Raw genomic sequence first — 115,343 nt, forward strand, 5'->3', positions numbered from 1 at the left:
CTGGTGCGGCACAACTGATCGCCCGCCTGCTGGATTCATTAGGTAAGGCTGAAGGGATCTTAGGCAGTATTGCTGGTGACGATACCATTTTCACAACGCCTGCCAGAGGTTTTACGGTTAAACAACTGCATGAAGCCATTCTTGGGCTATTCGAACAAGAGCTTTAATTCCACATCTTTATGTCTGATGTATATAGATGCGGCCTTCTGCGCCGCACTGTATCCCTGTCACCGTTATCCGATTAATCATACCTTCATAGCCTTTAACCAGGGCATATAACTACTGATTTCGGTCTAAACCACAAAATAATTCTGCTTATCTCTCCCTTACAGTCAAACCTACCACTGACTAACGCACTTTTAGTCAAAAACGCTTATTCAATTGAAAACATTAAGTTTTTACTTGAACGTGCTGTTTTTTAATCACTTTTTATTCCTTTTAGTTCTTAAAAAGTAGTCACTAGCGATAAAGTGACCTTAAATATTATTAGCTTGCTATTAATATTCTCAGTTACTAGATGTATACTCATTTTCGTGACGTAAATCACACTTCATGCGAAGTGATAAAGAATAAATAGAGGCAATAACATGAATATTAAAACTACCATCGCAACTGCCAGCATTCTCTCTGCACTGTCATTTGGTGTTTTTGCAGCGGATTCTATCAATGAGAGTCAGGCTGAAAAATTACAACCAATGGGCACCATTACCGTCAGTGGCCTTAACGGCGCACCATCCGATATTCGTCAGGCGCTGTCTGATAAAGCTGATGCTATGGGCGCTAAAGCTTACAAAGTGATCGAAGTGCGAGAAGAAAATAACTGGCATGCCACTGCCAAGATTTACCAGTAATTCGCAATAGATAGATCAAAAATGGCGTGAAGCCCAAATCGAAAAAATTAAATAAACAGTAAAAACAATAAACTAAAAGTACCAGAATCATTAAAAGTACTTTTGGATTGTTGAATCTGATTAAGGAAAAATCATGAAAATCAAAACTACTCTGGCAGCCCTGAGTTTACTTTCTGTTGTTGCTTTCGGCGCATCTGCTGCGGAATCAATCAATGCCGCCCAAGCAAGCAAAATGACTGATTTAGGCGCAGTCAGTGTGAGCGCGATTACCGGTGCTCCTTCTGATATTGAGCAGGCCATCGCGAAAAAAGCTGATAGTGAAGGCGCTACGGCATACAAAATCATTGGTATGCATCAAGACAATGGTTGGCACGCCACAGCTAAGATTTACAAATAAGATTAAGCGCCAGCAGTGAAAGTAAATGCCCCGCTCAGAGGGGCATACTTTCGTACCTTGATAATTTATTCAATAGACTGAAAATAAAGATAAATACTAATTTTTAGCTTATTGAATAGAGTATTGATTGCAACAAAGTATTGGCTGAAGTCAGCTCACATCCGAATAATCCCTCGTCTATCCGACGAACCCTTTACCCCCGCTATCGCGGGGGCTTTTTTTATCCGACTTAATCCTGCGATAGAGCTTATTGCTCCGCTTTTTTATCCAAAGCGCTCAGCAATTTGTTATGAATCCCACCAAAACCACCGTTACTCATCACTAGAATGTGATCGCCCAGTTGTGCTGTTTTCACGATCATATCGACTAACGCATCAATATCAGCACTCCAATGTGCAGGCTGAATACAAGCTTCGGCCACTTCCACTACCTGCCAAGGGATATGCTGCGGCTGGAACAGGAACACTTCATCCGCACGGCCTAATGAAGGTGCTAACTCATTTTTACATAGCCCTAATTTCATGGTGTTAGAGCGTGGCTCTAAAACAGCCAAAATACGCGCAGTTCCACCCACTTTACTGCGCAGTGCCGCCAGAGTGGCAAGAATAGCGGTTGGATGGTGAGCAAAATCATCATAAACCGTGACACCATGAGCTTCACCCCGCAATTCCAGCCGGCGACGAGCATTAATAAAATCACCCAGTGCCTTGCAAGCATCGGCGGGTAAAACCCCGACATGACGGGCGGCAGCGATCGCCATCAAACCGTTATGCATATTGTGTTCACCCACCAGTGACCAACTGACCTCGCCCACTAATTTATTATCAAGGAACACTTCATAAACACTGGCATCGGTCGATACTTTGCGCGCCGACCAACTGCCAGTTTCGCCGACCAACTCTTGCTCACTCCAGCAGCCCATCGCCATCACTTGCTTCAGGTGATTATCATTATCCGGCACGATGATTTTCCCTTTCCCTGGCACTAAACGTACCAGATGATGGAATTGCTTCTGGATAGCTTTCAGATCGTCAAAAATATCCGCATGATCGAACTCAAGGTTATTCATAACCAGCGTTCTTGGGCTGTAGTGAACAAACTTAGAGCGCTTATCAAAGAAGGCGCAATCATATTCATCAGCTTCAATGACAAAGAATGGGCTATTACCTAAACGTGCTGATACATCAAAATTACCCGGCACTCCGCCAATGACGAATCCCGGTTCATAACCACAGGCTTCCAGAATCCAGGTCACCATACCCGCAGTGGTGGTTTTTCCGTGTGTACCCGCCACCGCTAATACCCAACGCTCTGGCAATACATGGTCATGTAACCATTGTGGGCCGGAAACATAAGGGATGCCTTGCTCTAATACTGCTTCAACACAAGGGTTACCACGGCTCATGGCATTACCAATGATCACTAAATCCGGGGTGGGACTCAGTTGAGCTGGATCATATCCCTGAATTAAATCGATCCCTTGATTCTCCAGCAACGTGCTCATTGGTGGATACACGTTAGCATCCGCTCCTGTCACTTCATGACCTAATGAGCGGGCCAGCATTGCCAGGCCGCCCATAAAAGTGCCGCAGATACCTAATATGTGAATGCGCATAAATTTTCCGTATTAATAAGCTTCGAGTTTGTAACCATTCTACCGCTCAGAATCAAAGAGAAGAAATGGAATTGCCTATGAATCATTCTCACCTTTGGGCTACACTGCTGCCATCAGGTGTGTTGTTTGTTAATAAATCGATATTTAACCGTAGATCCAGGGATTGAGTCATGAAAACGTTAGGCGAATTCATCGTTGAGAAACAGCTAGACTTCTCTCACGCCACCGGCGAATTAACTGCATTACTTTCAGCAATCAAACTCGGCGCGAAGATTATTCATCGCGATATCAACAAAGCAGGTCTGGTTGATATTTTAGGTGCCAGCGGTGTTTCCAATATTCAGGGCGAAGACCAGATGAAACTGGACTTGTTTGCCAATGAAAAATTAAAAGCGGCCCTAAAAGCGCGTGGCGAAGTTGCCGGTATCGCCTCCGAAGAAGAAGATGATATTGTTATCTTTGATGGTGGCCGGGCAGAAAATGCCAAATATGTCGTTCTGATGGATCCGCTGGATGGTTCTTCAAATATCGATGTGAATGTATCCGTCGGTACTATTTTCTCCATCTATCGCCGCATTACCCCATTTGGTACTCCGATTACCGAAGCTGACTTCCTGCAACCTGGCACTAAACAAGTTGCCGCAGGTTATGTCGTCTACGGTTCTTCAACTATGCTGGTCTATACCACAGGTTACGGTGTCCATACTTTCACTTATGATCCGTCGCTGGGCGTTTTCTGTTTATCCGGCGAAAAAGTGCGTTATCCCGCAACCGGTTGCATGTATTCCATCAACGAAGGGAACTACATTAAATTCCCATTGGGTGTGAAGAAATACATCAAGTACTGCCAGGAGCAAGACGAAGCCACCAAGCGCCCGTATACCTCACGCTACATTGGTTCACTGGTTGCCGACTTCCATCGTAACTTGTTGAAAGGCGGTATTTATATTTACCCAAGCACCGCTAGCCACCCACAAGGGAAACTGCGTTTACTGTACGAATGCAACCCTATGGCCTTCTTGGCAGAACAAGCCGGTGGTAAGGCGACGGATGGGGTGAACCGCATTTTGGATATCGTGCCAGAGAAACTGCATCAGCGCGCACCTTTCTTTGTCGGTACCAAATCCATGGTGGAAGATGCGGAAGGTTTTATTGCCAAATTCCCGGATGAAGAAGCCAAGTAATTTGGGTAAATACAGTTAAAAAAGAGAGCAGCGGCCCCTAAGCCGCTGCTTTTTTATGCTCCAACCGCCAACTCATGATTGTGCAATTTAAACACTGCCATGCTGGCTGACAATGCATTGGCTTGCTCTTCTAATGATCGCGTCGCTGCGGCGGCCTGTTCAACCAATGCGGCGTTCTGCTGGGCAACCTGATCCATTTGCGCAATAGCTACATTCACTTGCTCAATACCGCTACTTTGTTCATAACTTGCGGCTGAGATCTCACGCATCAATGCCGTTACTCGGCTAACTTCATCAGCGATCTCATGCATGGTTTTCCCTGCCGATTCGGCCATGTCTGCGCCCTCCTTCACCCGACTTTGCGACTCAACAATCAGATCTTTGATCTCTTTCGCCGACTGCGCACTGCGTTGTGCCAGATTACGTACCTCACCCGCAACCACAGCAAAACCACGCCCCTGTTCACCGGCTCTGGCGGCCTCAACCGCAGCGTTAAGTGCCAGAATATTAGTCTGAAACGCAATGCCATCAATTACGGCAATAATATCGGAGATACGGCGCGAACTTGTGGTAATTGCCTGCATCTTATCAACCACATGACTCACGGCCTCACTGCCCTTATTGGCAATATCCGATACACTCATCGCCAAGCGATTAGCCTGATCCGAGTTTTCAGCATTCATTTTTACGGTTGAGGTCAACTGCTCCATACTGGCCGCAGTCTGTTCCAAAGAAGACGCCGACTCCTCTGTACGTTCAGCCAAATGACTGTTACCGACAGCTAATTCCCGCGAGCCAATACCAATCTGCCCACCCACATCCCGTACATTACTCACTGACGCCACCAGCGATTGCTGCATCGTCTGTAACGCCTTTGCCAATCGGGCCAATTCAGTGTTGCCCTCACTATTGATACTGTGAGTTAAATCACCAGCAGCTATATATTCCAACTGATGAATTGATTGCACCAACGGCTGCAAAATAATGTATTTGAGCGCAAACCATGCCAGTACCGCAGAGATCAACGTGATCACCCCTGCAGCTATAATGATCGTCAGTTTAATTTTGGCGGCATTGTTTGCGTTGGCGATTTGCAATTGACCAGCATCCAGTGCATAGCTGCGAAAGGCAGTGACATCATTGTTAAAGGCTTTACTAATGTCGGTAATACTCTTTTCCAATACAGCGTAATACTCGTCAGCATACCCCGCCTTGATCGCGGTCAGCATGGGTATTACGCCCTTATCAATATAATTTTTATAACTTTTCTGGATATTTATCGCCAATCCCTGCCCGTCTCCCCGGTCAGATACCGCACTGACAAAACGTGCCATCTCTTTTTGCGATAATGCTAGTGAACCTTCAGCCTGTTTTGCCGTTTGTAATGATTCCTCAATCAGGCCAATTTCTAACTGATGGATCGCCAGAGCTGCTTCAGTTCTGGCGCTTAACGTGGCATTAAAGCTATTAGATAGAGACCCCAGCTCCTCCCCCTGGATTTGATTTATTATTTGCAACGAGCGCGAACTTTCCTGAATTGAATTAATCCCGATAACACTGACAACTAATAAAATCAACGACATAAAGCTTAGCTGGGCAATAAGCCCATTCTTAATGGTAATCTTTTTTAACATCGGTTTTTTTCCGGTTATGTGCAAATGGTTAAGATTACAAAGCGTTAGCATTACAGCGGACGGTCTTATTGTTTGATTAAGTTATCGGCTATACATATGTCAGCTTGAACTCTCACCGGAAAAACAGCTCAAAATAGATACATTTAGCGAATGACGGGATTTTATCTCACTGAAATGGCCCTCACTCAGGCAATCTCACCGCTATCTGACAGTGAAAAGGGCGGGAATTCACAAAAGAGTTGGCTATAATAGCCAGCACTCCATTTCTGGTTTGATAAAAGGAAACCGACATGAGCTTGAACCAAGTACCCGCAGGTAAAGACCTGCCAGAAGATATCTATGTAGTGATCGAAATCCCTGCGAATGCGGATCCGATCAAATATGAAATCGATAAAGAGACTGGCTCGCTGTTTGTAGACCGCTTCATGTCTACTGCCATGTTCTATCCATGTAACTACGGTTATATCAACAACACCCTGTCATTAGATGGCGACCCGGTTGATGTACTAGTGCCAACACCGTATCCGTTGCAACCAGGTTCCGTGATTCGTTGCCGTCCGGTTGGCGTGTTAAAAATGACTGACGAAGCGGGCGAAGATGCCAAGCTGGTTGCGGTTCCACACAGCAAACTGACCAAAGAATACGACCACGTTAAAGATGTAAATGATCTGCCAGAACTGCTGAAAGCGCAGATCAAACATTTCTTTGAACATTACAAAGACTTGGAAACAGGCAAGTGGGTGAAAGTGGATGGTTGGGAAGATGCCGCCGCAGCTAAAGCCGAGATCCTGGCCTCTTTCGAACGTGCGAAGAAGTAATTTCCCGTTTCGCATGCCAAAAAGCGCCTCTTGAGGATGCTTTAAGCGCGAAAAGTAAAAACACCGCCCTGTGAGCGGTGTTTTTTTTGCTAATAACAGCTTAATTTTATGGCTTGTCGCTCTCTTCATGGCGTTTTAGCCAGTCGCCACTGTAGATACGTGGCACACCTTCGAGCGGTAAGCGATAAAGGTATATCCACGCGCTACCATAAGGCGTCTGAATCAGCTCGCGCCGGTAATCCTTAGTATTACTTTTAAGTTCATCTAACTCATTCATAATAGATGAGTTAATCCGATAAACCTCACAATGCACAGTACCGTCTCCGGGGATAACCGCCGGATAATGACCTAAGTTGTACATATCAAAGCCTTCAAGGTCATGTTCACCCAACCACTGGGCGTCCGTCATCCAATGACTATTACCTTGCTTGCGCCGTAAACTACCGTAGACAATAATTCGCATGGTTAGAACTCAAACTGATAAAGCACATCTAATGCCTGATCAATACCAGACACCGCTTCCAGATACAACCTTGGCATCAATCGATAACGTAATGTTAACGTCGCCAGCGAGTCAAATATACCCACACCGTATTTTACTTGCAGGTCTTTAGTGACATAACCACTTACCACGACTTGTGAACTATCACCGACTCCCTGCGTATCTAGTGCCAGATTACTGACACCAAATGCCTCGCCGATTTTACCCACAAGTTTACCGCTCTGCGCAACCCCCATGCCAATAAGCATTGAGGTCATCATGCCACTGTCAGCCCCCGAATTACTCAACCCCTGACCACGCAACAGGTATGATAACGCCTCCTGCTGTGACATAGCCGGATCCGAGAACACTTCTAGCCGTGGAGCATCAGCCATCCCGGTAACCCGCACACCAGCAGTAACACCGTCTGCCGTAGCATCTGGATTTCGTATCGCTTCAATATTGAGTAGCGGTTGATCCGGCGGGCCGGAGAACAGCAATATCCCTTTATTGACAATTAAATCCTGACCATAAGCACGGAAGCTACCCGACGGAATATTAATTTGCCCGTTCAAGCCCAACCCGCGCTGATCCTGGATCATTTTCAAATTACCTTGCAAACGGGCTTTCAAACCAAATGCATTCAGACGCACATCATTACCTACCCGAATCACCAGATTACTGTTGATTGGAATACTGGCCGTCCGTGGGGAGATAGGTTTCAGATCGTTATTGAGCATCACCTCATCTGATGAGACACCCACCGCATTTTCCGGCACTTCCTGCACCGTTATCCGCGCCCATGGAATATCAACCGAACCATTGAGGGTGAACAACTGCGGTGTCGCTTCAAAAACAATGTCCGGTGAAACATCAATCCGTACCATTGGTGGGATCGTAACCCGCAACTTATTGCCTTTTGCGGCGATTCGGGCACGCCAGGCATTGATATCACGCCAATCGGCATCACCGGAGAGATTGAGCTGCCCTTGAGAAGTCCGAATTAACCCCTCCAATGTTGAGGTCATACCGTCGAAGTTCATCACCAGACGCCCTTCGGTAATATCAAATGGCATCCAGCTACCATCAACATCGACATCGACATTATCCAGCGCCAAACGACCAAAGACTAGCGGGCTCTTCGCATTCCCCCCTAAACGCAGATTGGCGTTTAATGTGCCAGCGGCTTTTTCACCATCACTCAGTATCGGGTTAATCATTGCCAAAGAAATATTACTGATAGCAATGTTACCGGACAAATTGCGCCGCCCTTGTGGATCAGCAACCTGAACCTGCCCGGAGAACTGGCCGTTATTCACCAGTTTAATCAACCAATCAGCCCGCACTTGCCCATTGGTTAGGCCACCATTGAGATTCAGCGTTTCAAAAGCAATCGGTAACGGGTTACCTTGCACTACTTGCTGCACTTTAACCCCATTGCCACTGAGCGATACCCGTACATCTGGCAGGTTACCACCGGCCGTCCAACTGACATCGGCCCGGCCAGTGAACACGCCACTCATGGTGGTATCCGGCCCAAGGAATGGTTTTATCATCGCTAAATCAAAGCGATTGAGAACCACACTCGCCTGCCCACTCGGGCCAGCTTCAATGGCCCGAGGAACACAAAGTTCTGCATTTGGGTTAAGCCAACAGTGGGGTCCGATGGTGACCCGCTGTAAGCTATTTTGGTAATCCAATGCCATCGCACGGCTTAAACGCCATTCACCTACCGGCGTATCGAAACGCGTGTTATTAAGCGAACCGCGCCAACGTTCTTGTTGGCGATCGAAGCTCCCATCCAGCGCCAACTGACCGGAAACTGGTTCCCCTTGTATATTCAGGCGCACCTGATGCTGTTTTTCGCTACCTCGGGCATCTAGCGTCAATAAACTTACAACCAACTCCGCTTGCTTGAGTTGCTCAACCCTAACGGCCAACTGACCCTGAATCTGATCCGTGGAGCGAACGTCGCCATCAATCTTAATCCGGTTAATGGTCAGTTCCTGCCATTGCAGGCGGCTGGCGGTGAGGTCCACTAGCAGTTGTGGTGCTGTAAGGTTGCCGCGCAATTTCAGCGCCCCTTTCATCACGCCTCCCAATCCCGGTAACGCACCATCAAGTTGTGGCGCATCCACAGTGGCATCGAGCTGCCAGGTGTCACTAAGGTTGCCTCTCACATCTAACCTATTACGGCCCAATGCCAGATTAATGCCCGGAATATGCCACTGGCCTGCCGCATTCCCTGTCAGGGAGCCACGGGCCGTCACACGGTTTTGTTTCACATTCCCGTCCAGTGCCAGCTCCGGTACTTGTAATTGCCAACTACCACCGTGGATACTGCCACGGGTGACAATTCTACCATCCAGTTTTGCTGGCCACTCCGGCCACTGCTTCGCGGTGTTAATACCCGATAAGGTTAATACCGAGTTCCAACTGATTGCTTTACTCCAATCCACTACGCCAGTCAGGTCAGTGTTACCTTGCAATGCCGCCAGACGTAAACGGGTCAGATTGAATTGCTCAACACTCCCTTTACCGTCAAGAGTGAACACTGCTGGTGGCAGGTCAGTGCCTTTAAAATCAGAACGGATCGAGAGTGCGTAATCTGTCGCCTGCCCATTGAGGCGCATTCGAAGATTATTAATTTGATATTGAGGTTCGCCACTCAACGGCCAACGCAGTTGCTTGCTTTGTAGAGTTAACGCCAGTGGCAAACCAGCCTGTGCCAGCGCAGTTTCTGCATCCAGTTGCGCGCTCACCGGGCCTGACAGATTGAGTGCCACGTTGAGTTTTTCACGCAGCGCACCACCGACAGTTAATTTTACTTTTTCGCCTTTCAACGGCTCAATGTTCAGCGCACTATTGATGACCATACTCACTGGCCACTTATCGGCCAGCGTGGCGTCACCCTGTGCTGACAGCCCACCCTGTGGCGATTTAATCTCCAGCTTATCCAGTGTTATTTGGTTTTGTTGCGTGCTGGCTTGCAGCAAAAGACTACTGATAAGTACGTCGGTATCACCTGTAAGCCGGAGTTGTTGCCCTGAGATCTCTTTAATCTGTAAATCCAGCGGCAACCGGAAGTCCGGCAATTCTGGCAGTAACGGTTTAGCAAACAGCGCTTTTAACGTTTCACCTAGCGGAGCTTCCTGCTCTGATGGCGCGGCTGCCTGTTGCTCAACCGCTTCTTTTACCGCGATAGCCGTTTCAACCGCAGGTTTAGCCGCATCCGGCACCATCGCTGGCACCGTTTTTGGTAAAGCTATCAATAACCCACTGATTTTGGTCGGCATTAGTGCCAGTGCGCGCTGTTGCCAATGTGCTCCAGTGCGGAATTCATCCAGTGAAATCGCGGTGTCATCAATAGTTACTTTGACATTATTCAGCGACAGCATACGCAATGTAATGGGGTACGGAGTACTAAGTTCCCCCATCGGTTCACTACTGGCAGGAGCAGGGGCCGCAGGCGGCATGGCGTTGGTATCCACCACCACATCAATATCTTGTGCCGTCAGGGCATTAATGCACAACTCACTGCGTTTTAGACAAGAGAGCTGTAATGAAAGATGGAACTGCCCTGCTTTAACAGTGACACCCGGCATTTGATATTGAATGCCTTTTAAGGTGAGGTCACGCCACCCCCCACTGACACTGGCGATATCCAGCCCGGGAACCCAACGTGCGGCACTGTTTATCACAAAATGTAGACCACTGGTGGTGCCCAACAAACCCGCCAAAGCCCCGACCAGCAGCAGGATAATGAGCAGAAATGCGATACTGAGTCTCTTTATCCACCTCCCTCCCTTTACCAACATCATAGTTCAGGCCCCAAACCGATATAAAATTGCACGCCACGTGCTTCGTTGTCACCAATAGGTTTGGCGATGTCTAGCTTGATCGGACCGACCGGAGAAGCCCAACGGACCCCAACCCCGGCGCCAGTTTTGAAATCGCTCTTGCGAATATCGTTAACCGCTTCACCCGAGTCGACAAATACAGCCCCCCACCATCTTCCGGTAACGTTATATTGATACTCAAGCGTACCGGTTGCCAGTTTAGAGGCACCGGTTAATTTACCTTCGCTATCGCGTGGGGAAATATCACGGAATTTATAGCCACGAATACTGCGATCCCCACCGGCGAAGAAACGCAGTGACGGCGGTACCCGGTCGAAATCATTGGTTTCAATCCAGCCTAAGTTACCCCGAACGACAAAACGGTTCTTCTCACCCAAAGTACGAATCCACACGTTTTGCGCTTGGAATATGGCGAAATCGACATCTGACCCCCATGTGGTATCAGACACATCAATAGAATAATTCTGACTATCCCCCCACACCGGCATAGCACCGCCGCGCTGACGGGTACGGCTGATGTTCACCCCCGGATACAGCAACATGGTGGTATCAGTGACACTACCTTGAGTAAAGTGATCCAAACTCCAACGCAGGTTAACTGAGCGCTTCCAACCACTGGACAAATCCCAGAAACGGGCAACGTTCAGGGTGGTTGTGTCAGATTTTGTATCATTCAGATCGGTGCGTTTGAACCCACCCTGTAACAGGTAATACTGTTCCAGCGGGTTTTTTAACAGTGGGATTCGATAGCTGAAATCCAGCGTCTGTTCGGGCGCGGAAAGTGTAGTACTGGTGGTTAGACTATGCCCGTAGGAGTTCATCCACGGCTTACGCCAACTGGCCGTCAGACGTGGACCGACATCGGTCGCATAACCGCCCCCCAATTCAACCGTATTTTCGGTACGTGGAGTGACGACCGCATCCAGTGGCAGGACTTTGGTTTTTCTCGCGTCGCGAAAATCCGGTGAAACCACCACCGAGTTAAACCAGTTAGTCGCAGCCAGACGGCGGTTCAATTCGGCCAGTTCATCAGAAGTATAAAACTCACCTTCATGAAAGGGCACCAAATTTTGCAGAAAATCCTCACGGATTTGCGAGCCTTGGAAGGCTACTTTACCAAACCGGTAGCGCTCGCCACTGTCAAAATCAATATCCCAAAAAGCTTTGCGCAACTCAGCGGCAACACCCAACTGGCTTTTGATCATATTGGCGTCAAAATAACCACGGCGTAACGCTAAGCCCGTCAGTGAACTTTTGAAATTATCAAAATCACCATGATTGAGGACTGAGCCAATTTTAGGGGTATCGCGGCGTACCAATGATAGATAATCAGGATCAGTTTTCGCCCCACCTTGCAGCACAATATCAACACCAGCAATCAAAACCGGTTCACCAGGAATCACTTTGGCAATTAAAACGGAACGTGCAGGTGCCGGGCGCGGCTGCAAATCAAAGGTGATGGTGGGGTCGTAATAACCTAACGCGCGTAGCCCCTGACGAATGGCGTCATCCACCCTTGAGCGGAAACGGCCATCGGACGTCACTTCATCCGTACCAATTGTTGATAAACGCGCCCTGACGTTTCTCTCTAAATCCCCGCTAAGACCTTCGACCTGCAACCGCACATTGGCAGCGTAGGCAAGAGGTGTGGCGAGCAATACGCACAAAAAACACAAAATAGGGTATCGTGGCACGCGTACTCCTAATTAATTTTATACCTGCCATCTTCCAAATTGCAGGTGTATTGGCAACTCTCATTACTCGACCTGACCTCTGCAAGCAGCATTTAAATCTGCTCCCAGCAGATTTGTCATCCGAATCACTTACCCTATAAGCTCATCAGGGTTCTCTCCCTTGCCGCTTTACCGCATCTTGAAACCTATTGGGTATATTTTCCTGTAAAAACGATCTGACGGACTTTTTATCACTTACGCAATCATTCCGCACTTAAAGACCGATTTAAACCTGTTATCCCTAAAACTCCACCTTAAGCCGATACATTAACGCAGAATGGCTCTTATTGTGTGCAAACTCGCAATCAGATACAACTGTCTATACCTATTCACTGTAAACATCTTGTTATTAATTTACTGTAAACTTCAAATTCACTGTAAACATTGGAGCCTATTTTGGTGCAAAATTTTGACAAAACTGCCGTCATTGATGCGGCGAATGCCTTACCCGGGCGAATCACACCAATGCCAGTCGCAACTCTCCATGTGGTGAATGGGCATTCCATGACACATATCCCTGACGGAATGGAGATCGCTATCTTCGCCATGGGTTGCTTCTGGGGGGTTGAGCGCCTGTTCTGGCAACTGCCTGGCGTCTACAGTACTGCCGCAGGTTATTGCGGTGGCTACACACCAAACCCAACCTATCATGAAGTTTGTAGTGGCCGCACAGCCCATGCAGAAGTGGTTCGTGTTGTCTTTGATCCGGCCATCATCAGCTATAAGCAACTATTGCAGATTTTCTGGGAAAATCACGATCCCGCCCAAGGAATGCGTCAAGGCGGAGATGTCGGAACACAATATCGTTCAGCCATTTACGTTTTGACACCTGAGCAGCAAGTGCAAGCTAACGAGAGCAAAGCCTTGTTCCAGCAAGCCATGGAGCAAGCGGCTGATCGCCGGTTGATTACCAGTGAAGTGGCGGTTGCACTACCGTTTTACTATGCAGAGGATGACCACCAGCAATATTTGCACAAAAATCCACATGGATATTGTAACCTTGGCGGTATTGGCGTGTGTATGCCGCCTGATTTGTAAGGTTGCCCACGCTCTTATCGCTGCGATTATCCCCAAATTGCGTAGAGTTGCAGGTTGGCAGCAAGGGAATGACAAATCGCTTGGAATGCGGTTTGAACAGCATTTATGCTAGCCCACAGGGGGATTTCAAGCATGGCCGGAGTAATGAACCTAGCTAACTCCGCTGCAACTTAAAGTAAGACGGGTTATACTATTCGGGCTGTTCACTCGGCCCGATGGCGGCTTTCTGCCGTTATCTTAAATTTAAACAGTATTTTTTAATTCAAACAAATGTATGGCCTTCCTTACGATCGCCGGCGCGATTGTCGGTACGACACGGACAGATTATGTTAAACAGTATTTTACTGATTCTTTTTTTAATTGCGGTGAGTGCCTTCTTCTCATTATCAGAGATTTCACTGGCAGCTTCGCGCAAAATTAAACTAAAACTTCTGGCAGATGAAGGCGATATCAACGCCTTGCGGGTACTTAAATTACAAGAGACTCCGGGGATTTTCTTCACTGTGGTCCAGATTGGCTTGAATGCCGTCGCCATTCTGGGGGGTATCGTCGGTGATGCTGCGTTTTCCCCCTCCTTTAAATTGGTGTTTGAACGCTTCATGTCACCAGAGCTTGCCGACCAGGTGAGTTTCATTTGCTCGTTTGTTCTGGTCACCAGTTTATTTATTCTTTTTGCCGACTTAACCCCGAAACGCATCGGTATGATTTCACCTGAAGCGGTTGCCGTTCGGATCGTCAACCCGATGCGCTTCTGTCTGATGATTTGTCGCCCACTAGTTTGGTTCTTCAATGGGATGGCGAATCTAATCTTCCGACTATTCAAGCTGCCAATGGTACGCAATGATGACATCACATCAGATGATATCTATGCCGTCGTGGAAGCAGGTGCATTAGCCGGGGTGTTACGTAAACAAGAGCATGAATTGATCGAAAACGTCTTTGAACTGGAGTCACGTACTGTTCCTTCGTCGATGACGTCACGTGAAAGTGTGATTTATTTTGATCTGCGGGAAAGCGAAGACAGCATAAAAGAGAAGATTTCGACCCACCCACACTCTAAATTCTTGGTATGTGATGGTCATATCGATCAAGTTGTGGGTTATGTCGACTCTAAAGACTTGCTGAACCGGGTATTAGGTAACCAGAGTCTGGTACTGAGCAGTGGCGTGCAAATTCGCTCAGCCCTGATTGTGCCAGACACATTGACACTCTCCGAGGCGCTGGAGAGCTTTAAAACCGCCGGTGAAGACTTTGCCGTTATCCTCAACGAATACGCCCTGGTGGTTGGTATCATTACCCTGAATGACGTGATGACCACGCTGATGGGGGATTTGGTCGGTCAGGGGCAGGAAGAGCAAATTGTTGCTCGTGATGAAAGTTCATGGCTGATTGAGGGCGGTACCCCGATTGAAGATGTAATGCGAGTGCTGCATATCGATGAGTTCCCGCAGTCTGGCAATTATGAAACCATCGGCGGCTTTATGATGTATATGCTGCGCAAAATTCCCAAACGCACGGATTTCGTCAAATATGCCGGCTACAAGTTTGAAGTAGTCGATATCGATAGCTACAAAATCGATCAGCTACTGGTGACTAAACTCAGTGACCTACCAGCCCCAATACTGCCAAAAGCCCCACACGAAAGCAGTGATGCCTAATGAAAGTTTAAATCAGTCATTATTTAAAACATTAGCGGCCCCACAATAGGGGCCGCAATTAATTCTGTTCAGACTAATGTCATACCCAAAGCAATTATGTAAGAAGGGTATCAGCCTGCAAACGCATCACCTGACGATTAACCTCTGACATCACCTCAAAGTGGCGTTTATCCCTAACTTTCGGGATTAAAATCTTACCTTTGTCAAACTCAAAAGCCCCCATATCTTTGATATATAACCTCCCTCGGAAAAGCGTTTTGACATACATCGCCACTTTAGCCGGATTGTAACGTTGGAAGATCCTCATTTTTTTACTTTCCTCCCATGACATCAATACGCTCCCTCTGGTGCCTTAGCGACCAAGATCACAGGTAACGTAATATAATTGCAGAGTAATAGACCTTGAGTATGGGCTTTAGTTCCGCCAAAACCAGTCATTGCTGCTGGATTTACACAAAATTACAGGGTCATATAGATAAAATGAGACTTAATTACAGAATAACCATCTAGTCAGTGTCAGAAATAAATACTGTAGAGAAACAGGACAGACCTCTGATCTGCACCTATTATTGGAAAACTGATGCCCAATAGGTTTCAAGATGCTGGCAAGCGGCAAACACAATCTGCCAACACAGCTGCAATTTGAAAGACTACGGGTAGACCTGCATGCAGGACTTAGTACCCGACATTACCCATAAGATCCCACAAGGACATGCCATGATAAAAAATAGCCTGCTGATACTGTCACTACTACTCACACCACTAATGGCCTGCGCTCACTCCCTACAAATCAACCAGCGGGTACCGCCGGTGGGTGTCAGCGATAAAGGCGAATTAAATTATGATAAAGCTACTGATCAGTTTAGCTACAAAAACTGGAATAGCTCGCAACTGCCCGGCAAAGTGCGGGTGATCCAACATATTGCTGGCCGCACCTCGGCAAAAGAGCTGAATGCCCCGTTAGTGGAAGCCATTAAGCACGCTAATCTGCCACACGAACATTACCAAACGACGACAATCGTCAATACTGATGACGCCATCATCGGCACGGCAGTGTTTGTGCGTAACAGCATTGAAAGTAATAAACGCGACTTTCCCTGGTCACAATTTGTGGTCGATAGCGACGGGAATGTCAAAAAGGCCTGGGGTTTAGCGGAAAAGGGCTCGGCGATTGTGGTATTGGACCCACAAGGGAATGTGAGATTTGCCAAAGATGGCGCATTGACACCGGAGGAAGTACAGCAGGTGATCGATCAATTGCACCAACTGGTGAAACAGTAATCTCCCCTTAAGGTTTGAAGCTGCAGGGAATTCGCTGCGGGCACTCACCCGAATCATATGATTCGTTTGCGTGCCACCTCCCTGCAACGCCACACTCTTTGGCTATGTGGTTAGAATAAAGACACTCTAAAGCCGGGGTTCAGGAAAGATTCACGTGGGGTATAAGAGAGTGGTTTACCCTGCCAATCGTGAACCAGTGCTCCGGCAGCAATGGCTACTGCATGCCCGGCGGCAGTATCCCATACATTAGTAGGCCCAAAGCGCGGGTACAGTTGCGCCTTCCCTTCCGCCACCAGACAAAACTTGAGTGACGAACCGACTGATATAGTCTGGTGTTCACCTAATTGCGACAAATAATCTTCCAATTCAGCATCACTGTGAGAGCGACTGACTACCACTAACGGCGGTAGTGCAGCACGCACCTGAATCTGCATGCGCCTGCCACACTCCTCTTTCCACGCCTGGCCGTTTTCAGCGCTGTACATCACTTCAGTCACTGGGGTATATACCACGCCAAGCACCGGTACTCCTTGGTCAATCAACGCGATATTAACGGTAAACTCGCCATTCCGATGTAGAAACTCTTTAGTACCGTCCAGCGGATCAACCAGCCAGTAGCGCTGCCAGTGTTGACGTACCGCCCAAACCGGCGGATCTTCTTCAGATAACAGTGGGATATCGGGAGTCAGTGCCGCCAATCCGGCTTTGATAATCTGGTGAGCGGCAAGATCAGCCGCTGTCACTGGCGAATCATCTTTCTTATGGGCCACATCAAGGGGTTTATCCCCCTGATAGACCGCCATAATCGCCACGCCTGCCTCGCGGGCCAACTGGCAAATTTGCTCTAACATCATCCACCCCTTGGTATTATGAGTCATGCCGGATACTGATAATGGCTGTTTAAATCGATAGTGATTGTTTAGGCCAATAGTGATTGTTTAGACCAATAGTGGCTCGCGCTACTCGTTCGCCATATATACAGTTTAGAACGCAAACGTAAAAATTAATTATCTAAGCCCAATAGATTTCCAGATGAAGGCAACAAGTGCCACCAGCAGACCTGCAAGTTACAAGATAACGGGGATATGCCCTCAATCATCAGAGTTGCAGACTAATAAGATTCCTACCAAATAGCCATCAATGTCGGTAACTTCCAATAAAATCAGTGGGATTAACCTGCCACAACTGTGAACTTCTGCGCGTTATCCTAGGGCGTTTTCTGCCAAACTTCACACTTTGTTGTAGCAATTAATTAAAGTTACATATTCTTTTGCGATACATGTCGAATAGATTTTAATGGAGAAAGCCATGATCACGCGTCCGCTGACGTTATCTCTTCTTGCCAGCCTGATTGCTGTCGCGACTTCAATGTCTGTAGCAACTGCTGCTACCGTTGATTTGCGGGTATTGGAAACCACCGACCTGCACAGCAATATGATGGATTTTGATTACTATAAAGATAAACCTACTGAAAAGTTTGGTCTGGTGCGCACCGCAAGCCTGATTAGCGCAGCCCGCCAACAAGCGACTAACAGTGTACTGGTGGATAACGGTGACCTGATTCAAGGCAGTCCGCTTGGTGACTATATGGCAGCCAAAGGATTGAAAGCCGGAGAAATTCACCCAGTCTACAAAGCAATGAATACGCTGGATTATGCCGTGGGGAATATCGGTAACCATGAGTTTAACTACGGTCTGGACTATCTGAAGAAATCGCTGGCTGGCGCAAAATTCCCCTATGTGAATGCCAACGTGATTGATGTGAAAACCGGTAAGCCGCTGTTCCAGCCTTACCTGATTGTCGACACACCAGTGCAAGATCGTGAAGGTAAAACCCATAACTTGCGCATTGGTTATATTGGTTTTGTCCCGCCACAAGTGATGATATGGGATAAAGCGAACCTGAGCGGAAAAGTGACCGTTAACGACATCACCGAAACAGCCAAAAAATGGGTACCGGAAATGCGCAAGCAAGGTGCTGATTTGGTGGTGGCTATCCCGCACTCTGGGCTTTCCAGTGACCCTTATAAAACCATGGCGGAAAACTCAGTTTATTATCTCAGCCAGGTGCCGGGGATTGATGCCATCATGTTCGGTCACGCCCATGCCGTTTTCCCCAGTAAAGATTTTGCCGCCATCAAAGGTGCTGATATCGCTCAAGGCACCTTAAATGGTATTCCGGCTGTGATGCCGGGCCAGTGGGGTGATCACCTGGGGGTGGTTGATTTCGTCCTGAATAATGATAAAGGCCCATGGCAAGTTACTGGAGCCAAAGCTGAAGCGCGCCCGATCTACGATAAAACAGCACAAAAATCGCTGGCAATCGAAGATGCCAGTCTGGTGAAAGTGCTCGCAGCAGACCATCAGGGTACTCGTGACTTCGTCAGTCAACCGATCGGCAAAGCATCAGATAATATGTACAGCTATCTGGCACTCATCCAAGATGACCCGACAGTGCAGATTGTGAACAATGCTCAACGCGCCTATACCGAACACTTTATTCAAGGCGACCCCGATTTAGCCAATCTGCCGGTACTCTCTGCCGCCGCCCCCTTCAAAGCCGGCGGGCGTAAAAATGATCCCGCCAGTTTTGTTGAAGTGGAAAAAGGTGAACTGACCTTCCGTAATGCCGCCGATCTCTATCTGTATCCGAACACTCTGGTGGTAGTGAAAGCCAGTGGGGCGGAAGTTAAGCAATGGTTAGAGTGCTCTGCCGCACAATTTAATCAAATTGATGTGACCAACAGTAAGCCACAGTCGTTGATTAACTGGGATGGCTTCCGCACTTATAATTTTGATGTTATCGATGGCGTGAAATATGAAATCGATGTCAGCCAACCTGCGCGCTATGACGGTGAGTGCGCACTGATCAACGATAAAGCCGAACGGATTAAAAACCTGACATTTAATGGCAAACCTATCGATCCGAAAGCCACATTCCTGATTGCGACCAACAACTATCGGGCTTATAGCGGTAAATTTGCCGGTACGGGTGACAGCCATATTGCATTTGCTTCTCCTGATGAAAACCGGGCGGTACTGTCGGCTTATATCAGTGCTGAAACCAAGAAACACGGGCAAGTTACCCCACAGGCTGATAATAACTGGCGTCTGGCAACGATCGACAGTAAGCAGCCACTGGATATCCGCTTTGAAACGTCACCAAGTGCTAAAGCCGCTGAATTTATCAAGCAAAAAGCGCAGTACCCGATGAAAGCACAAGGTACTGATGAAATTGGCTTTGCCGTTTATCAAATCGACTTACAGAACAAATAATCTCGGATAACAGCGCTTCAACGCGCTGTTACTTTTCACAAGTACCTCTTTGTGGTTATATCGCAATCTATAACATGTATTTATTATGCATGTTATAGGCGTTTAACTATTCAATGAGGTGTCATTATGGATTACCGCAATCAGTCTCTCGGTGCCCTGGCTATCGCTATTCCACGAGCCACAAAATTATTCCGTCACCACCAGCTCGATTTCTGCTGTGGTGGTAAACAGACACTGCTACGCGCAGCCAATAAGCTGAACCTGGATATCGATGAGCTGGAAGCACAACTGAGTGCCTTGCAATCCGAGCCTCAGTCATCTGAAGATTGGCAACAGCAGTCGCTGGCTAATATCATCGATTTTATTATCAGCCGCTACCATAACCGCCATCGTGAGCAGTTACCGGAATTAATTCTGATGGCGGAAAAAGTTGAACGGGTACACGGCGAGAAACCAGCCTGTCCGCGTGGACTGGCGGTTGAACTTACTGCAATTTTAGAAGAGCTAACCCAGCATATGTACAAAGAGGAACAAATTCTGTTCCCAATGATAACCCGTGGTATGGGGTCTCAGGCTGGTGGGCCAATATTTGTGATGGAAGCGGAACACGATGCAGTTGGGCAGCAGCTAGAAGTGGTAAAACAGTTAACACAAAATGTCACCCCACCAGAAGGAGCCTGCAATACTTGGCGGGCACTCTACACCGGTATCAATGAATTCATAACTGATCTAATGGAACATATTCATCTGGAAAACAATTTGCTGTTCCCGCGCGCGCTAAAAGGCGAATAATCTCGCTATTGGTCATGGCCGGCATCAATAAATGCAAAAGGGCGACATCACGCCGCCCTTTCTGGTTTCACCGCATGCAGAAATTACAGAATTTCCAGCAGTTCCACTTCAAACATCAATGCGCTGAAAGGTGGAATAGTCGCACCCGCGCCACGCTCGCCATAAGCCAGGCCGTGCGGGATGTACAACTTCCACTTAGAACCTACTGGCATCATGGATAAGGCTTCAATCCAACCAGGAATAACACCACTGACCGGGAATTCTGCTGGCTGGCCACGTTCAACTGAGCTATCAAATACCGTACCGTCAACCAGACGGCCCGTATAGTGCACACGAACACGGTCCTGGCGGGATGGGATCGGGCCTTCGCCAGCCTGTAACACGGAGAACTGTAAGCCAGACTCAGTGGTGGTCACATCATCACGCTTGGCATTTTCTTCTAAGAAGGTTTTGCCTTCTTCTACCAACGCACTCTGGCGATCAACACGCACTTTATCAGCCTTTTCGTGCACTTCTTGTAGTGCGCGATGTATTACATCAACCGGGACGGTCGGTGCATTCCCTTCCATCGCGTCACGCAAACCTGCCAACAGTGCTTCTGGCAATAAACCTTCCAGCCCGGACTCTTGCAATTGCTGCCCGATTTGTAAACCAATTCCGTAGCTCGCTTGCGCTTCAACGCTATCAAAAGAAGGGGTCGTCATGGATTTTCCTTTAGTCACTCATCATATTGAAGCTGCCAGCATAACAGCAGCAGGGGAGCGCGGTAAAATCTTGCGTCGTGAATGATGACTTTTGTCGAAGAAAAAGAAACAATGACACCCCGCGCGTGGACCCCGTTGAATGGCTCAAGCCAGTGATTCGGGTAATTAAAAGCACCCAACAAACCGTAGTTTGGAAGGTAACGGGGATAAAGGTATATACTTAGAAGCCTATGGGGTTACCGCCCATATTTAATTTTATGTTGTTTTACGTTGTTGAAGAGAGGTTACCATGGGCAGAATCGCGCCCAGGAGAAGGAAGAATAATCGGGTTTATCAACCACTGCTGCACACCTGGCTGACGATTAGGCAGAAGATCATGCCGGATTCTAAAGCTGCCGATGAGCAAAACCTGATGTCTGAAATCAGTGCGCCTGAGCACACAGCCTCTGCGGAGAACGTTGTTACTACCGAAGATAGCGTTTCTGCAAACGTTAATGTGCCCCCTGAATCCGTGGCAACCGCCACAGCAGAAAAAGGGATCAAAGGTCTGCTGCTGAAAATCTGGCATTTGCCGGACAGTTTCGAATGGATGGAACCTTTGCCTCTGTTCCATCGCCGCTGGGTTATTGTCGCCACCGCTGTATTGCTGCTGGCACTGCTGTGGCCCGCATCGCGGGATAACACCAACCTTTCCTTCCCAGTGAGCGCGCCGTCCAGCAGCGCGCCACTACAAGCCCAATTACAGGGCAATCTTGATGCTCCGCCACCTCCAACGGTGGCGTCTCCCGAACCCGAACCACCGACTTTGACGCAGGGAAATTGGCAAAGTTATCAAATTCAATCAGGGAAAACACTGGCACAGTTATTCCGTGATAATAACCTGCCGGTCAATGAAGTTTTTGCGATGGCACAGGTTGAGGGTAGCGATAAGCCATTGAGTAATCTGAAAGCTGGGCAAGAAATCAAAATTATGTTGGACGCTCAAGGTGTAGTTGCCGCACTGGCCATTGAAACCACCAATAATACAGAAGTGCTGTTTACCCGGCAGAGCGATGGCAGTTATCGTCGCGACCGTTAATCGCCGTTATCCATAGCCACTTTTGTCCTGCCCGTTACCTTCTTTGATATTGTCACGTCGTCTCTTCCGAATTAGGTTGTTTTCTGGATGGTTAACGCCATCCACCATTGATAACCACATTCATATACCCAATAGATTTCAAGATGCAGCCAGGCGACAAGCGCATAGAACCCGATGAGCGTCCCCAAGAGTCATGACTATCGCCAACACACCAGCAGCCTGAAAGATAGCGGGGACAAATAAAGGGAGTGACTATGATATGAAATACAAATTACCTTTTTTAATGCTATTCACCTCGTTTGGTACCTTAGCTCAGTTGCATTGCCCGCCAGTGGATACAATTAAACAGATTGGTGGAGTTTACAGTGCACCTGCGGCAGGTAATGAAGAATGGGTTGGCATATTACAAGGTACCCTTCCACCAAACAGTTCAGTTAAAAATTTTAGTGAAGCGCTGATCATCATTGATAGTGATAAAAACAATATCGTTGGACAGGGTGAGTTTCAAAAGTGTACCTATAACTTGCAGGCGCAAGGTAGGCAGATAGATATGTTCTACGGTAATAAAACTTGGTCAGTATCGGTCAATGGGCAACCACTCTGGGTGTACCAACAAAATCCTTTTCTAGAAATTTACCAGTGTTCAGGTGTTGCCGCCGAAGAGTGCAAGTTTGAAATTTTAGCGGCGGGTTAAGCTTTTAGTGTTGAGCCAAACATGCAGATGGCTATTTTCATCAACCACCAGATAGCAAAACGCCAGCACGAGGCTGGCGTTTTAGCAGGTTAACAGCAGCGTAACTTACGCTTCTGCAACCACGATCACGTTCAGTTTAGCGAACACGTCGCTGTGTACCTGGAAGTGAACTTCATGATCACCTGTGGTACGCAGAACGCCATTCGGCAAACGAACTTCGCTCTTGGTAACTTCAACGCCAGCCGCAGTTACTGCGTCAGCGATATCACGAGTACCGATAGAGCCGAACAGTTTGCCTTCATCGCCAGATTTAGACGCGATGGTGACACTGCCCAGTTCGTTAATTTTGGTTGCGCGAGCTTCAGCAGCAGCCAGAACGCCAGCCAATTTGGCTTCCAATTCTGCACGGCGTGCTTCAAAGAACTCTACGTTTTTCTTCGTTGCCGGAACAGCTTTACCTTGTGGAACCAAGAAGTTACGAGCATAGCCCGCTTTAACGTTCACTTGGTCACCCAGGCTGCCCAGGTTTGCTACTTTATCAAGCAGAATAACTTGCATTACCTTATCCTCTCAAAGTCGTTAATGGACAGTGGCCGATTACTGATGACGATCAGTGTACGGCAACAAAGACAGGTAGCGTGCGCGCTTGATACAACGGGCGAGCTGACGCTGGTATTTTGCGCGAGTACCGGTAATACGGCTCGGGACAATTTTACCACTTTCAGTGATATAGTTTTTCAGCGTAGCGATATCTTTATAATCAATCTCTACAACGCCTTCCGCGGTAAAACGGCAGAACTTGCGACGACGGAAATAACGTGCCATTTGGCTAGTCTCCAGAATCTATAAATTCAATCTGCTCGGCATGCAGAACCAATTTGTTCAGCCCATTGCGACCTTGATGGCAGCTAATGAAGCCTTCAACGGTTAACTGACTGCCGACCGTTATACTGTGAGTTAATGCTTGTGACTTTTGTCCGCTGACAATAACCGGCATTCTGCACCATGTTTGTCGGCTAAATCCGGCTTCCTGCTGTGTTGATCGGTGCTCAAGCACAAATTGACAATGCGGAATACCAGAAGGACTTACTTTTCGAACCGGCGTCTTGCACACTGTGCCAGAAAGTACCAGACGATTAGTGGTCACCACGGCAATTACTCTTCAGAATCCCCAGCTTCAGAATCATCATTGGCTTCTGATGCGAAGTCGTGACGCTCACGGCGTTCGTCTTTCGCTTTAACCATTGGTGATGCTTCAGTTACCGCGTGTTTAACGCGCATAACCATGCTACGGATAACGGCGTCGTTGAAGCGGAAGTTTGTTTCCAGCTCATCGATCGCTTCCTGCGGGGCTTCAACGTTCAGCAGAACGTAGTGAGCTTTATGCAGTTTATTGATCGGGTAAGCCAGTTGACGGCGGCCCCAGTCTTCCAGACGGTGAATGGTACCAGCAGCATTAGTGATAGTTGCACTATAGCGCTCGATCATGCCCGGAACCTGTTCGCTTTGGTCAGGATGGACCATAAAAACGATTTCGTAATGACGCATCGATTATTGCTCCTTACGGATTATTCAGCCTCCTGATAGGGTCAACCGCGGCCCATGGAGGCAAGGAACGTGTTTGTGTGCGGCTGAAAAATGACGCGTAACTATACTTGCGGGCGGTTTGAAACTCAAGGACTGACGGGGATTTATTCTTGTTCTGGCCCTTACTTCGCTAAAAAGGCATTTTTTGTTCATTAAATAACCAATGGATGTAGATCCATTAGTCTATTAAATCTTTCAATAAAATCATTGGCTCAGTGAAAATATCATTCATTTTTTTTGACCAAGTGAATCAATTACTACGTATTTTTAAATTAACAAAAGCGACTAGAATTATTTACATCCACCGCATATTAAGCGGTAGCGTTAATGGAAAGTTATTCAAAGTATATAAACATACTCTAAATAATTCGAGTTGCAGGAAGGCGGCAACTGAGCAAATCCTCAGGAGCTTACACCAGTAAGTGACTGGGGTGAACGAAGGCAGCCAACGCGCCTGCTACTTGAAGTATGACGGGTATAAAATATTGGAGTCACCTATGAGACATACACTCATCATCGCAGCCACAGTCAGTTTGCTCTTATCCGCCAACACGTTTGCCGCCACAGAAATCAGCCGCCAGGAAGCGATGCAGCAGCAGCGTGTCAGTATCGGCGAGATCTCTCTTAACCATAATGTGGTGTCACCGGATGACGCCGTGGCACAAATTAGCAAAATGGCTGATGAGCGCGGCGCTACGGCATACCACATTACTCAGATGCATGAGCCGGGTAGCAACAGCTCAATTCGGGTCAATGCTGAGATTTACCGTTAGACGCAGCAGTATAGATACAACACCGGTGAATACGACGACCAACAACCAAAAAAGCCCTTTGATATGCCCTTGCCCCCAGACCTTTGGGGGCTTTTTTATAAGTGGCTGCTGAAGAATGTGACTCCAGCCTTTAATGCACTTGGGGTAATTTTGTGGCCAATACCGGCCTCGGTAATATAGGTTAGCTGATTAGCGCGCCCGCTTGCCCTTAACGCCTGTACCAATCGCGTACTTTCTGCTGCTGGCACCACTTCATCAGCCTCGCCATGCCAGACCAATAAGGGCCGCTCTGCAATCTTTTCTAACTGATGGTTCAGTTCATAATCCGCCAACGGCGCTAAACGGCGCTCAAATTCAGCAGCGTTGACCGGCTGCCCCGCTTTCAATGGCGGAAACAGTGAGCGGGCCAGTGAGGTAAAATCACCTGACCCCATAAAGTCTGCGGCCACTTTCACCCATGGATAGCGAGCAAACGCCCCCAATGTGGTCATACCGCCCATTGATGCACCCGCCACGCCAATGCGATCACCGTCAATCAATCCTGCTTGTTGATAATATTGTTTAATCGCAGGCAACTCATCAATGTTTGATTTCAGGATCTCCCAGAAATAGGATAAGCGCTGTGATTCATCACCGTTAAACCGCGCACCGTGCATATCCGCATCTGGCAAAATGGTGCGAAAACCGGCTTGTGCGAAGGCATAGGCGAAGTAGGAATAGACCTCTTTCGATGAGGTGTAGCCATGATAGAAAAAAATGGTCGGTAGCGGCTGCTGGCGTTTACCCGCAGGGGTAGCATGAATCACCTCAATACCATTAATATTTTCCAGCGATATCTCAATCATGGCAAAAATCCTTTATTGATGCAGCGGCGCGTAAACAGGAAAAACCAGCGTAATATACCCAAGGAACAAGGCAGTGTGCCAAAATGAGGATATAAAGTCTTAAATCAATTTCTTCCAAGATATTACGCTTCACCTTGGGGTTTTACGGTAACCGCGCCGTTGATAAAGAGGCAATAAATGAAGATAAAACGTGTGATGGGGGTTTTGCTGCTGGCGCTCGGGCTTTCGGGTTGTAGTGTTTTGCATACGACACCAGCCCCCCCTCCTGCAATCCAGCCTTATGCACAAGAAATTACCCGCGCCCAGAGCCTTAATTTGCAAAAAGTAGGCACCGTCTCAGCACAGGTATTTGGTAGCCCGATGGATATAGAAGCCGAAATTCAACGTAGGGCTAATGCCAGTGGCGCGCCCTACTATTTGATTATTATGTTGTCCGACAGCATTTATCCCGGCACCTGGTATGCCAACGCACTGCTGTATAAGTAACTCATTGCTGCTGACTGCTGATTCCCCTATTGAAAGCCGCTGCCGCGACTGAGCAGTCGCGCGCAAACCGCTTCCGGCAGCATATATTGATCACGGTGATCCAAGGTCATGCGGCACCAGGCATCGGCCAGTGGTGGTGAGGCAAAACGCAGTAGCTGAGAAGCACAACACAGATCGAACAGTTGCTGAGTTAATGCCCGCCCTTGTTCCTCTTTGGGGTTTTTCAGCCGCTGCTGTAATTGCCGCCACGCACGATCAAACAATCGATTCTGCCCGCGAACCGGATAGAACTCCTGCTGTAGCATCTCAAGGGCTGCCGGTAGTTTGCGAAATGTGCGCAACACATCAAGGCACATAATATTGCCGGAACCTTCCCAAATACTGTTTACCGGCATTTCACGATAGAGCCGTGGCAGTTCACTCTGCTCACAATAGCCAATCCCACCCAGCACCTCCATCGCCTCGGCAACAAACCCACTGCCTTGCCCACATACCCGATATTTAGCCGCAGGAGTGAGTAGACGGCTAAATATCTTCTCATGAGCCTCATCTGACTTTCCCCAGGCGCTAGCTAAGCGCATCAGCAGTGCTGTATGCCCCTCCAGACGCAATGCCATGCGGCTCAGCACTTGTCGCATCAAAGGTTGGTCTACCAGTGGCTTACCAAAGGCCTGCCGCTGCCACGCATGATACAGCGCGACGGAAAAGGCACGCCGCATCAGACCATGGCTACCCAGCGCACAATCAAAACGGGTATAGCCCCCCATTTTTAAAATTTGGCGCACACCGTCGCCCTCATCCCCCAATAACCAAGCAGTCGCATTATCAAACTCAACTTCACTGCTGGCATTGGAGCGGTTGCCAAGTTTATCTTTCAGCCGTTCTAATCGAATGGCGTTATAGCTGCCATCCGGCAATATTTTAGGCAGAAAGAAGCAGGATAGCCCGCCATCGGTCTGCGCCAACACTAGGTGTGCATCACTTTGTGGTACCGAGAAAAACCACTTGTGCCCCACCAGACGATAAGCCTCACCATTGCCCCGCCCCTCCAGCGGCTCAGCCCGGGTAGTATTACTGAGTACATCGGAACCACCCTGTTTTTCTGTCATGCCCATTCCTATCAACAAGCCCCGTTTCTGGCTACCAATGGACTGATGGGGATCAAAGCGATCAGAAAGTAGTGGCGATAGCCAGTTTTGAAATAGTGGTGGGAGTGTTTGCTGTAGTAGTGGGATAGCACCAAAGGTCATGGTTATTGGGCAGAGCGTGCCCGCTTCCACCTGCGCATGCAGGATAAAACGCGCCGCACGGGCGGCAAAAGAACCGATTCGAGCATCTTCCTGCCACGGTAGATTATGCAGGCGATGATTGACCAGCTCTTGCATTAACATATACCACGCGGGATGAAATCGCACTTGGTTCAACCGCTGCCCGGCAGCATCGTAGCGCAATAACTCAGGAGGATTGGTGTTTGCCAGCCGCCCAAGTTCAAGAGACTCCTGTGATCCCAATTGTAGCCCGATCAAAGAGAGAGTCTCTCCATCCCAACCAGCGTGTTCACGCATCACTGCTTCCCGCAACGCCATGTCAGACAAAAATAAATTACTGTTCGACAATGGCTCCGGCTGATTGAAAACCAAGTGAGTCTGCCACTCCATACCTTCCTCCATTTCGGTATTCTATCCTTCGTACCTGAAGCCGCAGGGGTGTTAGCTACGCTTACTCACCCGAATCACTCACCGTCGTGCGCTCATCGGGACTCGTTCACTTGCCGCCTACCTGCAACTTCAGTTACTTTGGATATAACTGTACCATCGGCATTCATAAATCAGGGTTAAGTATGGTGCAGGCGCGAATTTTTGCTGGCAGGCTCATCACAAACGGGGATGAAAGCCCTATATATCACTGATGATTTAATTAAAATTCCTATAAAAAAGCCAGCATCCGTAAATGCTGGCTTTCTGAACTCAATAGCAAGAGAGATATTACGCTTTCAATGCTCGCTGGCGCACAACTTCAAATAAGCAAACCCCAGTGGCAACCGAGACGTTTAGCGAAGAAACCGTACCCGCCATTGGAATACTGATCAGTTCATCGCAATGCTCACGGGTCAAACGGCGCATGCCTTCACCTTCAGCCCCCATCACCAGCGCCATCGGGCCAGTCATTTTGCTCTGATACAAGGTGTGGTCTGCTTCACCGGCAGTGCCAACAATCCAGACATTGTGTTCTTGCAGTAACCGCAGGGTACGCGCCAGATTAGTCACTTTAATCAATGGCACATTCTCAGCGGCACCACTGGCCACTTTCTTGGCAATAGCATTAAGCTGCGCCGAGCGATCGCGTGGCACAATAACCGCATGGACACCGGCGGCATCGGCGCTACGCAAACATGCCCCGAGATTATGCGGGTCAGTTACGCCATCCAGCACCAGCAAGAACGGCATATCCACACTTTCCAGCAGGGCAGGTAAGTCATTTTCCTGATACTGACGCCCTTCACGCACTCGCGCTACGATCCCCTGATGGACACCCCCTTCAACCTGAGAGTCCAGCCATTGGCGGCTAGCCACCTGAATCACTAAACCGGCAGCTTCCAGTTCCGCGACCAAAGGTTGCAGACGGCGATCGTCACGACCCTTCAGAATAAAAACTTCCAGGAAACGTTGCGGATCATTGTCTAGCAGGGCTTTGACGGCGTGAATACCGTAAATAATTTCGCTCATGATGCTCTTTTATAAATGATTAAGTATTAATAAGTAAACGAATGCGGGCGACCGGGGCCGCCCGACAATCAGCAGGCCATTACTGGTCGCTGCTGGTTTTCTTCTTCGCACGCTTGGCCTTGGTGGCGGCGGCAATTTTTTTGGTTTTAGCGGACGCTCGTTTTGCTTTCGCTTTGGCTTTTTTCTCAGCCAGTGCTTTATCGTCTAGTTTAGCGGCGGCATCTGCTGGGCGGAATGCACTATCCGGCTCGAAGTTCACTGGTTTTTTTGCCCGACGAGGCCGTTGCTGCCCACCACCGGCTGGCGCGCCATCACGGCGCGGAGCACCAGATGAACTACCACGCCCACCACGACCGGTTGAGGTATCACGCATCGTGCGCTGCCCATCAGCTTTCTTCGCCTTATCACGGGCTGTTTTACCCTCACCGCGCGGCTTACGGGTACTGGAGACCAGAGCAAAGTCAATTTTGCGCTCATCCATATGTACCGCCTCAACCCGAATTTCTACGGTATCACCCAAGCGGTAAACCTGACCTGAGGATTCGCCGATCAGACGTTGGCCGATGTTGTCGTAACGGTAATAATCATTATCCAGGCTGGAAACATGCACCAAACCATCAATAAACAGATCATCCAAACGCACGAAGAAACCAAAGCCGGTAACACTGGCAATGATCCCGGTGAAGACTTTACCAACCTGATCCTGCATAAAATCACACTTCAGCCAGTCCGCTACGTTACGGGTAGCTTCATCAGCGCGGCGTTCAGTCATTGAGCAGTGTTCGCCCAATTGCAGCATATCTTCGTATTCACTGTGCCAGCCACCGGTTGGTGTCCAGCGCTCTTTCTGATTGCCTTGCTCTTTGGCGAGCTGGTACTTGATAGCGCGGTGCATCGCCAAGTCAGGATAACGGCGGATTGGTGAGGTGAAATGGCCATAAGAGGCCAATGCCAGGCCAAAGTGACCCCGGTTTTCTGGATCGTAAATTGCCTGTTTCATTGAGCGCAGCAACATGGTTTGCAGCATTTCATGGTCCGGGCGATCGGCAACTTCATCCATCAGTACAGCGTAATCTTTCGGCTCGGGCTTCAAGCCGCCACCTAAGGTCAGGCCTAGCTCATTCAGCACGCTACGCAGTGCGGAGATATGGTCATCACTTGGGCGGTCATGTACACGGAACAATGCAGGTTCGTTGTGTTTTTCGACAAAACGAGCGGCTGCAATATTCGCCAAAATCATGCACTCTTCAATCAACTTATGCGCGTCATTGCGCACTGTCGATTCAATACGTTCAATGCGCCGTTCAGCGTTGAAGATAAACTTGGCTTCTTCGGTTTCGAACGCGATACCACCACGCTCAGCACGGGCCTGATCCAGCGCTTTATACATGGTATGCAGTTCTAACAGATGCGGCACTAGCGGCTTATATTGCTCACGCAGTGTCTCTTCACCATCAATAATCCGCCACACTTTGGTGTAGGTCAGACGTGCGTGGGAGCTCATCACTGCTTCGTAGAACTTATACGACGACAGCTTACCCTGTGAGGAGATGGTCATCTCACACACCATGCACAGGCGGTCTACCTGCGGATTCAGGGAGCAAAGGCCGTTTGAGAGCACTTCCGGCAGCATCGGAACCACTTGCGACGGGAAGTAAACCGAGTTACCACGGCTGCGAGCTTCATCATCCAGCGCGGTGCGTGGGCGCACATAATAGCTGACATCAGCAATCGCCACCCACAAGCGCCAGCCACCACCGCGTTTCTTCTCGCAGTAAACAGCATCATCGAAGTCGCGGGCATCTTCACCATCAATAGTGACCAATGGCAGGTTGCGTAAATCCACCCGCCCTTTCTTCGCCTCTTCCGGTACTTGTTCTTTCAGATCCACAACTTGTTTTTCAACTTGTGGCGGCCAGGTATGGGGGATCTCATGGGTACGCAGTGCGATATCCACCGCCATGCTGGTACCCATATTTTCGCCGAGCACTTCAACAATCTTACCTACCGCTTTAGTCCGGCGGGTCGGGCGCTGAGTCAACTCGACCACCACCATATAACCCATCCGCGCACCGTTGATTGCCTCTGGCGGGATCAGAATGTCAAAACTCAATCGACCATCATCTGGCACCACAAAACCGGTGCCGGCATCAGTAAAGTAACGACCAACAATCTGGCTGGTTTTCGGTACTAATACACGCACGATACGTGCTTCACGGCGGCCTTTGCGGTCTGCGCCAACTGCTTGGGCCAATACCACATCACCATGAATGGCGGTTTTCATCTGTTCTGCGGAGAGATACAGGTCGTCTTTACTGCCTTCAACGCGTAAAAAGCCGAAACCATCACGGTGACCAATAACAGTCCCACGCAGTAAGTCGAGACGCTCAGGCAAGGCGTAGCACTGACGACGGGTGAAGACCAATTGCCCATCGCGCTCCATAGCGCGCAGGCGGCGACGCAGTGCCTCTAAAGGCTCTTCGCCGGTTAAATTAAGTTCATTGGCCAGCTCTTCACGGCTGGCAGGTGTTTCGCGCTTCGCGAGATGAGCCAAAATGAATTCCCGACTAGGGATCGGTGACTCATATTTTTCTGCTTCTCGTTCCAAGAATGGATCTTGTGACATTGCGGTTCCTCCGTTGTCAGCAGCAGGTCTTATACCCTGCGTACTTGAAGCCGCAGGGGTGTTAGCTGCGCGCTCTCACCCGAATCACTTACCAGTGTAAGCTCATCGGGATTCGTTTACTGGCTGCCTACCTGCAACTCCAAGTTCTTTGGGTATATATATCTTTGATTAAGCAAAAATCTACTCAACAAGTAACAGTTTGTAGAGCGGGGAATTATCTTTAACCATGTCAGCCAAAGTATAGTTATCCAGCTCGTTAAGGAAACTCTGTACCGCCTGATTAAGCACTTGTTTCAGGCGACAAGCGGGTGTTATGTGGCAAAAATCACTACTGCAATTCACCAGAGACAGTGGCTCCAGTTGGCGCACAACATCACCAATTAGAATTTGGTTAGCCGGTTTACCCAACCGTATACCACCATTTTTGCCCCGCACAGCGGTCACCAGACCGACACGGCTCAACTGATTGATTATTTTAACCATATGATTGCGAGACACACCATATACCTCAGTTACCTGAGAAATGCTGGTCATTTGGCCTTCCGGTAGCGAGGCCATATAAGTAAGCGCCCGCAAACCATAATCAGTAAAACTTGTTAACTGCACGTATACCCCTGAGTATCAATTTACCCGGCTTAACCCCATCGGAAATAACACTTTTTGGATAGGTTATAAGTGCGATTCCAAGTGTGATTCAGAAAACTCATATCCTACATAACTCGAGTTACAGGAAGGCGGCAACTAAGCGAATCCCCAAGAGCTTACATCAGTAAGTGATTAGGGTGAATGAAGGCAGCCAAACACACATGCAACTTGAAGTATGACGGATATATTCTTTGAATGATAAACCAGCCATAAAGCTTGCGGCTAATCATTTAGGTGAAGGGTGGCGCTTTTGGTATAAAACGGCATATCCGAGGTCACTTCTGCATCTCATTATACCCAAAATAGCTGACTTTGCAGTTAACAATGTATTTAGGGTATATACCCTAAATAATTCGAGTTGCAGGAAGGCGGCAAGAGACAGACAAATCGGTCGGGAACCGATTTGAACAGCATTTATGCTAGCCCGTAGGGTGAACCTCAAGGATGAGGCTCATTAACCCCGATGAGCTTACATGAGTAAGTGATTCGGGTGATTGAACGTAGCCAACGCACATGCAGCTTGAAGTATGACGGGTATAAACAATAAACCGGACCTAAGCCCGGTTTATTAAAGTCTGAATTCTGACTATTTGGCGGTTAGCCACTTAATCATAAATCAAACGAATCATGCATCAAATGGGTCGCGCAAGATCATGGTTTCTTCACGATCAGGACCGGTAGAGATAATATCAACCGGAACACCGGTCAGCTCTTCTACTCGTTTGATGTAGTTCAGGGCTGCCTGTGGCAACTTGCTATGTTCTTTCACACCAAAGGTGGTTTCTGACCAGCCTGGCATGGTTTCGTAAATTGGCTCGATACCTTCCCAACCTTCAGCAGCCAGTGGGGTAGTATCAACTTCGCGACCATCTGGCATGCGGTAGCCAACACACAGCTTCACTTCTTTCAGACCATCTAACACGTCCAGTTTGGTCATACAGAAACCAGACAGGGAGTTGATCTGCACGGCACGACGCACTGCAACGATATCCAACCAACCGGTACGACGGCTACGGCCTGTTGTTGCGCCATATTCGTTACCTTGCTTACGCAGGAATTCGCCAGTTTCATCATTCAACTCGGTAGGGAATGGACCTGCACCTACACGGGTGGAATAAGCTTTAACGATACCTAAGACGTAATCAACATAACGTGGACCCAAGCCAGAGCCGGTGGCTACGCCACCAGCAGTGGTGTTAGATGAAGTTACATACGGATAAGTACCGTGATCGATGTCCAGTAAGGTGCCTTGTGCGCCTTCGAACATGATCAGATCACCGCGCTTGCGGGCGCTGTCCAGCAAGTCAGAAACATCAACCACCATGGCAGTCAAAATATCAGCAATAGCTAATACTTCATCCAGCACTGTTTGGTAGTCAACTGCATCAGCTTTGTAGTAATGCACTAACTGGAAGTTGTGGTAATCCACAATTTCTTTCAGTTTGATAGCGAAGGTTTCTTTGTTGAACAAATCACCGACGCGCAGACCACGGCGGGCAACTTTGTCTTCATAAGCAGGACCAATACCACGGCCGGTAGTACCGATCGCTTTTTCACCACGTGCTTTTTCACGCGCATTATCCAAAGCCACATGATAAGGCAGGATTAATGGGCATGCTTCGGAGAGTAACAGTCGCTCACGTACAGGCACACCGCGCGCTTCAAGCTCTGTCATCTCTTTCATTAAAGCGTCAGGTGCCAATACAACACCGTTGCCGATGATGCTGGTTACGTTTTCACGCAGAATACCTGAGGGAATTAAATGAAGAACGGTTTTCTCACCGTTGATAACCAAAGTATGGCCAGCGTTGTGACCACCTTGATAGCGCACAACATAATTAGCCCGTTCAGTCAGCAGGTCAACGACCTTGCCCTTACCTTCGTCACCCCATTGGGTGCCCAGTACGACGACGTTCTTACCCATCTCAAAAATCACCAGGTTGCTTAAAAAAGGATTCTAACATCTCATTCGGCTGCTTTCAGTACTTTTTAACACATAACTGAACAATTTTTGTGCTTACATTCAGCCACCCATGCGGCTACGCAACATGTAGTAGATAACCACACCAGCAACCACTAATCCGCCACCAAAACGGCGCAAAGTGGCATCCGGTAATTGGGTCATCGCCTGAATCATTTTGCGCCAAGCTTTGGGGTACAGCATCGGGCCAAGCCCTTCGAGCACCAAAACCAGACCCAATGCTAACAAGATGGTTGAATTCATTATTTGTCTCAAATGGAAAAGGCCCGCGTTAACGGGCCTTATTGTTACGGTCAAGACGAGCTGTAACGACAGCCGTTATGGACGTTTGCTGGAGTTATCCGGCGACCTCATATAACGGAAGAAATCGCTATCCGGGCTCAGAACCATCACATCATTGCCGCTGTTAAAGCTGTTTTCATACGCACGCAAGCTACGAATGAAGGCATAAAAGTCTGGGTCTTTACTGAATGCGTCAGCAAACAGACGAGCTGCTTCTGCATCACCGCCACCACGAGTAATACGCGCCTGACGTTCTGCTTCTGCCAGTGTACGTGTTACTTCATAGTCAGCTGTTGCACGCAACTTCTCTGCTTCTTCCTGACCTTGTGAACGATGACGACGGGCTACCGCTTCACGCTCAGCACGCATACGTTGGAAGATAGCATCAGACACTTCAGCCGGTAAGTTGATCTGCTTGATTCGCACGTCAACGACCTCAATCCCTAGCGCTGCCATACTGTTAGGGTTAACCGCAGGCTGTTTGCCACGGGTTTCCTGCTCAACACGGGCTGCCGCAGAGGCAATTGCATCATCAGCTTCGGTGGTCACAGCTTCATCACCCACACTACCGGTGTTCAGCGCATCACGGACATCTGAAGTCAAACGCCCACGTGAGTCAGTAACGATGTCACGCACGTTCAAACGACCAATTTCAGAACGCAAACGGTCACTAAACTTACGTTTCAGCAGCACTTCGGCCTGAGAAACATCACCACCACCGGTGGCCAGATAGTAACGACTGAAATCGCTGATACGCCATTTCAAATAGGAGTCAACAATCAGGTCTTTCTTCTCGTTGGTAACGAAACGGTCAGCCTGGTTGTCCATGGTTTGAATACGGGCATCCAGCCTTTTCACTGTTTCGATAAACGGTATTTTGAAGTGCAAGCCCGGTGCATACACCAGCGGCTTGTTATCACTATCACGTAATACCTTGCCAAAGCGTAGCACGATGCCGCGCTGGCCTTCCTGTACCACAAACAGAGAAGCGTAGAGTGCGATTAACACCACAACGACGATAAGTAAAAAAGACTTACGCATTGGTTATTCTCTCCCTACGCGAGTGGAAGTATCACGCTGAGCATTCGCCCGGCGCTGATCCATGATAGAGCCACTGGTTGAGCTGGTATTGGCGTTGCTTGCACCAGACTCTTGACTGCTATTAGCAGAAGAAGGCGGATTCAGACGAATCAGGCTTGTGTCTTTATTGCCATCCGCTGCCTTATCTGCACCTTGGCCGCGCAGCATTTGGTCCAGTGGTAACACCATCAGACTATTACCCTTATCACTCGCTAGTACTTTGCGGGTATGACCGAGAACCTTCTCCATCGTTTCGATGTATAGACGCTCACGGGTAATTTCTGGTGCCGCCTTATACTCAGGCAACAACTTAGCAAAACCTGCGACTTCACCCTGCGCTTCCAACACTTTACGTGCGGCATAAGCACGCGCATCTTCTAACAGACGCTGCGCCTGACCATTCGCCCGTGGTTGGACTTCGTTGGTATAAGCTTCCGCTTCACGAATATACTGTTGTTCGTTTTCACGGGCTGCAATCGCATCATCAAATGCCGCTTTAACTTCTTCTGGTGGACGCGCCGCCTGGAAGTTAACGTCCAGCAGCGTTATACCCATATTGTATGGACGAATAGTTTCTTCCAGTACACGTTGAGTATCGCTACGAACGATGGTACGGCCTTCGGTGAGGATTTTGTCCATGGTGTATTTACCAATAACACCACGTACTGCGCTGTCAGTTGCCTGACGCAAGCTGTCGTCCGGGTTAGTCACGCTAAACAGATAAGCGGCCGGATCAGTCACACGGTACTGCACGTTCATTTCGACGCGAACCACGTTCTCATCAGAAGTCAGCATCACGCCGGACGCTGCCAATTCACGTACCGATTCAACGTTAACTGGCGTTACTTCATCGATAAAGGTCGGTTTCCAGTTCAAACCAGGCTGCACAATGTGGCTTAATTTACCCAAGCGAGTAACGACACCGCGCTCGGCTTCTTTAATTGTATAGAAACCACTTGCCGCCCAGATAACTACCACAGCAACCACAGCAATGCCCACAATCCGGCCACTGAAACCAGGGCCTCTTGTCGTACCACTGTTATCATTGCCGCTGCCGCCACCTTTACCACCGAGGCTACTCAGTTTTTTGCTCAGTTTTCGAAAGATATCATCCAGATCAGGCGGCCCTTGGTCACGACCACCTTTATTATTGTTATTTCCGCCAGAGTTGCCGCCATTATTATTGCTGCTCCCCCACGGATCGCGGTCCTGTCCGTTATTACCGGGCTGATTCCACGCCATGTTTTAGCTCCATTCTTCTATGATTGGTTTTCTTCAGGCCAAGAGCACATGCCAAAGAAGCTGGCTCTTAATCTCACAAAAAAGGTCAAATAATCAACTAATTAGCCACACCGACTAATTAATAATATAACTGACCAAATCTTGCTCTTGTTTACAGAGACGACGCCAATCAACGATAGGCATTCTGACCACCATACCGACGTTTCCGTCCTCGTCTATCCACTCTTTTTCAATTGCCTGAAGCTGGTAAAAACGGCTACGTAGACGACCTGCCTGAGGTGGCAAACGTAATTCAAAGTGTGCGATCTCACCTGAAAGACGCTCCGTCAACGCTTGAAATAGCAACGAGATCCCTGCGCCGGTTTGGGCCGAAAGCCAAACTCTGACTGGCAGATTGTCTTCGTTGCGATCAATTCGCGGGACAAAATCATCCAACAAATCAATTTTATTCATTACTAATAATGTAGGTATTTCATCCGCTTCGATTTCTGCCAAAACAGAATCAACTGCGGCCATATTCTCGGTTACCCGAGGGTCTGCTGCATCAATAATGTGTAACAGTAATGAGGCTTGCCGTGTTTCTTGTAATGTCGCTTTAAAAGCAGCGACCAAATCATGCGGCAAATGCCGGATAAAACCTACCGTATCCGCCAACACTGTATCACCCACATCCGCCACATTAATACGGCGTAAAGTAGGATCCAGCGTGGCAAATAATTGGTCAGCCGCATAAACATCAGCTGCCGTAATTTTGTTAAACAGGCTGGATTTACCGGCGTTGGTATATCCCACCAAAGATACTGTCGGAATTTCAGCACGGGTACGCGCACGTCGCCCCTGCTCACGCTGCTTTGCCACCCGCTCCAAACGGCTCAAAATCAAGCTGATACGGTCACGTAACAAACGGCGGTCGGTCTCCAACTGGGTTTCACCTGGCCCTCTTAGGCCAATCCCCCCCTTTTGACGCTCAAGATGCGTCCAGCCACGTACCAAACGGGTCGCAATATGGCGTAATTGCGCTAATTCGACCTGTAATTTACCTTCATGGGTACGGGCCCGTTGGGCAAAAATATCTAAGATTAGCCCAGTACGATCAATGACCCGACACTCACACAAACGCTCAAGGTTTCGCTCTTGCGCTGCAGAAAGGGCATGATCAAACAAGACAACAGACGCGCCACTGGCTTTCACCGCGTCAGCAATTTCTTCGGCCTTTCCTTCACCGACAAAATACTTAGGGTGCGGTGCTTTGCGACTACCCGTCACAATTTGCAAAGCTTCTACGCCCGCAGAAGATACCAGCGCTTCAAATTCACGCAGATCTTCTGAGTTTTTGTCTTGCGAGAAATAGATATGAACCAGTACGGCCTGCTCACCGGCTTCATAGCGGTCAAACAAACGTGCAACCTCTCAAACGGATTAAAACCGCTAGTGCGGAGAACATAAACCCGAATCCGTTGTTTATGTTCCCCGTCATGGTCGACCAGCAATGCGCTTTATTCAGCGTCATCGCTATCCTGCTGCGGTTGTTGCGGCGCAGACGGATTACTACCATGATAATTATTGGTGCTTCCACTCGGCGTATTGCTGTGATGCGAAACCGGGCGAGAAGGCACTACAGTAGAGATGGCGTGTTTATAAACCATCTGGCTGACTGTGTTTTTTAACAGAATGACAAACTGATCAAAAGACTCAACTTGGCCCTGCAGTTTAATGCCATTCACTAAATAAATAGAAACCGGAACCCGTTCACGACGCAATGCGTTCAGGAACGGATCTTGCAAAGATTGCCCCTTAGCCATTCTATATTTTCCTTATTTGCTTGTTGTTTTTAACTAAGAACCTATCGGCTCGAAAATAAACTGCGTAAAAAAAATCCGCGCGTTGAGTACTAATCAATTGTACACAATCATTCAACCTATGCACTAACAACCTGTATTACAGAGTCTAAAGCCTCTCCCGGCTTATCACTGTCGAGCCACTGAACTGAACTCCAGCCCCGTAACCAAGTCATTTGGCGCTTTGCCAGTTGACGTGTCGCACAAACTCCACGGTAAACCATTTCGTCGTAATCAATCTCACCGGACAGATAAGACCACATCTGCCGGTATCCCACACAACGAATGGCAGGCAAATCCGTATGCAAATCACCGCGGTCAAAAAGCGCCCTAGCCTCTGTTTCAAACCCTGCATCCAGCATCTGATGAAAACGTAATTCAATCCGCTGGTGCAACAGTTCCCGGCTAACAGGCGCAATCGCAAATTGGTGAACCCGATAGGGTAAGGTTTCACCCGAAATTTTAGTCAGTTCCGTTAAAGTTTTACCTGAAATAAAAAAAACTTCCAGTGCTCTAGAGAGCCGTTGGGGATCATTAGGATGAATTCGCGCCGCAGCAACTGGGTCTATCTTGGCCAATTGCTGATGCAATGCCTCCCAACCCAGCTCAGCGGCCTGCTGTTCAATATGCTCGCGCACTTGTGGGTCTGCGGGTGGCAACGGAGATAATCCTTCCAACAGCGCTTTAAAATACAGCATGGTCCCCCCCACCAGCAGCGGAATTCGCCCGGCAGCGGTAATATCGGCCATCACTTTCAATGCATCTTTACGGAAATCAGCGGCTGAGTAGGATTCAGCCGGGTCACGGATATCAATCAGCCGGTGTGGTGCTAACGCCAGTTCTTCAGCACTGGGTTTCGCCGTGCCGATATCCATGCCACGATAGATCAAGGCAGAATCGACGCTGATTAACTCCACAGGTAACCGCTGGCGAAGCGCAATGGAGAGCGCTGTTTTACCACAAGCGGTAGGCCCCATAATAAAAATTGCCGGTGGCCGGTCTAGATTTTCAATATCATTCATGTGTTAGGGTTGCCAATGCAGCCTTTATATCAATAGGTTGTAATAATCCAGCAGGCGGTGATTGCACCAACTGCGGACAAAGACGTTCCACATCCGTCAATAACTGTATCGCTTGAGACATATTCCAAACCTCATGTTCGCTGCCAAGGTGGCGGGCAATCCATGTGGCCAGAACATCTGGCGATATCTCTTCATGCTGCGACAGATAGCCTAACAGTTCCGGTATCAGTTTTTGTAAATTTTGTTGGCGTAATGGTAAAGATACCGCACGTAAAGTGGCTCTTGTCTGCTCAACGGTCAATTCTATCCCCATAGTAACCAATAAGTTCTGATGGCGCAGACAGGCTGCGGCCTCATTCTTATCTAATGTCAGTTTTAATGGAATAAGTAATGGCTGAGGGCGTAAACCCTCGGCTGGCGGATTCAATTGAGCTTGTTTCAGCCAGCGCTCGGCAACAGTCAGTGCCAATAATGCCACACCTTGCTTATATTCAATCAAAGCATAGCAAGGTGGGAATACCGTTAATACTCGGCCAAAGCTGTAATAATCACCATGAAGTGGTTCATCTGCTGATGCAAAGCGCGGGGCTGGCACCGATGCAGGCTGTTCTACGGCTTGGCTCACAGCGGCGGGTTGCACCAATTGACGATACAATTCGCCTTCCTGCTTTTGGTAGGGTTGCCCAGCGCTATAGCCAGGTGCTGCCTGTTCACGGGCAGGAGACCGCGCTGCCGCTAGCGTGGGTTCTGAAGACGATACTTTATCTGAAACCCGTGTCCGTTCTGCCGCTGGCGCTTTTGCAGGCTCTGGTTGCGCATATTTATTCCCCCCCGCCGCCACACGGTTTTCCGGCTGCCAGCGGGGTGCTTCTATCTCTTCACCATCTTCATTGATATTTAGCACTGGCGAGGCAGTCTGCTGTAAAACAGTGGTAACAGCCTGATAAATAAAGTCATGTACCAACCGCGCCTGATGGAAACGCACCTCATGTTTCGCCGGATGCACATTTACATCCACCTGATGCGGATCAATATCCAGATACAAAACATAAGCGGGTTGTTGATCATCTTTGAGTAAATCTTGATAGGCCTGACGGATAGCGTGATTAATCAACCGATCACGCATCATGCGATTATTGACGTAACAATACTGCATTTCACTGAGTGTACGACTGGCGGCAGGATCAGCCACCCAACCACGAATAGTCAAATCACCATGTTGCCAGGAAATGGCCAGTGCATGCTGCAAAAAAGCCGGGCCACAGATGCTCGCCAGCCGACGCTCGTGCTGTGAAGGGTCAGGGGCTGCGCGGTACTGACGCATTAACTTACCGTTATGACTCAGGTTTATTGCCACATCAAAGCGCGCCAGCGCAATGCGCCGCACCACTTCATCAATATGACCGAACTCGGTTTTTTCAGTGCGCATAAATTTGCGGCGCGCTGGCGTGTTATAAAACAGATCCAGCACTTCAAGAGTACTCCCCACCGGATGCGCCGCTGGCTTGATAGTGACGGCCATATCACGCCCTTCCGCATAAGCCTGCCAGGCTTCATTTTGTTCGGCAGTGCGGGAAGTCAGAATCAGACGTGAGACTGAACTGATACTGGCCAGTGCTTCGCCACGAAAGCCCATGCTGAGGATAGCTTCCAGATCTTCTAGCGAACTTATCTTACTGGTGGCATGGCGCGCCAGCGCCAGTGATAAATCTTCTTTGCCGATGCCGCAGCCATTATCGCGGATACGAATCAGTTTGGCGCCACCCCGTTCAATATCGATATCAATCCGTGTAGCTCCTGCATCCAGACTGTTTTCTACCAACTCTTTAACCACCGACGCAGGCCGCTCTACCACTTCACCGGCGGCAATTTGGTTAGCAAGCTGTGGTGGCAGAATATGAATCGGCATAGCAGTTCCTTTCGCTTACGATTGTGGAATCGTGAGGGTTTGCCCTAGCTGGACATTACCTGACTTTATCTTGTTCGCCCGCTCAATCTCACTCATCGACACGCCATATCTGGCCGCAATGGCTGATAGCGTATCACCGCGTTTTACCAGATGTTTTACTGTTTTGTTTTTAGCAATTGTTTGGTTTTTTGGTGCCGCTGCCGTTACCGTGCTGCCCAATGCCGGCACTTTCAAACGCTGCCCCACCCACACCACATCATTTTTCAGCGTATTATTTTGCCGCAATAGCGCCATGCTGACACCGTATTGGCTCGCAATGCCGGATAAGGTTTCACCACGTTGTACTTTATGGATTTGGCTTTTCCCTGTCGCCACAGGCTTGACGGCAGAAACTCTGCCGCTTTGCGCATTGCTGACAATCGGTTCTGGCTGATTAACATTTGAACGCTGCACTGAAGAATCAACCGCCGCTGTTTCTATTAGCGGACGGTTTTCGACCTTTGGGTCGGCTTGTAGCGGATGCGCGAGGAAATAACTGCGCAAGCCTTTATAAATGGCCTGAGCAATCTTCTCCTGATACGCGCTACTGCCAAGCAGCCGCTCCTCCGTACTATTACTGATAAAGCCGGTTTCCACTAATAACGATGGAATATCCGGTGAACGTAACACCCCAAGACTGGCGTGTTCAGGCCGACGTTTATGAATGTCACCTACTGTTTGTAGCTCACGCAGCACCTTGGTCGCTACGTCATAGCCCACCCGCTGGGAGTGGCCGAATTGCAGATCCAATACTGCCTGACTCAAATAGGGGTCTGACGCGGTATTCGCCAACACGTCACCGGCACCACCGAGCAATTCAGATTGTTTCTCATGCTGTTCCAGCCAGTTGCCCATTTCACTGTTAGCACGGCGATTTGACAGAACCCAGACCGAAGCCCCAGTAGCACTGCGGTTAGGTGCCGCATCCGCATGAATAGAAACCAGCACGTTAGCCCCCTGCTTACGGGCCACGTCCGAACGGCCCATCACCGAAATGAAGTAATCGCCATTGCGGGTTAAAACCGGTTTAAACATCGGGTCGCTATTAAGCAATGCTTCAAGTCGGCGGGCGATGGCAATCGTGACATTCTTCTCTTTCAGGCCATTTTGCCCGATTGCACCTGGGTCTTGCCCACCGTGACCGGCATCGATTGCCACCACTACACGATCGCTATTAGCAACACGGCTGGCTTTAATCGGGCGGGCGGTATTGGTGGTGACGGTATCACTGCTGACAACCACGGTCGGCTTATTGTTAAACGGGTTTTTAGCCTCCGATGTGGTGTTTGAACTGGTCACGCGCGGTGTCGTATTCACGTTATTGACCGGCGGCGTCAAACGCCCAGCATTCGGGCTAGGGGTATTGGTTTGGCTGAGTGGCCTACTGTTTGGGCTTAACGTGTTGTTTGAGCTTAACGTATTGTTCGGGCTTAACGTGGTTTGTACCTGACGAGCAGGGGCGGCTGCGGTCATGGTAATGACCACCGTGTAGTTACTGCCCGACTGCTGTGTCACCGCGCGGGTTTTAACTTTTTGCGTCAATTCCAGCACCAGACGGGTGCTTTGCTCATCTTTCGGGGTACTGGAACGAATTCTTTTCAGCAGATTCTGCCCACTGAACTCCAAGGGTAAACCAGAGAGATTACCGCTTTGGCGGACATCCAACACCACTCGCTCAGGCGAACTCAACGAGAAAAAGGCATAAATCGGTTTACCATCAAAACTGAGCGTCACCCGGCTTTCCGTCGGGCCATTGTTCACCTTAATATCGGTGAGTTTCATAGCCAAGGCGGAAGGTAGGCTTAATAAACTCACCATAACCAACATGACTGCGGTAAACGATCGTTGGTAGCGATTTATTAGCATCAAGCTATGCATCATTATCAAATTATCCTTGCACAGCAGCTAAACGGCGCAATACATCCGCACCCGCATCAGAAAGGGCAACCAGACGGGCTTCACGCCCTTCAGCCTGATACGCCAAATGTAACTCTATATCGGCCCGAGGTAAGAACCCCTCACCTTGCTGTGGCCATTCCACCAGGCAAATTGCCCGCTCATCGAAATAATCACGAATACCCATAAACTCCAGCTCCTCAGGATCCGCCAGACGATATAGGTCAAAATGGTAAACCGGTCTTGGAGTTAACGCATAAGGTTCAACCAAGGTATAAGTAGGGCTTTTAACATGACCAATGTGGCCAAGGGCCTGAAGGAAGCCGCGGCTGAAAGTTGTTTTTCCGGCACCTAAGTCACCGAACAGATAAATAACGCTAGCACCATTGAAGGCATGGGCCAAACGAGCCCCTAATGCAACGGTCGCTGCCTCATCAGGCAGAGGTAAAACGAGTTCTTTCATTCTGTGATATCTATCTTGCTAACTCAGGATTAACGTACTTCGGAATAACTGGCAGTAAATCTGTTGCCAGTAAACCCCGGGTGCCTTGAACTTCAGCCAGTTTGTCTGCGGCAACGCCATGCACGACACAACCTGCACAGGCAGCATCATACAGCACCAGCTTTTGTGCTATCAAACTACCAATAATACCGGACAGAATATCCCCCATGCCGCCGGAGGCCATCCCTGCATTACCAACATCAGCAATCGCCATCTCGCCCTGCTCACTGGCAATCAGGGTACCAGCACCTTTCAATACCACCACACCACCATATTGTTTAACGATGTTTCGGGCCGAAAGTAAGCGGTCACTCTCAATATCAGCGACGCGGCAACCAAGCAGACGAGCAGCTTCCCCTGGATGTGGGGTCAATACCCGATTCTGACGCCTATGTGGATTTAATGCCAGCAAGTTGAGCGCATCTGCGTCCCATAATGCTGGTTTATCACTTTGTTGCAATAAATTCAGAGCATTCCGGCCCCAATCGGACTGCCCTAACCCTGGACCGACAACCAGGACATCAGCCCAGCCAATACCTTGTTCAAGAGTTTCCGGCGTTAACTCTTGTACCATCAACTCTGGCCTTGCCGCCAGAATCGGTGCCACATGCTCAATGTGAGTGAGCACTCGCACCAAGCCAGCCCCACTGCGCAGAGCGGCTTCACCGGCCATGCGAATCGCACCTCCCAGCCCTTTATCTCCGCCCACTAGCAACAATCGGCCATGTTCCCCTTTATGAGCACAAGGGCGGCGTGGCTGTAGCCATTGCGGTAGGTGATCTGCAGTCATTCGCTCAATTTGTAGCGGTTGAGTGAGCAGCCATGCTGTCAGCCCCAAGTCATTGCAGTGTAAATGCCCCACCCAATCACGGGCCTGACCGGTGAGCAAACCCGGTTTTAGCGCGACAAAAGTCAGGGTGTGGTCTGCGCGAATAACAGATCCGGGAGCAGCACCACTGTCGGCACTGAGTCCAGAAGGAATATCCAAGGCAATCTTTGCGGCCCGATGGCGATTCGCGGTGTCAATCAGCGTAGCATAAACGCCTTGCGGTGCCGCTCGCAGGCCAATACCCAACAATGCATCAATAATCAAATCAACATGTTGTGGCCACGGTGTCTCAGGCTGGTGAATTATGCCACCTGCCGCCAACCATTGGGATTGCGCCTGATGCGCTTGTGCGGGTAATGGCCGATTGCCGGGGCAGGCAATAAGCGTAACATTCAGCCCCGCGGCTAATGCCCGATTCGCAACGATATAACCATCGCCACCATTATTACCGTGGCCACACAATATCAACCAGTGACGCGCCGCTGGGTACTGTTTACGCGCCAGTTCAAAGGCCGCATCGCCCGCTTTGACCATCAGATCAAACAACGTTAGAGAAAAGTGTGCCGCGGCCACGGCCTCGTTCTGGCGTACCCAGTCCGCAGAAAAAACAGAGTGTGGTAAGCTGACACCGATTTGTTTCTTACTATGGTCCGTCATGGCACACCCCCTCGATCTGAATCAATTAGCCCAACATATCAAGCAATGGGGGCAATCGCTAGGTTTCCAGCAAGTCGGTATCTGCGATACGGATTTGTCTGCGGAAGAACCGCGGTTACAAACTTGGCTTGATAAACAATATCATGGCGAGATGGCCTGGATGGCTCGCCACGGTATGCTGCGCGCGCGGCCCCATGAATTATTACCCGGAACCTTACGGGTGATTAGCGTGCGGATGAATTATCTCCCTGCCAAGGCTGCATTTGCCAGCACATTGAACAATGCTAAGTTAGGTTATGTCAGTCGCTATGCGCTGGGCCGTGATTATCATAAATTGCTGCGCCAGCGGCTGAAAAGATTGGGCGATATGATTCAGAGTTACTGTCTGGAGCAGGCTCACGGTGACATCAATTTCCGCCCATTTGTCGATTCTGCCCCCATTATGGAGCGGTCATTAGCTGCAAAAGCAGGGATTGGCTGGGTTGGTAAGCACTCACTGATTTTAAATCGTGATGCGGGTTCCTGGTTCTTTCTTGGCGAATTACTAATTGATCTGCCGCTGCCGATTGATAAGCCGCAAGAGGAGCAATGTGGCCGTTGCGTTGCCTGTATCACCACCTGCCCGACCGGCGCTATCGTTGCACCCTATACCGTTGATGCTCGCCGCTGTATCTCCTACCTGACCATTGAACTTGAAGGGGCGATACCAGAAGAATTTCGTCCACTAATGGGAAATCGTATTTATGGCTGTGATGATTGTCAGCTTATCTGCCCCTGGAACCGCTTCTCACAATTAACTGATGAGGAAGATTTCAGCCCACGCGCCGTGCTACACACGCCACAGTTATTGGATTTATTTGCCTGGAATGAAGAGAAATTTTTGCGGGTTACGGAAGGTTCCGCCATCCGCCGCATTGGTCACCTACGCTGGCTACGTAATATCTCGGTCGCACTGGGCAATGCCCCCTATCTCGACAGTATCGTATTGGCACTGGAAGCGCGCCGCGGGATTGATCCAATGTTAGATGAACATATTGAGTGGTCAATCTCACAACAATTGAAAAGACGGTCTACACTGATTGTGGATGTTCAATCGCCACAGAAAAAAAGGCTGGTGCGGGCTATTGAGAAAGGCCTACCACGGGATGCCTGATATCCCCCTTTACCTGAAACTATATGCTGTTTGGTATGGCTTTTTTTTATGTATTTTTATAATGAATGAACTCGGAGTTTTCCTGTGCATAAAAATAAAAACACCTTGGCAATCAAGTGCGAAAAAAAGCGCAAGTGATCGGTATAACGTTTTCACAGAAAAATATATATCGCTAAATCAAAGAGATATGAAAGAGGGTTGCGCAGTGGATAAAATATGAGCTGGATATAAAAAAAGCAGAATCTGTGGATAAGTCTGTTGACGAAGTTAATACATTGTATGTACAACGCGGCATGGCGCGTTATGTAGCTGTGGATAAAAATAATAGAATTGAATAAAAATTTTGGAGCGGGAAACGAGACTCGAACTCGCGACCCCGACCTTGGCAAGGTCGTGCTCTACCAACTGAGCTATTCCCGCATTGAGATGCTTTTGCACCCTGCTGTATGTAACAGCATTTGATATTTACTGCTTATTCAGAAATAAATTTTGGAGCGGGAAACGAGACTCGAACTCGCGACCCCGACCTTGGCAAGGTCGTGCTCTACCAACTGAGCTATTCCCGCGTCGCTGCCATACGTCATAACAACGTATCACTTATATTTCTGACTTCTGAACTAAAGCTGCTGTACTGCCGGTCACTATCTTTATGGTTAAAGATTGGAGCGGGAAACGAGACTCGAACTCGCGACCCCGACCTTGGCAAGGTCGTGCTCTACCAACTGAGCTATTCCCGCTTGGTGCCGTCTTACTTTTTACAACGTTTTCTACACTTAACTCGTACTAAATCGGTCTGCGCATGTTTGCGAATTCTTCATCGGTACGGGGTGCGCATTATACGAGAAATCCGTTTTGCCGCAAGCCCCTAAAAGCAAAAAAATCATTTTTTGGTTCAAGTGACGATTAAAACAGCAATGTGGCGTTTTTACCAGCGCCGGGCAAAGTATATACCTAAAGTTATTGAAACAGCAGGAGTGTAAGCGCGACTATCCCTGCTGCTTCAAGGCCGCAACAAAACCCCAAAGTCATTGGAGTAGCAGGTAGGCTGCCAGCAAACGCATCCCGATGAGTCTATTTATTTTAAGGTCAACGGGCAGTCAGTGATTCGGGTGAGCTAACGCAGCTAACACCCCTGCTACTTCAAGGCCGCAGGGGATCAAGATTGAATAAAATGCTCGCGGTAATAGGCAAGCTCAGCCACAGATTCACGGATATCGTCTAGTGCTTGATGGGTATTTTGTTTTTTGAAACCCGGCAGAATCTCTGGTTTCCAGCGGCGTGCCAGCTCTTTTAGCGTGCTGACATCCAGATAGCGGTAGTGGAAATAAGCTTCAAGCTCTGGCATATAACGGAACAGGAAGCGGCGGTCTTGGCCCACACTGTTACCACAGATAGGTGAAGCGCCTGCTGGAACCCACTGTTTCAAGAATTCAATGGTTTGTAATTCAGCATCACTATCGCTAAATGGGCTGGCTTTAACCCGTTCCACCAAACCACTGCCGGTATGGGTACGCACATTCCATTCATCCATAAGCCCAAGCTGTTCATCCGACTGATGAACCGCCAATACTGGGCCTTCGGCTAGAATATTGAGATTAGCATCGGTGACCAGAGTGGCTATCTCAATGATCCGATCGCGCTCAGGATCAAGACCGGTCATTTCCAGATCGATCCAGATCAGATTATTTTGATTCTCTGCCATAATATTTCCTGCCTGTTAGCGGGTGAGACTACCGAACAAACGGTTAATTGATAAAATAATGTGTATCATAGCCCTTTTGGTCGCAACCAGCGATATACCCAAAGAAATTGGCGTTGCAGGTAGGTAGCAAGCAAACGAATCCCGATAAGATTACACCGATGCGGGGGAGTGAAGCGAGTAGCCCCAGCGGCTTCAAGTATGAAGGGTATTAATGCAGATTCAAGTGAGGCGCAGTGAGTAAGAATAAACTGTCGAAAGGTCAACAACGCCGTGTGCAGGCAAACCATCAGCGTCGGCTACGCACTGATAGAAAACCTGAGTTAGATGACTCTCAGCTTGGCGATGCGCAAGAAGGTATCGTAATCAGTCGTTTCGGCCAGCACGCCGATGTCGAAGCCACCGATGGTGTTCAACACCGTTGTAACATTCGCCGTACCATTAAATCACTGGTTACCGGTGACCGTGTGGTCTGGCGCCCAGGCTTGCAAGCTCAGGAAGGTGTGCGGGTTAAAGGCATTGTCGAAGCCGTACATGAACGTACATCCGTACTGACACGCCCTGATCTGTACGACGGCGTGAAACCGATCGCCGCAAATATCGATCAGATAGTGATCGTTTCGGCGATCTTACCTGAACTTTCTCTTAATATTATCGATCGCTATCTGGTGGCCTGTGAAACACTGGAAGTCGAACCGTTAATTGTGTTGAACAAAATCGATTTACTGGATGCCGATGGCCGTAAATTCGTTGATGGCATGATGGAGATTTACCGTCGCATTGGCTACAACGTGCTGGAAGTCTCAAGTCAAACCCGTGAAGGGATGGAAGCCTTTGAAAAGGCACTGGCTGGGCGCATCAGTATCTTTGCCGGTCAGTCCGGCGTGGGTAAATCCAGCCTGCTGAATGCCCTGTTACCACCAACGGATAACGAAATTCTGGTCAATACGGTATCGGGTAATTCAGGTCTGGGTCAGCACACCACCACCGCAGCCCGCTTATATCACTTCCAGCAAGGCGGCGATGTGATTGACTCACCGGGGGTGCGTGAATTTGGCCTCTGGCATCTGGCACCGGAACAAATCACTCAAGGATTTGTCGAATTCCGTGATTATCTCGGCCATTGCAAATTCCGTGATTGCAGCCATACCACCGATCCCGGTTGTGCACTGCGCGAAGCGGTAGAACAAGGCAAAATCGCTGAAGAGCGTTTCGATAATTACCATCGAATCCTGGAAAGTATGGAACAGGCGAAGCCGCGTAAGACATCTGATAGCGACGAGAAATGATGTCTCGATAGTCCTGTTGAACATGCTTTAGCTAAAAACTGTGGGCGCAGAAAGATATATACCCAGTGACTTCAAGATGCAGGTAGGCGGCAATTGAGCGAAGCCTCAGGAGCTTACTCAAGTAAGTGACTGGTGTGAGGCAGCCAACACCCCTGTATCTTGAAGGGCGACGGGTATTATGCGCCCCCTCATTAATTTTAATGTTTACCCAGAGGTCTACGTGCTGGACAGTATCAAAATCAGATTACAATATTTACTCCCAAAACTTGGCCTGACTCGTTTGGCAGGCTGGGGGGCAGATAAGCAAGGTGGCTGGCTGACCCAACTGGTGATCAAGGCATTTGCCCGCTACTACCATGTTGATATGAAGGAAGCCCAGGACCCTGAGTTCTCTGCTTATCGTTCGTTTAATGAGTTCTTTGTGCGCCCACTGCGCGCGGGTGTGCGCCCTGTTGTAGCGGAAGAAAACCTCTTGGCCCAACCTGCCGACGGCGCTATTAGCCAGTTAGGCGCAATTCATGACGGGCAAATTTTGCAGGCAAAGGGCCACAACTACACGCTGGAAGCCCTACTCGCCGGTAACTATATGTTGGCTGCTGAGTTCCAAAATGGCCATTTTGTCACCACCTATCTGGCTCCACGTGACTACCATCGCGTCCATATGCCGTGTGACGGTATCTTGCGCGAAATGATTTATGTGCCAGGTGATTTGTTCTCGGTCAATCCATTGACTGCGGCTAATGTGCCTAATCTCTTCGCACGTAATGAACGTGTTATTTGCATCTTTGATACCGCTTTTGGCCCGATGGCACAAATTCTGGTAGGTGCCACTATTGTTGGCAGCATAGAAACCGTCTGGGCTGGCACCATTACCCCGCCACGAGAGGGTGTGATTCGCCGATGGACCTATCCGCAAGCAGGAACTGAAGGCGCGGTAGTGCTGGAAAAAGGGCAAGAAATGGGCCGCTTTAAGTTAGGCTCGACAGTGATTAACCTGTTTGCTGAAGGTAAAGTCTATTTAGCACCACAGTTAAACAGTGGTTCTGTTACCCGCATGGGTGAAGTATTAGCCGAAGCCGTCCCTACTGCTATACCCTAAGTAATTCGAGTTGCAGTAAGGCGGCAAGCGAATAAACCCGATGAGTTGACGCTAGTCAATGATTCGGGTGAGCGAGAGCAGCCAATGCATATGCAGCTTGAAGTATGACGGGTATAAACGTAATCGATGTTAAGGAACCCTTACGTGCGCCTAATAATTTCTCGATTTTTTGGTAAATCACTCTCTTTTGGCCTGTTACTGTCATTTGTCATGCTGCTGTCTTTGCCGTTGCATGCGGCAACTCAGCCTAATGAAGATCAGCTCAGACAAGAGCTGAAACAGGCTGAAACCAATAAAGGGATGCCAAATCAGACCGAAATTGTTCAGGCGCTGCAATCGGCTCTTAGCTGGCTGGCGGATGCAAAAGAGTCTGATATCCGCGCCCAGCAGTATCAAAAAGCCATTGATGACTTCCCCAAACTGACCCGCGAGTTACGCCAGGAACTGGCGCAAGAAGGGGATAAACCCCTGCCCGTACCCAGTAACATGTCTACCTCCGAACTGGAACAACAAGTGCTGCAAATCAGCAGCCAGTTGTTGGAATTAAGCCGTCTGTCGCAACAAGAACAGGATCGGGCGCGGGAAATCAGTGAATCCCTCAGCCAGTTGCCTCAGCAGCAATCAGAAGCTCGGCGAATTCTGACTGAAATCAGCACCCGCCTTCAGGCACAAAGTAACCCCGCCAATCCGGTCGCACAGGCACAGTTTGCATTACTACAAGCAGAAGCCGTGGCCCGTAAGGCTAAAGCCAATGAACTGGAGCTTTCTCAGCTCTCAGCCAACAACCGGCAAGAGCTGTCACGGCTGCGCGCCGAGTTATACAAAAAGCGTCAAGAACGGGTTGATGCTCAGCTCCAAACCTTACGTAATAATCTCAATAACCAGCGTCAGCAGGCGGCTGAACAGGCACTTGAGCGCACCGAGTTACTGGCGGAACAAGGGGGCGATTTACCTGAGTCAATCATCCAGCAACTGCAAATCAACCGCGAGCTATCCCAAGCGCTAAATCAACAGGCGCAACGCATTGATCTGATCTCTTCGCAACAACGGCAAGCGGTAGCCCAAACCCAACAAGTCCGGCAGGCTCTCAGTACTATTCGTGAACAGGCCCAGTGGCTGGGCGTTTCAACCGCACTGGGGGAAACACTGCGGGCACAAGTTGCAAGATTGCCTGACGTACCGAAATCTCAGCAACTGGATCGTGATATGGCGCAGTTGCGGGTTCAACGTCTGCAATATGAAGACATGTTGGAGAAGTTACAGCAGCAAAATGTCAAATTAAAGCAAAATGATGGTACACCGCTCACCACCGAACAGCAGCGGATCCTTGATGCTCAATGGCGCACACAGCGCGAATTGCTGAATTCTCTGCTGTCCGGCTATGACACCCAGATTCTAGAATTAACCAAGTTGAAAGTGGCCAACAGTCAGTTGGTGGATGCGCTAAGTGAAGTTCGCGAGGCCACTCACCGTTATCTGTTTTGGGTCGCAGATGTCAGCCCAATATCACTGTCTTACCCGATTAACGTTGCCCATGACCTGACCCGCTTACTGTCGCTGGATACACTTTCGCAGTTAAGTGGCGCGTTCGTCATGATGATGACCAGCCAAGAGACACTGCTACCGATCAGCGCAGCCTTGCTGTTTGTCGGTTTCAGTATCAGCTTGCGTCGCCACTATCATGCCTTCCTGGAGCGTGCTAGCAGCCGGGTGGGTAAGGTTACGCAAGACCATTTCTCCCTGACATTACGTACCGTTTTCTGGTCAATTCTGATGGCGCTGCCGCTACCAGTATTGTGGGCCGCGCTCGGCTATGGCCTGCAAAACGCTTGGTCATATCCGATGGCGATCGCCATTGGTAATGCCGTCACTGCCACCGTGCCAGTACTGTGGCTGTTTATGATAAGTGCCTCGTTTGCACATCCTCATGGCCTGTTTATCACCCACTTCCGCTGGTCACCGGCGCAGGTCGGGCGGGCAATGCGTTTTTATCGCATGTCTGTGTGGTTGATTATCCCATTGATGATGGCACTGATTACATTCGAGAATTATAACGACCGTGAATTCGCTGGTACCCTGGGCCGCCTGTGCTTTATTTTGCTGTGTGTTGCCTTAAGTCTGGTGACCAATAGCCTGAAACGAGCCGGTATTCCACTCTATCTGGATAAAAAAGGCTCGGGCGAGAACATCATTAACGTGGCGTTATGGGGGCTACTGCTATCTGCCCCACTGATTGCGGCATTGGCCTCGGCGCTCGGTTATCTCACCACCTCACAGGCGCTACTGGCGCGTTTGGAAACCTCGGTTGCCATCTGGTTCTTCTTGTTGGTGGTTTACCATATTATCCGCCGTTGGATGCTGATTCAGCGCCGCCGTATTGCTTTTGACCGAGCTAAGCAGCGGCGAGCCGATATTCTGGCGCAGCGCGCCCGCGGTGAAGAAGATACGCCGCACAATAACAGTACCGAAGGGTCCATTGATGTTGAGGAACCGGTCATTGATCTGGATGTGATCAGCGCCCAATCTCTACGTCTGGTGCGATCGATCCTGACGATGATCGCCTTGGTTTCAGTGATAGCATTGTGGTCTGAGATTCATTCAGCTTTTGGTTTTCTGGAAAATATTCGCCTGTGGGATGTGTCATCCACCATTAACGGTATTGAGTCGGTGCAGGCGATCACCATGGGATCACTGCTGATCGCTATTTTAGTGATGGTTGTGACTACCCAGCTAGTGCGCAACCTGCCTGCCCTACTGGAACTGGCGCTATTGCAGCATCTGGATCTGACGCCGGGGACGGGCTATGCCATCTCCACCATCACCAAATATCTGTTGATCCTGTTCGGCAGCTTGCTCGGTTTCTCTATGTTAGGGATCGAGTGGGCGAAATTCCAATGGTTGGTTGCCGCACTTGGTCTAGGTTTGGGGTTCGGTTTGCAGGAAATTTTTGCCAACTTTGTTTCTGGTCTGATCATCTTGTTCGAGAAACCGATCCGTATCGGCGATACCGTGACCATACGTGATCTCACCGGTAGCGTGACCAAAATCAATACCCGTGCCACAACTATCTCTGACTGGGATCGCAAAGAAATTATCGTGCCGAATAAGGCATTTATTACTGAGCAATTTATTAACTGGTCACTGTCAGATTCAATTACCCGTGTGGTACTCACAGTGCCGGCTCCGGCTGAAACCAGCAGTGAGGAAGTGACTGAGGTGTTACTTACTGCTGCACGCCGCTGTACCTTGGTATTGGATAACCCGGCACCCGAGGTCTATCTGGTTGATCTTCAACAAGGGATTCAGATTTTCGAACTGCGTATTTACGCCGCCGAAATGGGACATCGTATGCCACTGCGCCATGAAATCCACCAGTTGATTCTGGCCGGTTACCGTGAGCACGGCATTACTCTGCCATTCCCACCCTTCCAGGCTCGGCTGGAAACACTGGGGCGTGGCGCTGGCCGCACTATTACTTCAGGGCGCGGCCGCACACCGGGTAGCTTGTAAGTTAAGTTGACGTATCGATAGAAAAATGGCCTGACTCTGTGAAGAGTCAGGCCCAATAATCAGGAATATTACCCAAAGTCATTGGTGTTGCAGCAAGGCAGCAAGTTCATTAATCCCGATGAGCTTACATCAGTAAGTGATTCGGGTTCGTGAACGTAGCGAACACCGCTGCGGCGCCAAGGGCGAGGGGTTATTAAGCACGCCCTACTGGGAATGCGATAACCTCATCTAATCTTTCCGCCCCCAGCGCCAGCATCACCAGACGATCAACACCTAACGCCACTCCTGAGCAATCCGGCAAGCCCTGTTTCAAGGCGGCAATTAGGTTCATATCAATTGGGTTCTGCGGTAAACCCCGTTTGGCTCGAATGCGATTATCTTGCTCAAAACGTTGCAGTTGTTCATCACCATCAGTCAGCTCATGGAAACCATTCGCTAACTCAATACCTTTGAAGTAAACCTCAAAACGTTCTGCTACTCGGTGATCTTCAGTGCTGATCACCGCCAGTGAAGCTTGAGACGCGGGGAAATGATAAACAAAGGCGGGTTTATCGCGGCCAATGTGTGGCTCGACTCCGACGGTAAACAGCAGTTGCAATAGCGTATCGCGATCTTCTTCTGTATCGGCAATATTACTTAAATCCAGTTTTGCCGCGGCTTCACGCAATTGTGCTTTATCTGCCGACAATGGATCAATGTCTAAGTGGCGCAGGAATGCTTGCTGATAAGACAAGGTTTCAGCGCTATTACAATCCAGTATTTGCTGCAACAGGTCATCAACCTCATTCATTAAGCGATACATATCATAATGTGGGCGATACCATTCCAGCATGGTGAATTCAGGATTGTGATGACGGCCAGCTTCTTCATTGCGGAAACTGCGCCCCAATTGATAGATAGATCCACTGCCTGCCGCCAACAAGCGCTTCATGTGGTATTCCGGGCTGGTCATCATGTACAGCGTCATACCATCGGCAGCGCCCGGGCCAACAAACCGGGTTTGGAATGGGACTAAATGAACGTCCGTCACTGTCGCTTGGCTCATGGTTGGCGTTTCAACTTCTAATACGCCACGATCGGCAAAAAAGCGCCGGATCTCTGCCATTATTGCTGCGCGTTTCAACAAATTGGCGATAGGTGCACTCGGCTGCCAGCTTGCCGTTTCGCTCATGGTGGTTAACTCCGAAATCAAACAGGGGATGCAGTCTACTCGCATCTACTCACTCAGACAAATCTGTCACTCATCAGCCCGATTTTTGGCTTGAATTCAGCATTTCACGCTGCAAAAAAGACTTTAGCCCAGTAGATCCTGTTTGGGATCACGTTTTTGCTAGTAATGCCCCTGAGTAGGTTCAAATAAAACAAAACAATCGATCACATCAAATTTATAGCACTTAGCATTAGGTATAATTATTCCCATACAAAAAGTAAGAAATAGCTATTCTTAATACCATCATTCTGGTTAACGGCGAATAAGTTAGCCTAATAATAATTTAAAATTATATATTTTAATTAGATATCCAAAATAATTCGAGTTGCAGGAAGGCGGCAATTGAGTGAGTCCCGATGAGTTGACGCCAGTCAATAATTCGGGTGAATGAAAGCAGCCAACGCACATGTAGCTTGAAGTATGAAGGGTATTTCACTTGAACAATGGAGAAGCGCAGTGCAAACCTTTAACGCCGATCTTGCTATTATCGGGGCCGGAGGCGCTGGTTTACGTGCAGCAATAGCCGCAGCGGAAGCCAACCCCCAACTGAAGATTGCTCTGATCTCGAAAGTATACCCGATGCGTAGCCATACTGTGGCCGCCGAAGGGGGATCAGCCGCCGTCACACAAGACCACGATAGCTTTGACTATCATTTCAACGACACGGTAGCCGGTGGTGACTGGCTATGCGAACAAGATGTTGTTGACCATTTTGTCCACAGTTGCCCGCAAGAAATGGCACAGCTGGAAATTTGGGGCTGCCCATGGAGCCGCAAACCTGATGGCTCGGTTAACGTTCGCCGCTTTGGTGGGATGAAAATTGAGCGCACCTGGTTTGCTGCCGATAAAACCGGCTTCCATATGCTGCACACACTGTTCCAGACATCTTTGAAATATCCACAAATTCAACGATTTGATGAGCATTTCGTGTTAGATATTCTGGTCGATGACGGTCAGGCACGTGGCGTAGTTGCCATGAATATGATGGAAGGCACCCGTGTACAAATTCGTGCGAACGCGGTGATCATGGCGACCGGTGGCGCAGGCCGAGTTTATCGTTATAACACCAACGGCGGTATTGTTACCGGTGATGGTATGGGGATGGCATTCCACCACGGCGTTCCGCTGCGAGATATGGAATTTGTGCAATATCACCCAACTGGCCTGCCAGGTTCTGGCATCCTGATGACCGAAGGTTGTCGTGGTGAAGGCGGTATTCTGGTCAATAAAGACGGCTACCGTTATTTGCAGGATTATGGGATGGGACCAGAAACCCCACTCGGTGAACCCAAAAACAAATACATGGAATTAGGCCCACGCGATAAAGTTTCGCAAGCCTTCTGGCATGAATGGCGTGCTGGCCGCACCATCGCCACGCCACGTGGTGATGTGGTCTATCTGGATCTGCGCCATTTGGGCGAGAAAAAACTGCTTGAGCGCTTGCCGTTCATCTGTGAACTGGCAAAAGCTTATGTCGGTGTCGACCCAGTCAAAGAACCCATCCCAGTGCGTCCAACTGCGCATTACACCATGGGTGGTATCGAAACCAACCAACAGTGCGAAACCCGTATCAAAGGGCTGTTCGCGGTAGGTGAATGTTCTTCTGTTGGCTTACATGGCGCTAACCGCTTAGGTTCTAACTCACTGGCTGAGTTAGTGGTATTTGGTCGTGTTGCCGGTGAACAAGCAGCAGCGCGTGCCATGGAAACCGGCCCGGCAAATGGCAGTGCACTAGATGCACAAACCCGTGATGTGGAAACCCGCCTAAGTAATCTCATGAAACAGGAAGGGACCGAGAATTGGTCTAAAATCCGCGATGAGATGGGTCTGTCAATGGAAGAAGGTTGTGGTATTTACCGCACACCAGAACTGATGCAGAAAACGGTGGATAAACTGGCCGAGTTGAAAGAGCGCTTCAAACGCGTGAAAATCACCGATACCTCCAGTGTTTTCAATACTGACTTGCTGTACACCATTGAGCTGGGTTACGGCTTGGATGTGGCTGAATGTATGGCCCACTCTGCACTTAACCGTAAAGAATCCCGTGGCGCGCATCAGCGTCTGGATGAAGGCTGCACCGAGCGTGATGATGTTAATTTCCTCAAACACACGCTGGCCTTCCATACTCCGGGTGGCGCCCCACGCCTTGAATACAGCGACGTTAAGATTACCAAGCTGGCACCGGCAAAACGTGTTTATGGTGGCGAAGCCACCGCACAAGATGCAAAAGATTTGAAGGATAAGGAGCAGGCGAATGACTGATATGAAACTCCTGAAAATGGAGGTCATGCGCTATAACCCAGAAAGTGATAGCGAACCTCACTTCGAAACCTTTGAAGTACCTTACGATGAGCAGACCTCTCTGCTTGATGCATTAGGCTACATCAAAGATAACCTGGCACCGGACCTCTCTTATCGCTGGTCTTGCCGAATGGCGATTTGCGGCTCATGCGGCATGATGGTCAATAAGGTTCCAAAACTTGCCTGTAAGACTTTCCTACGCGAATACACTGGCGGAATGAAAGTCGAAGCACTGGGTAACTTCCCGATTGAACGTGATTTAGTCGTTGATATGACTCACTTTATTGAGAGCCTGGAAGCTATCAAGCCTTACATTATTGGTAACGAGCGGAAACCGCAAGACGGCCCGAATAAGCAGACTCCGGCTCAGATGGCGAAATACCATCAGTTCTCCGGCTGTATTAACTGTGGCTTGTGCTATGCCGCTTGCCCGCAGTTTGGCTTGAATCCTGAGTTTATCGGCCCGGCAGCTATTACCCTGGCGCACCGTTACAATTTAGATAACCGTGACCACGGTAAAAAAGAGCGTATGCCACAGCTTAACGGTAAAAATGGTGTTTGGAGCTGTACCTTCGTTGGCTACTGTTCTGAAGTTTGTCCGAAACACGTTGATCCGGCTGCTGCTATCCAACAAGGCAAGGTCGAGAGTGCTAAAGACTTCATGATCGCCATGCTTAAACCACAATAAGGGAGGGGAGACAGTAATGACTACTAAACGTAAAGCTTATGTCCGTACCATGGCCCCAAACTGGTGGCAGAAGCTCGGTTTCTACCGCTTTTATATGGTGCGCGAAGGTACATCGATTCCGACAGTATGGTTCAGTGTTCTGTTGATTTACGGCGTGTTCGCGTTGAAAAGTGGCCCGACTGGGTGGGAAGGCTTCGTTGGTTTCCTGCAAAACCCACTGGTGTTACTGATCAATATCATTACGTTATTGGCCGCTGTGCTGCATACCAAAACCTGGTTTGAACTGGCACCGAAAGCCGCCAATATTATCGTTAATAGCGAAAAAATGGGTCCAGAGCCAATTATCAAGGCACTGTGGGTTGTGACTGTCGTGGCTACCGCGATTATTCTGGCCGTTGCCTTACTCTAACTCGGAGGAGAACAAGATGAATCAAGTCCCTAAACGCTCCGATGAACCTATCTTCTGGGGTCTGTTTGGCGCGGGTGGTATGTGGAGTGCAATTATTGCGCCGGCGGTAATTCTGCTGGTTGCCATTTTGCTGCCGCTGGGTGCCTTCCCTGGTGATGCGTTGAGTTATGAGCGTATTCTGGCATTCTGTCAGAGTTTCATTGGCCGGATCTTCCTGCTGCTGATGATTATTCTGCCACTGTGGTGCGGTTTACACCGTATCCATCACGCCATGCATGATTTGAAAATCCATGTCCCTGCCGGGAAATGGGTATTCTATGGTCTGGCAGCCATTCTGAGTGTGGTCACTATCATCGGTGTCCTGACGCTGTAATTATTCATGCCTAATCTGCGGCCTGCTCTTTAGCGGGCCGTTTTTTTTCCGCACTCAGCTAATAACTCAGATTCATCTATTTGCGCCCCTGATAACTGATAGCTATTCTCAACCATAGAGTAATTATCAGAAAACTAAGGAACGCCAATGCGCCTGTGGTCAAAACTATCCGTATTAACTGCAACTCTGCTCTCGGTCGCCTGTAGCGTGACCCCGCCTAAAGACGTGAAAGTGGTTGATAACTTCCAACTCCCTCGCTACCTCGGCACCTGGTATGAAATAGCCCGGTTGGACCACTCTTTTGAACGTGGATTGGAGAGGGTCAGCGCTAATTACACGCCACGAGATGATGGTGGTGTAAAAGTCATTAACCGGGGTTATAACCCGCAGAAGCAGCAATGGCAGGAGAGTATCGGCAAAGCCTATTTTATTGGTTCCCCCCACCAAGCCTCGCTTAAAGTGTCATTCTTTGGGCCTTTCTATGGTGGCTATAATGTCATTGATTTAGATGATAAATATCAGCATGCCTTAATTGCCGGCCCTAATCGGGATTATTTGTGGATTTTATCCCGTACGCCAACGATCGATACTCAGACCCGCGATCGTTTGGTTGCCGTAGCGAGGAATTATGGTTTCCCGGTTGATAAGTTGATATGGGTTAAGCAAGAAGGGCCGAGCGCAGAGATTAAAAAGTAATAATGCTGTGTTTTAGCCTTCAATCTGTAACAGCAGATCGAACTATAACCCGATCTGCTGTTCATTCCGCGAGCGCTAAAGGAAATCCCTTGTTATGACGCCAACTTCAAGCCGATAATTCCAGCTAAAATTAGCCCCAAGCTAAACACCCGCGCCAAACTGGCAGACTCCCCAAGCAGGGCAATACCTAAAATAGCAGTACCTACCGCACCAATACCGGTCCAAACCGCATAGGCCGTGCCTGCTGGTAACGTTTTCATGGCATAGGCCAACAAAAAGACACTGACCGCCATCGCTACCAGAGTGATAACACTGGGGGTCAGCCGCGTAAAACCATGAGAATACTTCAGGCCAATAGCCCAAATAACTTCTAATAAACCAGCAATAACCAGAATAATCCAAGCCATGGTAACCACCTCGCTCAGGCGGGGTCGTCCCCGAAAAACAGATGCGTGCCCAGGTCGTCCCGAACAGCATAAAGGTAAGAGGGATACGTTATCACGCTAAATAATAAGCAGCAATATTATGGCCGATCAAAAACAAATCCGGCGGCAATCGCCGCCGATAAGAATATAAACAGACGTTTATTCAGCGCTACGTTCAATCGCACTACCTGCACTTTGAACATCTTTGCCAACACCTTTCGTGGTGTTGCAGGCGCTCAATGAAGAGATAACCAACAATGAAAAAATAATGGCGATGCTTTTCTTTAACATTATAAAGGTTCCTTATAGGGCATTTGGCTTACTCACCTTATAAGGATAGTCAAAAAAACAGCATTGCACTTTTTCCGACTCAATTAACAGCACTACAGTGCGCTATCGATAAAACCCACATCCGACAGGCCCAGATAGCAGAAAACCGCGTTTAAGCGGTTTTCTTTCATTCCCAGCGCATCTTATTTATTAAGACTTACTTAACGCGAGAAACATATTCGCCAGAGCGGGTATCAACTTTGATAACTTCGCCAACCTGTACGAATAATGGCACTTTGACCACGGCACCGGTACTCAGAGTTGCAGGCTTACCACCGGTACCGGCAGTGTCACCTTTTAGACCTGGGTCAGTGTCAGTGATTTCGAGTTCAACAAAGTTTGGTGGGCTGACAGCGATAGGCTGACCATTCCACAGAGTCACGATACATTCAGCCTGATCAATCAGCCATTTGTCGTTATCGCCAATGGCTTTGGCATCAGCTTGCAACTGCTCGTAAGTCTCGTTATTCATGAAGTGCCAGAACTCACCGTCGTTGTACAGGTAAGTCAGGTTCAAATCGTTAACGTCTGCGCCTTCGGCTGAGTCGGTAGATTTAAAGGTTTTTTCAACGCGTGAACCGGTCAGCAGGCGGCGCATCTTAACACGAGCAAAAGCTTGGCCTTTGCCTGGTTTTACGAACTCGCTGGCTTCAACTGCATAAGGCTCGCCCTCGAACATGATTTTAAGACCGGGACGAAAATCGTTGCTATAATAAGTGGCCATAATGGTCCTCAAGAAACTGGTAGTTAAGCCTAAAAAATGGCAAGTATTGTAACCCGAAACATGCCAATTAGAGAAGATTGGTTGCAACAACTCGCCGATGTAATTACTGATCCGGCCGAATTGCTAAGAATTCTTTCCTTAAATGAACACCCCAACCTGCAACAAGGTATTGAGGCTCGTCGTTTATTCCCTCTCAGAGTACCTCGCGCTTTTGTTGCGCGTATGCGGCTGGGAGATCCGTCTGACCCATTATTGCTTCAGGTGCTGACCGCACGCGAAGAGTTTATCGCAGTACCCGGTTTTACCAATGACCCGCTTGATGAACAACGCAGCGTCGTACCCGGCTTGTTGCACAAGTATCGCAACCGCGCACTGCTGCTGGTAAAAGGCGGCTGTGCCGTCAATTGCCGCTATTGTTTCCGCCGCCATTTCCCTTATCAGGATAACCAAGGCAACAAAGCCAATTGGCATCAGGCACTGGATTATATCCGCCAGCACCCAGAGCTAGACGAGATCATCTTTTCCGGCGGTGACCCGCTCATGGCGAAAGACCACGAGCTCAGTTGGTTGCTGGATGAGCTGGAAAACATATCTCACATCAAGCGCTTACGCATCCATACCCGGTTACCGGTGGTTATCCCTGACCGTATCACTGCGGCGCTATGCCAGCGGCTGGGTGATACTCGATTACAAGTGCTAATGGTTACACATATAAACCACGCCAATGAAATCGATCAGCCTTTGCGGGACAGTATGGCACAGCTCAAACGGGCGGGTGTAACCCTCTTAAATCAGAGTGTGCTGTTGCGAGGGGTCAATGATGATGCCGAGGTATTGGCAACATTAAGCAATGCCTTGTTTGATGCTGGTATTCTGCCTTACTACATTCATGTACTGGATAAAGTGCAAGGTGCGGCTCACTTTATGGTCGATGATGACGAAGCACGGCTATTAATGAAAGGTCTGCTAAGCCGCGTATCCGGTTATTTGGTTCCCCGTTTAGCACGGGAAATCGGCGGTGAACCGAGCAAGACCCCGCTGGATCTCCGATTGATGCAGGATGAATAATTCGGGTGACAAATCTGCCGGGAGCAGATTTGAACGCGGCTTGCAGCGGCTTTGTAGAGGCGAGGTCCATGAATGGGCCGAGTAACGAGTGCAGCCAGAAAGATGACGGCTGTAACAAGCAGGGGATGCCATGGCATCCCCTGCTTTATTTAAATTCTTGCTTGAGCTATCAAGGGCACTTATAAACTTCACCAACCATTTTGCTATCCAGTGGTGCAAAGCTTGATAAGAAGGTTTCGCTCGGGCTGGTAGCACCGTAAATTACGTTGCCGCCCATTGCTGCTGCTTTATTACGTAGGTCATTTGCTGCCCCACGCATAGAACTGCTTTCACCGCCACCACCTGAGAACCAGTTACTCTGAGTACCAGCCACCTGGCCGACCAACTGACATTCAGCACCAGGCTTCGTATCAGAGAATTTCACTTGCTCACCCGCCGAACTTAATTGGTTAGTGGAGCTACAACCCGCCAGCAACAGCGCTGCTGAAAGGCCAAGTAACACTTTAATCCGCATTTTTTTCCCCATTCGAAGTTGAGAATCACGCTAAAGATTACCAGAAAGCACCGCTGCCGCTTAGGCATCCGTTGCCGAAATTATCCAAATACTCGATGTCGAGCCTGATGGTTAATGATTAACAGTTTACACATTAAATTACTGCCACGACTAAAAAAAGTCCTGCAATCATCACACTGAATGAAATAAAACCGCTTTTATGATGGTTGGTTACGAAATTTGAACCAGAAAAGACTGAGTATAGGATAACACGGAGTAGCGTTATGGCAGATTTTGGTGGCAATAGATAAAACAAAAGCGAGCAGGTCACCCCACTCGCTTTCATCAACAGCTTGTCCCTTTTGCTACCAATCTAATGGCAGCTCAAAGGTTGGCAGCATTACATCATGCCGCCCATGCCGCCCATACCACCCATGCCGCCAGCGCCCATATCACCGCCTTTGTCATCACGTGGCAGGTCAGTGATCATGCACTCGGTAGTGATCATCAGACCAGCAATAGAGGCTGCGTACTGCAGAGCAGAACGAGTCACTTTAGTTGGATCCAAGATACCCATCGCGATCATGTCACCGTATTCTTCGGTATAAGCGTTGTAGCCGTAGCTGCCTGAACCCGCTTTAACGTTGTTCGCGATAACAGAGGCTTCTTCACCGGCGTTAACCACGATCTGACGCAGTGGAGATTCCATCGCACGCAGAGCAACTTTGATACCGACGTTCTGGTCTTCGTTATCACCTTTCAGACCCGATTTAGTGATAGCAGATGCAGCACGAATCAGTGCAACACCACCACCAGCCACTACGCCTTCTTCTACTGCCGCACGGGTTGCGTGCAGAGCATCTTCAACGCGTGCTTTCTTCTCTTTCATTTCAACTTCAGTTGCGGCACCAACTTTGATAACGGCAACGCCGCCAGCCAGTTTAGCGACACGCTCTTGCAGTTTTTCTTTGTCGTAGTCAGAAGTCGCATCTTCAATTTGCTGACGGATCTGAGTAACACGACCCTGGATTGACGCTTCGTCGCCTACGCCATCGATAATGATAGTGGTATCTTTATTGATAACAACGCGTTTTGCCTGACCCAGATCTTCCAGAGTGGTTTTTTCCAGTTCCAGACCGATCTCTTCAGAGATAACAGTACCGCCAGTCAGTGTCGCGATGTCTTGCAGCATAGCTTTACGACGGTCGCCGAAGCCAGGTGCTTTAACCGCTGCAACTTTAACAATACCGCGCATGGTGTTAACCACCAGGGTCGCCAGGGCTTCGCCTTCAACGTCTTCTGCGACAATCAGCAGTGGTTTACCGGCTTTCGCTACCGCTTCCAGCACTGGCAGCATTTCACGGATGTTAGAGATTTTCTTGTCAGCCAGCAGGATGAATGGGCTTTCAAGTTCAATAGAACCGGTTTCTGGTTTATTGATGAAGTAAGGAGACAGGTAACCACGGTCAAACTGCATACCTTCAACTACGTCCAGCTCGTCTTGCAGGCCTGAACCTTCTTCAACGGTGATAACGCCTTCTTTACCGACCTTTTCCATCGCTTGAGCGATAAGCTCACCTACGGTGGAGTCAGAGTTGGCAGAGATAGTCCCTACCTGAGCGATAGCTTTAGAATCAGAGCAAGGTACAGACAGTTTTTTCAGCTCTTCAACAGCAGCGATAACTGCTTTGTCGATACCGCGCTTCAGGTCCATTGGGTTCATGCCGGCCGCAACTGCTTTCAGGCCTTCAGTGATAATGGATTGAGCCAATACAGTTGCAGTAGTGGTACCGTCACCCGCAGCGTCATTCGCTTTAGAGGCAACTTCTTTAACCATCTGTGCACCCATGTTCTCAAACTTGTCTTCCAGTTCGATCTCACGCGCAACTGAAACACCATCTTTGGTGATAGTTGGAGAGCCAAAAGACTTGTCCAGAACTACGTTACGGCCTTTCGGGCCCAGGGTCACTTTCACTGCATCAGCAAGGATGTTTACGCCGCGTAGCATTTTGATGCGTGCGTCGTTACCGAATTTTACGTCTTTAGCTGCCATTGGTATTTCCCTTAACTCGTTCAGTTCAGAAGATTAGAGAGCGTGAATTACGCTTCAACAATTGCCAGAATGTCGCTTTCGGACATGATCAACACTTCTTCATGGTCGATCTTCTCTGACTTCACGCCGTAACCATCGTTGAAAATAACGACGTCGCCTACTTTCACATCCAGCGGCTTGATTTCGCCGTTATCTAGGATGCGACCATTGCCGACTGCCAGTACTTCACCACGAGTAGATTTACCCGCTGCAGTGCCAGTCAGAACGATGCCGCCAGCAGATTTGGATTCAACTTCTTTGCGCTTGACGATAACGCGGTCATGCAATGGACGAATTTTCATTGATAGCTCTCCTATGAGAAGGTCCGTATCAGATTTAGGATTAATATCGGTATGCCTTCATAACCGATACCGTGACATTCTAAGTGGGGGCAGCCTCTCATCCCTTCAAGGGAGACGACAAAAAAAATTTCACTTTTTTTCACCCTGAGCAGGAAGATTCTCATCCCCAGGTGGCCTACCCACCACAGAAAGCCCTGTGATTTACTTTATAAATTTATGATTAATAAACAGGCTATTAGAATAAGCCCACAACTTACTTCTCATCTTTGAAACGATTATCTGTAGGTTTATCATCCTCATCGGGATGATGCTCTACGGTGAAGTGGTCATCAGCTTTGCGCTGAAACTCACCATCAAAGGTATTGCCACCGCCCATTGGGCCAGTACCATTGTGAGTAAAACCGCCACCACGATAAATATTCAGATGTGGCATCAGTTTTAGCGTTAACGATTTTTGAATCGGTGGTAATAGCAGCAACAAACCGAGGAAGTCGGTGAAGAAGCCGGGGATCAACAGCAAGAAGCCAGCCAAGATCAGCGACACACTTTTAACCATCTCCGCCGCCGGGCTTTCCCCGGCAGCCAGTTTTTGCTGCATCTGCATAAAGGTTTTTATCCCCTGGTTACGCACCAGAGAGATCCCCACACAGGAGCTAAGGATCACCAACAGCAGGGTAACCAACACACCCAATACAGCTGCAACCTTGATAAATATCGATATTTCTATATATGCCAATAAAAATATCAGCGCTAACGGTAACCAACGCACCGCATTCTCCTTATTCCAATCATTCAGTATCCCTCATCAGGTAAACCTGCCTGACAGATACCATGAAAACCTTGACCCGGCTGATGCTAACACGCCATTTCCCCTCGATTAGCGGATTGCAGCGTCAGCTCCCCCTTCAACGTGGGTCGACTACAGTAAAATGGTGATGGTTGGCTCTATTTTCAAGTTGCAGCCATACTTTTATTACTAATTAATCTAACTGTGAGAAGAATCACAGATATCAGATCATCTCGATTAATTCCGACCATATAGTGATCTCAGTTCAAGGCTTTTTGTCGCTAAGCAGCATATGATCCTGTCAGCAAGAAGATGAGTGGTTAATCTTTCCGCACTAAAGGTTCATAGCGGCATCATATTGCTCACGGCGGCATTATTAAATTAACAAATACAAAACAAGACAGCACAATAGAGAAGGTTCTCATGTCAAATAACATTCGTATTGAAGAAGACCTGTTAGGTACACGAGAAGTCCCCGCAGAGGCTTACTACGGTGTTCATACCCTGCGTGCGATTGAAAACTTCTATATCAGTAACAGCAAAATCAGTGATGTTCCAGAGTTTGTACGCGGCATGGTCATGGTAAAAAAAGCAGCGGCAATGGCGAACAAAGAGCTACACACTATTCCACGCAAAATCGCGGATATCATTATTCAGGCATGTGATGAAGTTCTGGATAAAGGGAAGTGTATGGATCAGTTCCCGGTTGACGTGTTCCAAGGCGGCGCCGGTACCTCTTTAAACATGAACACCAACGAAGTTCTGGCCAATATCGGTCTGGAGCTGATGGGCCACCAGAAGGGAGAGTATCAATACCTTAACCCTAACGACCATCTGAACAAATGCCAATCCACCAACGATGCCTACCCAACCGGTTTCCGCATTGCGGTTTATACTTCCATCATGAAGTTGATCGAGGCGATTGATCAGTTAAAAGAAGGTTTCGAAAGAAAATCCAAAGAATTCGAAAAAATCCTGAAAATGGGCCGTACTCAGTTACAGGATGCGGTGCCAATGACGCTGGGTCAGGAATTCAAAGCCTTTGCTATCTTATTAAAAGAAGAAACCAAGAATCTGCAACGTACCGCAGAATTGCTGCTGGAAGTTAACCTGGGTGCCACCGCTATCGGTACTGCGCTGAACACACCAGAAGGCTACTCACAGTTAGCAATACAGAAATTATCTGAAATCAGTGGTTTGGCTTGTGTTCCGGCGGAAGACCTGATCGAAGCTACTTCTGACTGTGGCGCTTACGTGATGGTGCACAGTGCGCTAAAACGCCTGGCCGTTAAGATGTCAAAAATCTGCAACGACTTACGTTTGCTGTCATCTGGCCCACGTACTGGTCTGAATGAAATCAATCTGCCAGAATTACAGGCAGGTTCTTCAATCATGCCGGCCAAAGTTAACCCGGTTATCCCTGAAGTCGTTAACCAGGTTTGTTTTAAGGTGATCGGTAACGACACTTGCATTACTATGGCGGCCGAAGCAGGCCAACTCCAGTTGAACGTTATGGAGCCAGTGATTGGTCAGGCTATGTTTGAGTCTATCCATATCCTGACAAACGCCTGTTATAACCTGTTGGAAAAATGCATTAACGGTATTACTGCCAACAAAGAGGTCTGCGAACGTTACGTCTTTAACTCCATCGGTATCGTCACCTATCTCAACCCATTCATTGGCCACCATAATGGTGACATCGTGGGTAAAATCTGTGCAGAAACCGGTAAAAATGTGCGGGAAGTTGTTCTAGAACGCGGCTTGTTGACTGAAGCTGAGCTGGACGACATTTTCTCTGTTGAAAACCTGATGCATCCGGCTTATAAAGCGAAACGTTATACCGATGAAAATGAACAATAAAATAATCATCCGGTAGCCCTGAAAGGCACGCATGCTCCTCTGGACGGCGTGCCTTTTTACTTTCTGGCAAACACAATTTTTTAACTTTAATTTTTCATTTTGATCAAGGAGTAAACACTATGATAGCCGTAGAGTTAGTCATCGTCCTACTGGCCATTTTTTTAGGGGCCAGATTAGGTGGTATCGGTATCGGTTTTGCAGGCGGCATCGGTGTTTTGGTTTTAGCCATGATTGGCGTTAAACCCGGTAGCATTCCGTTCGATGTTATCTCAATTATTATGGCCGTTATTGCTGCAATCTCTGCGATGCAGGTAGCGGGCGGTATGGATTATCTGGTACAGCAAACTGAAAAGTTACTGCGTAAGAATCCAAAACACATCACCATTCTTGCTCCGCTGGTCACTTATTTTCTGACCATCTTTGCCGGGACAGGTAACATTTCTCTTTCAGCACTGCCCGTGATTGCAGAAGTGGCGAAAGAGCAAGGCATTAAACCTTGCCGCCCTCTGTCCACAGCAGTGGTCTCCGCACAGATAGCCATTACTGCCTCACCGATTTCCGCGGCAGTGGTTTACATGTCTTCCGTTATGGAAGGTCATGGCGTTAGCTATCTGCATCTGCTGATGATAGTCATCCCCTCTACCCTGTGTGCGGTGCTGGTGATGTCGCTGATCGTATCCTTGTGCTTTAACTCCAAACTGTCTGATGACCCTATCTATATCAAACGCTTGGAAGAAGGCTTAGTAACACTGCGCGGCGACACTGTAAAAGTGATCAAGCCACGGGCTAAAACGTCAGTGCTGCTGTTCCTGGCCGGCGTTCTTTGTGTGGTTGCCTATGCGATTATCAACAGCCCAAGTGTCGGTCTGGTTGCAACTCCGCTGATGAATACCACTAACGCCATCCTGATCATCATGCTGAGTGTGGCAACTATCACTACGCTGGTATGCTCGGTTGATACCGATTCAATCCTGAACTCCAGCACCTTCAAAGCCGGTATGAGTGCCTGTATCTGTATCCTGGGTGTAGCCTGGTTAGGTGATACCTTTGTACAGCACAACCTGGAGTGGATTAAAGAAACTGCGGGTAGCCTGATTCAGGCCCACTCATGGTTACTGGCCGTTATCTTCTTCTTCTGTTCTGCACTGTTGTACTCTCAGGCTGCAACTGCCAAGGCGTTGATGCCAATGGCAATGGCCCTGAACGTGTCACCACTGGCAGCCATTGCTTCTTTCGCGGCGGTGTCTGGTCTGTTTATTCTGCCAACCTACCCAACATTGGTAGCCGCGGTACAAATGGATGACACTGGTACCACGCGTATTGGTCGTTTCGTGTTTAACCATCCATTCTTCATCCCTGGCACCATCGGGGTGGCGCTGGCCGTTTGCTTCGGTTTTGTGATGGGCAGTCTGGTTCTGTAAGCGTTTTGGGGCGCAATTCATTTGCGCCCCACTCACATCAACAATTTTCCTCTACAACGCTCATTGGCAACTTTCATCGAATCCATCTCACTGTTACATAAATCATCTTCTGACCTGCCCACGCTTCGCGCTATAGTATCCAGGCAAGTATTCAGGTAACGCGTATATTCAGCACGTTACGCTCCGCTTCGTCATATAAGCCACGCGACCGATGAGGTTAAGATGTCTGATTGTGATGCAATTGTGGTATTGTGCACCGCCCCTGATGAAGCCAGCGCGCAAGATTTAGCCGCGCAGGTTCTGGGTGAGAAATTGGCCGCCTGTGCCACGCTGTTGCCCGGTGCAACCTCGATTTACTACTGGGAAGGTAAGCTCCAGCAAGAGTATGAAGTACAACTCTTGTTTAAGAGCGATACAGATCATCAGCAAGCCCTTCTCAGTTACATCAAACAACATCACCCCTACCAGACGCCAGAATTACTGGTGTTACCGGTACAGGGCGGAGATAAAGATTACCTGTCATGGCTCAACGCTTCATTACTCTGATTCTGCTGCTGTGCAGTGCTTTACTCGCACCGCACAGCGCACAGGCTTCACTATTTGGTGAGAGCTCCCCTCTTGGCCAAAAAAGCAGCCAGAGCCGGTTTCTTCCGGTCGATAGGGCGTTTGCCTTTGATTTTCGCCAACAAGGTGACCAGCTCACACTGAGTTGGCAGATTCATCCCGATTATTATCTGTATCGCCAGCAAATAAAAATTGTGCCACAGCACGCCACTCTCGGGGAATTTACTCTGCCAGAGGGTATTGCGCATCATGATGAGTTCTACGGTGAAGTGGCGATTTTCAAACAGCAGCTCGTGCTGAAAATCCCGATTTCGCAGGCTGCGGAAGGCGCGAGTATCAGTGTCACCTATCAGGGCTGCGCCGAAGCTGGTTTCTGTTACCCGCCAGAAGTGCGGGTGGTGCCGCTTAATGCCGTTATCGCAAGCTCTGCAACCCCCGCCGTTAACCCACAGGGCACGGCACAGCCCCTCCAAGAAAGCGCGCCCATACCGGCTGAATTACCCTTCTCACCACTATGGGCGCTGTTAATTGGTATCGGCATCGCCTTTACCCCCTGCGTATTGCCAATGTATCCGCTGATTTCCGCCATTATTCTTGGCCGTGAAAAGCCCCACAGCCAGCGGCGAATATTGATACTGGCGGTGGTGTACGTGCAGGGCATGGCGTTGACCTATACCTTGCTCGGTTTGGTGGTGGCGGCGGCTGGCTTACAATTTCAGGCCGCGCTGCAACACCCGTATGTGTTGATTGGGCTATCGGTGCTGTTCGTATTATTGGCGCTATCGATGTTTGGCCTCTATTCGCTGCAACTGCCCTCGTCACTGCAAACCCGGTTGGTGCAGTGGAGTAGCAGCCAACGTGGCGGCTCGCTGGCCGGTGTCTTTGCCATGGGCGCACTGGCGGGCCTGATTTGCTCGCCGTGCACCACCGCGCCCCTCAGCGCCATTTTGCTGTATATCGCGCAAAGCGGAAATATGCTGGCCGGTGGCGGTACGTTGTATTTGTATGCGTTAGGTATGGGTATTCCACTGGTAGTTGTAACGCTGTTTGGCAACAAGCTGATCCCACGTAGCGGCCCATGGATGCAATATGTCAAAGAAGCTTTCGGCTTTGTGATTCTGGCGCTGCCGGTATTTCTGCTGGAAAGGGTCTTGGGTGATGTCTGGGGCTTGCGTTTATGGAGCCTGCTGGCCATCGCCTTCTTCGGTTGGGCATTTGTACTCAGCCTTAAAACCCATTCTGGCTGGGCACGGGCCTTACAATTGCTGCTGTTGGCGGCGCTATTAATCGCTGCCCGCCCGCTACAGGATTGGGCTTTTAATGGCAACACACAGCAGATTGAAATCAAACACTTAACCTTCCAGCCAGTGGCTAATTTGCCGCAATTACAGGCTGCATTAGCGCAAGCGCAGGGCAAGCCGGTGATGCTGGATTTGTATGCCGACTGGTGCGTGGCCTGTAAAGAGTTTGAGAAATATACCTTCAGTGATAGCTATGTTCAGCGCCAGCTCGCGGATACTGTGCTCATTCAGGCTGATGTCACTAGCAACAGCGCCGAACATGCGGCGATGTTGAAAGAACTCAAGGTGTTGGGCTTACCGACTATTCTATTTTTTGATGCGCAGGGTAAAGAAGTTCCCGCCGCCAGAGTGACCGGTTTTATGAACGCCGCTGAGTTCTTAGCACATTTGCAGCAAACCATGCCGCACTAAACCATGCGAATGGTCTGGCGCGGTAGGTTATCAATTACTGCACGGTAGCCGCATCGGATAAGCGCTTTTTCATCTGGCTATATTGTTGCTCAACATAGTGCTCCGCCGCGTTTTGATCACTAATCGCCTCAACCTTAACGGCACAATGCTTGAATTCCGGTGTTTTTGACACCGGATCAACATGATCCACCGTCAACTCATTACAAGCACCAATCCACCACTGATAGGTCATATACACCGCCCCTAGGTTGGCTCGATCGGTAACACTGGCACGAGCGATCACTTTGCCACGCCGCGAGGAGATCCAGATCAGTGCCTGATCAATCACACCGAGCTGGCTGGCATCCTCTGGGTGTATTTGTACATAGCCAGGCTCATCTGCCAGAATCTTCAATGTGGCGCAGTTACCGGTCATCGAGCGGCAACTGTAGTGGCCCACCTCCCGCACGGTGCAAAGTGCCAGTGGGTAATCAGGGTTAGTCTGCTCATGGGGCGGTTGCCATGGTGCACAACTGAGTAAGCCTTTACCGTCCTCAGTAGCAAACTGGCTATCAGTATAGAGATACGGCGTGCCGGGGTGATCTTCTGTCGGGCAAGGCCATTGGACATAACCCAAACCGGCCATTTTCTCGTAGGTTGCACCATAGAACGGTGGGCACAGGTTGCGCATTTCATCCCAAATTTGGCGAGTATTTTGATACGCCATTGGGTAACCCATTGCCGTGGATATCAGGCTAATTATTTCCCAGTCAGGCTTCACATCGCCTTTCGGCTCGATGGCTTTGTTAAAATGCTGGAAGCCACGATCGGCGCTGGTATAAACCCCTTCATGTTCACCCCACGAGGTCGCCGGGAGTACCACATCCGCCAATTCGGCGGTTTTAGTCATAAAGATATCCTGCACCACCACCAGCTCTAATGCCTCGAACGCGGCGCGCATTGCAGCCAAATCAGGTTCGGTCTGGATTGGATCTTCACCAAACACGTAATAGGCTTTCAACTTGCCTTCTGCAACTTTATGCGGCACATCGGTAATCGAGTAACCGATATGCGCGGGTAACTCAGGCACTCCCCAGGCAGCAGCGAAGCGGCTTCTGGCTTCATCATCAGTCACTTTCTCATAACCGGGGAAGGTATTGGGCAGCACGCCCATATCACACGCGCCCTGCACATTATTTTGGCCGCGTACCGGCCCGACGCCAACATTTGGCCGCCCCAGATTACCGGTTAATAACGCCAGCGAAGACAAGCCCTTAACCACATCGACCGCCTGCCCCCATTGGGTGACGCCCATGCCCCACAAGATAGTGGCCGCCGGAGCGGCAGCATAAGTGCGCATGGCCTGTCGTACCGCTTGTGCCGGCAAGCCAGTAATGTGTTCAACATCCTCTGGGCGGTAATCTGCCACTCCAGCTTGCAGTTCTTCAAAGCCGCGCGTATGTGCACGAACATAATTAGCGTCGTACAGTTTTTCTTCAATCAGCACATAGATAAAGGCATTCACCAGTGCCATATTCGCGCCATTTTTCAGTGCCAACCATTGATCAGCAATACGGGCAGTTTCAATATGTCGCGGATCGCAAACGATCAGTTTGGCTCCCTTGTTTTTGGCCTTGAGGATCCGTCTGGCAACAATCGGGTGAGAGTCAGCCGCGTTATAACCAAACACCAACACACAATCGGTATTTTCAATCTCACCAATCGAGTTACTCATTGCCCCATTGCCCAGTGTTTGCTGCAATCCTGCTACCGAGGGGCCATGACACAGTCGAGCGCAACAATCGATATTGTTGGTGCCGATGGCGGCACGTGCAAACTTCTGCATCACATAGTTGGCCTCATTACCCGGCCCCCTTGAGGAGCCAGTCATCATGATAGCATCCGCACCATGGCGCTTTTGTATTGCTTTGAGTTTGGTGGTAATAAAGGCAATGGCTTCCTGCCAGCTCACACGCTGAAATGCCTCACCCCGCTTATGCCGTAATAATGGCGCGGTCAGTCGTGGGGTTAGCAACCGGGTATCGTTGAGGAAATCCCAGCCATAGTAACCTTTCAGGCATAACTCCCCCTGATTTGTGACACCATTGGCCGGCTGGGCGCCAACAATTTCGCCATCCTCAACCAATAAGTTTAATTTGCATCCAGAACCGCAATAAGGGCAGACCGTGAGGATCTTTTCCATTTTATTATCCTTATGACCACAAAGGTTACCGGACGATACCCGGCGCAGCACCACGAGCAGCGCGCAATTGCCTGTCCCGCTGTAGCGCTTCCAACGCCATCGGCGTTACCAATTTCAATGCGTTGGTTGGGCAGACTTCTATACAGGCTGGGCCTGCCTCACGGGAATGGCATAAATCACATTTATGCGCTTGCGCCCGTACCATTGAGTCATGGCTTGGCTGCTCAACCATATTCATCGCCCCGAATGGGCAGACCAACATGCAGGTTTTGCAGCCAATACAGCGAGATGCCATTACCTGAACCCCATGAATGCCTGTGACAATGGCACCGTTCGGGCAGGAGTTCTCGCAGGGCGCATCCTCACATTGGTGACACAAGATTGGGGTGCTGACGGCAAAGCTTTTCATTACGCTCAAGCGCGGATGGAACTGCTCTGGCGTAATGGTGCTGGCGTTATTATCGGGGCTGTGCGCCACCACACAGGCAATTTCACAGGTGCGGCAACCAATGCACTGCGTCATATCAGCGATTACAAATCGGTTCATCTTCTCTCCTGGCCGCCGGGGTTATAAAACATTGAGATAATAAGCAATGCTTTCGGCCGCTTTGCGCCCCTCGGCAATGGCCGTGACAATCAGATCTGCGCCACGCACGATGTCACCACCCGCAAAGATTTTTGGGTTACTGGTTTGATACGGGTAACCGGAAATCGTCGGTGCGACCACTCGCCCCTGCTTATCCAGCACCACATTGTGTTCTGCCAACCACGACATACGGTGCGGGCTAAAACCAAAGGCCATAATTACTGCATCGGCTGGAATAATGTGCTCGGAGCCGGTGATTGGGCGGGCCTGCCGCCGCCCTTTAGCATCTGCCTGCCCCATTTCAGTGCGAACCATTTTGATACCAGTAACCTGCCCCTGTTCATCCACCTCAATCTTTTGTGGCTGAAGATTGAACATAAATTCGGCCCCCTCCTCGCGCGCATTTTTCACCTCTCGCTTGGAGCCAGGCATGTTCTTTTCATCACGGCGGTAAGCACAAATCACGCTGCTAGCACCATGGCGCAACGACGTACGCACACAATCCATCGCAGTATCGCCGCCGCCCAAAACCACTACCCGTTGGTTTTCCATGCTGACATAAGGGTGAGCACCACTGCCCGCGTACCCCATCAGGTGTTGGGTATTGCCGATCAGGAATGGCAAAGCATCGTAAACCCCTTGAGCATCCTCATTTTCCAACCCGGAGCGCATTGAACGGTATGTTCCCACGCCGAGGAATAGGGCATCGAAATCACTAAGCAGGCTCTCCATGGTGATATCCCGCCCAATCTCGGTATTTAGGCAGAACTCGACACCCATCTCGCTAAAAATCTCACGCCGACGGGTCATCACACCTTTCTCTAATTTGAATGCCGGAATACCAAAGGTTAACAAACCACCGATTTCGGGATAACGATCAAACACCACCGGTGTAATGCCGTTACGGACCAGAATATCCGCACACCCTAACCCCGCAGGCCCTGCACCGATGATAGCAACACGTTTACCTGTGGGTTTGACTTGCGACATATCAGGCCGCCAGCCGGTGGCTAATGCCGTTTCCGTAATATGCCGTTCAATCTGGCCAATCGTCACTGCGCCATCGTGGTCGTTTAAAGTACAAGCTTGTTCACACAAACGGTCCTGCGGGCAAACTCGGCCACATATCTCTGGCAAACTACTGGTTTGGTGGGATAACTCAGCTGCTTCATGAATACGGCCCTGATGAGCCAATGAAATCCATTTCGGGATAGCGTTATGTAGCGGGCAGGTCCACTGACAGATGGTTTTATCACCGCAATTTAAACAACGTTCAGCCTGCTCATGGATTTGGCCTTCGGTGAACGGCAGATAGATCTCGGCAAAACTTGCCTTACGCTCCGCCAGTGGGATTTTTTTAGGCTCAAGGCGCGGTGTTCGTGGCCGCTGCAATAGATTAACCGGTGCCACATCACGAATATTTTTGCTCAGTGGGCTGAATGAGTGCGCCGCGCCAGCAGAAGTAGCACTACTGAACAAACGGCCATTGTGCTCATTCAATGCGGTGCGCTGGCGCTTTTGCTGCTGTTGCCGGAGTAGATAATGTTGATCAACCAGTGTCAGGGCCTGCGTCGGACAGGTTTTGATACAAGCAGGGCCATCAGGCTGATCAATACAAAGGTCGCATTTCTGTGCTTCAGTACGTTGATAGGCATCGGCCAGACGATGACTCGCAGGTTGTACCGTCTCGGTCACCACCGTCATCATGCCAAACGGGCAGGCGATCATGCAGGTTTTGCAGCCGATACATTTTTCCTGAATAACCTGAACACTGTTATTTAACTCAACGATGGCACCATTCGGGCAAGTGCTGGCACAAGGGGCATCTTCACAATGGTGACAAAAGACCGCAGTGGCACTTTGGTTACCTTTAAATACTTTCACCCGAGGTGTGAAATAGTCAGGTTTATCAGGGAATGTCCCCTCATGATGAGCGACCACACAAGCTACTTCACAGCTCCGACAGCCAATACAACTTTCGGCGTCAGCCACAATAAATGGATTCATCTTATTTCTTCCCAGAAGTCACGCCATTGCCGGATAAATAATTATTATTTGCAACAACTATTCACAACTCTATCAAATCATTAACCTTACAAACATAGTGTCTATAATATTGTATTATTACAATTAATTTTTAATGCAAAAGAATCGTGCCATTGCTGATATTTCGGGATAATTAAATAGGCAAATGCACGAAGATAAAGAGTAATAAATAGCGGGAAGAATCGATTAAGCACAGTTATTTTACCCAGTTATTTACAATAATAAAGAGATTTAACTCGGACAATGTTAATTAGATGTTTATTTACCCCATCTGAATACTAAAGATAATTTTGATCTAGATCAGTTTATTATCAGGATTAAAAATAATCTCATTGGGATATAACCAAACTAGTTGCTGTTGCGGTAAGACCGCTCGCACCGTCGCAACCTCAAGTCCGACGGGTATTTGTGATGATAACCCCACTTCGCTGTACAGCCACACAACAATTAAATAATTTAGCCGCATTTTTTTGGGCCTATGCACAATGCGAATTATTTCTCCGCTCCATATAATGTATCTGGCGCTAACGAAGACATTTATGAAAATTGATTTTTTTATTTATATAACACCAAATAAAAAATAGGTTATTGCATCTCATTCATAACGAATTTAAATGCGGCAACCTAAATAATGATTATAGAGGGTATAAAAATGAGTCTGGAAGCCGCTGTGACTGAAAAACGGACCCACGTCCGATATATAATATTATTGATTATCTTTATTGTGACTGCAATTAACTATGCTGACCGGGCAACATTGTCAATTGCAGGCACCGAAGTGGCAAAAGAATTGCAATTAGATGCTGTTGCAATGGGTTATATCTTCTCAGCCTTTGGTTGGGCTTACCTGCTAATGCAAATACCGGGTGGTTGGTTATTAGACCGCTACGGCTCCAAGCGGGTCTACACCTATAGCCTGTTCTTCTGGTCGTTATTTACCTTTACGCAAGGGTTTGTCGACATGTTCCCGATAGCGTATGCCGCTATCTCCATGTTTATCATGCGCTTTATGTTAGGTTTCTCTGAAGCTCCCTCTTTCCCGGCTAACGCCAGAATTGTCGCGGCCTGGTTTCCAACCAAAGAAAGAGGCACCGCTTCAGCCATTTTTAACTCTGCACAATACTTCTCTCTAGCCCTTTTCTCTCCGTTATTAGGTTATTTAACCTTTGCCTGGGGCTGGCAGCATGTATTTACTGTGATGGGCGGGCTAGGTTTCGTATTAACCATTGCCTGGGTTAAATTTATCCATAACCCGACCGATCACCCGGGTATGTCTGCATCTGAACTTGAATACATAAAACAAGGTGGTGCTGTTGTCGATATGGACCACAAGAAACCTGACGGTCATAAAAGCGGTCCTAAATTAGATTATCTGAAGCAATTATTGGCTAGCCGAATGATGTTAGGTGTCTTCTTTGGTCAATACTTTATTAATACCATTACCTGGTTCTTCCTAACCTGGTTCCCCATTTATTTAGTACAAGATAAAGGGATGTCTATTTTAAAAGTGGGGATGGTGGCCTCTATCCCGGCATTGTGCGGATTTGCCGGTGGTGTATTAGGTGGCGTATTCTCTGACTCACTCATTAAACGTGGTCACTCTCTGACTTTTGCCCGTAAAGTCCCTATCGTGTTAGGTATGTTATTGGCATCAAGCATTATTCTGTGTAACTACGTCGATAGTGACGTAGTGGTGGTCGCACTGATGGCATTGGCCTTCTTTGGTAAAGGTTTCGGTGCATTGGGCTGGCCAGTTATTGCTGATACCGCACCAAAAGAAATTGTTGGTTTATGTGGCGGATTATTTAACGTATTTGGTAACGTCGCCTCTATTGTCACACCGCTGGTTATCGGTTATCTGGTGAAAGAATTACACTCCTTTAATGCCGCATTAATCTTTGTTGGATGCTCTGCCATTATGGCTATGTTCTGCTACTTATTTGTTGTAGGCGATATCAAACGTCTGGAATTGAAAACATCTTAAGGGAATAACAATAGGTGCCTCTTATGGGGCACTTGTTGTTTGAAATATAGCGACAGGACACCTAATGAAAATAGTCATCGCACCAGACTCTTATAAAGAAAGTTTATCGGCAATAGCAGTAGCTCAGGCTATTGAACAAGGTTTTAGAGAAATATTCCCTTATGCTGAATACATCAAGATCCCCGTGGCTGATGGTGGTGAAGGCACTGTCGACGCCATGATCAGCGCAACCGGCGGCCAAAAAATCATGACTGATGTTACCGGGCCGCTGGGTAATAAAATCCAGGCTTTCTGGGGATTATCAGGTGATAGGAAGTCGGCTTTTATTGAGATGGCAGCGGCCAGCGGACTGGAATTGGTCCCTCCCGAATTGAGGAACCCGTTAAACACTACCTCCTACGGTACCGGTGAATTAATCCGTGCGGCGCTGCAAACAGGCGTGCGTCATATTATTATCGGTATCGGTGGCAGTGCCACCAACGATGGCGGTGCAGGTATGGTACAGGCGCTAGGAGCCAAATTGCGTAACGCCTACGGCGCAGAGATTGATTTTGGTGGCGGCAGTTTACATAACATTGCCTCGATAGATGTGTCGCAGCTGGACCCACGCCTTAAAGATTGCCGCATTGAAGTCGCTTGTGATGTGACCAATCCGCTGACCGGTGAGCAAGGTGCTTCCGCTATTTTTGGCCCACAGAAGGGGGCTACGGCCGCAATGATTGTGATACTGGATAATAACCTGGTCCATTACGCGCAGATGGTTAAACAATATCTGGGAATAGACGTAGATAGGATACCCGGCGCGGGGGCCGCTGGCGGTATGGGGGCCGCATTGTTAGCATTTTGCGGTGCACAGTTGCGCCAGGGCGTGGAGATAGTCGCTGAAGCATTAGACCTGGAAACCTATATCAAAGACTGTCATTTCGTTCTGACCGGTGAAGGCCGGATAGACAGCCAAAGTATCAATGGCAAAGTCCCGGTCGGTGTCGCTCGATTAGCCAAAAAATACAATAAACCAGTGATTGGTATTGCCGGCAGCCTGGCTACCGATGCCAACATTGTTCATCAACATGGTGTTGATGCTATTTTCAGTATTATTTACCATATTTGTACACTTGACGATGCACTCTCTCAGGCAACTGAAAATATCAGAACTGCTTCTCGCAATATCGCCTCTGTTATTAATATTGGCATAGCCTCATTTGATATCAAAGCATCAGCATAATAAAAGCCCGCGTACCCCTTTTTAACATAGCCCTTTGTCGAAGGGCTTTTTTTATATGCGTTTTTAATGTCAAAGTATGTCGGCGATAAATGACCTTTTCGTGATAATGCTCACCTGCTTTTGGGCTTGCGAACAAAAATAGACATTAAACCCATTAGCATCTAGGTCATCCGCACAATGCCTTGCTCTTTTTAGCGGCGTATACTTATTTACAAGCTAGTGAGCATTATGTTTAAGACAAATAATGGCTGTATTGATAAAAATAACAGTTATGTTATCAACATAATTATCGTACCCAAAAAAATTAAAGGGTATATAAGGGAAATATTATGAGCATTTGTAATAGTCCTGTAGACAACCCGCTTTATATTAAAGTACAGGACGCGGATAATGTTGCCATTGTGGTTAATAACAATGGCCTATGTGCTGGCACTCGGTTTAAATGTGGCCTTGAACTTATTGAGCATGTGCCACAAGGCCATAAAGTGGCTTTGGTCGATATTCCTAAAGGCGGCCCAATCATTCGTTATGCTGAGGTGATTGGTCTGGCAGTGCGGGATATCGCTCGCGGCGGCTGGATAGATGAATCGTTGGTTGAATTACCTGCCGCACCTGCACTGGAGACCTTACCCCTTGCCACCGCAGTCCCCGAGGCTCTGCCACCACTGGAAGGTTATACCTTTGAGGGCTATCGCAACGCTGACGGCAGTGTCGGGACCAAAAACCTACTCGCGATTACCACCAGCGTACATTGCGTCGCTGGCGTGGTGGATTATGTGGTCAATATCATTGAGCGCACCCTACTACCCAAATATCCCAATGTCGATGGCGTAGTTGCACTGAATCACTTATATGGCTGTGGAGTGGCAATCAATGCCCCAGCAGCGGTAGTGCCCATTCGCACTATTCATAACTTGGCCCTTAACCCCAATTTTGGTGGCGAAGTGATGGTCGTCGGTCTCGGTTGTGAAAAGCTCCAACCCGAGCGGCTGCTGGAAGGGACACCTGACGTGCAGGTTATCTCACTGGATGAAAGCAATATCGTGCGCTTGCAGGATGAGAAACACGTCGGCTTCCGTTCCATGGTCGATGACATTCTGCAAGTGGCGGAAAAACATCTACAACGCCTGAATATGCGCCAACGTGAAACCTGCCCGGCCTCTGAATTGGTGGTCGGTATGCAATGCGGTGGCAGTGACGCTTTTTCTGGCGTAACCGCCAACCCTGCGGTGGGCTATGCTTCGGACTTACTGGTGCGTTGCGGCGCAACCGTCATGTTCTCTGAAGTCACGGAAGTGCGTGATGCTATCCATCTGTTAACCCCGCGGGCGATTAACGAGGAGGTTGGCAGAAGGTTACTGGAAGAGATGAAATGGTACGACGACTATCTCGAAACCGGCAAAACCGATCGTAGCGCCAACCCTTCACCTGGGAATAAAAAGGGCGGCTTAGCAAACGTCGTGGAAAAAGCACTCGGTTCCATTGCCAAATCCGGCCGCAGCGCCATTGTGGAAGTGCTTTCACCGGGGCAGCGCCCCACCAAGCGTGGGCTGATTTTTGCAGCCACCCCAGCCAGTGATTTTGTCTGCGGCACGCAACAGTTAGCATCTGGTATTACCGTTCAGGTATTTACCACCGGGCGCGGCACCCCTTATGGTCTGGCGGCAGTGCCGGTAATCAAAATGGCAACCCGCACTGATCTGGCTAACCGCTGGCATGACCTGATGGATATCGATGCCGGAACCATTGCGACAGGTGATGCCACTATTGAAGAGGTTGGTCAGCAATTATTTGAATTTATTCTGGATATTGCCAGTGACCGCAAACGGACGTGGTCCGATCAATGGGGGCTGCGCAATGCCTTGGCGGTGTTTAATCCGGCACCAGTGACCTAAGTATCAGTGAATCATCAGGCCGGGTGACACTCACTCGGCCTGCTCTTCTTGCTATCACATCTATCTCTACTCCTGCTCGCCCAATTGAAGCGCCACATACAGCAGCAAGCGATCATCAAAGTTCGCTAAATCTAAACCGGTCAGTTCGGAAATACGATTCAACCGATACTCCAGGGTATTGCGATGAATAAATAACGCTTTGGCAGTAGCCGTTGGCTGCACGTTATTACGGAACCAGCAGGCCAGAGTGCGCCGCAACAGACCGTTACTGTCCATCGCCCGTAATTTAGCCAGTGGTAAGGCTAATTCATTGGCCTGCCAGCCACCACGCAAACTATCAAGCAATACCGGTAACACCAAATCCTGATAGTAATAGCTGCGTTGCTCCGGCATCCGTTGTTTACCGACCGCCATGGTAGTACGAGCGGTACGGTATGAGCGCGCAATACTGCCCGGCCCGGTAAAGAAATTGCCAAGCGACAGGCGCACTCGCAAGCGGCCCCGCTCAGTCATGCGCGACAGCAAAGACTCCATACGCCGCCGGTGATCAATAGCATCCCAGCGGCCATGGCTATTTAGCGCCGGTTTAAGCACCACCATCTCAGTCAGTGAAACAATCGCAATCAGATTATTGCGCTCTGGCGTCGTCAACAGGGTTTGCAGCTCTTGTAATTCCGACATAGCACTGTCGACACTCAACTGGCCGCTGTCCACATCCACCACGGCTACGACCCGTGGTTCATTGATATCCACCCCAAGGCGCTGCGCCCATTCAATCAGTGCCGGTGATATCTCTTCGGTGCGGATCAAGTTCAATACCAACTCTTCACGCAGACGGCTATCCTGCGCCAGCAGATGCACCAACCGCGCCTGCTCCATCATCATCTCTGCTGCCATGCACACCAGTTCGCCATATTGACGTAGTTGCCCCGGGTTGCCGGTTAGGCCAATCACCCCCACGATTTCGCCCTCAAGGCGCAATGGCAGGTTGATCCCTGGCCTCACCCCGTGCAACTGGCGAGCAACAGCTTCATCGATATCGACAATCCGGCCATGAGACAGCGACAAGAGCGCCCCTTCATGCAGTTCGCCAAGGCGCTCTTCATCACCACTACCAATGATCCGCCCTTTACCATCCATCACATTAATATTGGTATCAATGATCTTCATGGTACGGGTAACAATATCCTGGGCTAGCCGGGGGTCAAGATTATATACACTCATGAATGGGCCTCAGTCTGGGCTGATGCACCAGCATATGAGGTCTGGAAGGGGAATACATTGGACAAACGCCCAATTCACACCACAAAGAAAGAGAGTTGAGGGACGGGTCACATAAATGGCAAGACCGGGGGCATGTTGCTGGCAAAGTTGAGCGCCAACGAGGAAATCAGGGCCAATCAATCGTTAGCCCTGATAGAGATTTACCGGTGAATGGTTATGACCAAAAACGTGTTATTTACTTTCTTGCGCTGATTTACCGACAGCCATCCCCATCGCCAGCGTGGCGGCAATATTGCGTGCGGTCATAAACACATTGGCTGCCGCATTATCCAGTGCCTGCTCCAGAGTACAGATACTGTAGATCACGCTGAATACCGCATCCAGACCATGCTCATACACCACATCAACATCATCTGTCAGGCTACCGGCAATACCAATCACTGGCTTATTATAACGTTTGGCAACTCTCGCGACACCAATCGGCACTTTGCCGTGAATGGTTTGGCTATCAATGCGCCCTTCGCCGGTAATAACAAATGTCGCGTCCCTAACCAAAGCGTCCAGACCAAGAGCATCGGTAACAATATCAATACCGGGACTTAAGGTTGCACCGCAAAACGCCAGTAATGCCGCGCCTAAACCACCCGCCGCGCCAGCGCCTTCAACCTGGTCAACATCAATATCAAGATAACGTTTAATGATACCTGCATAATGCTGCAAACCGTCATCCAGTTGGCTAACCATCTCAGGTGTCGCCCCTTTCTGCCGCCCAAAAATAGCCGATGCCCCTTCACTGCCAGTCAGTGGATTGGTGACATCACAAGCAACATCGATTTGGCACTGCTTAATCCGCGGATCCAGTCCTGAGATATCAATAACATCCAGTTCAGCCAGCTTCCCGCCGCCAAAACCAATCTGCTTACCCTGCTTATCCAGCAGTTTGACACCCAGCGCTTGCACCATGCCCGCACCGCCATCATTGGTGGCACTGCCACCGATGCCGATAATTATATGTTTGACCCCCTGATCCAGCGCATTACAAATCAATTCGCCGGTACCGTAGGAAGTGGTTTTCAGTGGGTTGCGCAGTTCTGGTGGAACCAGCTCTAGCCCGCTGGCGGCCGCCATTTCAATAAAAGCCGATTTTTCATCACCGGATATTCCGTAAAAAGCCGCAACTTCGTCACCTAACGGGCCGGTCACATTGACCTGAATAATCCGGCCAGTGGTGGCCGCGACCATGGCCTCAACGGTACCTTCACCACCATCCGCGACCGGCAATTTGATATATTGTGCATCGGGAAATTGAGTGCGAAAACCCGCTTCAATCTGCACCGCAACATCCAGCGCAGATAAGCTTTCTTTATAAGAGTCTGGGGCGATGACTATTTTCATAAATGATTCAATCTCATGAGCTATCCAATACCGCACAGGCTCCGACGTTATAAACCGGCCGCTCAGGATAACGGAATGCTTACCAGTATAGCCCTGTTACCCAGTAGCCCGGCACCCGCAGGCACCGGTGCCACCGATTAACGAGTGACTTCAACTTTAGCCAATTTCTCGTAATAACACGCCAATGCACTGTGGTCAGCGGTGCCCAAACCATCAGCTTTCAGCGCCTGCATCATCTCCATCACGGCTGCGGTCAGGGGCAACTGAGCACCGACGCCATGTGAGGTGTCGAGGGCATTAGCTAAGTCTTTGATATGTAGATCGATACGGAAGCCTGGTTTGAAGTTACGATCCATCACCATCGGTGCCTTGGCTTCCAACACGGTACTGCCTGCCAGACCACCACGGATCGCTTGGAATACCAGATCAGGGTTCACTCCCGCCTTAGTTGCCAGCACCAAGGCTTCAGACATCGCGGCAATATTCAGTGCGACAATCACCTGATTGGCCAGTTTAGTCACATTACCAGCACCAATATCACCAGTATGCACCACCGATCCCCCCATGGCTTTCATCACCTCGAAACAGCTCTCGAATACCGCTTTATCACCACCCACCATCACTGACAAGGTGCCATCGATAGCTTTTGGCTCACCACCACTGACTGGCGCGTCCAACATTGCAACCTGCTTTAGTGCCAGCGCTTCACTGATTTCACGGCTAACCAGCGGTGCAATCGAACTCATATCAATCAGCACAGAACCCGGTTTAGCACCTTCAATAACACCGTTTTCACCCAGTACCACTTCTTTTACATGAGGCGAATTAGGTAGCATGGTAATGATGATATCGCATTCTGCTGCCAGCGCTTTTGGTGTCGTTGCCGTACGCGCGCCAGCGGTGATCAATTCATCCAGCACCGCAGCATTACGATCGAGGACTGTTAATGAGTAGCCCGCTTTCAGCAGATTTTTACTCATTGGTTTTCCCATAATCCCTAAACCAATAAAGCCGATTTTCATTTATTACTCCTCAATTAAGTCGGAAGGCCGTCAACGCGGCAGTACTAAACTGTCAAAACAGACTGATGGTTATTTTTTAAATTTGTCGCATAACGCCTGAGTCGCGCTACGAAATACGCCCAAATCACTGCCAACAGCGACAAAGGTTGCCCCCCATTCGAGATAACGGCGGGCATCAGCTTCAACTGGCGCCAAAATGCCGCTCGGCTTACCCTGTGCTTTAGCGCGATCAAAAATATGACGAATCACTTTTTGTACTTCGGGATGATTGGGCTGCCCCAGATAACCCAGTGCCGCCGACAGATCGCCCGGTCCAACAAAAATACCGTCCACCCCATCAACGGCGGCGATAGCATCAATATTATCCACCCCTTGCTGGCTTTCGATTTGCACCAGTACGGTGATGTTGTCGTTGATGGTGGCAAAGTAGTCGAGTACGGTGCCGTAATTGTTACCGCGATGAGACACAGAAACCCCGCGGATCCCCGCCGGTGGATAACGGGTCGAGGCAACCGCACGTATGGCTTCTGCTTCGCTTTCAACAAACGGGATCAGGAAGTTATAAAAACCGATATCCAATAAGCGTTTTATAATGATGGGTTCATTACAGGGCGCACGTACAACCGGTGCGCTGTTACTGCCTTTCAGCGCCATGAGTTGTGGGATAAACGTCGTAACATCGTTCGGCGCATGTTCACCGTCCAGAACCAACCAGTCAAAACCCGCCAGGCCCAGCACTTCGGCTGAAATATGATTTGCCAGTGCACTCCAGCAACCAATAAGGGTTTGCCCTTGTTGTAGGTTGCGGCGGAACTGATTAGGATAATTTTGCAGACTCATTTTCGATCCTTATAATTGAACGCCCGGATGGAACGACGGCTCGATGCAGGACGTGATGCAATTCAGGTTGCCAGCGCACACGGCAGTGGGTGTTAGTCGTTAATTTTGCGCCTGTTTTGTAAGATTTTTCTATTTACGGTTCACGATGATCATTATAGAAACCCCGTTCCAATAAACCATCAGGCAAAAGAACAGGAATTATGAGTTATTCACCAATCGTTATAGGCAGATGCACAATAAAATGCGCCCTGCTTCACAGACTGCTAAATAGCAAAAATCGTGCGGTGATTTTGTCGTTATAAATTAACAAACAACTAAAGGGTAAAGAGTTAGAAAAATGTCGCCGTAGTAATGATAAGGTACAGAGTCTGCTGGCAGAAAATGTCCATACCTGCCGATGTCTATTAATCAGTACGCAGGGTATAGACTATTTGCACCATAGGCGGTGGTAAACCACACTTGCCAGATAAGAGGTTGGAGGAGAGCAACGTGCAACGTGAACAAGTTTTAAGCAGTGCGCTCAATCTATTGGAGCAGCAAGGACTGGCAAACACCACGCTGGAGATGCTGGCAAAAGAGGTGTCAGTTGAAGTCAGTGATCTGGCCCGTTTCTGGCCGGATCGTGAAGCTTTGTTGTATGACTGTCTGCGCTTTCATGGCCAGCAGATAGATACCTGGCGGCGACAATTGCAACTGGACGAGACCTTATCACCCAAACAAAAGTTACTGGCGCGTTACCAGACGCTAGGTGAGCAAGTGCAGAATCAGCGTTACCCCGGTTGCTTATTTATTGCTGCATGCAGTTTCTATCCCGATAATGAACACCCGATCCACCAGTTGGCTGAACAGCAGAAACAGGCCTCACTACTCTATACCCAAGAGCTGTTGCAAGAGATGGACGCTGATGATGCAGCTATGGTTGCACAACAGATGGAACTGATTCTGGAAGGTTGTTTGAGCAAACTGCTGGTTAAACGTCAACTCGTCGATGTTGAAATTGCCAAGCGCCTGGCTGAAGATGTATTGGAAGTCGCGCAATGCCGTAAAAATGGCGCACTGGGTTAAGTAATTTACCACTAAGTTTTATCGCTGCCCTGAGATAATTTCTGGTTCTTTTGTCTGAAAAGAGAGCAGTCAGTACAGTTTTAGTGGTTTTAAACCATAAATTCGTTGACGATCAGCGGCCAATACGGTTTAATGCGCCCCGTTGCCCGGATAGCTCAGTCGGTAGAGCAGGGGATTGAAAATCCCCGTGTCCTTGGTTCGATTCCGAGTCCGGGCACCACTATTTATAAGGCCTCGCTGCAAAGCGGGGCTTTTTCGTATCTGGATTCTGCTCTATTTCCGCTCCGACTCCCTATCCATTACTGACACGATTTCAATAGATTTCCCCCTGTAAGCATCCCGCGCAAACAAACTATTCAATTTTAGAGATCTTTCGACATATTGATGATTTGTGCGGCGGAGACACCTCTCTTCATGAGCAATGTCCTTATATTGTGGATGAGTTATTACCAGAATAGCCGTGTATTCGTTTTTTGAAGAGCAGCTCGGGGGTTAGCCAACCCATCCAAAATAATAAAAACAAAAAAGAGGTACTGCTTTCGCGCAAGGTGGCAGATTAATTTACTGTGGGGCAGGCACTTCTGGTCGCTTGGTGATGTTGGATGCGAGCGAATGCCCGCCAACTTATGGTACGCTGCGAGAAATGGTCGTAGGGCTGATCGCTGGCGGTAATACTGCTATTTTACAGGCAGTTGAAAATGCAGAAGATAGCCGCAAAATGGGTGAACAATACCTGCATAACCTCAATTTTAATGCACGTGATGTGTTAGTGGGCATTGCAGCAAGTAGCCGCACACCTTATGTATTGGGGGCTATGGCCTATGCACGCCATGTTGGCACTAGCGTAGTGGCTATTTCCTGTAATCAAAATAGTGAAATGAGTACAACCGACACTGTAAAACAGCCATTATGATGATCCTAAGTGGTATGTCTGCTGAGGAAGCTAGCGCTATCCTTAACAAAAATAAGGGATTTATCGGTAAAGCGCTACAGGAGATTAAAGTATAACTATGGCGAAAATAACCGGCACTACGATAGACCAAATTTTACTCTTCACGGGCGGGAGTAAAAATATCATTGTCTGCGGAAACTGCATGACAAGGCTCCGTCTCACCTTAAAAGACCGTCAACTGATACAACATGACGACCTGAAAAAAATCCCTGGAGTGATGGGGGTGGTGAACAGCGATGATCAACTGCAAATCATTCTCGGCCCGGGCAAAGCCCAGACCGCCAGCGAGATGATGAACAAGCTCCTGGGTTCTGAACCGCAGCAGGGACATGAAAGTGCTCAGGATGTTGATTTGCAGGTGCTAGCCAGCCAGACAAAACAGCAAATGAAAGCGAAACAAAAAAGCGCTGTTCATAGTTTTCTGGCCAAATTCGCCACCATTTTTACCCCACTCATTCCAGGGTTCATTGCCGCAGGATTACTATTGGGGATAGCAACATTACTCCAGCAGACACTGGCATTGGACGGCGTTATTCAGTCTCCATGGCTGGCGGCACTGATTGCATACATGAAAGTATTTAGCATCGGCTTGTTCACTTTCCTTAGCATTCTGATTGGCTTTAATACGCAGCAAGCCTTTGGTGGGACGGGGGTCAACGGCGCAATTATCGCTTCGCTATTTATTTTACGCTATGTGCCGGAAGGTACCGTCGGCTACTACGGTGGCATGGAAAACTTCTTTGGTCTGGCAATTGATCCGCGCGGCAATATCATTGGGGTTCTGTTGGCCTGTATCTTGGGCGCATGGATTGAGCGACAGGTGCGCCGTTTTATCCCTGATAATCTAGATATGATCCTGACATCGGCGATAACGTTACTCGCTACAGGAGCAATCACTTTCGTTGTTATCATGCCAGTGGGTGGCGAGCTGTTTAAGGGGATGTCATGGCTGTTTATGCATTTGAATGGTAACCCGTTTGGTACTGCCATTCTGGCAGGGTTATTCCTGATTGCAGTAGTGTTTGGTATCCACCAAGGGTTTGTTCCGGTCTATTTCGCCTTAATGGATGCACAAGGATTTAACTCATTATTCCCTATTCTGGCCATGGCGGGTGCCGGTCAGGTGGGTGCGGCACTGGCACTTTATGCTCGTTCGCCAAAAGGTTCAGTCCTGCGGACACAGATTAAAGGGGCTATTTTCCCTGGGCTACTGGGGATCGGTGAGCCGCTTATTTATGGCGTAACGTTACCACGCCTGAAGCCTTTTATTACCGCATGTTTAGGCGGTGCTGTCGGCGGCTTCTTTATTGGCCTTGTTGCCTGGTTGGGATTACCGGTGGGCCTGAATACCGTGTTTGGCCCATCTGGCTTGGTATCTATTCCTCTGATGACATCAGCCCAAGGTATTTTCGCCGGGATGCTGGTGTATATGGCTGGTCTGGTTATTTCGTATATTTCCGGGTTTATCCTGACGTGGCTTTTCGGGCATAAGGATGTCGATTTAAGTTGATCTCGTGCTAAACGGTTTGGCCCTGCCCGGCAGGGCCAGCTGAAATCTTTCCGTTATTTTTATTATTCTCATCCCCATATCAACCGAACTCACCTGTTCCTATCGACACCAAGTCTAGATGACCGACTCATCCAGCCAGAATGTTAGCAAGCCGCGACTGATGAGCGCCTTGTTGTAAGCTGTCCAATGGATGATATCGAACCTTTGTTTTGCCACGAGATACTGCAATATCATCAGAAATGTGGTGATCCAAACCTGATTAGGGCTAAAAGTTCGATTTATTCAACAAAGATCTTATTTTTATAACTCAGTTAGTTGACTGATAATTAAGTGCCTTCGCTAATTTAGAATCTGGTTTCGCCAGTTTATCTAAACGCTTTTCATCAATGCTGTTCAGCTGGCCTAAAGCTCTTGCCGTTTGACCTGAATGCCCTATCAGTTGCTGCTTGGGTACATTCACCATCAGGGTTGCGGCGTCTTCCAGAGCCTTGATATAGTCATCTTGCTTATGCAAATTATAACGTTTTAAATCCATCTTACTGCGTAATAGCTGTCCCCAATAAAACTCGAGGAAAGGTATTTCTTTATAAGGCTTACCCGTTTCAGGGTTAAGATTTTTATCAGACTTATCGTAAGATATACCGCGTAGATAATAGAGTATTGAGCGATATGGATCGTCCTGAAAAGCACTCGTGCCCAGGGTTGCAGGCAATTGAGAGAACGTAATTGGTTTCCCCTCGGCATCAATAGGGAGAAAATGTTTAAGTTCAGTCATCTGTTGTTCGAACTGAGCTTGAGTAAATAACGCTCCGTCGTTGTCACGGCTTATATTCTGCCCGACCAGTACGCTTAAGGTCACATCACCGCCACCACCGGGTGCATCCCAAAAGCTGTTAAATGCATGATGACCATCAGTCAGGTAAAATTTCCCCATTGGTCCTATATCAACCGTGTTCATATCAGCTTTATTGGTTCCTATAGCCTGTTTACAGGTATATGAAGTGGGATCTTTCGGTGTTGATGACAGGCTATATTTAGCCAGTTTCCCTGCCCCTTGAACTTTACACAAATCGTTGAATAAGTGCTTTGAATCGCTAGCATAATCAGCCAAATCACCTGCAATCTGGAGCTTACCTACGGTTATTTGGGTCGGATGCAACTCACTGAGCTTAATTTGAATAACATCGCCGGGTTTAGTGAGTAAGTCGTTATGGGGAAGAGATTGTGCCGCGCACAAATTAACTGAATAGAGTATTAGTCCACAAAATAATAAAATAGAGGCCGAAAATAACTCGCTAGCCCATCTTACCTGGGTAGCTCCAGCCTGATATAAGTAATTTTTGCTCAAAGACACATTGAACTCCTCAAGTGGACATTAACATTTCCTACCAATTTCATTGGCATATTGATTAAGCGTAGAATATCTCCCCCCTCGCAGTAGCACGTACTGCGAACATTATCTGGCGTTTATGGCAGTTGATACCCTATTTGCAATACCAGCGTAGGTTCCAGAAGATAATAATACCCAGAAAATATCGACCATGAAATTAGCGTATCGATTAACCTGCCAGATAAAGAGATGCTCCAGTTTATCAGATGTTACATTGAAAGCCATATGCAATAAAACCATCATTTACACTGGTTTGTGATGCAGAAGTATTAGGTTCATAAAAGTCTCCATTTTGAGCCAAAGCAGGAGATCTACATGCAGCAACAATGGTTAATATAGTGATGAGTTTTTAATTATTCACTCTCTGATTACAATAAGGGACGTATAAACACGACGCTTTGCCCTATTGATTGATGTGGCTAATCCATCTGTCAATCAATACAGGGGAACTTAAATAAACGCTGGTATAACTTAAAAAATTATAATTAACTATTCCAGCTAAATGAATTTAACGATTCCGTCTAAAATAGCAATATAAATACATTGGAATTCCTGTTATTTTTGTAGGAAAATTCATTTTTTAGCAAATAATAGGAACTGGAGATAATGAGATCGGTGAGTGACGACTCGTTATTTTTCCAATCCTATAACTGTGTTAACATTTTAGTATTTATTACTATTCAAATCCTCCACACAGCTGATGTTAATCATAACTATCACGTATAAAACTGTAGGCTATTTTAGTTTTAAATAAAGTTTAATCAAACTGTCTGTTTAATTGATACTGTTTAATGTGCAGCCTATGTGATCGCACGTTAGCACCATTAGATAACAGCGGATAGGTTAAATAACCTTAGTTATCGTGGTGAAAAGACACTAAATGGTTTCGAGCTGATTAAGTTTAATGGCTTTGGCTCTAACAGTGAGCTTTCAAAATGGCATGATCGTGGAGGGTGTTTATGATTACTCGCTGGTGCATAGTGTGGATGCTAATGCCGCTAAGTTGACAATATATTCGTAAATTAAAATAGGCTAGAGTGATTTTAACAGGGATTCATTATGAATGATCTCATGACTGATATACTAATCGGCATCTCTATATTTATCGCATCTATAGTTTCCTCATTTGTTTTTGTATTTTTAATAAGATAATTTACGTTTAAAATGACAAGTTGAGAGGACGTTAAGCATTGATGCTCAACAATGTCTATTTTCAGTTAGAAGACATTGTTCTTGGCTCACTCTCCTACAAAACTCAAATGGATAAGTGTTAAAATACGTCAACGCCAGAGTATCCCCCCATTAGATACAAAAATAGGTTTCCCCTCGTAGATATGAAATGTTAATCATTTAGTTAAATAATACTAAAGAAATTTTCCATGTCATTTTACAAAAAAAACAAATCAAGAAAATTCCTACAGCGATATGTATCATATCCTATATTTAACAAAATAAATTATAGCTATAATCACAGCATGATATAAAAACTCAATCATTAGTATGCCATATAATATTAAATACACTGTGGCGTAGCCTACACTCCATATTTACGAAAGTAAAAATGGTTATCGAGAACGATTCAATTACATTAAAAACACCAATAATATAACTACTTGTTAATAAACATATTTTTACTTAAAAAATGAGAAATATAATATGCCTGCCTTTAAAAAAACTCTAATCGCTATTGCCTTTACATCAATAACAACGCCTGCTTTTTCCCAAATTATAGTAAATGGCACAACTGTAAATGCTCCTGATGGGACAGTAGTAGATACTGGCTTGATTAACGATTTTTCTGGGCATGCAGCAACGGTATCAAATGGTGGCGTATTAATTGCTGACGGTGATATCACATTAACGACTGGGGGTAATGCCGCTGATACTTTATATGCTTCTGGGGCAGGCTCACGTGTCGATTTTTTACACGGAAGTACATTAACCACTACAGGGACTGGCTCACACGGCGTGTATGCGCAAACTGGCGCCAGTGTTAACTTGAATGACGCAAATATTTCAGTTTCAGGGGCAAATGCCTCCGGCCTGTCACTGGTCTCTAATAGCCAAATTTCATTAAATAACAGTACCATTTCAGCAACAGGTGCCGGTGGCAAGGGTATAGCTGCTAATAATAGTTCAGTAATTATCAATAACTCTAGATTGACAACAACAGGTGCTTATCTCGGCTCAAGTACCAGTGCTTTACAAATAGCAAATGGTTCACGAGGGAGCATGACCGGCTCATACGCCAGTACCGGTGGAGCCTCTGCCGCTGCGGTCTTCGTTGAAACAACAAATAGTGCAAATACTCAATTTGATATCATCGACAGTACCCTGGAAACATTCGGGGCGGGTACTGCGCTAGTCTCTTCTGAACTGAATGGTAATGGATCATCTTTAGCTACTGTCAGTGGAAATACGCAAATTATCACTCATCAGGCAACCGCAGTAAGTGCGAGAGGGCCAGGTGGTAAAATTGTTATTAACCCAGGAGCATCGGTTAAAACCCTCGGCGCTAATAATACCGCTATCCAGGCAGTTTTAGGCGGCCAGGCTGATATTACGGGTAGCACTATCAGTACAGCCAGTAATGGTGCAGTAGCCATGATGGCCAGTTCCGCGAGTTCTATTATTAGTCAGGGCAATAACATCAGTACGGTGGGTAATAATGCGTATGCTGTTCAGGCTAATGACAGTGGGACCACTGTTAATGTGACTAATACCAATATAGTTACTAGTGGTAATAACGCTGATGCAGTGAATAGTAACACACAAGCAATTGTGACTATGAATCAACAGAATGCCAATATACATAGTCAAAACGGCAAAACATTTAATGCTCTTGGTGGCACCATCAATGCAGTCCTTGATAACAGTAGTGTTATTAACAATGGCATATTAATAAATGCAGATACCGATGCTAGCCTGGCGAACTTTGGTATCGTTAATGTTAATGCAAACGATATGGTTTTAAATGGTGATATCCAGTCAGGTTTAGGTAGCCAAGCTAATCTCAGCATTAACAATACACAATGGAATGGTCTTGCACGTAATGGCGGCCAGGTGAATATTGATAGTCGCGCCATGTGGAATATGATGGCAAGTTCTGACGTCGCTGAGCTGACTAACGCCGGGACAATTAATTTCTCCAATCCTATTGCAGGCGACGTATTAACTGTCCATGGTGACTATATTGGTAATAACGGTAACTTATTGTTTAATACTGAATTAAATGACGACAACTCCATAACGGATAAAATGATCGTCGAAGGTAACACTTCAGGGAACACCTTCGTCAGCGTGACTAACGCGGGTGGCACTGGCGCGACAACGTTAAACGGTATTGAATTGATTCAGGTTAATGGCTTATCTGACGGTGAGTTTATTCAAAAAGATCGTATCGTTGCCGGTGCTTATGATTATTCATTGATGCGCGGTTCTGATGCTAATGCCAATAACTGGTATCTGACTAATGCTGTTATTCCTACGCCACCTTCAGACCCAACAGTTCCAACAGTTCCAACAGACCCAACAGTTCCATCTGCTATGACTGAGCGTCCAGAAGCTGGCGGCTATACTGCCAACTTAGCCTCGGCTAATAATATGTTTGTCACTCGTTTGCATGATCGTTTGGGCGAAACTCAGTATATCGACGCACTGACTGGCGAACAGAAAGTAACCAGTATGTGGTTGCGTAACGAGGGTGGGCATAACCGTTTCCGTGATTCTCAAGATCAACTGAGCACACAGGCTAACCGTTATGTGCTGCAATTAGGCGGAGATATTGCTCAGTGGAGCAATAACGACATGGACCGTTTCCATCTGGGCGTTATGGCTGGGTATGGTAACAGCAAAAGCACCACCATCTCGCAAGTGTCCGGTTACAACGCTAAAGGGTCAACTGACGGTTACAGCGCCGGTGTCTACGGGACCTGGTATGCCAACGAGGCCGATAAGTCCGGCTTATATGTCGACAGTTGGGCGCAATACAGCTGGTTCAACAACACCGTTGACGGTCAAGATTTGAATACTGAAGAATATAAGTCTAAGGGGATAACTGCCTCGGTTGAGAGTGGTTATACCTTCAAAATCGGTGAAAATGCCGCTAAAAATGCCACCTACTTTATCCAGCCTAAAGCGCAGGTGACCTGGATGGGTGTGAAAGCTGACGACCATAAAGAAGCTAACGGCACGAATGTCTCTGGTGAAGGTGATGGCAATATTCAGACCCGTCTGGGTGTGAAAGCCTTTATGAATGGCTATAGCAGCCAGGATAAAGGTAAAGACCGAGTATTTCAGCCATTTGTAGAAGCAAACTGGATCCATAATACCAAAGACTTTGGTGTCACTATGGATAACGTGACAGTGAAGCAAGATGGGGCCGCCAATATCGGTGAATTAAAAGTGGGTGTTGAAGGCCAAATCAATAAAAAAGTTAACCTGTGGGGTAATGTTGCCCAGCAAATCGGCAACAAAGGTTACAGTGATACCGCTGTAATGCTAGGTGTGAAATATAATTTCTAATCTAGATTTCTATATTAGATATAAGTAAATAAAAATCAGATGATTATGGCCTGCTACAAATAGCTGAAATCTTAAGTTCTAATAAACTTAGCTATCAATTTTTCTGGCAGGCTAATTGACTTTCCCTTTAGATAGCCGCTGTTTTCAGCGAAGCATTATTGGGGGAAGGCATGGCGATTTTTGGCCTTTAGCAATGATGTTCACTACGGCTATATTTATCTTTCCGAGAGTATCATCAGTAAATACATCACTATTTCGCAGTGGATTTTCTTATTTTCATTCATTAGTTAAAAATAAAAGGAATTATTATATGAACTATTTTATCCTCAGTCAGTGCGGGCTTATGTCTTTCTCTTTCAAAATACTATTGAATGATGTGCTATACCAACATTCAGAAGACTCAGTAATAAGGGTTTACCGTTCTATTCCCTCACTGATAAAAAATATAGATGGGAAACTCAAGCTGATACTACTTGACATTACTGGATTCAAACATAGTGAAGTTCATGATCTATTAATTAAAATAAAGTCATCCCACAATGTAGGGATTATTTTATTTTGTGACAACTACTCTGACCTGTCTAACCTCCCTAATATATATCATGCAGTCATATACAGAAAAAGTAATATGCCTTACATCAAAAAAACAATAGGGACAATATGTCACAACCGCTATGGCGGTCATTTCATACCTCTTGATGACGATAATCTTGTTAAAAATAAATTAACTAAACGAGAAAATGAAACATTACAATGTATTATATCAGGTTTAAATTCTGTTCAGATTTCAAAAAGGTTATCACTCAGTTATAAAACCGTCAGTGGCTATCGTCGTAGTATCTGTAGAAAATATGGCATTAACAATTTAAATGTTTATTATTTAAAATATAGAGAAGAAAGTCAGTAGCCGCGCGCCTCATTAACGTAATAGGACATACACTACCGCAAAAGTAGTCGCTAATCGTGCGGGCTAGAGTATTAATGGAAAACTTGCCCATTTTTTCAAAGCTACCCTATAAACTGGTGTACCAATCTAGTTGCAAGATCGGCATTTTCTGCATCAAAGTTGGCATTATCCCCGTCACAAAACCCATGATGGCTGCTGAATATGCGGCTATCAACATTAGGATATTTTTTTAGTTCACTTTGCAGGATTGTCGTGTCGAAAGAAGCCTCATGTCGGGCAAGGATGACAAGGGCTGGACAAGGTGGCGCAATATCGCTGTGCTCGCGGATACGTGAACCGTAGTGGCAGACAACCCTTGCACATAACCCGCTTCTGGCCGCAAGCCAGGCAAGCGTGGCTCCAACACTAAATCCTACGAGGATAAGATTGTCATACTGTGGCCGCAGAGTCTGGAGCAGAGTAACGATATGGGATGTGTCAAAACCTACATTTTCAATAAAATAGCGATATGCCTCATTCTGCTGTGCATAGCTAAATGGCTCATCACGCCCAATAAGATTGAGGCAATAAACGTCCCTCTCCATCGCATGATATTCATGGCACACCCGCCTGATATGCGGATTAATACCATAAATCTCATGTAGTACTACGATGGCGGTATTGCTTCCACATTTTAGCTCTAGCATTAGGCGTTATCGATTTCCGTTTTGTGCACCCAGGCTGACAAATACCATTCGGCAGTAAATGGTAGGACACTCCGCACTGTCACTCACTCATATAGAGATTTTGTGCTCACTACATCATCGAAAAGTCACACAAAAAATAACTTTCAATATCAATTTATTATATAGCCAAACTATTTTCTACATCGTCTTCCAATCCTTGCGCTGATTGAAGACCAAAATGACTATTACGTCTCACATTGAGTAAAATCACCCCATGATTTGCCACTAACCTCTAAATGAGCAGCATAACTAACCAGAATTACGATTTATACTATAATAAACAATAAGATGCCATACACTGGCTTCGGTGATGTGAAGCCAGCATTACGCTAATTGAAAATAACTACTCTTCTGTCACTGGCATAAACTCGGCCAATTTCTGCTTCTGTTTACCCCGGTCATCCAGGTTAGCTGAGCTTAGCCAAAGCTGTATAGCTCGCCGAATCCCTGGCCATTCACTCTCGATAATAGAATACCAACGGGTGTCACGACTATGCCCTTTGGATACTTGTATTTGTCTGAAAGTACCTTCGTATTGAAATCCCAAGCGTTCTGCCGCTTGAATCGCTGGCTGGTGCAAACTGTCACACTTCCACGCACATCGCCGGTATTGCAAAGTATCCAGCGCATAGGATAGCAAAAGAAATATTGCCTCAGTGCTGCATAAAGTACGTTTCATCAACGGTGACCAGTTAATCCAACCGATTTCTACCGCCCCATTCTCGGGGTCAATGCGTTGTAACGCGATAAAACCTACTGCTTTTCCGGTGGAGTAATTGATGACTGAATAAAAGAGAGGGTCCTTACTTGCACTAAGAGAGGCAATATAATGGTCACATTGCCTAATTGTGATGGGGCGATTAATGTGAAAGTAAGTCCAGTCACGCTCGTCATCAATGCTGTGCCAGGCTTCAAATAGATCCTTGCTATGCTTGATATCAATAGGTTCAAGGAGGCAATAGTCTCCTTTGAGGATAATCCGTTGGGGAGTTGTTCGAGGCAACCAGTCGGGTAATGATTTGCCCAGTGCTTGCCCATAGATATTTAATTCTGTCATTATAAATCATACCTGTGTTATGAAATTTATAAGTTTTCGGCAAGTTTTTCAAAAAACTCAGTGAATCCACCCTAAAATAATGTCACTTTGATCTTTAACTTTTCCAATCGTGCTGATTTCTCCAAGAAGAAAGTGATATTGGCCGTGCCCATAAATTCAAATTATTCAGAAAACACATCCTATTTTTGAATAATTAAGTCTTATAAAGAATGACACTTCTTGATAATTTGTTATGTGATATCTATTGAGCAATTCAATTTTAAATTTAATAAACCACATTAGATCATGATAAACATGAGTATTTCACCTTTTATTTATTGTACTAATTATAACCAACTCATTTAATCAAGTGAGCTAATAGGTCTAATCTTGATGGCCTAATGTATAAATATAATTTTATCACTTCATTAAAAACACATTATTTACTCTATAACAAAAAAAACAACTCAAGATAAAATCTCAACCGCCGATAATAATAAAGATGAAATATAAAACAATTTACTCAACTGTTTTATAGACACCGAAATTAGTTATTAACTGCCTTTCCAAGGTATCTTTCCCGTGTCCGACATTTGAGGTTTAATAACATGAGATTCATACAAAATATTAAAATAAGAACGGCACTTATACTCATTCTCATCGTGTTTTCACTGTTGTGGGCCGGGGCATCAGGCTTTGCTTTATACTCTCTTAAGCAATTAAACCAAGAGCTAGGTGTAACCCATACTCAGCAGCAAAATGGCGATATTATTAATAGTGCCAATGCACAATACTACCGCGCGACAACAGCGATGGAACGTGCTATGGGAGCAATGGCGAAAAATGACACTGGAGTTTTCGATCTTGAGATGAAGGCAACTCTTACCGAATTAGACGGCCTTAAAAATGGGCTCAGTCAATTTAAAACTATTGATCATGGGAAAATTGACTCAACCACAATAGATGATATTTATAACAGTTCTTTTAATCTCTATAACAGTGCAGTTTTGCCGATGTTTGAATCAGCAAGAGAGAAAAATATAAACAATTTTGAAGTAATAAAAACAGGTAAATATCTTCCGTTAAGACGGAACTTCAGTGCAGCGATAGACAAATACAACGCAAAAATTATATCCCTAAATGAAGAAGCAAATCAGCGGATTTCCCAATGGCTAGTGTGGTGTCAATATATCCTAGTCAGTGCGTTATTAATCAGTGTGCTGATCATGGTAACAACCGACCGCTATCTGGTTAACTTTCTCGTTAAGCCTTTGAACAGAGTAAAAGCTCATCTTGAATCTCTGGCACAAGGCATACTTGACCACAACATCGTAGATCAGGGTAGAAACTGTATTGGCCAGTTAATTCCTTATATTAACAAGATGCAGGATAACTGGGCCAAAACGGTGTTTGAAATCCGCAACAGTGCGGATTCGATTTACAGGGGTTCTAGTGAGATATCAGTCGGAAATACCGATTTGTCTTCCCGAACTGAAGAACAAGCCTCGGCGCTGGAAGAGACCGCCTCCAGCATGGAACAACTCGGTTCAACCGTTCAGCAGAATGCAGATAATGCCGGTCAGGCAAGTACACTGGCGAACCAGGCCACTCGGGAAGCACAACAGGGCGGCGTAATTGTCAGTGGCGTCATTGCCACCATGACGAAAATTACCAGCAGCTCACATAAAATCGTCGATATCATTGGCGTCATCAACAGTATTGCGTTTCAAACCAATATTCTTGCGTTAAATGCCGCGGTCGAAGCAGCACGAGCAGGGGAACAAGGCCGGGGATTTGCCGTTGTCGCCAGTGAAGTGAGAAATTTGGCGCAACGCAGCGCACAGGCAGCAAAAGAGATTGATGTGCTGATCAATGAGTCAGTTAAAAATATTAAATCCGGGTCTGAACAGGTGACGCGAGCAGGTGATGCGATGGACAAAATCGTGAGCTCAGTCAGCAACGTAAATGACATTATGAGCGAAATAGCCGCAGCCTCGACCGAACAGAGTAAAGGGATCAGCCAAATTGGTTCTGCGGTGGTTCAAATGGACAGCGTCACGCAGCAAAATGCCGCCTTAGTGCAGCAATCTGCTGCTGCTGCTGCCTCGCTGGAAGAGCAGGCTCGTCAACTAACAGAAATTGTCTCGGTATTTAAAATCAAAGGAAAGGCACCTGGCGTTTCAACAGGCCCTCTGCTCAGGCCAAAGACACGAGTTAAGAGTGTCGCATTAGTCGCAGAACAGGGCGGCTGGACTAAGTTTTAATGTTACCGCCCTTCGCTGCCTGTCAGCGAAGGGCGCAGCGTACCCTCAATGATTCCCCCTCATACTCCCAGAGAGAAATATTGCCCACTGCCAATACCTCAGCGGTATATCCTCCTGTTTTTATGCGCTCTCTTTCTCAGCGACTTCTGGAGAAAATTTATAAATCAATAAGGATTCCACCGGATATAGGACCGCTTTCGCTGCGGGCATACCAAGCAGATATCCCTGGCCAATATCACACCCAATATCCTGTAGACGCACAAGTTGACTGGTGTGTTCGATACCTTCGGCGGTGACTTTCACCCCCAGAGAACTGGCCAATGAGATAATGGCACGTACGATTTTTTCTTTTTTTTCATTGTGTTGGAAAGTATCGATGAAGCTCTTATCAATCTTTAACTTATCAAATGAGAAGTTGCAAAGCTGAGAAAGACTGGAGTAACCGGTACCAAAATCGTCTAACGCAATTTTTATTCCCTCATCCCTCAGTTTTTTAAGCGTAAATCGGGCTACATTGGCATTCTGAAAAAGTGCACTTTCCGTGATTTCTACCTCCAGACGATCTGCGGGCAGCCCCAACTCATTCATGACACTCATGATGCGCGTGCTCAGTTGCTTATTACACAGCAGTATCGGGGAAATATTAAATGACAGTACCAGATGAGCAGGCCAGCTTAATGTTTCGAGACAGGCCCGCCGAAACAACTGCTCCGTCAGCTCAGAGATTTTACCCATCTCTTCTGCCAGAGGGATGAATAGAGTAGGGGAAATGAATTTGCCTGGGGAAATCTCCCAGCGCGCAAGGGCTTCAAAACCGACTGTTTTTTCGGTTCTCAGGTCCACTAACGGCTGGTAATAGACAGAGAATGCATTACTCGCCAACGCTTTCTTAAAATCACTCTTAAGTTGGGCTCGGGATAAAAGTGTATTCTGCATCAAGGGAGTAAAGACTCGGACTTCCTCACGACCGGCCTTCTTAGCAATGTACAAAGCACAGGCCGATTGCTGAATAGCTTGTCGAAGATCGCCAGAATCTTCAGGATAGCGGGAGATACCAACATTGGCGGCTATATTAAAGGTAAAGCCGCCAATTTGAATAAGGCTGCAAATAGTCTTCACTATGCGTTCGCCCAGCAATGATAGGTCCGCTTTATCTTTATTTGACTTTAATACCAAAAACTCATCACCACGTAATTTATAGACATTATCTGGGAACATATAAGAGAGGCGCTGTCCAACCAGCTTAAATATTTCATTTCGGTGGTCGTAGTCGAGCAGATCGTTGACATCTTTAAACTTATTAATCTCTATACTTAGAACCACATAATTTAGTGCATCTTTATTCTTAGCAGAACGTGAAATATAAGAGTCGAGAAATTTTTGGTTAGGTAGATCCGTTAAGATATCATGGCTAGACATCCAGTTGATGCTCTTTTCTGCCTCAATACGTTTCGCTATCTCCTTTGACATTCTGTTTATTCGCAATGAGCTATAGATAAACCCCAGCAATCCGGTGACATTTAGTGCAATAAAAACCGCATCTAGATTATATTTCTTATATTTTGACAAATAGGGAAACAGCACCTCACTTAAATTAAATATGAACACAAAAAAATATGCGATTAAAAATATAAACCCACCAAATAAAAATTCAATCTTTATATTATCATGAGATGTTGGCAACATAAGTATCCCTTAAGATAATAATATTATCTTCATAATGTCATATGATGAACCACCCTATCTCGCCTAACACAACGACAATATCAAGCCATCATCCAGTTGATAATGAGTTATCGGCAAAATAAATATAAAGTTTAGATATAATCATTTTTTAGTCGATCAAAAAATTATTTTGACACTTTTGACAAAAAATCCATTTTGTTTATCGGGCAGAAAAAAGGTACTTCGATCAAGTGATAGTATACTCTCTGACAGAAATAAAGATGGATTATCAGCAGCTTAATTTTACATCCTAAAATCAGGAGGATTATGAAATTGCCTTTTCAACAGGTTATTATATTTGTCACACTATACTGCACGTATTTTCACTGAGAACCAGAGAGTGATAAGCTTTAAAGATAATCCATTCTCGGATTTCAATATTAGCGTAAGACACGTACGAATGAAGTAATGGTTTTATCGTCAGCTTGATTCTAACTCTCTGATTTTAATTCTCGAATTTGCTGAGAGATGACGTTAAAACGCGCAATTCACCAAATCAAACTGCATCATCAGGTGATTCCGGGGGCCGAAGCGATGTCATTATTGACCGAGCACACCTTTCCCCGTCATTCCCATGACGAGTTTGGCATCGGTATCTTTGTTCAGGGATCACAACATTCATGGAGTAACATCGGCAGAGTTGAGTCTTCAGCCGGAGATATCATCATGGTCAACCCCGCTGAAATTCATGATGATCTACCCGTTCAAGGCGCCCGTAGCTGGCATATGATTTATATCAACCCGGCAGTCATTGCATACGAACTGCGGGAATGGCCTCAGGCAGAAAGTGACAGTGACTAGGGCGAATCGGCTATGCTCAACATCACTACAACGTAAAGCCGGATTAAAGTGCGAAATACGCAGAGATAAGCTATTGGCCCCTCTTGTTAGGGAGGGGCTAACAATTATAACGTATTGGTGAAGGTTCGGGAGACCACATCCTGCTGCTGCTCGGGCGTCAGGGCGTTAAAACGTACGGCATAACCAGAAACACGGATGGTGAGATTTGGATAGTTTTCTGGATGTTCGATGGCATCCAGCAGCATATCGCGATTCATGACATTGACATTAAGATGCTGCCCACCCTCCATCGACTCATCATGGTGGAAATAACCATCCAGCAGGCCGACCAGATTATTATTACGCACCGCCGAGTCCTTGCCCAAGGCCGCAGGGACAATCGAAAACGTGTAAGAAATCCCATCTTTGGCATATTTGAACGGCAGCTTGCTGACAGAGGAGAGTGATGCCACGGCCCCTTTGCGATCACGGCCATGCATAGGGTTGGCACCTGGTGCAAATGGCATACCGTCGCGTCGGCCGTCGGGGGTATTACCCGTTTTCTGTCCATACACCACATTAGAGGTAATAGTCAGAATTGACTGCGTCGGCACTGCATGGCGATAGGTTGGCAGCTTGCTGATTTTCTTCATAAAACGCTCAACTAAATCACAAGCAATAGTGTCGACACGCTCGTCGTTGTTACCGTACTGAGGATATTCGCCCTCAATGGCAAAATCGACAGCCAGCCCATCGCCATCACGCATTGGTTTAACCTTGGCGTATTTAATGGCTGAAAGCGAATCCGCCGCTACCGAAAGCCCGGCGATACCGCAGGCCATGGTGCGATAAACATCGCGATCATGTAGTGCCATCAGTGACGCTTCGTAGCTGTATTTGTCATGCATATAATGGATGAGATTCAGGGCGCTGATATATTGCACCGCTAACCAATCCATAAACACGTTGAGGCTAGCCATCACCCGTTCATAGTCCAGCACGTCATCGGTCATCGGGGCACATTTCGGGCCGACCTGAATTTTGAGTTTTTCATCCATGCCACCATTGATGCAATACAGCAGCGTTTTAGCCAGATTGGCGCGCGCACCAAAGAATTGCATTTGCTTACCGATCACCATCGGGCTAACACAGCAGGCAATCGCATAATCGTCGCTATTAAAATCTGGCCGCATCAGATCGTCATTTTCATATTGCAACGAAGATGTCTGAATCGAGACATTGGCCGCATAACGCTTAAATGCCTGTGGCAACGCCTCCGACCATAAAATGGTTAAATTAGGCTCCGGCGCTGGCCCCATGGTTTCCAACGTGTTGAGATAACGGAAGGTATTCTTGGTCACTAAGGTTCGGCCATCCAAGCCCATTCCGCCCAGCACTTCCGTGGCCCAAATCGGATCACCGGAGAACAGTGAATCAAACTCAGGTGTCCGCAGGAAACGCACCATGCGAATCTTCATGATGAAGTGATCAATAAGCTCCTGCGCCTGCTGCTCGCTCAACACCCCGTTGGCTAAATCGCGCTCGATATAAATATCGAGGAATGTCGCGGTGCGGCCCAGTGACATCGCACCACCATTTTGCGATTTCACCGCGGCCAGATAACCAAAATAGAGCCACTGAATAGCTTCTTGAGCATTTTTGGCCGGTCCTGAAATATCGCAACCGTAGCGTGCGGCCATGGTTTGAATCTGCAACAGCGCGTGGCGATGCTCAGCCAGCTCTTCGCGCAAACGAATCACACTTTCCAACTCAATACCTTGCTCAAGTTGTGGCTGTAAATCGGCAAACTGTAGCTCACGTTCCCGCACCAGATAGGCAATGCCATACAGTGCGATACGCCGATAGTCGCCAATAATTCGCCCTCGTCCATAGCCATCCGGCAGGCCGGTCAAAATGCCGGATTTACGACATTTCAGCATCTCAGGCGAATAAACATCGAACACGCCTTGATTATGGGTTTTACGTAAATCAGTGAAGATATATTTGAAGTTGGCATCCATCTCACGGCCATAGGCGTCAAATGCGCTTTGCACCATGTTGATACCGCCAAAAGGATGTAACGCACGCTTCAGGGGTTTATCGGTCTGTAGCCCGACGATTTTTTCCAGCTGTTGTTCAATGTAACCCGCTTTATGGGCAGTGATGGTGGTGGCAATATCATCATCAAAGTCTACCGGCGCATGAGTCGCATTCTCCAAACGAATCCCCTCCATAACCTGCTCCCACAATTTTTGGGTCGCAGGGGTGGCGCCGGAGAGAAACGACTCATCACCTTCATAAGGTTGATAGTTCTGCTGGATAAAATCTCTGACATTAATTTCGCTATGCCAATTGTTCCCGCTAAATCCGAGCCATGCATCGGCATATTTTTTATTATTTACATCAACATCAATCTTCATGAACAAACTCCAATAAACAGAATATAGCTGGTGATTTCATGGGGTTGAGGGTCAAAAAACAGCCTCGGAAACCGCTGCGTCCTGTTGCGCATAGCCAAGGCGGACCGCATCAAGCGCAATCATTTTTTCTTCATTGGTGGGGATAACTGCGGCAACGACCCGTGAGCGGGCGGTAGTGATGACATGAGAGGTTCCATGCTGTAGCCGGTTGTTTTTACCGTGATCGATGTCGACACCAAAAACGGCCAGATGCTCCAGCGTTAACTGACGGATAAGCGATGAGTTTTCGCCAATTCCCCCGGTCAGAATCAGGCCGTCGAACCGGCGCAGCGAACTGATATGCCCGCCAATATGGCGTGCAAGGCGATGCACAAAGGTATGTATCGCCAGACGCGCCGCTTCATGCCCCTCGTGATAGGCTTTCTCCAGCGTCCGCATATCAGCAGACAGACCAGAGATCCCCAATAAACCGGACTCCTTATTAAGCATATGCTCCAAATCTTCCAGACTTTTCCCGGTTTGGCGCGCCAGATATGCCAGTGCGCCAAAGTCCACATCACCACTGCGTGTTCCCATGACCAAACCGTCCAATGGGGTCATGCCCATCGATGTATCAACGCTTTTGCCGTCCTGAACCGCGCAGACAGATGCACCATTCCCCAAATGAGCGATAATCAGGCCGCAATCGCTCCCATCAAATCCGAAGAAACTCGCGGCAAGCCCTGCCACATAGCGATACGACGTGCCATGAAAACCATAACGTCGTACCCCCTGTTCGCGGAAATAGCGGTAAGGTAGCGCATAAAGATAAGCCTCCGGTTTTAATGTTTGATGAAAACCGGTATCAAATACGGCGACTTGTTTAATGCCGGGAAATAGCTGGCGTGCCGCCTCAACGCCGTGCAAATTGGCGTAGTTATGTAGCGGAGCCAATGGCGAAACCTTTTTGATTTCCTCCACCACCCAATCATCAATCAGCACTGATTCACTGAATATTTCACCACCATGGGCAATACGGTGGCCAATCAGCGAAATTGATTTATTAAGGCCACGCTTTTCCAGCTCATCGGCAATCGCTGCTAATGCATCAACATAATTCCATTGAGCCAATTGAAATTGAGTGACTCTATCAATCCGCAAAAAAGGTTTTTCAGTGCCAATACCGTCGGCAATCCCGGAGATTACCGCGTCACAATTGTCGGCGGTCAGTACTGAAAATTTAATGGATGATGAACCACAGTTAATAACCAAAACTGTAGGATTTAATGTCATGTGATTACTCCGCCCGTGTTTTTTGGGCAAAATACGGGCTTTTAAGCGCCGTCTTATATTAATTTGTAGACGATATTGAAGATGGTCAGCAGACCGACGAGGGTAACAAAATAGTTTTCTGGCCGGCCTCTGAAACGGGCCAGAGAAGGCAGTTTATGAACGGCGTACATAGGCAGCAGACACAGTAGTGAGGCGATAATTGGTGCCCCCATGGCTTCAATCAAATCAAGGATATTCGGGTTGAGATAAGCCACCACCCAGGTTGATCCCATGATGAAAAACATACTGACCAGATTAAGCTTGCCGCCGGATATTTTAGTTTTATCGCCTTGGTAGCCGAACTTAATAATCAGACCATTGAGACCTTCCAACGTACCGAGATAATGTCCGAAGAAAGATTTAAAAATAGCGACCAGCGCAATCAGTGAAGCGGCATATTCCAGCGTAATGGAGAAGGTCGATTTGCTACCGGACATGGCAGAAAAATGGTTTGCCAGATAAGACAGCACTGGAATATTTTGTGCCTTAGCTTCTGCCATATTTTGCGGCGACAGCGTAAACAGGCAGCTAAAGGCAAAGAACATCACCACAGCTACCATCAACATGCTGGCCTTACTAATAATCTGAGAGCATTTTTTCTCAGTAAAATCCCGGCCAAACTCCGGTTCATATTCTTCGCGCTTTGAGACCACGAAAGAAGAGACAATCGGCGAGAAATTGAAAGAGAACACCATGATGGAAATACCCAACCACACCGTCACCAGTATGCCATCGTGTCCTAGCAGAGAAATCTGGCTCAAATCCACCTGCTCAATAACCGAGGCATTCCAGTAAGGGATCAGTGAGAGTGAGATTAATACCAGACAAGTAATAAACGGAAATACCAGAAAACTCATCACCTTAACCATCAGGTCTTTACCGAAGTAAATCACCCCAGCCATCAGCAATAGCAACGCCAGCGCCACCACACCACGGTTTAGCGGAGCCAGTTGGAGTTGATGTTCCCAGAAGGTCATAAAAGTATTGGTGATGGTTACGCCGTAAATCCACAGCAATGGACAAATGGCGAAAAAATAGAGGAAGGTAATGACCACACCACCGGTTTTACCGAAGTGTTCTTCCACTGTTTCCGTAATATTGCCTGAACAGTTACTGCCGGATAAACATAAACGAGCCAACGCCCGATGACAGAGAAAGGCAATCGGATAAGCCAACACCAACATAATTAAAATAGGAATTAAACCGCCGAAACCCGCGCGAATTGGAAAGAATAAAACGCCTGCCCCTATTGCTGTGCCAAATAATCCTAATGTCCAGGTTGTATCTGATTTGCGCCACGTTTTTGTTTCGATTGCGGTAGTGGTTGTAATAGCATTATCGATATCCATTAATAAATTCCTTATTAATATATTTTACGAAATACTGCCTAATCCCGTTATTTGTGATACGCGCGATAAATCAATATTGCCGCCTGATATAATGCTGACGGTCTTTTTGCCGGTGATATAATCTTTTAGTTTGCCGCTTAATAATGCTGCGGATGCTAATGCACCTGCACCTTCGGTAATAATCTTGTTACGCTGAATAAGGTCAATCATACTTTTTCTTATTTCATCTTCACTGACCAGTACAATGTCGGTAACCAATGTTTTGACGATTTCAAAAGGTAACGTACCTGGGCGAGTCACATCACAACCATCGGCAAGCGTACCGGTTTTACGATGATTAGTAATACTACCGCTATAATAAGATGCCGCCATGCCGTGAACATTCTCTGACTGGACGCCAATAATATTAATGGTTGGATTAATAGATTTAATTGCCAGCGCGATACCGGCAATTAATCCACCGCCACCAATAGGGACAATCACATTATCGACATCATAGAGATCTTCGAGTATTTCCAGCCCGATAGTGCCCTGACCAGCAATCACTTTCTCATCATCGAAAGGGTGAATAAAAATACGGTGTTCCATTTCAATAATTTCACTGGCTTTTGCTATGGTATCGTTGAAATTCTCACCATGTAGCACCACCTGCGCAGAATATTCACTGGTCGCCGCAATTTTTGATTTAGGGGCGCAATTTGGCATCACCACCTTGCTGTTAATCCCCAACATGGCACAGGATAAAGAAACCCCTTGCGCATGATTACCCGCAGAACAAGCCACAACCCCTTGCCTTCTCTCCTCTTCGCTGAGTGAGCTGAGCTTATTGAATGCGCCGCGAATTTTGAATGACCCGGTACGTTGCATGTTCTCAAACTTCAGATAAATCTCGCCATGACAGCGCTCACTCAGATAATTCGACCTCGCTAATCCTGTTTTGTAGATATGACCTCTCAATCGTTTTTGTGCATCAATTACATCATTGAGAGTTATCGGTAAGTTACTGTAAATTTTCATCTTTCATAGCCTTGCAGATTAAAATTCCTAAGAATTATGTATTTCGTTCGGCAGGATGCTACGACACAAAAAACTGCATTAATGTGATGATTACAGCAAAAAGAAGTGAACTTGATCTTTCAACCAGTTGTTTATTTCAATAAATGTAACGCGGTCGACATTCTGGAATTTGGATTAGTTTTTATAATCTAAAATGGGCTTGCTGAGTTCGATTAGCCGTGCCACAAAAACAAGCCGCATCCTTGCGGCTTGAGCATTACGTCAAATCAAGTAAGGTGTTTAATTGCGCTATCTGTTGTCGCCACTGGCATTGCAGCTCTGGCTTCTGATGCTTGAACTTACGTGCCAGATCCTGTTTCAGCTTACTTTCTAATTCCAACAACTCAGCCAACAACTGTTCTTCTTCACTTTCCACTAACATTATCGACTCAGGTTCGAATGTGGAGGCGGGCACAGAAACTGATGCGGGTTTATCGGCCAAAATGGCATAGACCGGTTCTAGATGGTGCCACTCTTCCAACCACTGCTTATCGATTAACCAAAAACGATTGCAGCTTTGTTCAATCAATGTACGGTCATGGGAAACCAGCAACACCGCACCACTGAAGGTTTTCAGCGTATTTGCCAGCTCTTCTTTACCTTCCATATCAAGATGGTTAGTCGGTTCATCAAGCAGTAGCAATGAATAGTTAGCCAGTGTCAGGCCGATAAATAACAAGCGTGAACGCTCGCCACCACTCAAGGTGCTAACCTGCTGCTGATGCCGAAGATAGGGGAATCCGGCACCGATCAACGCCATTTTTCGCTGATCTTCGGTCAAGGGTGCAAAGGGGGCTAAAGCCTCGGATAGAGTGTCTTCGTCACGCAGTTGTTGCAGACTTTGGTCGTAATAGCCCACACGTACCCTAGGATGGAACGTCACTCCCACGTCGGCGGTCTCTGGTTGGCTAAAAGCCCGCCATAGGCAGTGCAACAGAGAAGATTTACCGCAACCATTGCGGCCAACCAGTGCGACGCGATCACCGCTTTTGACCCGAAATTGTGCCAATTCAAATAGCACCGGTGCCTGAGCCGCTGGTCGAACCCGTAAATCTGAGAGTGCCAGCACTCGGTCTGCCGCCAGAGCTTCGCCATTTAGGCGCAATTGCCACTGATTACCGGCGGTAACCTGAGTTTGATCATCCTTGAGGCGATCGACCTGCTTCTCCATTTGTTTAGCCTTACGCGCCAGCTTTTCGTTGTCATACACGCTGCCCCAGATGGCCAGTCGCTTGGCGCTTTTTGCTACCCGATCAATTTCCTTTTGTTCGGCTAAACGGCGATGACTGTCCGAGATATCTTTCTCCGCCAATGCCTGCCGTGCCTGAGTGCAAGGCAGGCGGATAAATTGCAGATTTTTGTCACGCAAAATCCAGGTACAGTTGGTCACACGATCCAGCAAACTGCGATCATGTGAAACCAGTACAAAACTGCCCCCCCAATTCAGGAGAAACTGCTCCAGCCACAGCAGGGTAGGTAAATCCAGATGGTTACTGGGTTCATCCAATAGCAACAAATCTGGCTGGCGGATCAGTGCTCGTGCCAGCAACAGACGCGTATGCTGACCACCACTTAACGTACCGGCAGTCAGTGTCCAAGTGGGTTCATCAAACCCCAAGCTGACGAGCAAAACCTCTGCTTGCCAACGTTCTGGTTGATGCAGGCTATTGGGGAGGTGATTGAGCACCGCATCCAGTAAGGTGCAATCATCTAAAGCGGCGGGGAGATGTTGTTCAACCCGAGCCATCAGGCACTGGTTGGCGGTAGTGATAGTACCGGCCGTGGCGGGAAGATCACCGCTGAGGATTTTCAGCAGAGTGCTTTTTCCACAACCGTTATGGCCTATCAAACCAATGCGGTCACCTTTTTTCAGGCCGAAGGAAATCTCAGCCAGCAGTGGGCCGAAAGTGTTGTCGTAACCGACAGATTTTGCAGAAAGTAATGTGGTCATTGCTTACTCAAGTTTTACAGGCATAGAGATGCCTATCGTCAATAAAGCCGACGATAACCGGTAAGCCGGAGGGAAGTTGTCAGAGTGTTAGTTAGCTTCGCTCAAGCAGGTTATCGCAGCACGATACCGGTAACGCTTGAGCAATCACGATCACTAAAGACGAGTGAATAAAGAAACAATTCACGGGTCAACATAGTAATCCTCCTTAATATAATTCTGGTTAATGTATGACCTCATTATATTTAGTTTCTTCACTTTCTGCCAGTGCCGTCAGAAGGCCATAGACCGTCGTGGCTGCGGGTGTTTTTTGGTTAAGTACAGCTACGCGATTATCTCGTCCATCCAACCAAGCCAACGACTGACCCGCGTGCGATTGCCTGATTCAACCATTAACGGCCTTGAGCCACGGATGGTACTGGCATCAAACTTACGCACTTGTCGAGCCAGATTTAGTTCGCCAGCTAAAAAATCAATTAACAATAAATATGTCTTGATGTAACATTCGATCATACATGATAATGCTTATTATATTGATACTCGTTATCATTTCCGTGCTAAATATATGGACACACAGTTGAATAAAACACCGAGGTTGAACGACGAACCTGCTGTCGAGTATCCGACAGCAAGTAAGCCCTTGTCTGTCACCAGCGAACAACTGCTGGGAGAGCACGGTGTCGCCTTTATCGTCCATCAAGGCGAACACTATCAACTGCGCCAGACCAAGGCCGGCAAACTAATACTGACCAAATAACATACACAGAACCCACGTCATGGGTATTACAGCAAAACAGCAGCCGTACAGAGCCGAGTAACGGGCCGCTAATACTGCTGTAGCATCAAAAGACGAAGGGGATAGCAAGCCACCCAGATTCTCGAATCAAGGCAGCCAGCAACCTATATATCTGTTTTATTCGCATAGAAAATATGGAGAATTGCCGACATGCCTCGTTTCATTTCTGACCGTTTCCGCTGGTCCCCACTCAGTTTGGCAATCGCTTGCACGCTGCCTTTGGCCGTTCAAGCGGCTGATACCACTACCACGCCGACAAGCAGTAAAAAGCACACTACCGATACCATGGTGGTTACGGCAACAGGTAATGAGCGCAGTAGTTTTGAAGCACCGATGATGGTAACCGTGATTGAAGGTACCTCGCCGACCAGCGAGACCGCCACCTCTGCGGCAGATATGCTGCGCAAAATACCGGGGCTGACCGTCACCGGCAGCGGGCGGGTCAACGGCCAGGATGTGACACTACGTGGCTACGGTAAGCAAGGTGTATTGACTCTGGTTGATGGTATTCGCCAAGGTACCGATACCGGCCATCTGAACGCCACTTTCCTTGATCCGGCACTGGTGAAACGTGTTGAAGTAGTACGTGGCCCATCTGCCCTGCTGTACGGCAGTGGCGCATTAGGTGGTGTTATCTCTTTTGAAACTGTCGATGCCGCTGACTTGCTGTTAGCGGGCCAAAATACCGGTTACCGCGTTTACAGCTCTGCGGCTACCGGTGATCACAGTTTCGGCCTCGGTGCCAGTGCCTATGGCCGCACCGATGATGTTGATGGCATTCTCTCCTTCGGTACCCGTGATATCGGCAATATCCGTCAGAGTAATGGTTTTGATGCACCAAATGACGAAACCATCAGTAATGTGCTGGCAAAAGGAACCTGGCATATTGACCAGATTCAATCACTGAGTGCCAATCTGCGCTATTACAACAACAACGCAATAGAACCCAAAAATCCACAAACCAGTGCAGCTTCCAGTGGCAATGTCATAACCAATCGTTCAACGATCCAACGTGATGCCCAACTCAGTTACCACCTTAAGCCACTGGATCAGGAGTGGTTGAATGCCACCGCACGGGTTTACTACTCTGAAGTGGAAATCAATGCACGGCCACAAGGTGCAACCGAAGAGGGACGTAAACAAACCACGGAAGGCGGAAAGCTGGAAAACCGGACGCGTTTGTTTACCGACAGCTTTGCATCACACCTGCTGACTTACGGCACAGAAGCCTATAAACAAGAGCAGACGCCGGGAGGCGCGACGACCAGCTTCCCACAAGCAGATATTCGGTTTGGCTCCGGCTGGCTACAAGATGAAATCACCCTGCGCGACCTGCCAGTGTCCATTTTAGCCGGTACCCGTTATGACAACTATAGCGGCAGCAGCGAAGGCTATGCTGACGTCGATGCCGACAAATGGTCATCACGCGGCGCAGTGAGTGTTACCCCCACTGACTGGTTGATGCTGTTTGGCTCCTATGCCCAAGCTTTCCGCGCACCAACCATGGGCGAGATGTACAACGACTCAAAACACTTCTCAATTCCTATCCGCCCGGGAATGACACTCACCAACTACTGGGTGCCCAATCCGAATCTAAAACCGGAAACTAATGAAACCCAAGAGTACGGGTTTGGTTTACGTTTCAATGATTTGCTAATGGCTGAAGATGACCTGCAATTCAAGGCCAGCTACTTCGATACCAATGCGAAAGACTATATCGACACCAGCGTTAATATGACGGCGATGACCACATCATCAGTGAATATCGACCGGGTAAAAATCTGGGGTTGGGATGCCACCATGAGCTATAAAACAGCCCTGTTTAACTGGGATCTGGCCTATAACCGTACCCGGGGTAAAAATCAGAGCACCAATAAATGGCTCGAGTCCATTAACCCGGATACCGTCACCAGCGTAGTGGATATCCCGGTTGCCAGCAGTGGTTTCGCGGTGGGTTGGATTGCCACATTTGCTGACCGCTCCAAACCGTTAAGCACCGGTAAACGTCAGGCCGGTTATGGTCTCAATGATTTCTATGTCAGCTATAAAGGCCAGGAACAACTGAAAGGTGTCACAACTACCGTGGTTCTGGGCAACGCATTCGACAAAGAGTACTACGCGCCGCAAGGCGTGCCACAAGATGGCCGCAACGCGAAGCTATTTGTGAGTTACCAGTGGTAATTCATTAAAAAAAGATAGTCTGAAACTACTCATCCGGTAATCCAATTTATGGGTTACCGGATTATCATTTAACGCTGTCACCTGCATATAAAAAATCAATAGAACGAGGATGTCATTAATGAGCAAATCTATATATGAGCAGTACATACAAGCCAAAGCGGATAACCCAGGCAAATACGCGCGTGATTTAGCGACACTAATGGGTATTTCAGAAGCGGAATTGACTCATAGCCGTGTGGGTCATGATGCAAAACGCTTACAAGGCGATGCCCGCACCCTACTGGCCGCATTGGAGGCGGTGGGGGAAGCCAAAGCTATCACCCGCAACACCTATGCCGTGCATGAGCAGATGGGCCGTTACCAGAATCAACATCTGAACGGTCATGCGGGTTTAATCCTTAACCCGCGTGAATTGGATTTGCGGTTGTTCCTCAATCAGTGGGCCAGTGCATTCACACTGTCAGAAGAGACACGCCACGGTGTGCGCCATAGTATCCAGTTCTTTGACCAGCAGGGTGATGCGTTACATAAAGTCTATGCTACTGAACAGACGGATATGGTGGCTTGGCAAGCCGTGCTGGCGAAGTTTATCAGTACAGAAAATCCAGCATTGCCATTAGAAGCACTGAGCACACCTGAAGTGGCCGAGCCAACAGTTGATGATGCCACCGTGGATACCGAATGGCGTGCCATGACCGATGTACACCAATTCTTCCAGTTGCTTAAGCGCAATAATTTGAC

Annotated in this window: 95 protein-coding genes, 4 tRNA genes and 1 pseudogene (2 of these 100 running past the window's edge); 42 read left to right on the forward strand and 58 right to left on the reverse strand. The window is 47.9% G+C overall.

What is annotated here, in order from left to right:
- From argR to V1953_RS18885, 3 genes are all read left to right on the forward strand, one after another.
- Positions 1–167, forward strand: partial view of a transcriptional regulator ArgR gene (argR, locus tag V1953_RS18875; protein ID WP_004707043.1) — the final stretch only. 304 nt of this gene lie to the left of the window's left edge; the window shows 167 of its 471 coding nt (coding positions 305–471); its start codon lies off the left edge, out of view; it ends in the stop codon at positions 165–167.
- Positions 168–587: 420 nt separating this feature from the next.
- Positions 588–851 carry a peroxide/acid stress response protein YhcN gene (gene yhcN, locus V1953_RS18880; protein ID WP_083160929.1) on the forward strand — a complete coding sequence of 88 codons (264 nt, stop codon included), beginning with the start codon at positions 588–590 and terminating at the stop codon, positions 849–851.
- A 133-nt stretch (positions 852–984) separates the two neighbouring features.
- Entirely contained in the window at positions 985–1,248 is a 264-nt protein-coding gene (locus V1953_RS18885) for a YdgH/BhsA/McbA-like domain containing protein (RefSeq protein WP_083160931.1), read from the forward strand.
- A 247-nt stretch (positions 1,249–1,495) separates the two neighbouring features.
- On the opposite strand, the gene mpl is transcribed toward V1953_RS18885, so the two are convergent.
- Positions 1,496–2,863 carry a UDP-N-acetylmuramate:L-alanyl-gamma-D-glutamyl-meso-diaminopimelate ligase gene (gene mpl, locus V1953_RS18890; protein WP_083160933.1) on the reverse strand — a complete coding sequence of 456 codons (1,368 nt, stop codon included), beginning with the start codon at positions 2,861–2,863 and terminating at the stop codon, positions 1,496–1,498.
- A gap of 170 nt (positions 2,864–3,033) precedes the next feature.
- Between mpl and fbp the strand changes: the two genes are divergently transcribed.
- Positions 3,034–4,047 carry a class 1 fructose-bisphosphatase gene (gene fbp / locus V1953_RS18895; RefSeq protein WP_083160935.1) on the forward strand — a complete coding sequence of 338 codons (1,014 nt, stop codon included), beginning with the start codon at positions 3,034–3,036 and terminating at the stop codon, positions 4,045–4,047.
- A gap of 53 nt (positions 4,048–4,100) precedes the next feature.
- On the opposite strand, the gene V1953_RS18900 is transcribed toward fbp, so the two are convergent.
- The gene (locus V1953_RS18900; RefSeq protein ID WP_442848197.1) at positions 4,101–5,681 is read right to left on the reverse strand and encodes a methyl-accepting chemotaxis protein; all 1,581 of its coding nucleotides are present in this window, start codon (positions 5,679–5,681) and stop codon (positions 4,101–4,103) included.
- Between the two features lie 290 nt (positions 5,682–5,971).
- On the opposite strand from V1953_RS18900, the gene ppa reads away from it, so the two are divergent.
- Positions 5,972–6,499, forward strand: coding sequence for an inorganic diphosphatase (gene ppa / locus V1953_RS18905; protein WP_083160937.1), 528 nt, complete (start codon positions 5,972–5,974; stop codon positions 6,497–6,499).
- Between the two features lie 106 nt (positions 6,500–6,605).
- Here the strand turns inward: ppa and V1953_RS18910 are convergent, their stop codons facing one another.
- Genes V1953_RS18910 through tamA form a run of 3 tightly spaced genes read right to left on the reverse strand, consistent with a single transcriptional unit; the run spans position 6,606 to position 12,534 of the window.
- Positions 6,606–6,962, reverse strand: coding sequence for a gamma-glutamylcyclotransferase family protein (locus tag V1953_RS18910; RefSeq protein ID WP_083160939.1), 357 nt, complete (start codon positions 6,960–6,962; stop codon positions 6,606–6,608).
- Between the two features lie 2 nt (positions 6,963–6,964).
- Positions 6,965–10,798: an autotransporter assembly complex protein TamB gene (gene tamB, locus V1953_RS18915; RefSeq protein WP_442851342.1), complete on the reverse strand. Its 3,834-nt coding sequence runs from the start codon at positions 10,796–10,798 to the stop codon at positions 6,965–6,967.
- Complete coding sequence (tamA, locus tag V1953_RS18920; protein ID WP_102970484.1) at positions 10,798–12,534, reverse strand: autotransporter assembly complex protein TamA; 1,737 nt, start codon at positions 12,532–12,534, stop codon at positions 10,798–10,800. Before tamA ends, tamB begins: the two co-directional genes overlap by 1 nt.
- 438 nt (positions 12,535–12,972) lie before the next feature.
- Here tamA and msrA point away from each other — a divergent pair, with 438 nt between their 5' ends.
- Positions 12,973–13,611 carry a peptide-methionine (S)-S-oxide reductase MsrA gene (gene msrA / locus V1953_RS18925; protein ID WP_102970485.1) on the forward strand — a complete coding sequence of 213 codons (639 nt, stop codon included), beginning with the start codon at positions 12,973–12,975 and terminating at the stop codon, positions 13,609–13,611.
- A 326-nt stretch (positions 13,612–13,937) separates the two neighbouring features.
- The gene (locus V1953_RS18930; protein ID WP_083160941.1) at positions 13,938–15,269 is read left to right on the forward strand and encodes a hemolysin family protein; all 1,332 of its coding nucleotides are present in this window, start codon (positions 13,938–13,940) and stop codon (positions 15,267–15,269) included.
- A gap of 94 nt (positions 15,270–15,363) precedes the next feature.
- On the opposite strand, the gene V1953_RS18935 is transcribed toward V1953_RS18930, so the two are convergent.
- The gene (locus tag V1953_RS18935) at positions 15,364–15,576 is read right to left on the reverse strand and encodes a DUF1107 domain-containing protein (RefSeq protein ID WP_032906682.1); all 213 of its coding nucleotides are present in this window, start codon (positions 15,574–15,576) and stop codon (positions 15,364–15,366) included.
- Between the two features lie 410 nt (positions 15,577–15,986).
- Between V1953_RS18935 and V1953_RS18940 the strand changes: the two genes are divergently transcribed.
- The gene (locus tag V1953_RS18940; protein WP_083160943.1) at positions 15,987–16,550 is read left to right on the forward strand and encodes a YtfJ family protein; all 564 of its coding nucleotides are present in this window, start codon (positions 15,987–15,989) and stop codon (positions 16,548–16,550) included.
- A gap of 110 nt (positions 16,551–16,660) precedes the next feature.
- Here V1953_RS18940 and cysQ read toward each other — a convergent pair whose 3' ends face one another.
- Positions 16,661–17,401 carry a 3'(2'),5'-bisphosphate nucleotidase CysQ gene (gene cysQ, locus V1953_RS18945; RefSeq protein ID WP_420072802.1) on the reverse strand — a complete coding sequence of 247 codons (741 nt, stop codon included), beginning with the start codon at positions 17,399–17,401 and terminating at the stop codon, positions 16,661–16,663.
- 445 nt (positions 17,402–17,846) lie between these two features.
- Between cysQ and V1953_RS18950 the strand changes: the two genes are divergently transcribed.
- Both V1953_RS18950 and ytfE read left to right on the forward strand, forming a co-directional pair.
- Entirely contained in the window at positions 17,847–19,826 is a 1,980-nt protein-coding gene (locus tag V1953_RS18950) for a bifunctional 2',3'-cyclic-nucleotide 2'-phosphodiesterase/3'-nucleotidase (protein ID WP_442851200.1), read from the forward strand.
- A 126-nt stretch (positions 19,827–19,952) separates the two neighbouring features.
- Positions 19,953–20,618, forward strand: a complete 666-nt coding sequence (gene ytfE, locus V1953_RS18955; protein WP_083160949.1) for an iron-sulfur cluster repair protein YtfE — start codon at positions 19,953–19,955, stop codon at positions 20,616–20,618.
- A gap of 83 nt (positions 20,619–20,701) precedes the next feature.
- Here ytfE and V1953_RS18960 read toward each other — a convergent pair whose 3' ends face one another.
- Positions 20,702–21,322 (reverse strand): peptidylprolyl isomerase, encoded by a 621-nt coding sequence (locus tag V1953_RS18960; RefSeq protein WP_083160951.1) that lies wholly within the window; start codon positions 21,320–21,322, stop codon positions 20,702–20,704.
- A 289-nt stretch (positions 21,323–21,611) separates the two neighbouring features.
- Here V1953_RS18960 and V1953_RS18965 point away from each other — a divergent pair, with 289 nt between their 5' ends.
- Together V1953_RS18965 and V1953_RS18970 are read left to right on the forward strand one after the other, a co-directional pair.
- Positions 21,612–22,400, forward strand: a complete 789-nt coding sequence (locus V1953_RS18965) for a LysM-like peptidoglycan-binding domain-containing protein (RefSeq protein ID WP_372568578.1) — start codon at positions 21,612–21,614, stop codon at positions 22,398–22,400.
- A gap of 259 nt (positions 22,401–22,659) precedes the next feature.
- Positions 22,660–23,094: a DUF3757 domain-containing protein gene (locus V1953_RS18970; RefSeq protein ID WP_442848200.1), complete on the forward strand. Its 435-nt coding sequence runs from the start codon at positions 22,660–22,662 to the stop codon at positions 23,092–23,094.
- Between the two features lie 105 nt (positions 23,095–23,199).
- Here V1953_RS18970 and rplI read toward each other — a convergent pair whose 3' ends face one another.
- Genes rplI through rpsF form a run of 4 tightly spaced genes read right to left on the reverse strand, consistent with a single transcriptional unit; the run spans position 23,200 to position 24,642 of the window.
- A complete protein-coding gene (gene rplI, locus V1953_RS18975) occupies positions 23,200–23,652 on the reverse strand; it encodes a 50S ribosomal protein L9 (RefSeq protein WP_005186343.1) in 453 nt (150 codons plus the stop codon).
- Positions 23,653–23,691: 39 nt separating this feature from the next.
- Complete coding sequence (gene rpsR / locus V1953_RS18980) at positions 23,692–23,919, reverse strand: 30S ribosomal protein S18 (protein WP_002210155.1); 228 nt, start codon at positions 23,917–23,919, stop codon at positions 23,692–23,694.
- A 4-nt stretch (positions 23,920–23,923) separates the two neighbouring features.
- Positions 23,924–24,244: a primosomal replication protein N gene (gene priB, locus V1953_RS18985; RefSeq protein WP_049613473.1), complete on the reverse strand. Its 321-nt coding sequence runs from the start codon at positions 24,242–24,244 to the stop codon at positions 23,924–23,926.
- Positions 24,245–24,249: 5 nt separating this feature from the next.
- Positions 24,250–24,642 (reverse strand): 30S ribosomal protein S6, encoded by a 393-nt coding sequence (gene rpsF, locus V1953_RS18990; RefSeq protein ID WP_002210153.1) that lies wholly within the window; start codon positions 24,640–24,642, stop codon positions 24,250–24,252.
- A 536-nt stretch (positions 24,643–25,178) separates the two neighbouring features.
- Between rpsF and V1953_RS18995 the strand changes: the two genes are divergently transcribed.
- On the forward strand, positions 25,179–25,454 hold the full coding sequence (locus tag V1953_RS18995) for a DUF1471 domain-containing protein (protein ID WP_083160957.1): 276 nt from the start codon (positions 25,179–25,181) through the stop codon (positions 25,452–25,454).
- A gap of 95 nt (positions 25,455–25,549) precedes the next feature.
- On the opposite strand, the gene yjfP is transcribed toward V1953_RS18995, so the two are convergent.
- Positions 25,550–26,299 (reverse strand): esterase, encoded by a 750-nt coding sequence (gene yjfP / locus V1953_RS19000; RefSeq protein ID WP_442851201.1) that lies wholly within the window; start codon positions 26,297–26,299, stop codon positions 25,550–25,552.
- A gap of 177 nt (positions 26,300–26,476) precedes the next feature.
- Here yjfP and bsmA point away from each other — a divergent pair, with 177 nt between their 5' ends.
- Positions 26,477–26,785, forward strand: a complete 309-nt coding sequence (gene bsmA / locus V1953_RS19005; RefSeq protein ID WP_083160961.1) for a biofilm peroxide resistance protein BsmA — start codon at positions 26,477–26,479, stop codon at positions 26,783–26,785.
- Positions 26,786–26,811: 26 nt separating this feature from the next.
- On the opposite strand, the gene V1953_RS19010 is transcribed toward bsmA, so the two are convergent.
- The 15 genes from V1953_RS19010 to nnr form a co-directional block, all read right to left on the reverse strand.
- Positions 26,812–28,455 (reverse strand): isovaleryl-CoA dehydrogenase, encoded by a 1,644-nt coding sequence (locus tag V1953_RS19010; protein ID WP_083160963.1) that lies wholly within the window; start codon positions 28,453–28,455, stop codon positions 26,812–26,814.
- Positions 28,456–28,770: 315 nt separating this feature from the next.
- Positions 28,771–29,511, reverse strand: a complete 741-nt coding sequence (rlmB, locus tag V1953_RS19015) for a 23S rRNA (guanosine(2251)-2'-O)-methyltransferase RlmB (RefSeq protein ID WP_005193288.1) — start codon at positions 29,509–29,511, stop codon at positions 28,771–28,773.
- 79 nt (positions 29,512–29,590) lie between these two features.
- Positions 29,591–32,137: a ribonuclease R gene (gene rnr / locus V1953_RS19020; protein WP_372568575.1), complete on the reverse strand. Its 2,547-nt coding sequence runs from the start codon at positions 32,135–32,137 to the stop codon at positions 29,591–29,593.
- Between the two features lie 180 nt (positions 32,138–32,317).
- The gene (nsrR, locus tag V1953_RS19025) at positions 32,318–32,743 is read right to left on the reverse strand and encodes a nitric oxide-sensing transcriptional repressor NsrR (RefSeq protein ID WP_083160967.1); all 426 of its coding nucleotides are present in this window, start codon (positions 32,741–32,743) and stop codon (positions 32,318–32,320) included.
- Between the two features lie 664 nt (positions 32,744–33,407).
- Positions 33,408–34,706 carry an adenylosuccinate synthase gene (locus V1953_RS19030; protein ID WP_083160969.1) on the reverse strand — a complete coding sequence of 433 codons (1,299 nt, stop codon included), beginning with the start codon at positions 34,704–34,706 and terminating at the stop codon, positions 33,408–33,410.
- A gap of 99 nt (positions 34,707–34,805) precedes the next feature.
- Positions 34,806–35,006 (reverse strand): DUF2065 family protein, encoded by a 201-nt coding sequence (locus V1953_RS19035; RefSeq protein WP_005193214.1) that lies wholly within the window; start codon positions 35,004–35,006, stop codon positions 34,806–34,808.
- A 75-nt stretch (positions 35,007–35,081) separates the two neighbouring features.
- Entirely contained in the window at positions 35,082–36,086 is a 1,005-nt protein-coding gene (gene hflC / locus V1953_RS19040; RefSeq protein ID WP_083160971.1) for a protease modulator HflC, read from the reverse strand.
- 3 nt (positions 36,087–36,089) lie between these two features.
- Entirely contained in the window at positions 36,090–37,367 is a 1,278-nt protein-coding gene (gene hflK / locus V1953_RS19045; RefSeq protein WP_083160973.1) for an FtsH protease activity modulator HflK, read from the reverse strand.
- 114 nt (positions 37,368–37,481) lie between these two features.
- Complete coding sequence (gene hflX / locus V1953_RS19050) at positions 37,482–38,765, reverse strand: ribosome rescue GTPase HflX (protein WP_083160975.1); 1,284 nt, start codon at positions 38,763–38,765, stop codon at positions 37,482–37,484.
- 98 nt (positions 38,766–38,863) lie between these two features.
- Positions 38,864–39,169: an RNA chaperone Hfq gene (gene hfq, locus V1953_RS19055; RefSeq protein WP_002209151.1), complete on the reverse strand. Its 306-nt coding sequence runs from the start codon at positions 39,167–39,169 to the stop codon at positions 38,864–38,866.
- 116 nt (positions 39,170–39,285) lie between these two features.
- The gene (gene miaA / locus V1953_RS19060; RefSeq protein WP_083160977.1) at positions 39,286–40,227 is read right to left on the reverse strand and encodes a tRNA (adenosine(37)-N6)-dimethylallyltransferase MiaA; all 942 of its coding nucleotides are present in this window, start codon (positions 40,225–40,227) and stop codon (positions 39,286–39,288) included.
- Positions 40,220–42,136, reverse strand: coding sequence for a DNA mismatch repair endonuclease MutL (mutL, locus tag V1953_RS19065; protein WP_442851202.1), 1,917 nt, complete (start codon positions 42,134–42,136; stop codon positions 40,220–40,222). Before mutL ends, miaA begins: the two co-directional genes overlap by 8 nt.
- A gap of 15 nt (positions 42,137–42,151) precedes the next feature.
- A complete protein-coding gene (amiB, locus tag V1953_RS19070) occupies positions 42,152–44,002 on the reverse strand; it encodes an N-acetylmuramoyl-L-alanine amidase AmiB (RefSeq protein WP_442851343.1) in 1,851 nt (616 codons plus the stop codon).
- A gap of 61 nt (positions 44,003–44,063) precedes the next feature.
- The gene (gene tsaE / locus V1953_RS19075) at positions 44,064–44,534 is read right to left on the reverse strand and encodes a tRNA (adenosine(37)-N6)-threonylcarbamoyltransferase complex ATPase subunit type 1 TsaE (RefSeq protein WP_420072807.1); all 471 of its coding nucleotides are present in this window, start codon (positions 44,532–44,534) and stop codon (positions 44,064–44,066) included.
- Between the two features lie 10 nt (positions 44,535–44,544).
- Entirely contained in the window at positions 44,545–46,059 is a 1,515-nt protein-coding gene (nnr, locus tag V1953_RS19080; RefSeq protein ID WP_442851203.1) for a bifunctional ADP-dependent NAD(P)H-hydrate dehydratase/NAD(P)H-hydrate epimerase, read from the reverse strand.
- On the opposite strand from nnr, the gene queG reads away from it, so the two are divergent.
- Entirely contained in the window at positions 46,058–47,212 is a 1,155-nt protein-coding gene (queG, locus tag V1953_RS19085) for a tRNA epoxyqueuosine(34) reductase QueG (protein ID WP_083160985.1), read from the forward strand. The genes nnr and queG overlap by 2 nt on opposite strands.
- Positions 47,213–47,556: 344 nt before the next feature.
- Here queG and V1953_RS19090 read toward each other — a convergent pair.
- The 4 genes from V1953_RS19090 to orn form a co-directional block, all read right to left on the reverse strand.
- Positions 47,557–47,632: transfer RNA gene (locus V1953_RS19090), tRNA-Gly, on the reverse strand.
- A gap of 70 nt (positions 47,633–47,702) precedes the next feature.
- Positions 47,703–47,778 (reverse strand) — tRNA-Gly (locus V1953_RS19095).
- 95 nt (positions 47,779–47,873) lie between these two features.
- Positions 47,874–47,949, reverse strand: a tRNA-Gly gene (locus V1953_RS19100).
- Positions 47,950–48,368: 419 nt separating this feature from the next.
- Complete coding sequence (orn, locus tag V1953_RS19105; RefSeq protein ID WP_005187496.1) at positions 48,369–48,914, reverse strand: oligoribonuclease; 546 nt, start codon at positions 48,912–48,914, stop codon at positions 48,369–48,371.
- Positions 48,915–49,147: 233 nt separating this feature from the next.
- On the opposite strand from orn, the gene rsgA reads away from it, so the two are divergent.
- From rsgA to mscM, 3 genes are all read left to right on the forward strand, one after another.
- Positions 49,148–50,200: a small ribosomal subunit biogenesis GTPase RsgA gene (gene rsgA / locus V1953_RS19110; RefSeq protein ID WP_005187493.1), complete on the forward strand. Its 1,053-nt coding sequence runs from the start codon at positions 49,148–49,150 to the stop codon at positions 50,198–50,200.
- A 220-nt stretch (positions 50,201–50,420) separates the two neighbouring features.
- Entirely contained in the window at positions 50,421–51,299 is an 879-nt protein-coding gene (gene asd, locus V1953_RS19115; RefSeq protein ID WP_083163920.1) for an archaetidylserine decarboxylase, read from the forward strand.
- Positions 51,300–51,425: 126 nt separating this feature from the next.
- The gene (gene mscM / locus V1953_RS19120; protein ID WP_102970487.1) at positions 51,426–54,809 is read left to right on the forward strand and encodes a miniconductance mechanosensitive channel MscM; all 3,384 of its coding nucleotides are present in this window, start codon (positions 51,426–51,428) and stop codon (positions 54,807–54,809) included.
- 193 nt (positions 54,810–55,002) lie between these two features.
- On the opposite strand, the gene epmA is transcribed toward mscM, so the two are convergent.
- Positions 55,003–55,980 (reverse strand): elongation factor P--(R)-beta-lysine ligase, encoded by a 978-nt coding sequence (gene epmA / locus V1953_RS19125; protein WP_083160989.1) that lies wholly within the window; start codon positions 55,978–55,980, stop codon positions 55,003–55,005.
- A 495-nt stretch (positions 55,981–56,475) separates the two neighbouring features.
- On the opposite strand from epmA, the gene frdA reads away from it, so the two are divergent.
- From frdA to blc, 5 genes are all read left to right on the forward strand, one after another.
- On the forward strand, positions 56,476–58,281 hold the full coding sequence (gene frdA, locus V1953_RS19130) for a fumarate reductase (quinol) flavoprotein subunit (RefSeq protein ID WP_083160991.1): 1,806 nt from the start codon (positions 56,476–56,478) through the stop codon (positions 58,279–58,281).
- The gene (locus tag V1953_RS19135) at positions 58,274–59,008 is read left to right on the forward strand and encodes a succinate dehydrogenase/fumarate reductase iron-sulfur subunit (RefSeq protein ID WP_032906821.1); all 735 of its coding nucleotides are present in this window, start codon (positions 58,274–58,276) and stop codon (positions 59,006–59,008) included. The genes frdA and V1953_RS19135 overlap by 8 nt, the downstream gene beginning before the upstream one ends.
- Before the next feature lie 16 nt (positions 59,009–59,024).
- The gene (frdC, locus tag V1953_RS19140) at positions 59,025–59,417 is read left to right on the forward strand and encodes a fumarate reductase subunit FrdC (RefSeq protein ID WP_442851204.1); all 393 of its coding nucleotides are present in this window, start codon (positions 59,025–59,027) and stop codon (positions 59,415–59,417) included.
- Between the two features lie 16 nt (positions 59,418–59,433).
- Positions 59,434–59,790 (forward strand): fumarate reductase subunit FrdD, encoded by a 357-nt coding sequence (gene frdD / locus V1953_RS19145; RefSeq protein WP_042568697.1) that lies wholly within the window; start codon positions 59,434–59,436, stop codon positions 59,788–59,790.
- 147 nt (positions 59,791–59,937) lie between these two features.
- On the forward strand, positions 59,938–60,486 hold the full coding sequence (gene blc, locus V1953_RS19150) for an outer membrane lipoprotein Blc (protein WP_442851205.1): 549 nt from the start codon (positions 59,938–59,940) through the stop codon (positions 60,484–60,486).
- Between the two features lie 92 nt (positions 60,487–60,578).
- Here blc and sugE read toward each other — a convergent pair whose 3' ends face one another.
- From sugE to efp, 3 genes are all read right to left on the reverse strand, one after another.
- Positions 60,579–60,893: a quaternary ammonium compound efflux SMR transporter SugE gene (sugE, locus tag V1953_RS19155; RefSeq protein ID WP_083160999.1), complete on the reverse strand. Its 315-nt coding sequence runs from the start codon at positions 60,891–60,893 to the stop codon at positions 60,579–60,581.
- A gap of 177 nt (positions 60,894–61,070) precedes the next feature.
- Entirely contained in the window at positions 61,071–61,202 is a 132-nt protein-coding gene (locus V1953_RS19160; protein WP_004392446.1) for an entericidin A/B family lipoprotein, read from the reverse strand.
- 196 nt (positions 61,203–61,398) lie between these two features.
- Complete coding sequence (gene efp / locus V1953_RS19165; protein WP_083161001.1) at positions 61,399–61,965, reverse strand: elongation factor P; 567 nt, start codon at positions 61,963–61,965, stop codon at positions 61,399–61,401.
- Between the two features lie 36 nt (positions 61,966–62,001).
- On the opposite strand from efp, the gene epmB reads away from it, so the two are divergent.
- Positions 62,002–63,033, forward strand: a complete 1,032-nt coding sequence (epmB, locus tag V1953_RS19170) for an EF-P beta-lysylation protein EpmB (RefSeq protein WP_083161003.1) — start codon at positions 62,002–62,004, stop codon at positions 63,031–63,033.
- Positions 63,034–63,202: 169 nt separating this feature from the next.
- On the opposite strand, the gene V1953_RS19175 is transcribed toward epmB, so the two are convergent.
- From V1953_RS19175 to V1953_RS19190, 4 genes are all read right to left on the reverse strand, one after another.
- On the reverse strand, positions 63,203–63,547 hold the full coding sequence (locus tag V1953_RS19175; protein ID WP_032906818.1) for a DUF4156 domain-containing protein: 345 nt from the start codon (positions 63,545–63,547) through the stop codon (positions 63,203–63,205).
- Positions 63,548–63,926: 379 nt separating this feature from the next.
- The gene (gene groL, locus V1953_RS19180) at positions 63,927–65,579 is read right to left on the reverse strand and encodes a chaperonin GroEL (protein ID WP_083161005.1); all 1,653 of its coding nucleotides are present in this window, start codon (positions 65,577–65,579) and stop codon (positions 63,927–63,929) included.
- 47 nt (positions 65,580–65,626) lie between these two features.
- Positions 65,627–65,920, reverse strand: a complete 294-nt coding sequence (locus tag V1953_RS19185; protein WP_048618980.1) for a co-chaperone GroES — start codon at positions 65,918–65,920, stop codon at positions 65,627–65,629.
- 253 nt (positions 65,921–66,173) lie between these two features.
- Positions 66,174–66,689 (reverse strand): FxsA family protein, encoded by a 516-nt coding sequence (locus V1953_RS19190; protein WP_083161007.1) that lies wholly within the window; start codon positions 66,687–66,689, stop codon positions 66,174–66,176.
- 441 nt (positions 66,690–67,130) lie between these two features.
- On the opposite strand from V1953_RS19190, the gene aspA reads away from it, so the two are divergent.
- The 4 genes from aspA (at position 67,131) to V1953_RS19210 (ending at position 72,264) form a co-directional block, all read left to right on the forward strand.
- Positions 67,131–68,567, forward strand: coding sequence for an aspartate ammonia-lyase (gene aspA, locus V1953_RS19195; RefSeq protein WP_372557810.1), 1,437 nt, complete (start codon positions 67,131–67,133; stop codon positions 68,565–68,567).
- Between the two features lie 119 nt (positions 68,568–68,686).
- Complete coding sequence (locus V1953_RS19200; RefSeq protein WP_083161011.1) at positions 68,687–69,988, forward strand: anaerobic C4-dicarboxylate transporter; 1,302 nt, start codon at positions 68,687–68,689, stop codon at positions 69,986–69,988.
- 222 nt (positions 69,989–70,210) lie between these two features.
- Positions 70,211–70,534, forward strand: coding sequence for a divalent cation tolerance protein CutA (gene cutA / locus V1953_RS19205; protein ID WP_005187404.1), 324 nt, complete (start codon positions 70,211–70,213; stop codon positions 70,532–70,534).
- The gene (locus tag V1953_RS19210) at positions 70,510–72,264 is read left to right on the forward strand and encodes a protein-disulfide reductase DsbD (protein WP_442851206.1); all 1,755 of its coding nucleotides are present in this window, start codon (positions 70,510–70,512) and stop codon (positions 72,262–72,264) included. The genes cutA and V1953_RS19210 overlap by 25 nt, the downstream gene beginning before the upstream one ends.
- A 34-nt stretch (positions 72,265–72,298) precedes the next feature.
- Here the strand turns inward: V1953_RS19210 and fdhF are convergent, their stop codons facing one another.
- Genes fdhF through aegA form a run of 3 tightly spaced genes read right to left on the reverse strand, consistent with a single transcriptional unit; the run spans position 72,299 to position 77,039 of the window.
- Positions 72,299–74,446 (reverse strand): formate dehydrogenase subunit alpha, encoded by a 2,148-nt coding sequence (fdhF, locus tag V1953_RS19215; protein WP_442851207.1) that lies wholly within the window; start codon positions 74,444–74,446, stop codon positions 72,299–72,301.
- A 25-nt stretch (positions 74,447–74,471) separates the two neighbouring features.
- On the reverse strand, positions 74,472–74,993 hold the full coding sequence (locus V1953_RS19220) for a 4Fe-4S dicluster domain-containing protein (protein ID WP_442848204.1): 522 nt from the start codon (positions 74,991–74,993) through the stop codon (positions 74,472–74,474).
- A gap of 21 nt (positions 74,994–75,014) precedes the next feature.
- On the reverse strand, positions 75,015–77,039 hold the full coding sequence (aegA, locus tag V1953_RS19225; protein ID WP_083161020.1) for a formate-dependent uric acid utilization protein AegA: 2,025 nt from the start codon (positions 77,037–77,039) through the stop codon (positions 75,015–75,017).
- Between the two features lie 691 nt (positions 77,040–77,730).
- Here aegA and V1953_RS19230 point away from each other — a divergent pair.
- The 3 genes from V1953_RS19230 to garD all read left to right on the forward strand — a co-directional run bounded on the left by V1953_RS19230 (position 77,731) and on the right by garD (position 82,182).
- Positions 77,731–79,062: an MFS transporter gene (locus V1953_RS19230; RefSeq protein ID WP_005187385.1), complete on the forward strand. Its 1,332-nt coding sequence runs from the start codon at positions 77,731–77,733 to the stop codon at positions 79,060–79,062.
- A gap of 64 nt (positions 79,063–79,126) precedes the next feature.
- Positions 79,127–80,287: a glycerate kinase gene (locus V1953_RS19235; protein WP_442851208.1), complete on the forward strand. Its 1,161-nt coding sequence runs from the start codon at positions 79,127–79,129 to the stop codon at positions 80,285–80,287.
- A 329-nt stretch (positions 80,288–80,616) separates the two neighbouring features.
- Positions 80,617–82,182: a galactarate dehydratase gene (gene garD, locus V1953_RS19240; protein WP_420073539.1), complete on the forward strand. Its 1,566-nt coding sequence runs from the start codon at positions 80,617–80,619 to the stop codon at positions 82,180–82,182.
- A 66-nt stretch (positions 82,183–82,248) separates the two neighbouring features.
- Here the strand turns inward: garD and V1953_RS19245 are convergent, their stop codons facing one another.
- The 4 genes from V1953_RS19245 to garL form a co-directional block, all read right to left on the reverse strand.
- On the reverse strand, positions 82,249–83,406 hold the full coding sequence (locus V1953_RS19245) for a CdaR family transcriptional regulator (RefSeq protein WP_019211377.1): 1,158 nt from the start codon (positions 83,404–83,406) through the stop codon (positions 82,249–82,251).
- 231 nt (positions 83,407–83,637) lie between these two features.
- A complete protein-coding gene (locus V1953_RS19250) occupies positions 83,638–84,801 on the reverse strand; it encodes a glycerate kinase (RefSeq protein WP_083161026.1) in 1,164 nt (387 codons plus the stop codon).
- A 137-nt stretch (positions 84,802–84,938) separates the two neighbouring features.
- Positions 84,939–85,823: a 2-hydroxy-3-oxopropionate reductase gene (gene garR, locus V1953_RS19255; RefSeq protein WP_083161028.1), complete on the reverse strand. Its 885-nt coding sequence runs from the start codon at positions 85,821–85,823 to the stop codon at positions 84,939–84,941.
- Between the two features lie 69 nt (positions 85,824–85,892).
- Positions 85,893–86,663: a 2-dehydro-3-deoxyglucarate aldolase gene (gene garL, locus V1953_RS19260; RefSeq protein ID WP_442851209.1), complete on the reverse strand. Its 771-nt coding sequence runs from the start codon at positions 86,661–86,663 to the stop codon at positions 85,893–85,895.
- Positions 86,664–87,152: 489 nt separating this feature from the next.
- Between garL and V1953_RS19265 the strand changes: the two genes are divergently transcribed.
- The 4 genes and pseudogenes from V1953_RS19265 (at position 87,153) to murP (ending at position 90,190) form a co-directional block, all read left to right on the forward strand.
- Positions 87,153–87,728 (forward strand): transcriptional regulator, encoded by a 576-nt coding sequence (locus tag V1953_RS19265; protein WP_083161032.1) that lies wholly within the window; start codon positions 87,153–87,155, stop codon positions 87,726–87,728.
- Positions 87,729–87,872: 144 nt separating this feature from the next.
- Positions 87,873–87,948 (forward strand) — tRNA-Phe (locus tag V1953_RS19270).
- A gap of 315 nt (positions 87,949–88,263) precedes the next feature.
- Positions 88,264–88,736 (forward strand): annotated as a pseudogene (locus V1953_RS19275) (N-acetylmuramic acid 6-phosphate etherase); the annotation flags it as partial.
- A 2-nt stretch (positions 88,737–88,738) separates the two neighbouring features.
- On the forward strand, positions 88,739–90,190 hold the full coding sequence (murP, locus tag V1953_RS19280; protein ID WP_442851210.1) for a PTS N-acetylmuramic acid transporter subunit IIBC: 1,452 nt from the start codon (positions 88,739–88,741) through the stop codon (positions 90,188–90,190).
- 307 nt (positions 90,191–90,497) lie between these two features.
- On the opposite strand, the gene V1953_RS19285 is transcribed toward murP, so the two are convergent.
- Positions 90,498–91,544 carry a ParB-like protein gene (locus tag V1953_RS19285; RefSeq protein WP_442851211.1) on the reverse strand — a complete coding sequence of 349 codons (1,047 nt, stop codon included), beginning with the start codon at positions 91,542–91,544 and terminating at the stop codon, positions 90,498–90,500.
- A gap of 1,667 nt (positions 91,545–93,211) precedes the next feature.
- On the reverse strand, positions 93,212–93,730 hold the full coding sequence (locus V1953_RS19290; protein WP_442851212.1) for a hypothetical protein: 519 nt from the start codon (positions 93,728–93,730) through the stop codon (positions 93,212–93,214).
- 82 nt (positions 93,731–93,812) lie between these two features.
- Here V1953_RS19290 and V1953_RS19295 point away from each other — a divergent pair, with 82 nt between their 5' ends.
- Together V1953_RS19295 and V1953_RS19300 are read left to right on the forward strand one after the other, a co-directional pair.
- The gene (locus V1953_RS19295; RefSeq protein ID WP_442851213.1) at positions 93,813–96,104 is read left to right on the forward strand and encodes an autotransporter outer membrane beta-barrel domain-containing protein; all 2,292 of its coding nucleotides are present in this window, start codon (positions 93,813–93,815) and stop codon (positions 96,102–96,104) included.
- A 310-nt stretch (positions 96,105–96,414) separates the two neighbouring features.
- Complete coding sequence (locus V1953_RS19300) at positions 96,415–97,011, forward strand: response regulator transcription factor (RefSeq protein ID WP_442848207.1); 597 nt, start codon at positions 96,415–96,417, stop codon at positions 97,009–97,011.
- A 101-nt stretch (positions 97,012–97,112) separates the two neighbouring features.
- On the opposite strand, the gene V1953_RS19305 is transcribed toward V1953_RS19300, so the two are convergent.
- Both V1953_RS19305 and V1953_RS19310 read right to left on the reverse strand, forming a co-directional pair.
- The gene (locus tag V1953_RS19305) at positions 97,113–97,697 is read right to left on the reverse strand and encodes a dienelactone hydrolase family protein (RefSeq protein ID WP_372559955.1); all 585 of its coding nucleotides are present in this window, start codon (positions 97,695–97,697) and stop codon (positions 97,113–97,115) included.
- Between the two features lie 382 nt (positions 97,698–98,079).
- Positions 98,080–98,793 carry a GNAT family N-acetyltransferase gene (locus V1953_RS19310; RefSeq protein WP_083161044.1) on the reverse strand — a complete coding sequence of 238 codons (714 nt, stop codon included), beginning with the start codon at positions 98,791–98,793 and terminating at the stop codon, positions 98,080–98,082.
- Between the two features lie 587 nt (positions 98,794–99,380).
- Here V1953_RS19310 and V1953_RS19315 point away from each other — a divergent pair.
- Positions 99,381–101,036: a methyl-accepting chemotaxis protein gene (locus V1953_RS19315; RefSeq protein WP_442848208.1), complete on the forward strand. Its 1,656-nt coding sequence runs from the start codon at positions 99,381–99,383 to the stop codon at positions 101,034–101,036.
- Between the two features lie 120 nt (positions 101,037–101,156).
- On the opposite strand, the gene V1953_RS19320 is transcribed toward V1953_RS19315, so the two are convergent.
- Positions 101,157–102,722 (reverse strand): putative bifunctional diguanylate cyclase/phosphodiesterase, encoded by a 1,566-nt coding sequence (locus V1953_RS19320; protein ID WP_442851214.1) that lies wholly within the window; start codon positions 102,720–102,722, stop codon positions 101,157–101,159.
- Between the two features lie 507 nt (positions 102,723–103,229).
- On the opposite strand from V1953_RS19320, the gene V1953_RS19325 reads away from it, so the two are divergent.
- Positions 103,230–103,562 (forward strand): AraC family ligand binding domain-containing protein, encoded by a 333-nt coding sequence (locus V1953_RS19325; RefSeq protein ID WP_102970489.1) that lies wholly within the window; start codon positions 103,230–103,232, stop codon positions 103,560–103,562.
- A 104-nt stretch (positions 103,563–103,666) separates the two neighbouring features.
- On the opposite strand, the gene pflB is transcribed toward V1953_RS19325, so the two are convergent.
- The 6 genes from pflB to V1953_RS19355 form a co-directional block, all read right to left on the reverse strand.
- Positions 103,667–105,961, reverse strand: a complete 2,295-nt coding sequence (gene pflB, locus V1953_RS19330; protein WP_442851215.1) for a formate C-acetyltransferase — start codon at positions 105,959–105,961, stop codon at positions 103,667–103,669.
- Between the two features lie 51 nt (positions 105,962–106,012).
- Complete coding sequence (gene tdcD / locus V1953_RS19335; RefSeq protein WP_083161053.1) at positions 106,013–107,233, reverse strand: propionate kinase; 1,221 nt, start codon at positions 107,231–107,233, stop codon at positions 106,013–106,015.
- Positions 107,234–107,286: 53 nt separating this feature from the next.
- Complete coding sequence (tdcC, locus tag V1953_RS19340; RefSeq protein WP_372559960.1) at positions 107,287–108,621, reverse strand: threonine/serine transporter TdcC; 1,335 nt, start codon at positions 108,619–108,621, stop codon at positions 107,287–107,289.
- Between the two features lie 24 nt (positions 108,622–108,645).
- On the reverse strand, positions 108,646–109,638 hold the full coding sequence (gene tdcB, locus V1953_RS19345) for a bifunctional threonine ammonia-lyase/L-serine ammonia-lyase TdcB (protein WP_083161057.1): 993 nt from the start codon (positions 109,636–109,638) through the stop codon (positions 108,646–108,648).
- 256 nt (positions 109,639–109,894) lie between these two features.
- Positions 109,895–111,628 (reverse strand): ABC-F family ATP-binding cassette domain-containing protein, encoded by a 1,734-nt coding sequence (locus V1953_RS19350; protein ID WP_083161059.1) that lies wholly within the window; start codon positions 111,626–111,628, stop codon positions 109,895–109,897.
- A gap of 321 nt (positions 111,629–111,949) precedes the next feature.
- Positions 111,950–112,138: a hypothetical protein gene (locus V1953_RS19355; RefSeq protein ID WP_442851216.1), complete on the reverse strand. Its 189-nt coding sequence runs from the start codon at positions 112,136–112,138 to the stop codon at positions 111,950–111,952.
- A gap of 52 nt (positions 112,139–112,190) precedes the next feature.
- Between V1953_RS19355 and hemP the strand changes: the two genes are divergently transcribed.
- The 3 genes from hemP to V1953_RS19370 all read left to right on the forward strand — a co-directional run.
- Positions 112,191–112,382 (forward strand): hemin uptake protein HemP, encoded by a 192-nt coding sequence (hemP, locus tag V1953_RS19360; protein WP_083161063.1) that lies wholly within the window; start codon positions 112,191–112,193, stop codon positions 112,380–112,382.
- A gap of 189 nt (positions 112,383–112,571) precedes the next feature.
- The gene (locus tag V1953_RS19365; RefSeq protein ID WP_083161065.1) at positions 112,572–114,602 is read left to right on the forward strand and encodes a TonB-dependent hemoglobin/transferrin/lactoferrin family receptor; all 2,031 of its coding nucleotides are present in this window, start codon (positions 112,572–112,574) and stop codon (positions 114,600–114,602) included.
- A 118-nt stretch (positions 114,603–114,720) separates the two neighbouring features.
- Positions 114,721–115,343: the 5' portion of a hemin-degrading factor gene (locus V1953_RS19370; RefSeq protein WP_372568555.1), read on the forward strand. 415 nt of this gene lie beyond the right edge of the window; only the first 623 of its 1,038 coding nucleotides appear in the window; its start codon is at positions 114,721–114,723; its stop codon lies off the right edge, out of view.

The sequence above is a fragment of the Yersinia sp. 2541 StPb PI genome, from assembly GCF_052217145.1.
GTDB lineage: Bacteria > Pseudomonadota > Gammaproteobacteria > Enterobacterales > Enterobacteriaceae > Yersinia > Yersinia enterocolitica_E.

Excerpts from the sequence above, each read along its gene's own strand:
- yhcN (WP_083160929.1), top strand. The coding sequence starts at position 588 with ATGAATATTAAAACTACCATCGCAACTGCCAGCATTCTCTCTGCACTG.
- V1953_RS18885 (WP_083160931.1), top strand. The coding sequence starts at position 985 with ATGAAAATCAAAACTACTCTGGCAGCCCTGAGTTTACTTTCTGTTGTT.
- mpl (WP_083160933.1), bottom strand. The coding sequence starts at position 2,863 with ATGCGCATTCACATATTAGGTATCTGCGGCACTTTTATGGGCGGCCTG.
- fbp (WP_083160935.1), top strand. The coding sequence starts at position 3,034 with ATGAAAACGTTAGGCGAATTCATCGTTGAGAAACAGCTAGACTTCTCT.
- V1953_RS18900 (WP_442848197.1), bottom strand. The coding sequence starts at position 5,681 with ATGTTAAAAAAGATTACCATTAAGAATGGGCTTATTGCCCAGCTAAGC.
- ppa (WP_083160937.1), top strand. The coding sequence starts at position 5,972 with ATGAGCTTGAACCAAGTACCCGCAGGTAAAGACCTGCCAGAAGATATC.
- V1953_RS18910 (WP_083160939.1), bottom strand. The coding sequence starts at position 6,962 with ATGCGAATTATTGTCTACGGTAGTTTACGGCGCAAGCAAGGTAATAGT.
- tamB (WP_442851342.1), bottom strand. The coding sequence starts at position 10,798 with ATGTTGGTAAAGGGAGGGAGGTGGATAAAGAGACTCAGTATCGCATTT.
- V1953_RS18930 (WP_083160941.1), top strand. The coding sequence starts at position 13,938 with ATGTTAAACAGTATTTTACTGATTCTTTTTTTAATTGCGGTGAGTGCC.
- V1953_RS18935 (WP_032906682.1), bottom strand. The coding sequence starts at position 15,576 with ATGAGGATCTTCCAACGTTACAATCCGGCTAAAGTGGCGATGTATGTC.
- V1953_RS18940 (WP_083160943.1), top strand. The coding sequence starts at position 15,987 with ATGATAAAAAATAGCCTGCTGATACTGTCACTACTACTCACACCACTA.
- cysQ (WP_420072802.1), bottom strand. The coding sequence starts at position 17,401 with ATGTTAGAGCAAATTTGCCAGTTGGCCCGCGAGGCAGGCGTGGCGATT.
- V1953_RS18950 (WP_442851200.1), top strand. The coding sequence starts at position 17,847 with ATGGAGAAAGCCATGATCACGCGTCCGCTGACGTTATCTCTTCTTGCC.
- ytfE (WP_083160949.1), top strand. The coding sequence starts at position 19,953 with ATGGATTACCGCAATCAGTCTCTCGGTGCCCTGGCTATCGCTATTCCA.
- V1953_RS18960 (WP_083160951.1), bottom strand. The coding sequence starts at position 21,322 with ATGACGACCCCTTCTTTTGATAGCGTTGAAGCGCAAGCGAGCTACGGA.
- V1953_RS18965 (WP_372568578.1), top strand. The coding sequence starts at position 21,612 with ATGGGCAGAATCGCGCCCAGGAGAAGGAAGAATAATCGGGTTTATCAA.
- V1953_RS18970 (WP_442848200.1), top strand. The coding sequence starts at position 22,660 with ATGAAATACAAATTACCTTTTTTAATGCTATTCACCTCGTTTGGTACC.
- rplI (WP_005186343.1), bottom strand. The coding sequence starts at position 23,652 with ATGCAAGTTATTCTGCTTGATAAAGTAGCAAACCTGGGCAGCCTGGGT.
- rpsR (WP_002210155.1), bottom strand. The coding sequence starts at position 23,919 with ATGGCACGTTATTTCCGTCGTCGCAAGTTCTGCCGTTTTACCGCGGAA.
- rpsF (WP_002210153.1), bottom strand. The coding sequence starts at position 24,642 with ATGCGTCATTACGAAATCGTTTTTATGGTCCATCCTGACCAAAGCGAA.
- V1953_RS18995 (WP_083160957.1), top strand. The coding sequence starts at position 25,179 with ATGAGACATACACTCATCATCGCAGCCACAGTCAGTTTGCTCTTATCC.
- yjfP (WP_442851201.1), bottom strand. The coding sequence starts at position 26,299 with ATGATTGAGATATCGCTGGAAAATATTAATGGTATTGAGGTGATTCAT.
- bsmA (WP_083160961.1), top strand. The coding sequence starts at position 26,477 with ATGAAGATAAAACGTGTGATGGGGGTTTTGCTGCTGGCGCTCGGGCTT.
- V1953_RS19010 (WP_083160963.1), bottom strand. The coding sequence starts at position 28,455 with ATGGAGGAAGGTATGGAGTGGCAGACTCACTTGGTTTTCAATCAGCCG.
- rlmB (WP_005193288.1), bottom strand. The coding sequence starts at position 29,511 with ATGAGCGAAATTATTTACGGTATTCACGCCGTCAAAGCCCTGCTAGAC.
- rnr (WP_372568575.1), bottom strand. The coding sequence starts at position 32,137 with ATGTCACAAGATCCATTCTTGGAACGAGAAGCAGAAAAATATGAGTCA.
- V1953_RS19030 (WP_083160969.1), bottom strand. The coding sequence starts at position 34,706 with ATGGGTAAGAACGTCGTCGTACTGGGCACCCAATGGGGTGACGAAGGT.
- V1953_RS19035 (WP_005193214.1), bottom strand. The coding sequence starts at position 35,006 with ATGAATTCAACCATCTTGTTAGCATTGGGTCTGGTTTTGGTGCTCGAA.
- hflC (WP_083160971.1), bottom strand. The coding sequence starts at position 36,086 with ATGCGTAAGTCTTTTTTACTTATCGTCGTTGTGGTGTTAATCGCACTC.
- hflK (WP_083160973.1), bottom strand. The coding sequence starts at position 37,367 with ATGGCGTGGAATCAGCCCGGTAATAACGGACAGGACCGCGATCCGTGG.
- hfq (WP_002209151.1), bottom strand. The coding sequence starts at position 39,169 with ATGGCTAAGGGGCAATCTTTGCAAGATCCGTTCCTGAACGCATTGCGT.
- miaA (WP_083160977.1), bottom strand. The coding sequence starts at position 40,227 with ATGAATGATATTGAAAATCTAGACCGGCCACCGGCAATTTTTATTATG.
- mutL (WP_442851202.1), bottom strand. The coding sequence starts at position 42,136 with ATGCCGATTCATATTCTGCCACCACAGCTTGCTAACCAAATTGCCGCC.
- amiB (WP_442851343.1), bottom strand. The coding sequence starts at position 44,002 with ATGTTGGTTATGGTGAGTTTATTAAGCCTACCTTCCGCCTTGGCTATG.
- tsaE (WP_420072807.1), bottom strand. The coding sequence starts at position 44,534 with ATGAAAGAACTCGTTTTACCTCTGCCTGATGAGGCAGCGACCGTTGCA.
- queG (WP_083160985.1), top strand. The coding sequence starts at position 46,058 with ATGGCACACCCCCTCGATCTGAATCAATTAGCCCAACATATCAAGCAA.
- nnr (WP_442851203.1), bottom strand. The coding sequence starts at position 46,059 with ATGACGGACCATAGTAAGAAACAAATCGGTGTCAGCTTACCACACTCT.
- orn (WP_005187496.1), bottom strand. The coding sequence starts at position 48,914 with ATGGCAGAGAATCAAAATAATCTGATCTGGATCGATCTGGAAATGACC.
- mscM (WP_102970487.1), top strand. The coding sequence starts at position 51,426 with ATGTTAAGGAACCCTTACGTGCGCCTAATAATTTCTCGATTTTTTGGT.
- epmA (WP_083160989.1), bottom strand. The coding sequence starts at position 55,980 with ATGAGCGAAACGGCAAGCTGGCAGCCGAGTGCACCTATCGCCAATTTG.
- V1953_RS19135 (WP_032906821.1), top strand. The coding sequence starts at position 58,274 with ATGACTGATATGAAACTCCTGAAAATGGAGGTCATGCGCTATAACCCA.
- frdC (WP_442851204.1), top strand. The coding sequence starts at position 59,025 with ATGACTACTAAACGTAAAGCTTATGTCCGTACCATGGCCCCAAACTGG.
- frdD (WP_042568697.1), top strand. The coding sequence starts at position 59,434 with ATGAATCAAGTCCCTAAACGCTCCGATGAACCTATCTTCTGGGGTCTG.
- blc (WP_442851205.1), top strand. The coding sequence starts at position 59,938 with ATGCGCCTGTGGTCAAAACTATCCGTATTAACTGCAACTCTGCTCTCG.
- sugE (WP_083160999.1), bottom strand. The coding sequence starts at position 60,893 with ATGGCTTGGATTATTCTGGTTATTGCTGGTTTATTAGAAGTTATTTGG.
- V1953_RS19160 (WP_004392446.1), bottom strand. The coding sequence starts at position 61,202 with ATGTTAAAGAAAAGCATCGCCATTATTTTTTCATTGTTGGTTATCTCT.
- efp (WP_083161001.1), bottom strand. The coding sequence starts at position 61,965 with ATGGCCACTTATTATAGCAACGATTTTCGTCCCGGTCTTAAAATCATG.
- epmB (WP_083161003.1), top strand. The coding sequence starts at position 62,002 with ATGGCAAGTATTGTAACCCGAAACATGCCAATTAGAGAAGATTGGTTG.
- V1953_RS19175 (WP_032906818.1), bottom strand. The coding sequence starts at position 63,547 with ATGCGGATTAAAGTGTTACTTGGCCTTTCAGCAGCGCTGTTGCTGGCG.
- groL (WP_083161005.1), bottom strand. The coding sequence starts at position 65,579 with ATGGCAGCTAAAGACGTAAAATTCGGTAACGACGCACGCATCAAAATG.
- V1953_RS19185 (WP_048618980.1), bottom strand. The coding sequence starts at position 65,920 with ATGAAAATTCGTCCATTGCATGACCGCGTTATCGTCAAGCGCAAAGAA.
- aspA (WP_372557810.1), top strand. The coding sequence starts at position 67,131 with ATGTCAAATAACATTCGTATTGAAGAAGACCTGTTAGGTACACGAGAA.
- V1953_RS19200 (WP_083161011.1), top strand. The coding sequence starts at position 68,687 with ATGATAGCCGTAGAGTTAGTCATCGTCCTACTGGCCATTTTTTTAGGG.
- cutA (WP_005187404.1), top strand. The coding sequence starts at position 70,211 with ATGTCTGATTGTGATGCAATTGTGGTATTGTGCACCGCCCCTGATGAA.
- V1953_RS19210 (WP_442851206.1), top strand. The coding sequence starts at position 70,510 with ATGGCTCAACGCTTCATTACTCTGATTCTGCTGCTGTGCAGTGCTTTA.
- fdhF (WP_442851207.1), bottom strand. The coding sequence starts at position 74,446 with ATGGAAAAGATCCTCACGGTCTGCCCTTATTGCGGTTCTGGATGCAAA.
- V1953_RS19220 (WP_442848204.1), bottom strand. The coding sequence starts at position 74,993 with ATGAACCGATTTGTAATCGCTGATATGACGCAGTGCATTGGTTGCCGC.
- aegA (WP_083161020.1), bottom strand. The coding sequence starts at position 77,039 with ATGAATCCATTTATTGTGGCTGACGCCGAAAGTTGTATTGGCTGTCGG.
- V1953_RS19230 (WP_005187385.1), top strand. The coding sequence starts at position 77,731 with ATGAGTCTGGAAGCCGCTGTGACTGAAAAACGGACCCACGTCCGATAT.
- V1953_RS19235 (WP_442851208.1), top strand. The coding sequence starts at position 79,127 with ATGAAAATAGTCATCGCACCAGACTCTTATAAAGAAAGTTTATCGGCA.
- garD (WP_420073539.1), top strand. The coding sequence starts at position 80,617 with ATGAGCATTTGTAATAGTCCTGTAGACAACCCGCTTTATATTAAAGTA.
- V1953_RS19245 (WP_019211377.1), bottom strand. The coding sequence starts at position 83,406 with ATGAGTGTATATAATCTTGACCCCCGGCTAGCCCAGGATATTGTTACC.
- V1953_RS19250 (WP_083161026.1), bottom strand. The coding sequence starts at position 84,801 with ATGAAAATAGTCATCGCCCCAGACTCTTATAAAGAAAGCTTATCTGCG.
- garR (WP_083161028.1), bottom strand. The coding sequence starts at position 85,823 with ATGAAAATCGGCTTTATTGGTTTAGGGATTATGGGAAAACCAATGAGT.
- garL (WP_442851209.1), bottom strand. The coding sequence starts at position 86,663 with ATGAGTCTGCAAAATTATCCTAATCAGTTCCGCCGCAACCTACAACAA.
- murP (WP_442851210.1), top strand. The coding sequence starts at position 88,739 with ATGGCGAAAATAACCGGCACTACGATAGACCAAATTTTACTCTTCACG.
- V1953_RS19295 (WP_442851213.1), top strand. The coding sequence starts at position 93,813 with ATGACCGGCTCATACGCCAGTACCGGTGGAGCCTCTGCCGCTGCGGTC.
- V1953_RS19300 (WP_442848207.1), top strand. The coding sequence starts at position 96,415 with ATGAACTATTTTATCCTCAGTCAGTGCGGGCTTATGTCTTTCTCTTTC.
- V1953_RS19305 (WP_372559955.1), bottom strand. The coding sequence starts at position 97,697 with ATGCTAGAGCTAAAATGTGGAAGCAATACCGCCATCGTAGTACTACAT.
- V1953_RS19310 (WP_083161044.1), bottom strand. The coding sequence starts at position 98,793 with ATGACAGAATTAAATATCTATGGGCAAGCACTGGGCAAATCATTACCC.
- V1953_RS19315 (WP_442848208.1), top strand. The coding sequence starts at position 99,381 with ATGAGATTCATACAAAATATTAAAATAAGAACGGCACTTATACTCATT.
- V1953_RS19320 (WP_442851214.1), bottom strand. The coding sequence starts at position 102,722 with ATGTTGCCAACATCTCATGATAATATAAAGATTGAATTTTTATTTGGT.
- V1953_RS19325 (WP_102970489.1), top strand. The coding sequence starts at position 103,230 with ATGACGTTAAAACGCGCAATTCACCAAATCAAACTGCATCATCAGGTG.
- pflB (WP_442851215.1), bottom strand. The coding sequence starts at position 105,961 with ATGAAGATTGATGTTGATGTAAATAATAAAAAATATGCCGATGCATGG.
- tdcD (WP_083161053.1), bottom strand. The coding sequence starts at position 107,233 with ATGACATTAAATCCTACAGTTTTGGTTATTAACTGTGGTTCATCATCC.
- tdcC (WP_372559960.1), bottom strand. The coding sequence starts at position 108,621 with ATGGATATCGATAATGCTATTACAACCACTACCGCAATCGAAACAAAA.
- tdcB (WP_083161057.1), bottom strand. The coding sequence starts at position 109,638 with ATGAAAATTTACAGTAACTTACCGATAACTCTCAATGATGTAATTGAT.
- V1953_RS19350 (WP_083161059.1), bottom strand. The coding sequence starts at position 111,628 with ATGACCACATTACTTTCTGCAAAATCTGTCGGTTACGACAACACTTTC.
- V1953_RS19355 (WP_442851216.1), bottom strand. The coding sequence starts at position 112,138 with ATGATCGAATGTTACATCAAGACATATTTATTGTTAATTGATTTTTTA.
- hemP (WP_083161063.1), top strand. The coding sequence starts at position 112,191 with ATGGACACACAGTTGAATAAAACACCGAGGTTGAACGACGAACCTGCT.
- V1953_RS19365 (WP_083161065.1), top strand. The coding sequence starts at position 112,572 with ATGCCTCGTTTCATTTCTGACCGTTTCCGCTGGTCCCCACTCAGTTTG.